This is a genomic window from Asaia astilbis JCM 15831 (assembly GCF_000613845.1).
GTDB lineage: Bacteria > Pseudomonadota > Alphaproteobacteria > Acetobacterales > Acetobacteraceae > Asaia > Asaia astilbis.
In genome coordinates this window covers 57672-173014 of sequence record NZ_BAJT01000005.1, presented here as the reverse complement: position 1 = coordinate 173014, position 115343 = coordinate 57672, and the positions used below count along the sequence as shown (strand labels likewise).

Sequence of the window (115343 nt, the reverse complement as noted above, 5' to 3'; positions counted from 1 at the left end):
CGCGTCAGTCGGCGCCTCTTTGCTGCTTCCCGTCTCCTGCGTCACGGATAATCGACACATTGTTCCAGTGTGCGGCTTTCTCGATCAGCTCATGGAGAAAACGCCTTTCTCAGGCGCCTCCCCCAGGCCGTGACGGCAAGTGATTTTTCTAGTTTCAGAGCGATTGCCCGCCGGAAACCTCAATCCGTTGCGCGTTGATCCATCGTCCCTCTTCACCCAGAAGCGAAGCGATCATTGGGCCTATATCGTCGGGCACTCCAGGCCGACCCAGAGCTGTCGCCTCCGTAATATGACGGGTAATCTCGGGGTTATCGCGTACCATACCGCCGGAAAAATCCGTCTGTATGGCACCGGGAGCGACCGTATTGACCGCGATCCGCCTCGAACCGAGCTCTTTGGCCATGTACCGCGTCATGACCTCGACCGCGCCTTTCATGGAGCCGTAAGCGATCCGACCGGGATAGAGGATGCGGGTCAGCCCTGTGGAAATATTGACGATACGCCCCCCGTCACGCAGCAACGGCAGGAGAGCCTGCGTCAGAAAGAACGGGCCTTTGAGATGTTCGGCATAGACCCGATCAAACTCAGCTTCGTTCGTATCGGCGAGCGTCCCGGTATGAGAAGATCCCGCCATATTGACGAGATAATCGAAATGGCTCAGCCCCCACTCGGAAAGCTGCGTGCGAACTTCCGACGCGAGCCCCGCAAAGCTGGACGTCTCTGTGACATCGAGTTGGATCGCTCGCGCCGGAACACCAGCCTCCTTCAAGAGACTGACGACATCCTCTGCCCCTTGCTTATTATTTTGATGGGTCAGGATGGCGCCGACGCCACGTTTGGCCAAAGCCTCGACGGTCGCTCGTCCCAGTCCACGGCTTCCCCCGGTGACGAAGGCAATCTTCGTTGTGCCTGTCATGATGTTCTCCTGTCTCACTGACCTGAGGAAATGACCATGCCGACCGACTTGCGATAAGCCGCTCGTTTCTGTCATCATTGTTCTGAAATCCGGAACAATATCCATGGACAGACTAGCGACCCTCACCTTGTTCACGCGCATCGTCGAGCGGGCGAGCTTCACCGCAGCCGCAACGGATTGCGGGATTTCCCGCTCTGTAGCGACCGCCGCCATACAGGCTCTGGAGCGACGGCTGGGCGCACGGCTCCTCCAGCGCTCGACCCGACATGTGCACCCGACCGAGGAAGGCCGCCTTTATTATCAGAGCTGCCAGAACATTCTCGCGGCGATCGACGATGCAGACAGCATGATCGGCGCAGCTCTCACCGGAACAATCCGGGTCGACACGGTCGGTCATCTGGCACGCGTCGTACTCCTGCCCGCCCTGCCCGACTTCCTCTCCCGCCATCCCGGTCTTTCGGTCCATCTCGGTGAGGGCGAGCGTCTGGTCGATCTGTTGCGCGAAGGGGTAGATTGCGTGATACGCGGCGGCCCCTTACCCGATAGCGATATGATTGTGCGCTCCCTCGGCGAACTTCCGGAAGTTACTGTCGCGAGCCCCGCCTATCTCGAACGTCACGGCATTCCGCTCACTCCGGACGATCTCGACGGCCATCAGATGATCGCCTTCGTCTCGTCACGCACCCAGCAGCCGCTGCCTCTGGAATTTACAGCAAACGGGGTAGTGATCGAGCGTGAGATCCCGGCCCGTCTCCTGGTATCGGGTGCTGAGACCTGCGCCGAAGCCGCGCGCCTTGGCTTCGGCCTTGCGCAGGCACCGCGCTATCGTTTCCAGAACGATCTGGCATCCGGAGCTTGATCGAGGTGCTCGCGGAGTTTCCTCCCCTACCGACCCCGCTGTCCCTACTCTACCCGAGCAATCGCCAGCTTTCTCCGCGTCTGCGTGTTTTCATGGACTGGGCGGGAGACCTATATTCGGCCTTTTCAGACAGCGCTTCGTGATGTCAGAGGAAAACGTCGAAGGGAAGGTAGCCGTGACACCGAGCGATTTCTCGAACCGTTAAACGTCCTTGTAAGAACCGCTTCGACCACCGACCTGAAAACAAGCACTCTCGTTTGCATGAAGCCGGTTTAAGTGATGCTTGAAGTTGGAGACACGCAACACGCGATACTCCTGATACTACGGCTATGGCTATGGCTATGGCTATGGCTATGGCTATGGCTATGGCTATGGCAGATCAATTCGGCGGCGCGCGCCGCTAGTGTCGATCAGATAATCCTGCTGCGTCTAGTGCGACTGGCGTCGACGTCAGCCTCTTCAGCTGTGTGGGGGGGGGATCACCGACTGATCTAGATCGAGCAATCTTGTCGATCATGAATACCACGAGCCAGCACGCTTCCTCGGACTGAAGCGGGATCAAGATACCACGCCTTGCAGGGTTTTGTGACGCGATCAACAGAAGTGTTGCTTCCGTCAACAAAACGTGACAAATTTTTTTCGCAACATTTTGCAGCATGGTGACGTGCTTGTTTCCGCGCCTGCGAGCTGACGGGAAAAGATAAGCTTGGGCGAGTGAAATGGAAAAACGAGAACCGGCGACTAAGCGTGGTGCGCACCTTCGCACACGTCTTGTTTACATCATGGCAATGATGAGCTTCTTCTTTATCTACAAGGTACTCGACCCGCTTGGCCTTGAGAGCGCGACCAAACAGACCTCAGCCGGCTTGTTCAACGCTCTTACGGCACCGTTCTACGGCGCAGATAACGCGAACACACACCGGCACGTTGCTGTTGTCGAAGTCAACGATGCAAGCCTGGAACGTTTTGGTACGGCGTTTCCGCTTTCGTACACGCGTCATATCGCCATACTGAACCAGATACTCGACGCACATCCCGCAGCAGTTTTCGTCGATTTTCGAATGATGAGGGAACAGCCGGGGGAGACGCTCGACAGTTTTGCGCCCCTCCTCGCACGAGCGCACTCCATGAATGTACCCCTTCTTTTCGCGAGAGGAGAAGCAGGAGACAAACAGCCTTCCCTTCCGCCCATTCTTAAACCTGATCAGGTTTACAGCAACGGGCTGGAGTCTACCGGAAGCTATCCCCTCGTCGAAGAGAAAGACGAGGCAACTGAAACGTCCAAAGCAGTCAACCCGGCCTGGTCGCTCTACGAAACATTATGTCGTAATGCCTGGACGGCACGTTGTGGCGATATTCAAGCGGAAAATTTTGACCGACCAATGGTGATCAGATGGGGGCTGGCTCCCGATCCCGCGCAAAGTCTGGTCAGCAATCAGGGAGATTATTGGCAGAGTAACTGCGCTATATGGAGAGAAGGCCCTTGCACGCGTCTGACAGCAGCTTCACGCCTCGCTCTGGCTTATTTGTTCCTCCACTCCCGCGGCAGTGAAAAGCAATTTGCCTTCTATCCCCTGGTAATCGGGGCCGAACAGCTGGGTCATAGCAGCCGCAACACGTTGCCCGGCAGTCCTGCTCTGGCCGCGCTTTTAACCGACCGTGCGGTATTTTACGGCTCAGACATCCGTGATCAACACGATGACTCCGTTGTGCCACTGCTCGGCCGGGTGCCGGGCGTCGTGACGCATGCCATGGCTTTCGACAATCTCGTGACCTATGGTGCGCGATACTTCCACGAACCTCCCGAACTGGCGCAAATCGGATGGCTACGCCTCGACAAGGCCGAATTGCTGGAAGCCTTGATCTGGCTCATGTGCAGCATAGCGCTCATCATGCGCCCGAAATCCAAACCGCTGGGAAAATACACCGGCGATGATGTGGCCTGCACTACGAGACAACATCGCAAGCACCAGGCAAGAAGCAGTATACGCAGACGGACACTCGCTTGCATGCTTGGCGCTTTTCTAATCGTCGCCGTACCAACCCTGCGAAACCATACCCCAATCCTGCTGCTCGACCATGCGGTCATCTGGCTGTTCGTCACACTCCTTTTCCTCGGTGCATGGACCTTGCCCACGGTTCGCGCAGCGCGCGCGAAAAAGGAAGAAGATGGTGAACGCGGCCTCGTTTCTCAGCTCTGCTTTCTAGCCAGCCTCTCCGCCATCGGTTTCGCACTCAACGAGGCAGGACCAAGATGGCCGAACGCGGACTGGATTGGACTGCTCCTGCTATGGCTCGCGGCCAGTGCCGAGGAGGAACACGAGCGCAACCGGTTTGTCCAACCCCTTTGCAGGATACTGAACCGAGCAATCGACCTACCGATCGCAGTCCACAAAGTGGGTCGGAGGCTTCTCCCCCGCCGTGCACGATAAGTCCCCTACTTGTCGACCGCCTGCTTCCGCAACTTCAGCAACATGCCCTAGACCTGTTGAACGGAGATATCCATGCCAAGCAAGTTTCTCGCCCGCATTCTTACTAATGCAGTTCTCTCGCCTCTCGCTATTGGACTTCTGACTGGCTTGCTCAACCATGCCCTCGCAGTCGAGGCGCCGGTTATTGCAGGAACGTACAACACTCCGTCAATCCAGACCTATGATCGGAACGGACAGCCTCGGACACAGATTGATGCGGCGTCTCTGACCGGGCGTCGCATTATCGCGAAGGACGCCGAAACGGACATGCTTGCTGTCGAGACAGATAAAGGGCTCGTCTATGTCACCGAAGATTCTGTCGAAGCCAACATCAGGGCAATCGCGCCGACGCCAACGCAATGTGTGCAAATCGGTGCGGCTTCTGCCGACGAGGTCGGCGGGAGCACCAACAATCTCGGTCGCAATTGTCATGGAAGCTGAATGATGAGACGCTTCGCCATATTGCCGGCTGCCTTCTCCATTGCTGCAGCTCTTTCTGGGTGTGACGGCGGTGGAGGCGGCGTGCCGACCAACGGTCGGTTGATCGACCAAGTCCATCCATCTCAAAACTACGCTCAAGCAACCGAGGTGCAAGGCCTCCTCGCGCCGGCCAACACCCTTGCTTCAGGTGTAATAGAGGCGCCCGAGGTGTCAGATTATCCTCAGGCCATTGTCGACCGTCTTCTGGCGAGCTGGACCGGCTCTCGGCCTGATGCTCGCATATGGCTAACGCCTGACACCGCGTTCACTTCTGACGTCTCGGTCGGCGGAGCAATTTTCCTCAACACCGGCTTGATACGCTATTTCCACGACGCGCCCGAAATCCAGAAGGAAGACGCCCTCGCATTCGTTCTCGCCCACGAGCTCTCTCATATCCTTCTCGGGCATACGGCCGCCCAGCGCGAAAACAAGGCACTGAAGAACGGTGTTTTCAGCGCTATGAAATGGGGCTCCATGGTCGGGAGGTTTTCTGCCGGGAGCGGCGCAACCGATGCCGTGTCGAAAGCCATCCTGTCATCAATGGGCGCGAAGGCTTTTCTCGATACAGCTCTGTTTCCTTCATGGTCCCGTGGGCAGGAGGAAGAAGCAGACGCTCTCGCCGTCGATCTCATGGCACGAACGGGATATTCGGTTAGTGCCGCAACCGATGTCATGGATGTATTAATCAGTTCTGAAGACCAGGATATAGCGCGTCTGGCACAAGCAGAGGCGCAAAAGGAAACGAGCTTCACTGCGGATTCTTTCACATTTCGAGCAAAAGCTGGAGATGAAATCGACAGAGCCATTGTGGATGCCCTGAGAGCGGCGGCACAACAGCATCCTCATGCACGAGAGCGACGTCTCGCTCTAGCCGCCTATCTGCGGCAAGCATACCCTGTTCGTGCTCATGTCACCCTTACCCGGAAGCCTCTTCAGGAATGGGTGAAAAGTGCACCCGTGACTAACCTTCTCAAAGGGGTGGACTTGCTGGGAGAAGCCGCGTCGCTAATCGGGCAATCTCAATGGGGCCAGGCCCGCCAGGTTCTTGCCCACGTCAGACAGCCCGCCGCAGGGAGCGCCTATTATGCACTGATGACCTATCAGGTCGCCATGCAGACCGGCCAGAGTGCCTCGGCGCAAAGGCTACTTGCCACTGCAGCGCAACGCGACGACGTAACTTTTCCGATTGCTGTCGCCTGGGGCACCGCTCTGTCAGCGGCCGGGAAAACCGGAGAGGCCGAAGCGTATATGGAAAAGGAACAGAAGGCGATGAGCAATACTGGATTTCTACCATACAGAATCAAAAATGCTCGGCAGGCAAAGGATGGTATTTCTTCGCTCAAACTTAGTGTGATTTGCGAAGGATTGGGAGACGATAACCTGGCCCGGCAATGCTCCGCGATGGAAAAGAACTGATTACGCGGGGCGTAGGCTCCTTCTAGGCTCGGGACCCATAAATTCGGGCGGAGATACCGGATTCAGGCTCTGTGAGGAGACTGAGTATGAGCGACCTGTATTGGCTGACGGTCGAGCAAATGGCCCACCTGGAGCTGCTTTTTCCGAAAAGCCATGATGGGCCTCCTGTCGATGACCGTCAGGTGTTGAGCGGAATTGTGTTCGTGAACCGCAAAGGACTGCGATGACGAAATGCGCCACGGGCGTATGGCTCGCACAAGACGCTCTACAATCGTTGTAAGCGATGGAACGCTGTCGGGATTTCTACCCATATCATGGACGGCATCGAGCTTGCAGTTTGAAAGGGGATGCGGACCGCCTGATTGGACGAACCAAAGGCGGCATGAACACGACGCAGCACGCGGTGACAGACACAAATGGCCAACCGCTCAGCTTCTTCCTGACGGTTGGTCCGATCAGCGATTACACCGGCACTGCGGCCCTGCCGGACGGTCCTTCCACGGCGAAGTGGCTTCTGGCCGAGCACGACTGGAACGCCGACTGATTCAGAGATGAGCTTGAAGGGAAAGGGGTCACACCCTGTATCCCGAGCCAGAAATTCCGCGTGCGCCCTGAATTACGATAGGCGAAAATATCGACGGCGCAATCGTATCGAGATCATATTTGGCAGGCTCAAGGACTGGCGCCCTGTCGCCGCCCGCTACGAGAGATGCTTAACTATGTTCTTCTCCGCCATCTGCCTCGCCGCCACCGGCGTGTTCTAAATATGAGACCTGAGCCTAGATAAAATCAAAAAAAACCGCCCTGTCTTTCGACAGGACGGCTCTTTTATCACCTTGGGGGTGAGGCGTTGGATCAGAAATCCATATCGCCCATGCCACCCATGCCACCCGGACCACCGGCCGGAGCGGCCTTCTTCTCGGGCTTCTCGGCAACCATGGCTTCCGTCGTGATCAGCAGGCCGGCAACCGAAGCTGCATCCTGAAGAGCCGTACGAACGACCTTGGTCGGATCGATGATGCCAGCGGCAACCAGATCCTTGTACTCAGCATTCTGCGCATCGAAGCCGTGCGTGTACTCGGCAATTTCGAGCACCTTGCCAGCAATGACGGCACCGTCTTCACCCGCGTTGAACGCGATCTGACGCAGCGGAGCCTGCAGAGCCTTGCGGATGATGTCTGCACCGACGCGCTGATCGTCATTCGGGAAGGACAGGTCCTTCAGAGCGACGGAAGCGCGAGCCAGAGCCGTGCCACCACCGGGGACAATGCCTTCTTCAACAGCGGCGCGGGTTGCATGAAGCGCGTCATCAACGCGATCCTTGCGCTCCTTCACCTCAACCTCGGTGCTGCCACCGACGCGGATAACGGCAACGCCACCAGCCAGCTTTGCAAGACGCTCCTGGAGCTTCTCACGGTCGTAATCGGAAGTCGTTTCCTCGATCTGCGCACGGATCTGATTGCAACGACCCTTGATGTCGTCCGAGTTACCAGCGCCTTCGACGATCGTGGTGTTTTCCTTCTCGATATGCACCTTCTTGGCGCGACCGAGCATGTCAAGCGTCACGGTCTCGAGCTTGATGCCAATGTCTTCGCTGATGACCTGGCCGCCCGTCAGGATGGCGATGTCTTCCAGCATGGCCTTACGGCGGTCACCGAAGCCAGGAGCCTTGACAGCAGCGATCTTCAGACCACCACGCAGTTTATTGACGACCAGCGTGGCCAGAGCCTCGCCATCGACGTCTTCTGCGATGATCATCAGCGGACGGCCGGACTGAACAACGCTCTCGAGGAGCGGCAGCATCGGCTGAAGCGAAGAGAGCTTCTTCTCGTGGATCAGGATATAGGGGTTATCCAGATCGGCGAGCATCTTCTCGGCATTGGTCACGAAATACGGCGAGATGTAGCCGCGGTCGAACTGCATGCCCTCGACAACGTCGAGTTCGGTGTGCAGGCCCTTGGCTTCTTCAACCGTGATCACGCCCTCGGAACCGACCTTCTGCATGGCCTGCGAGATCATCTCGCCGATTTCATGCTCGCCGTTTGCCGAGATCGTGCCGACCTGTGCCGTTTCGGCAGGCGTCGTGATCTTGCGCGTGTTGGCCTTCAGCTCGGCAACAACGGCCAGAACAGCCTTGTCGATACCGCGCTTGAGATCCATCGGGTTCATGCCAGCAGCAACAGCCTTGGCACCCTCACGGATGATGGCCTGTGCCAGAACGGTTGCGGTGGTCGTGCCATCGCCGGCCGTATCGTTGGTCTTGGACGCAACTTCACGCACCATCTGGGCGCCCATGTTCTCGAACTTGTCAGCCAGTTCGATTTCCTTGGCGACGGAAACGCCGTCCTTGGTGATGCGCGGTGCGCCGAAGCTCTTGTCCAGAACAACGTTGCGGCCCTTCGGACCCAGCGTGACCTTGACAGCATCAGCCAGGATATCAACGCCACGCAGCATGCGCTGACGTGCATCAGCGCCGAATCTTACTTCTTTGGCAGCCATAATCTTATCTCCAGTAGAGGTTCAGTGTGCGAAAAAACGGGGAGGCTGAAATCAGCCGATCACACCCATGATGTCGCTTTCCTTCATGATCAGCAGCTCTTCGCCGTTGATCTTCACCTCGGTGCCGGACCATTTACCGAACAGCACGCGGTCGCCAGCCTTGACGTCCAGTGCTACGATCTGACCCTGCTCATTCCGGGCGCCCGGGCCGACGGAGACGATCTCGCCTTCCATGGGCTTTTCCTTGGCGGTGTCGGGAATGATGATGCCACCGGCCGTCTTCTGTTCGCCATCGAGGCGACGGACGACGACACGGTCATGCAAAGGGCGAAAATTTGTCATAATGGATTGCTCCACTCATCTGTAAGGCGGCGTCCTTGCTCAAAAGCAACGCCACCGGTTTGCGCGCCCGCTAAGCCGCAGCGCGTTAGCACTCCCATTGCGAGAGTGCCAAAGAGTTAAGAGAGCCTCTGCCCGTCGTCAAGGGTCGTCGCCGATACCCGGCTCACTTTTCATGGTTGCGTCATCAAGGGGTCCGTCATCGCGGCTCTCCTTGTTGAGGTCTGGCTTCATACGGGCATTATCAAGATCCCGTGTCTGTCTCGTGGCCTCGAAGTCCATGCGCAGACGTTCCCCTTTGGTACGGCCATGCAGCACCCGGTTTTCCGCAGCGCTCTGGGCATCCTTCTCACGCGCCAGACGTTTGCGCACACGACGTAGATTGACGATTTCTGCCATGCCGATCGTTGGTCCCCGGATACTGTGCCTAGACTCTAAGGAGGATCATTCCATGGGACATCTTATATCCCTGACTGCCTCGGATACCCATCACTTCTCAGCCTATGAAGCTGGCGACGCAAGCGCCGAACGCGCCATCGTCGTCATTCAGGAAGTGTTCGGCCTGACAGATCACATCCGTGCCGTCTGTGACGAACTGGCGACCCATCATGGTTACCATGTCATCGCCCCTGCCCTGTTCGACCGCGCCAAACGCGATGCCATTTTGCCTTATAACGCAGAAGGCATCGCCGAAGGGCTCGATTTGCGCGCCAAAATTGGCATCGACGCCGTTCTGACCGATGTCAGTGCGGCTGCACAGGCTTTGGTCAAGCATGGTCACACAAACGTCGGGATCATCGGTTTCTGCTGGGGCGGGCTTGTTGCCTGGGAAGCTGCGACGAGAACCCGCGAGTTTGCTGCTGCCGCGGCATGGTACGGCGGCGGGATCGCTGCCGTGAGCCATGAGAAACCCCATTGCCCCGTGCAGCTGCATTTCGGTGGCGAGGATGATCATATTCCTCACACAGAGATCAACACCATCCGCGACAACAGACCTGAGGTCGAAATCTTCGTCTATGACGAGGCAGGACATGGCTTTGGCTGCACAGATCGCCCCAGCTTCAACAGAACGGCCCGCGACCTTGCTCATTCACGCAGTGTCGCCTTCTTCAACGCTCATCTCTGAAAATCGGAACCTGATACCCATGCCAGCAGACCAGACACCTACCAACCCGCTGATCGAGACACCAGAACGTACTGCCCGGATCAAAGCCAAAGCCCAGGAACTCTGGCAGGCAGAAGGCAAGCCCGACGGCGGCCCGGAAGCCTATCGCGAGAGAGCCGCCGATCTGGTCGGTATGGAAGAACACCCCGATGCAGGCGAAATTCCGGTGACGTCGCTGCCCGATGCTCAGTTTGCGAATGCGCCGGTCGAAAATGCCGAAATTCAGAAGAATTTAGGGGAGTTCCCCGACAAGCATACCGATCAGGGCGAGCGCGATCACTTCCCCGATGCAGATAACACCAAGTCCTGAACGGACAGATGTAAGACGCAAGCGGGTTCTTTAAATCCGTGACCCCTTGAGCAGGCAGAACAGAAGCCTGCCTGCTCAAGGGTCTTTTCAGTTAACGCAGAACGCGACCAGCCACGGCATCGAGTTTGGCCAGCAGCTTCGGATCCCGGGAGGCGGGGGCGGTGATGATTGCATGGTCCAGAGCCCGCTCAGCACCCGAGGGGCACAGGCCGCGGCTCTTGCCCAACTCAGGAATGATCGCCTTGACCAGCGCGCGTGCCTTGGCGGCATTTTCTGTCATGACCGCGATAACGGCATCGACCGTGACGGAATCATGGCTGTCATGCCAGCAATCATAATCGGTCACCATAGCGATGCTGGCATAGCACATCTCGGCCTCGCGAGCGAGTTTGGCTTCAGGCATGTTCGTCATACCAATCACCGAGCATCCCCACTGACGATAAAGCTCGCTCTCCGCACGCGTGGAGAACTGGGGCCCTTCCATCACGAGATAAGTCCCGCCGCGGACCATGCCGACGCCTATCTTTTCGGCCTGCTCGGCGATGACATCGCCCATGCGTGCCGAGACCGGGTCGGCCATGCCGACATGAGCCACACAGCCACGCTCGAAGAAGGTCTTTTCACGCGCGAAGGACCGATCAATAAACTGATCGACCAGCAGGAACTGTCCCGGGGGCAGGTCTTCACGCAGAGACCCTACAGCGGAGAGCGACACGATATCGGTCACGCCGGAGCGCTTGAGTGCATCGATATTCGCGCGAAAGTTCAGTTCTGAAGGCGGAATGGGATGACCCCGTCCATGGCGAGGCAGGAACACACAGCGCACACCGTTCAGACGGCCGAACAGCAACTCGTCTGACGGTTCACCCAGGGGGTTTCTACCCGACGCCATTCTTTTTCTTCTAAGCCGTCGATATCGTACAGGCCTGAACCGCCAATGAGGCCGATCACCGGCTCGATCGTCACATTTTCAGTCATGTCGTACTGCCTTTTCGTCAATTCTCTCAAGACTGCTCAGGAACACCAGTTTGGCGCGGATCGCAACCTGTGCCTAATTTTCATGTGGCGTGTCATGGTCTCAAGGCGGGCAGTTTGCTATAGGCTTTGAGCTTCAGGCCGGCGGAAGACCGGTGGAAACAGAACGCGGAGCTTGCAATGAGCGAGACGTTGGATCCGAGAGCCTTTGGCACCCTCATTCGTGACCATATTCCCCATGATTCCCTCAAGGGAGAAGCGCGACGCTGGTTCGAAACCCTTCGTGACAGAATTTGCGCCTCCTATGAAGCGATCGAAGACGAAGCTGTTGCCCAGAACTCACCAGTGCTCGGTGAGCGGCACTCGGCAGGCCGCTTTACGCGTACCGCATGGGACAAGAAGGACGACCCCAATACGAGCCTGCATGGCAGCGGTGTGATGTCCGTCATGCGCGGGCGCGTGTTCGAGAAGGTCGGCGTCAATGTCTCGACCGTCTGGGGAGAGTTCTCGCCGGAGTTTCGCAAGAAAATGCCGGGCGCGGATGTGGATCCGCGTTTTTTTGCAACCGGTATCTCGCTCGTCGCCCATCCCTGCAATCCGCATGTCAGCGCCGCGCATTTCAATACGCGCATGATCATCACCAGCAATGGTTGGTTCGGTGGCGGTGGCGACATCACCCCGATGTTCCCCAAGAGCGACGAGGCGAAGGCTGACGCTGCAGCCTTCCACGAGACGTTTCGTGACGCCTGCGACCGTCACGACCCGAGCTATTACGAACGCTTCAAGGCATGGTGTGACGAGTATTTCTACTTGCCCCACCGCCAGGAGCCTCGCGGCCTTGGCGGCATTTTCTACGACCATCACAGCAGTGGTGATGTCGAAAAGGATTTCGCCTTTACCAAAGATGTCGGTGTTGCCTTCTCCGACTCTTACCCCAGAGCAGTGCGTGCCCGCATGATGCAGCCCTGGACGGACGCCGAGCGCGAAGCGCAACTGATCCGTCGTGGGCGTTATGTCGAGTTCAACCTGCTCCACGACCGCGGAACCGTCTTCGGCCTCAAGACCGGTGGCAACACCGAAGCCATCCTTATGAGCATGCCTCCGGAGGTAAAGTGGCCTTAATAAAGAGGTCACTATTTAGCCGTATTCATCTGGCTAATCCGCGCATGTCAGGCGATCTGACGGTAGAGGGAAAGACGTGAACACCAGGAAATCAACCCTCGCGACCGGGCGCCCGCTGTCTCGTCGCCTCCTTCTCTCCACCCTCGCCGCATCGAATCTGGCCGCAATCTGCCCTGCCTTCGCCCTTGAGGCCGATGACCGGGCGGAAGATACATCCTCTCCGATGGGCTCTCCCCGCTTGATCGTGGGAGGCGGGCCGGACTCCCTGCCTGGGCAGGCTGCGCCTCTTCTCTCCGCTGCCCTTGCGAAAGGGCTCGCCCTTCCGGTTCCGGTGAAGACCCATTACGATCTGGGGCGCGATGGTGTCACTGCGGCCAATCTGTTCGATACAGTGAGCCCCGAAGCCGACGGGGGAACCGCCATTCTGGCCCCGGGGGCTGCGCTGATTGCGTCGCTCTCCGGCGATGGTCGGGTTCATTTCGACTTTTCACGCTGGGCTGCCCTCATGCTCGCCCGTCGTCCGGTCGTCACTCTGGCGCGCGCCGAACTGCATCGTACGATCCGCTCACGGCTAAGTGGCCTTTTCCATGACCGCCCGGTAAGACTTGCTGTTTCGCACCCGACGGGTGTCGAACTGACAAGCCTGCTCGGTCTGTCGCTGCTTGGCCTCCATCCATTGCCAGTGCCCGGCTATGCATCGAAATCGGCCGCGCTCGATGCGCTGAAATCCGGCCAGGTCGATGCGGTGCAGCTTACACCCGGCCCGGGCGATGACCTCTCGGCCGACATCGCCTCTGCGCCTCAGGGGATCAAACCGATCTTCTATTCCGGCCCTGTGATCCCCGGTGTTCCCGATTTTGAAGCCACCTATATGATGGCTCGTGGTCACGCTCCGGGTGGCGCCCTGTTTCAGGCCTGGCAGACAGTCGCCAATGCCTCGGCCACTGCTCTGGTGCTTGCCCTTCCTATGCTGACCCCTCCTCTGGCCATTGCCAGATGGCGCCATGCTGCGCAGCAGGCGGCGGCAACTCCTGAGCTCGTGAGCTGGAACGAAACACAGCGCCTCATTGTCACGACAGGCGCTGATGCAGCCCCCCTTCTGAACCAGCTGGAGCCTGAGCTGACTGCCTTGCTTGCCCTGCGCCGATGGATCAACAACAATCAGCCGAGATGGCGTCTGGGTCAGGAAACACGTCCGACCTGATCGGACGGCCCTGCGAGGACATACCGACCGGGTCAGACCCGGTTGCGGGCGCGCAGCAGGATGCGAACTGCGCCCTTGTTCTTCTTATGCGTATGCACGACGGCGAGAATGAGCGGCCTGAGATCGCCACGATCAAGCCAGTGGGGGAGCTCCTGACGGATCACCCCTCCTTCCTGACCGCTACCCAGCCGGTGATGACCTCGACACATCGGATCCCCTGACTGCTCGCCATGTGCAGAAAATGGTGCAGCTTGTAGAATGCGTCCTGCGCGAAGTGACCATGCAGGTCGAGCCGCTTCTGCGGCTTCATCTTGCCGCTCGCAAGGGCGTTCCATGAGGTGGTGTCCAGCCCGGGCTGGCGTCCATCAATCTCGAGTCGGTTCTGAATCCTGACCGATTTGGTCGCCTCCACCTTGACCTTGAAGACCTCTCTGACTCGCACTGACGCCATGACAGGCTGGCCTCCCGCCTTTTGAGGCTTCGAGACACTCTGAGCCGCCTGGTCGGCGGAAAGCGTGACCTCTAGCGACGCCCCTGCGCTCGTCTTGCGAGCGCGTGGTGCAGAGGCTGACCGGCTTCGCAGAGGAAGGATGTTCCGGGCGAAAGCCTGCCAAAGGCTCTCCTCATCCGCATTCAGCTTGCGTCGGACCACTGCTTTCCCTTTTCAGGACATCGAGCCGGAAACGAGGCTCGATGTCACTGTGCTTCCGGAGCCTTCAACGGCGGCTCTGCCACCACCTGCTGGAGCGGGACGCCCTGATATTTCCCGGTCAGCGTCTTCAGGAAAGCGACAATGTCATCGACATCACGCTGCGACAGAGAGGGATAAGGCGTCTGATAAAGCGCCATCTTGCGCACCGCCTCATCAAGCGTAGCGGCACTGCCATCATGGAAATAGGGAGCCGTCAGCGCGATATTGCGGAGATTCGGCACCTTGAATTTCTGATGATCTTCAATAGCATGCGTGAATCCTTCACGTCCGGAATCGACAGCTGTCAAGAGCGCCTTGCGATCGGTGAAATAAGGGCCTTCGAGGCCCATTACCTCGTAGGCGTCCCCGCCAACTGCAACGCCGCTATGGCATCCTGCGCAGCCAATTTCTTTGAAGCGTGCGTAGCCCCGCTTCTCCTGCGCTGTGATCGCGCTGTTATCGCCCTTGAGATAAAGATCGAACGGACTGTCAGGGGTGATCAGGGTCTTTTCATATTCGGCAATCGCATTGGTCACCGTCTTCTGGTTGACCGATTGCGCGCCGTAGAGGCTCGAGAATGCCGCATCGTATTCCGGCACTGCAGCGATCGTCGCAGCGACGCCCTCCCAGTCATGCGCGCCCATCTCGACCGGATTGGTCACCGGCCCGGCTGCCTGAGCAGCGAGATCGGCTGCACGGCCATTCCAGAACTGTGCGATGCTGAAGACTGCATTATAGACGGTCGGGACGTTGATCGGACCTGTTTGCCCATTGATCCCCTTTGCCGTGACCAGATTATCGACGCCGCCCTTGTCGAGACCATGGCAGCTTGCGCAATTCAGCTTGCCGTCACCCGAAAGGCGATGATCGAAAAAGAGCTTCCGCCCCAGCGCCGCCTTGGCCCAATCTACCGGAATGCTTTCCGGGATTGGCTGAATGACCTCCCCGGCAAATTGCGGGGCAACGCCCGGCGTCGCGTAGTAGCGACGGCGCTGGTCCGCAATCCACGCAAGAACGTCGCTTCGCGTTTTTTCAGTCATGTACGCGTGCGGATGCATCAACAGATAGGCCGCAGGCGGCATTCTGTTCTGGAGGATGACTTCCTCGATACGTGAAAGCTGCTCAACAGAGGGGGGCGTGCCGGCCTTGAACGCTGCCAGGATCGGATCGATACGGAAATGACGCTGGCCAGCGACCAGATCCCGCTTCATGATCTGATTGGCGAAGGGCAGCTTGAAGTAGAAGGCAGATCGGCTGTCTTCGTGTGGCAATAGTCACAACGAGTTTCGCGGAAAGCGTTGAACGCCGCGAGCGCCTTGGGATCATGCCAGGTGGCACTGCTTGTTGGCAGTCTGGGCGCACCCTGATGATCAAAATGGGTCAGATACGCAATCGTGCTGCCATAGGCGACGACACCGATGGCGGCCAATCCGGCGAGTGATTTCTTGACAAGATTCTTTCTCGTGGCGGTGACCGACAACGACTTATCTCCGTTTTATGGACCTGAGCGCCCGGAACATGACGATCCTCTAACGATAAGTCAAAGTGATCGTTCCGATCCTGCGTTTATACGCCTGCGTCGAAGGGCATTCCCCCGTCTCCCGCTCACTGTCCGTAAGAGCGGATGGCTTCCTCGGTGCCCATGATTTCGCCGTCCAGCGCGAGCCGAAGCCGACGCCGTGCGACCGCGACATAGCGCGTATCGATATCGATACCCACGCCCCCGCACGCCCAGCTCCTGTGCAGCGACGAGACTGGTTCCGGTGCCCATGAACGGATCGAGCAACACCGTATCGTCATTATAGCCGTGCAGCGTCAGACAAGCTGAGGGCAATGCAACCGGAAACGTCCCCGGGTGCAGGAATTTTTCCCTGCGATGGCGAACCGTCTCATACGGGATGAACCACGTATTTCCCCGACACCGCCGGTCAATGGAATGGCTGCGGCGCGCGATATTGGTCTTGTCCGTAAACGGTACACCAGCCGCAAGACGCTCGAGCCTGACATCTCCTCTATGGGTCAGATGAAAGACGTGTTCGTGATTATGATTGATGAAACGAGGGGAATTGACCGGTTTGAAATGCCCATACGTCTTCTCGTCGATCGCGACAGATTTGATCCACACGATATGGTTCTGCAAAACGAAAAGATCGCGCAGACGCGTGATCAGCTCAAAAGGAAGCCAGGGTTGTGACGACGACCCGGCGATGTTGAGAAAGAAGGACCCGTCTGGCTTCAGAAGGCGCGCAATCTGGGCGCAGACGGTCTGCATCCATCCGATATAATCCTGCTCGGCAAGACTGTCCTTATAGGTGCGGTAGCGATGCCGATATTATACGGGGGTGACGTCACGACGAGGTCAACCGACCCCGCCTCCATACGACGCATCACATTCATGGCGTCGCCCCTGATCAGGCATGACGGCCAATCGCTTCTCGTCGCGCCCTGACTTTCTCCTGACTCATCAGGCCGGCGGATGGGGCAGCAGAACGATCATGCGCCCCTGGCTACGAAGCTTTCCTGCCACGCTTTCAGCCTCCTCGCCCCAACCGGTAAACAGATCTGCACGCCCGGCCCCCTTGATATCACTCCCGACGTCCTGTCCGAAGGTAAGATGGGTCCAATGCCCCTCCCCACCCTGCGCGAGCGGAATGCGGGTATCGATCCACACCGGAACGCCCAAAGGCAACAATGCACGATCGATCGCGACCGAACGACCCGGCGTAAGCGGTACTCCCATCGCACCGGGGGCGCCTCTGTTCAGCGGAATCGTATCGACGCTTTTGAAGAAGACGTAGTCCGGGTTTTGCTCCATCACCTCCTGAGCCTTATCAGGATGCGCCGCGAGCCAGTCACGCAGGCTGCGCAACGAGATATCCGACGCTGCCATCTCATGGCGCTCGACCAGAACCCGACCGATCGGAACATAGGGACTGCCGTTCTTTGCAGCGAACCCGACGCGACGCACTGACCCGTCGGTCATGACAAGGCGGCCGGAGCCTTGAATCTGCAGAAAAAAGAGATCCTCCGGTGAACGCAGCCAGGCAAGTTCAAGCCCACGTCCAGCGAGCGCCCCATGGTTGATTTCGGCCCGCGTGTAGTAGGGAACAAACTTGCCGCCCTCCCAACGACCGGTCACCGTCTCGCCCGCCGTATCCTTCGTCCGCACGAGGTCGGCAGGCTGGGCGTAGAGAGGCGTCTGAAAGGCGCCCTGCTTCACCGACGATGCGTAAAGCTGCGGTTCGTAGTACCCCGTAAAGCGCGCCTGATCCGAGACCAGATAAGGAGCAAACCATTGCTCGAAATAGGTTCTCGCTGCCTCGGATGTCCCGCCAACGCTCTGCAAGGCGGTGCAGGCACCCTGCCAGTCTCCCGCAGACGATCCGTTGGGGATCGAGCCTGCCTCTCCTCCGAGATGGGTCTCAGGTGGCAGGCGCATCAGACGGTGACATTCACTACGGAGCTGAGGCAACAGGGTTTCTGGTGCTTCGGCCGACCAACCATCGAGCATCGCATAGGAAACCGGGGTCAGCGCAAGCTGGCTCTCCGGCTGTGGCTCAGCGCAGGAGGCGAGCAGGAGGAGACTGAAACCAAGAGTAAAACGAGAAGCTATATGCATAACGAACCGGGTCTGGTGCACGCCCTTCACCTGAAGGCTTCGCGGCGTGCCGGAAACGCAAATCACGCTCCGACAGGGAAAGATCAGGCTGCGCGCGCCGCAGCAAGATGCCAGGTCGAGGGCGGAAGATCGCGACCGGTTTCGCTCTCGAACTGCCAGAGATCCGAGAACTCGGTGACGGATTCCGTCCCAATCAGAGGTTGCCCCCCGACGTCATTGAGAATGCTGATCTGGCGCGAAACGATCTGGACATCAATCCGGGCTTTTTCATGACCATTGATGCTGCTGAAAAACGCATCGACGATCGCCAGACTGTTGAGGCCGACGATCTCCGTGCGCTGTTTCTGTCGAGCTTCCTCACGGGCCACGATGGCTGCCTCGAAACTGGAGAAAGCCTCAGCGGTCAGATAGGTACGAAGCGCGACACGGTCGCCTTCGGCAAACGCCGTGACAACAGCCCGGAAGGCTTTTTGGGTGTTCTGAAGGAAGATTTCAGGTTTGAAGCCGGGCTGTGAGGCCCCGATCTCCGCAAGAACCTGACCGACGCGCGTCCCGGGTTGCGGGATGTCAAAACGGGCATCAGGCTCTTCGGCTACGGGCAAAGGAGTCTCAGCTCGTTCCTGCCTGACGGGAGACGGAACCGGTCCCACGGCTTGCGGGCCGACATCAATACGTCTTCCCAGAACTGCACGCAGCCGCCAGACCAGAACAAGGCTCAGCAGCGCAAAGACGACGATGTCGTACGGTATGTTTTCGAGAACGGACATCACGATTTCAGCTTCTTGCTATTCTTGATCTCAAAGGGCATGGCCCCTTGGTAAAGCGGCTTTCCCGGGCGCACAACTCCCCCGCCTCAGGCTGACTTCAAATCCCGGTCACAATTACGCCGGGAATCAGGGAGTGTTGGCGTGTGCAGATGATCATGCTACCGCCTGTCAGGCACACGATGCAGCCGCTCTCGGCTCTGTGTAACACGACTTTGATTGCGAGGCTCCATGTCCGATACCGCCCAGACCCCGGCACCCGAACAGGCAACCCGCCCGCCCTGCCCTTGTCGGTCAACCTGCAATACACGAAGGACCTGTCCTTCGAGGTTCCGGCAGGCGCCGCCATTTTTGCATCGCTTCGCGCCGCGCCGCAGATTTCCGTCAACATCGACGTGCAGGCCAATCGGCTTGAAGAAGCACAGCCGGTTTTCGAAGTCGCTCTGGCCATCCGCGCCGAAGCAACCGAATCGCCAGAAAACGAGGGCGGACAGCCCGGCCGCACGGTGTTCATCGCCGAGCTGACCTATGCTGCCATCGTGACCCTGACCGATGCTCCTGCAGAGCTGGTTGAGCCGATCCTGCTGGTTGAGGTTCCGCGTCTGATCTTCCCGTATGTGCGTAGCATCATCAGCGACGTGACCCGCGATGGTGGATTCCCGCCGATCGTTCTGCAGCCGATCGACTTCGTCGCTCTGTGGCAGACCAAGCGCGCCCAACAATTCCCCGAGACCGCAGGCAACGCCTGAAGTTTCCGTCTGCGGGAGAGGCCTCTCTCCCGCAGCACGACCCAAGACCGGTTACAACGACAAACCACCTAAAACCAGATCCTCGCCAAGCCCTTCACAGTCTCCAAAACGACGATCTCCCGGCTCCACGCCGAGGCCTGAAACCTCCGACGCTGTGTGTCTCTTCCGGGCAAACCGTCTCTATCCTTCCCTATCGCTGCTGTCGCTCTAACGGAGCAAACCTTGGCTGATACGCACCGGGATTAAATTCCGGCGCCCAAGAGAATTGCGTCTGAACGCATATCCCCTCCAGCTCTATCCCCCGCTTCCATGACGCCTAGCCATGGTCAGACAAATTCCCGAGCGTCTCTGCTCAGGTTCGAAACCGTCTTCACGCCACTCAACGAAGAGGCGAGCCGCCACACGACTTTCCCCGTCACCAATTGGCCTGCCCTATCTTCTATAAGTGGAAGGTAAAACCGTGCCATTTTCATGCAATCATCACCCGAGTGTTAATCGCGGAACAGATTCTGCACTTTCCCAACGGTGTCGACATGGAACTGAATAACTGGAACGGAACTCCCAAGCCGGAGCCTTGTATCCTCGAGGGAGCTTTTACGCGGCTCGAACCGCTCAGCGTCGAGCGTCATGCGCGATCCCTCTTCGAAGCGGCGTCTGCACCGGGTGCGCCGGACCGTTTCAGGTTCCTGTTCGATCATGCTCCTGCAGAGTTCGAGGAGCTGCGCTTCTGGGCCGAAAAAGCCGAGGCAAGTAGCGACCCCCTGTTCTTCTCGGTCATCGACAGGACAACTGGAAGAGCCGAGGGGCGACAGGCGTTGATGCGTATCGATCGCGTCCATGGTGTCATCGAGATCGGCAATGTCATGTGGGGACCGGCGATGACGCGGACGCGGGTCGCGACAGAGGCTTTTTTTCTTATGGCGAGCTACGCCTTTGAGCTCGGTTACCGCCGCTTCGAGTGGAAATGTGACAACGCCAACCTTCCCTCCCGTCGTGCGGCCGAGCGTTTCGGATTTCAATTCGAAGGTGTTTTCCGTCAGCACATGGTCATCAAAGGGCTCAACAGAGACACGGCCTGGTTCGCGATGACCGATAGTGACTGGCCGCGTTTGCGAGCCGGGTTCGAACGCTGGCTGCACCCCGCAAATTTTGACAGTTCAGGCCAGCAGCTGAGCAAACTGAGCTTCGATCCTTGAGCTTCGCCGCCGGGCCTGACAGGCAGCCCCCTGATGCGTTGCCAGCCAGACTTGCCTTGCTTTTGATCGCGCTCCTCTGGGGCCTCAATTACATCGCAACCAATTTTGGGCTGCGCGCCTTCTCGCCCTGGACACTACGCGCCCTGTCTTATCTGGCAGGAGCCGCTGTTCTGGCATTACTGGCGCAAAGACTGGGTACAAAACTCCGCGTCAGCAGATCTCTCGATTATATGCACCTGATTATATCCGGTTTATTTGCCTGTGGTGGCTTTGGCGCTCTTTCGGCCCTGGCCATCGAGTACACGTCAACGGGACGCACGGCTATCTGCGTCTACACCATGCCCATATGGGTCGCCGTCGGAGCGCGTCTTGTCCTCAAAGAGCCTCTGACAATCGCACGTTCGATTTCCCTCATTCTGTGCGGAGCGGGGCTTCTCGTGTTGCTCTGGCCCTTGATACAAAATGGCGGCTCACTTGGCGCGCTTGCAGCCGTTGGATCTGCCGTCAGCTGGGCGATTGGCATCGTTTATCTCAAATGGGCGCAGGTCGTCGTACACCCCCTTACCACCGCGATCTATCAGCTTGCTGCGGGGGGTATAGTCTCCCTCATCGGCATGATGGTGACTGGGCTCGGCGTTGATGTCTCGACAGGCTTTCTGCCCTGGCTCGGGCTTCTTTATGGTATCCTTGCAGGAACCGCTCTCGCCTACCCCCTCTGGTTTAACGTCATCGACCGGCTTCCTGCGAGCACTGCAGGACTGGGAACGCTCCTTGTTCCGGTATTCGGCGTGGGGGCTTCCGCTTTTCTTCTCGGCGAAAAGCCCACCTGGTGTGATCTTTCAGGTCTCACCGCCATTTTGCTCGCCGCCACAATAGCCTTGAGAGCGCCGACACGCTCGATCCAGACCTAGAAGGGGGAAGCTCATGTCAGCTCAGAAGCAGAAATACGAGATTTTCAAAACTTTCCATCAGCACAGAACCACCTTTGTCATGCCAAACCCCTGGGATGCTGGCTCGGCACGCCTCCTGACGAGCCTTGGTTTCGAGGCTCTGGCGACGACAAGTGCCGGCTTTGCCTTTTCAACGGGACGACGGGATTCTCTGACAGCCCTTGCGTGTCAGGACGTTTTGACCAACGCCGCCGCCATCGTCAGCGCCACTCATCTCCCGGTCTCCGCAGACCTCGGAAATGGTTTTGGCGCGGATCCAGAGACATGTGCTGAAACCATCCGTCTGGCGAGCGCCATCGGCCTCGTCGGAGGCTCGATCGAAGACGCAACCGGCGACCCGGAGAGGCCCATTTACGATTTTGGTCATGCCGTCGACCGCGTCAAAGCCGCGGTCGAGGCAGCCCGCGATCTGCCTTTCATCCTGACGGCCAGAGCCGAAAGCCAGCTTTATGGCGATGCCTCTCTCGATGCCACGATCCGGCGATTGCAGGCATTCTCAGAAGCGGGTGCTGACGTTCTCTACGCACCAGGTCTCAGGGACATCGACGCAATCAGAGAAGTTTGTCGCTCCGTCGATAAGCCGGTCAACGTGGTTATGGGTCTCAAAGGTCCGGTCTATTCGGTGGCCGAACTGCAAGAGGCCGGCGTCCGCCGCATCAGCGTCGGCGGTTCGCTCGCGCGGGCGGCTCTGGGTGGTCTGATGCGGGCAGCCCGGGAAATACGAGACGCAGGCACCTTCTCTTACACGGCCGAAGCCCTTCCCGGCGCGGATCTCTCGTCACTCATGAGTCCAGACCCAGTTTTTGAACGCCGCGATGAAGAAACGACCGATGAAATTTAGTCGACCATTCTGACCAACCGCGAATTACGGCTCGGTCTTCAAGAGACAGTCTCGTCGCAACGATCACGGCCAAGAATAAAAAGACACCAAAGGCACACTCCATGACTGAACTCCCGCAAAACCAGAGCCAGACAACCTTATCGACGGGGGAGAATGGCCGTTATCAATCCTTTGAATGGGTTCCCTGTAAGAGATGCGCCGGATCTGCCGGGACGTCCTGTCCTGATTGTGCAGGAAATTTCGTCGCCCAAGCGACACTGCAGTCACACGCGGCCTTCAAGCCCCCTTTCTCACGCAACAGGGCAAGGCTTCCTGAAAAGGCGCAAAAAAGTTCAGAAAGCATTGCTTCTACCCTCGAGGGTCCGCGAAAAAAAGGCTCCCGGGTCAGCGAAAAGATCATGATCCGCGACATGCTGCCGGTCGACGAGACCGATTGGCGCGCTCTGTGGGACGGATACAACAATTTCTACGACGCATGCGTCGCTCCCAAAGTCACGTCACGCACTTGGCAACGTATTCTCGATCCGGCCTCCCCTCTCATGGGACGCCTTGCTTTATTCGGTGACACGCCAGTCGGATTCAGCCTCTGCGTTCTTCATGAAGGCACATGGGTTGATACACCACTCTGTTACTTCGAAGACCTCTTCGTCGATCCCAGCTGCCGCGGACTTGGCATCGGAAGACAATTGATCAGAGATCTCGTTGATCTTGGACAGGCACAGGGATGGTCAGGTTTGTATTGGCACACGCGAGAGTCCAATCCCGCCCGTCATCTCTATGATGAGTTCGTCAAGGCGGATGACTTCGTGCGCTACAGGATGAAACTCAGCAGAGACTAAGTGACAGTCGCGCGTACAGAAGACGATCAAACAGCCCGACCGAAAAACGTGAAACGAGCAGCGCGCGCAAATAGGGTATCAAGGGAGGATGTCGTTGCATCGGCCAAGTGAGAACTGAAAAACCTTTTCCATTCTCACAGCCCATGAATTTACTTGCAATGACATGATGAGAGAGACCATCGGTCCCGGTGAAACGAGAGATGGTCTCTTTCAGATTCCTAGACGGCCAGCCCCTGACAACAGGGTTCATAATAAGGAAGTGGAAACCGTGCGACCAACTCACGCACGCGCAGTTCTATGGCCGTTCTCTGGGCGTCGATCGTCCCTGTCTGAACCAGACGCAGGGTTTGCAGGATGAGGAGCCCGATCAGGCGATACTCCTCCGGACCGAACCCACGCGATGTTCCCGCCGCTGTGCCCACACGGATGCCAGATGTAATCATCGGTTTTTCCGGATCGTTCGGGATGGCGTTCTTGTTGACGGTAATCCCGACCGCTTCGAGTTCCTTTTCGGCTACATCGCCCGTCACGCCAATCGAACGAAGATCGATGACAGCAAGATGGCAGTCCGTCCCGCCCGAAGTGATCGCCAAGCCTCCTCTGGAGAGAGTGGCCGTCAATGTGCGGCAATTTTCTACGACGCGATGCGCGTAGGACCTGAAATCGGGCCGCAATGCCTCTTCGAAGGCCACAGCCTTGGCGGCGATGATATGCATCAGCGGACCTCCCTGGAGGCCAGGGAACATCGCTGAATTGATCTTCTTGGCGATAGCAGCATCGTTGGTCAGAACAAAGCCGCCGCGTGGGCCACGCAGCGTCTTGTGCGTTGTCGACGTCACGACATCTGCAAACGGAAATGGTGAGGGATAGGCTTTTCCCGCGACCAACCCGGCGAAATGCGCCATGTCGACCATCAGGATAGCGCCCACCTCATCGGCAATCTGGCGAAACCGAGCAAAATCGAGAATACGCGGATAGGCGGAGCCGCCGGCAATCAGAAGTTTGGGCCGATGCGTCCGGGCCAGTTCTGCGACCTCGTCCATATCGATGACATGGCTGTCCGCTTTAACGCCGTAACTGACTGCATCGAACCAGCGCCCCGAGATATTGACCGACGCACCGTGGGTAAGGTGTCCGCCCGCCTTCAGGTCGAGACCGAGGATCGTATCTCCCGGTGAGAGCAAGGCGAGAAAGACTGCCTGATTCGCCTGACTGCCTGAATGCGGCTGGACATTGGCATAATCGCACCCGAAGAGTTGCTTGACGCGAGAAATTGCGAGGTCCTCGACCACGTCCACATGAGTGCATCCGCCGTAATAACGGCGATGAGGATACCCTTCGGCATATTTATTGGTGAGAAGAGAGCCCTGTGCTTCCATTACGGCGGGGCTGACAAAATTCTCCGAGGCGATCAATTCAATCGAATTGAGCTGACGATCTCTCTCTCGAGATCGCTGAGAAGATCGCAGTGTCGACGCTGCGAAGGTCCTCCCCTCGAATAATGCCTTCGGTCTTGTCCTTCTCTACATAGTGCACGGCCATCGCTACCATCCCTGATCTTTCCCTGCTGCGAGGGCACAAGAGTCGCTGCCGTATCGAAGTGAGACGGCATGCTCCGGGCGGGGGCTTAGCAACTCAATGGTATGTTGCGCCCATCCAATCTACCTTGGATAGACAGGCCAATTATCTGAGTGCCTTAGCTATGGGTGATGCTTGGCGCCGCCTTTTGCCGGCTCATTCCATGCAGTAAATCGGCTAGTTTCTTTACTGCGGCTTCCAGCTCAGGAGGCGTATAGGCAGCAAACCCTAGGAGAAACCCTGTCTGGGCGTGTTGAGAGGCATTGAGGGACGACAAACCGAAAAGCTCAATTCCCTCCCGGCGGCCTGCATCGATTATGGCGCGCTCTGACAGATCACAAATCAGCACGCACGGCATCTGCAAACCGCCGAAAGGCACATAGGGTTCGACGAAGTCGGAGAGATACTGCCTGACGAAATGTGTGAGGGCTTCGAGGCGCTCCGCATAAAGGCCGCGCATGGAACGGATATGCGCCCCAAAATGTCCACCACTCATGAAGCGGGCCAGAGTAAGCTGAGGAATCACCGACGTATGGCCGTCGAGCAAACTGCGCGCGATCGTCATGGGTCCGACCAGTTGAGGCGGCAGCACGACATAACCAATCCGTAGGCTCGGAAAGAGGGATTTGGTGAAGGTGCCGATGTAGATCGTCCGGTCATGAGGATCGAGCCCCTGCACGCACTCCGTCGGCTTGCCATTATAATGAAACTCGCTGTCGTAATCGTCCTCCAGAAGCCAGGCCCCGTGACGCTCTGCCCAGTCGATCAGCATGAGACGGCGGTCTAGCGACAGCTTCGCTCCGGTCGGGAATTGATGAGACGGGGTGAGAGACACAGCTTTCGCGCCGAGCGGATCATTCATGATGTGCTCGACGACCATGCCCTGACGATCAACCGGCACAAAAACACAATCGAGACCCGCCGCATTGAACGCCTTGCGCGCGCCCTGATAGGCAGGATCTTCGATAAAGATCCGATCCCCCGGATTAAGCAGCATGTTCGCACAAAGGGTCATGGCTTGCTGCGAGCAGGTGAGCACCAGCACACGATCTGCAGTGGCGCGCGCGCCGCGTTCAAGATTGACGTAATCGGCAATGGCACGCCTGAGCGGTTCAGCACCCTGTGGATCGCCATGGAGAAGCGCCTTAGTACCGTATTCCCTCAGAACCTGACGCTGTAACCGCTCCCAAAGCTGGATTGGGAAATTGCGTGTCTCGGGCATGCCATGCGTGAACGCGATCGGAGACAGCATCGTGCGCATGCCGCCTCCCTCGACGATGGCCGCCCCGCGCCCACTCAGATCAGCCTCCTGCCTGCGTGCCCGAACATCTCGATTTGAGCGACGATCCTTGAGACCGAACTCTGTCACTTCGGCAACGAAGCTTCCGCTCCCGACCCGCCGTTCTATGAAGCCTTCAGCATGAAGCTGGGTGTAAGCTGCCTCGACCGTATCCCGCGACACGCCGAGAGACGTCGCCAGCGCTCGCGAGGCAGGAAGAGGTTTCCCCGGCCCGAGAACGCTGTCCAGAATCAGCTGCCTGATTGCTCGCTGAATCCGCGCATGACGCGGCATCGCTGCATGCGCAGGATTTACGAGCCAGGCCTTGACGGTCTCCAGTTGAGAGTTCTTGAACAATTGGTCTGGCCCCATCCCTAGAAATACAGGTGTTGTCTCACCGTCCTAGCCGCAGACTCTACACTCGCAAAGGAACGTACAGATACTGGAAAGAATGGAGCGCGGTACCTTGCACGCAGCAAAGGATGAAGACCGATATTACTGCACCCTCCCCCTCAAAAAAGAGCAGGGCTCGTGTCGAGACAACCATGATTGGAGCCCCAATCTACTGCTAACCTATCACTTGAGAAAACCAAGCCTTGGCATCTTGCTTGAAGTTTCGCCGACTTGCATGCCTGTGTTGGTTGTTTTCGCACTCAGAAAGTAACGCAGATCTTATCGAATTCCCTTTCCTGCCTTGGAAAGAGATCCGCATTGTTCCAATTATAAAAATCAGTGATTCAGATTTTTAGCATGAATAGTTTATTATATATTTACCTTATGAAACATACCAAACTATGCTTATAAGTGCAAATATTATTGTTTGTTTAATGCATCATTATTGAAATTATTACCTGATGGACATGACCGTCGCACAGTGTTCTCACCTTTTGCGCGGAAGAATTCGGCAAAACAACCCACTCGGGGTTCTTACCTTCCTTGAATACAATGTATTTATTATGAAGATTTTGTTATAAACCCAAAGGTTCGAGTTGAGTTGAAATATGTATATTATTTTATTATGTGTATACTTTAGCTGCATTAACTTCGTTAAATAAATATCGCAGAAGATCATGTTTTGCCCTTGTCACACAAAGGTAATATTATATTTCTTGATAATTCCACTGTTACATCATTATCTCCCTTAAGGTTTTTTTAATAATTACCCTCACTTCGCGCCTTAAGGTATTGGACGATGACATCCTCCCCCATTATTAATGAATTCATGTTCAATCCCAGCGTTTCGGGGGATCCGAATGAGTTCATCGAAATAAAGGGTGTCCCAAATACCGACTATAGCGCGTGGTCTCTTATTGTTGTCGACGGGGACGGCTCTGTCTCCGGGAGGGTCGACAATATTTTTCAGCTAGGCACAACTAATAGCGCTGGTTATTGGATGACCTCTTACCAGACGAATGCGTTACAAAACGGTACGCAGACGATACTTCTCGTCAAAGACTTCACCGGCGCTGTCGGTACAGATCTCGACGCAGGGAATACCGGCACGTTCACGTCAACACCCTGGTCCGAGATCGGTGACACGCTCGCTGTTTCCGACGGGACTAAAGGCGATCTGACCTATGCCAACGCGCCCGTCCTGACCGGCGCAGTGGCCGCAGGCGCCTCTCGCATGACCGATGCTGACGGCAAGGTGAGCTGGCTTATCGATGATCCGTCTCTTGCTGGCACGCCCGGGTATGGGACCACGGCAGCAGCCGGCACAGTACTGGCCACGCCTGGCGCTGCTAATGACACAGGAAGCGCTGGCACACCTGAAACAACACCGGCCACGCCCACAACACCGGAAACGTCCCCTCCTGCCTCTGGCGGAAGTGAGAGCGGCACTGGCACTGGCACTGGCACTGGCACTGGCACTGGCACTGGCACTGGCACTGGCACTGGCACTGGCACTGGCACTGGGTCAGATACTTCCAGCGGCGGCTCAACAACAACGCCGCAACCGCAGGTCATGACGATCCAGCAGGTGAACGGCACCGGCTATTACAGCCCGGTTGCTGGCAGCTCCGTAACGACAACGGGCGTCGTCACGGCGGTCGACACAAACGGTAGTATCGGCTTCTGGATTCAGCAGGAAGCCCGGGATACGGGCAATGTCGGCAGTTCTGGCCTGTTCATTTACACGGGCAATGCCGCCACTCTGCCCAAGGTCGGCTCAACGGTCTCCGTAACGGGCAATGCCATCAATTACTCTGGCAAATCCTGGAGCAAATCTCTCACACTTCCGGAGATCAACGCCGTCTCCTACACCGATACGGGAGCGATCTACACGTCAGTGTCTCCCACCGTCATCGGTCAAGGGGGCCTCACGGTTCCAGCGGCTTCCTATCTTGGCGATCTCCAGCAGGCGATCGATCTCAACAAGAGCACGGCCTCGCTCGACCCGAACTCCAACGCTCTGGATTTCTACCGCAGCCATATCGGTGAGCTCATCACTCTCCACAATGTCGTCGCGACGGGGGCAACAGCGTCGAACTCGACCTGGATCGTTCCCGATGGCGGTAATGGCCAGCTCACCCCTACTGGAGCCCTTCAGGGCACCGAGACGACCGTCAACACCCAGCGTGTCGCCCTCTATTACGACAGCGGCGTCACTCCGGGCTCGGCAATCAGCGCCGAGCTTGGGGACAAGCTCGGGGACGTGACGGGGATCCTGTCCTATTATAACGGCGTCTACCAACTTGTGCCGACCACGCAGGTCACTGTGATCCACACCGTGCAGGAAGCCCCGAAAACGTCGTTCCATAAAGACGAGCAGAATCTCCTCGTCAGCGACTATAATATCGAGAATTTCAACGCGCTCGATCCTGCCAATGCGGCACGCATGGCAGCGACTGTGAAAATCATCGTCGAGAAGCTCGATAGCCCCGATGTATTGGCCATTCAGGAAATTCAGGACGATAGCGGCGTTGCAAATGACGGGACTGTCAGCGCTCAGAAGAATATCGAAGCCTTCGTCAGGGCGATCGCCGATGCAGGTGGCCCAACCTATTCCTGGTCTCAGGTCGATCCCGGCAATGGGACACAGGGCGGCGTTTCGGGAGGCAATATCCGAAGTGTCTTCCTTTACAACGCAGACCGCGTCACGCTGAAGGCACCGGCCACGACCATCGGCAATGAAGAACTGAGCGGCACGTTCAAGAATACCCGCCTCCCCCTTGTCGGAACCTTTGAGTTCAACGGCAAGGACGTCACGCTCATCAACGTGCATCTCTCCTCACAAGCAGGCAGCTCGCAGCTTTACGGGTCGGTACAGCCGCCTGTCAGTCATGGCGGCACGACAGCCACGCCGAATAACCGGATTTCTCAGGCTGAATATATCACCAAATACGTCAACGGAATTCTGGCGAACCAGCCGGACGCCAAGATCGGGATCCTCGGCGATTTCAACGACGTGGCATGGAGCGACGCGCACAAGGTCTATGCAAAAGCCGGTCTGGTCGACATGGAAACGAAGGAAGATGTAGAAAACCGCTACACCTATATCTTTCAGGGCAATGCCCAGTCTCTCGACCACACGATCGGCACCGCCGGCTTTGCCGATGCCGGGCAGTTTCAGACCCTTCATATCAATACTGGCCGCCTCGATAGCGTCTCGGATCACGATCCTTCCGTCACCTTGCTGGAAATGACGGATTACAGCGCCCGCAATGGCGCAGCCCTTTCCGATGTCGCCCTGACCAAGGATCAGACGGCGTCCGTCCATAGCGGCAGTGAAGCATCCAATATCACTGTCGGAGAAGGGAGCCGTCTGGCTCTTTATACCGGAAGCACCACGAGAGGGATCCGCCTGGATAACGGCGCTCAGATCGACCTGCCGGAAATGGCCTGGTCGTCGAATGCCACAGCGACCCTGATAGACCCGTCCACACTGGTCGTTTCCAATGGCAGTGACAGCTACACGATCGCACTCGATAAGGCCTATGATTCCGATTTCTTCACCCTGCGGCGCGACAGCACGGGGGGCACGCTTCTTCTTGCAGAGGGCACTCCCTGTTACTGCAGAGGCACGCTGATCCGCACCGACCATGGCGAAATTCCGGTCGAGAATCTTAAGATCGGCGATCTGATCCAGACGCGTTCGAACGGATTGCGTGCAATTCACTGGATCGGTCGACGCCGCTACACGGGCGCCTTCGCCAACGGCAACCGCGACATTCTTCCGGTCATTTTCCGCAAGGGCGCTCTGGGTTATGATCTGCCCCAGAGCGATCTCTCCGTCTCGCCGCTTCACGCGATGTATCTGGACGGCAAGCTGATCCCTGCCCTGCTTCTGGTCAACGGCACCAGCATTCTGCAGGCCGAGCAGATGGATGAAGTCGCGTATTTTCACATCGAACTGGAAAGCCACGACATCCTCTTCGCCAATGGTGCGGAATCCGAGACTTTCGTCGATGATCAGTCACGCGACATGTTCCATAATGCCGCTGACTACGCCGCTCTTTATCCCAACAAGGAGCCCGCCCCCGCACGCTATTGCGCACCGCGCCTCGAGGAAGGCGCAGCACTCGAAACGATCCGCGCCCGTTTGAATGCACTGGCTCACAAAGCATGCACAGCGAACAGCGCGCTTGAGGGCTATGTCGATACCGTCACGCACAGCCATCTCTCCGGCTGGGCGCGCCTTTCCGATCAGAGCGAACCGGCACGTCTGAGAATCAGCGATAATGGTGTCGTTCTCGGTGAGGTCGTTGCGAATGAAGCGCGGCCCGATCTCGGTGGGGAATTCGGGTTTCATTTCGAAATTCCCGGGGGCCTATCACCGCTGGAGCGCCACGTTCTGGAAGTCCATCACGTCACCGATGACGCCCCCTTGGGCAACACGCCGTGGATGATGGATCAAAAAGAGCAGAGCACCCCGATCGCCATCGTTATCGAGGCCCCTGAAGAGCCGCTGGACGGCTCCATTGACATCGCGTCGCGCACACGAATCGCTGGCTGGGCCGCCAATCTGGACACGCCCGAAGATGCCGTGACCCTGCAGATCATCGATAATGGCGTTGTGCTCAAGACCATTGTCGCCAATGGCCGCAGACCGGATGTCGCCAGATCGGGCTATCCCGTTCTGTGCGGGTTCGATGTGATCTTTCCGGGGAGCCTCTCTCCCCTGACGCGTCATGTGTTGGAAATCCGTCGTGAAAGCGATGGCGCACTCCTCGGCACACCCTGCGTGCTCGAGCCGGTCAACGCCTTCGACACAGATATGGAACAGACCGTCTGCCGTGCTGTCGAAGCCGTTGCTGACAATCAGACGGGCGACCAGGTCCTGTCGTTCCTGCTCGCTCAGGTCGAAAAACTTCGTCAGTCGCGCGCCCACGCCGTCAGTGGCCTCAGCAGCCAGACGCTGAACGCCTCTCGCCGCCGCTTGGCATGACAACGCTGAGCACACCCCAATGCAAGCGTGCCCTTGTGATTGACAGTGCACGCCCAAGCGCCGTGCGCGATGCGGGCTCGCAGGCGATCCTGTCGCATATGGCGGCCCTCGAAAATCTCGGATACAGCGTATCTTTCGTCGCTGCGGATCAGATGTCGATTTCATTCGCGCTCGAAGATCGTCCTTCTGTGACGGTCCAGAGTCTGCCTATGTTTTCGTCGGTCGAGGACGTACTGCAGCGTCAGATCGACAGCTTCGACCTTGTCTATCTTCATCGGGAAGACATCGCGACACGCTATATGGCCTTGGTGCGCCGTTATCAGCGCAAGGCTCAACTCGTTTACAGTGTCGCAGACCTGCATTTCCTGCGTCTGGCCCGTCAGGCCGCCGTTCAGGGTCGCCCCGAGCTGACGGCTAAAGCCAACCAGATCCGCGTCGCAGAATATCGCGCCGCGCTTCAGGCCGATATCGTTCTGACCCACTCCCCTGCTGAAGCAGCTCAGCTCCGTAAGGATATCCCGCAGGCAAATGTGCATGTCGTCCCATGGGCGATCGACACGACACCTGCTGACACCACCGAACGTAAGGGCGTGCTCTTTGTCGGGAATTACTCCCACGCTCCGAATGGAGATGCCGCCCGCTGGCTTGTGCAGGCAATCATGCCCGCAGTCTGGGAAATGGATCCCACCATTACTTGCACTCTCGTCGGTGCCGACATGCCGGACAGCATCCATGCCTTGGCAGGTGAGCGCGTGCGCGTGCTCGGGCATGTGCGTGATCTGACCCGGGTTTTCCAGCAGAACCGTCTCAGCGTGGCCCCGCTCCGCTTCGGTGCAGGCATCAAGGGTAAGGTTCTGGAGAGTCTCGCCGCAGGAACACCCTGCATCATGACCCCGGTTGCCGCCGAGGGCATGAACCTTCCTAAGACTTTGGGTCAGCTTGTGCAGGAAACGGCGCAGGACATGGCCCGAAAGATCGTCGAGCTGCATAATTCGGACAACCTGCCCGCGCTCGCGAATACCAGCCAAGACTACGTGAAGGCTGTCTTCTCGGAAACGACGGTCGAGCATGCTCTCGGCGAGGCTTTGGCGGTGCAATCTCGTAGCGACGCGATCTCAGCAATCGCCAGCTGATCGAAAGCCATCGCTTGAAACCGCCGTAAATCTTGAGTGCGGCGATTGCAAAAGGAAAGTCCGGCACTTTCGCGTTAGACCGAGAGACCGGACAATTTTCCAACGTAATGTAGTTGAAGCGTCTCAGCCGTGTTGTTTACGAGCTTGGGCCACGTTTGGCGGTTGGAAGTCAGTTGTCCCCCAGACGGCACTGCAACTCTCGCAACCGGTCAAACTTCTGCCTAGCGCTGATTTTTATCGGAGGCGTCTCCCTCGTGCACGACCCGTCCGCCAAAAATCATCTGACGTGTGAGGTCCGATAACGCGGCGTCGGTGCGGCGACATGAGCGGGGTACCCGCGCCTGGCTTGCTTTTACTAACAGATTAAATTGCGCAGTGAAGAATATGGCGGAGAGGGTGGGATTCGAACCCACGGTACGCTCACACGCACGGCGGTTTTCAAGACCGCTGCCTTCAACCACTCGGCCACCTCTCCCGCATCACGCTCTGTAAAGAGCGAGGCAAGTGGCGCCTCTTTGCCTGCTTTCGCCTCGCGATGCAAGAGGGGTTGAATCAGGAATTCGTGCTGGCTTTACGCCTAACCAAGAAGGCGGAATTTGAAGATCACCGCCCAGAAGACTGCGAGCAGAAAAATCCCGAAAAGGAGACAGGGCAGGAAAAGAGAGAGAACAAATCGCCCCACTGACGGCTCACCTCCCTCTATCCCTGCCCGGCGTTCGAGATCCTTCAAATCCTCATCAGAGTTGAACCAGAAATCGTCTTTCTTCGCCAAGGGCGTCTCTCCTCCTCTCGGGCCTCGCGGTGCCGGTCTACGAGTAACAGGCCAAAGGCTTAAACCGAGACCTCACTCAACACCGCAGCGCCACTCTCCGTCGCGCCCGGAGGAGAAACCTCTGTCAGAGGCCATCGCGGACGGGGCGCTGTCGGAATTCCATCGTCGAGGGGACGCCCTGCCGCAGCATAGGCCTCAATCGTCTCGATCGCGGCCCAGCCGACCATCGTCGCGTTATCGGTGCACAGACGCAAAGGTGGCGCGACGAAAGCAATGCCTGCCTCACTCGCCACCTTCTCAAGTGCTGTGCGGATCGTCCCGTTGGCCGCCACGCCCCCGGCAACCACGATGCTCAGCGCGTCTGGCAGCATAGCCAGCGCATGGCGCGCACGATCCGTCATGACATCGCACACGCAGCGCTGAAAACTGGCTGCGATATCGGCAGCAAAAGCACGCGGAAGAGCCTCCATCCCGTAAGACGCAATCTGGCGTGCCACCGCCGTCTTGAGGCCCGAGAAAGAGAAGTCGCATCCCGCACGCCCCAGAAGAGGCCTTGGCAGCGCAACAGCATCGGCACGGCCTTCTTGCGCCAGCTTCTCGAGAGCGGGGCCACCGGGCCAACCGAGCCCGAGCATCTTTGCGACCTTGTCGAAAGCTTCACCGGCGGCATCGTCGATTGTACCGCCGAGTTTTTCGTAGTTGCCGACCCCTCGCACAGCAACGCACTGGCAGTGTCCGCCCGAGACCAGCAACAAAAGATACGGAAATTTAATCTGCTCAGCGGACACGCCCGGCAGCCGCGCCGTCAGGGCGTGAGCCTCGATATGATTGACTGCGATAAAAGGGCGATCCATCGCAATGGCCAGCCCTTTTGCGTAATTACTGCCCACGATCAGCCCGCCAATCAGACCCGGCCCCGTGCAGGCAGCGAACGCGCCGATCTCACGCAGAGACAGCCCTGACTTCGTCAGTGTTTCCGAGACGATTTCGGGCAGAAGAGCCAGATGGGCACGGGCCGCAATTTCGGGCACGACACCACCGAGAGCCGCATGGCCGGATTGGGTATGCACGGTCTCGGCAAGCACCTCGCCCTGAGGGCTCAGGATCGCGCAAGCTGTCTCATCGCAGCTGGTTTCAATCGCCAGAACGGGGGCTGTTAGTGAAAAAATAGCCATTTCCCTTGATAGCCCGATGGAACGCAGGAGGCGAGCGGTCTCTTTTCACGGTTCACGCGGTAGAGTAGCAAGATCAACCATGAAACAGATGACGATGCCCCAAGCGCTCATGTCTCAGAGCCTGCAACTACAACAGGTCGCTGCCGAAGCCATGCGCCGCCAGGCCTCGCCTCATCCCCCCACCTCTCGGCACTCCCTGCCCTTGCGGGTTGGCACGCGCGGCTCGCCGCTGGCCCTCGTTCAGACCCGTGCGTTTCTGACGCGGCTGACGCGGTTTTGCCCCCTGCTGCGCGACATGGGCGCGTTTCAGGAGCACCCGATCAACACGACCGGCGATCAGGTTCTGTCCCGCCGTCTGGCTGAAATCGGCGGTAAAGGGCTGTTCGCAAAAGAGATTCACGAAGCTCTTCTGGCGCGCCAGATCGATTTCGCGGTGCACAGCCTCAAGGATCTCGAGACGACGCTACCAGCGGGTCTGACGCTGGCCTGCACGCTCAAGCGTGAAGATGCGCGCGATGTGCTGATCCTGAGCCCTGCCCTGCGCGACAAGGCCAAGGCCCTCGTTGCGGAAGGGCATTCTCCGCTCGATGCTCTGCCTTTTGGCGCAACCATAGGTTGTTCTTCTGTGCGGCGTCAGGCACAGCTGGTGCATCGGCGTCCCGATCTGAAGTTCTGCCTGCTACGTGGCAATGTTCAGACCCGAATTGACAAGCTGGGCGGCGGCGCCTGTGACGCGACTCTCCTTGCGCTGGCTGGCCTGCGTCGTCTGGGCATGGAAGACCGCGCCGATCTGATCCTCGACCCCGAGCTCATGACGCCTGCTGCCGGTCAGGGCATTGTGGGTGTGACGGTGCGCGAGGAAGATCGGGAATTGCTCGATCTGCTTTCGGCCATTGAAGACCCTGAAGCACGCGCTGTCGCCACTGCCGAGCGCGCCCTGCTCGAAGTGCTCGACGGGTCGTGCCGCACCCCGATTGGCGGTTATGCGCGTCTGCGCGCCAAGGCCCAACCGACAGGAAGAGGGCATTTTGGCGATCGGGAACTCGTTCTGACCGGACTTGTCGCGCGAGAAGACGGCTCCTTCTATCTCAAGCGTGAAATCTGCGGTGAGCCGACCGAGGCTCTTCGACTGGGACGCGAGCTCGGGCTCTCACTTCGCGCAGATTCCCCGGCTGATATCTTCGAGGACAATGGCTGACACGCCTGCCCGAACGGTTTTTGTCACAAGGCCGGAGCCAGGTCTGAGCGAGACCTGCTCAGCCTCGAGCGGCTCGGATGGGCGCCGCATCCGGCACCCATGCTCAGGATCGTCCCCCTCGCTCTCGGGGCGGTTTCGGCAATCGATCGGATCATCGTCACCAGCGGTCAAAGCCTGAGCGCACTCAACACCCTTGTCGCACGCGACGTTCCCCTGCTGGCAGTCGGCGCACGCACCGCAGAACGTGCCCGATCTCTGGGTTTCACCTCAGTCGATCACGCAGGAGGCACGGCGCGCTCTCTTGTCGCCCATCTCGGTGTCGCCAGTACCCGCGAGCGGCTTCTTCTCGCAACCGGACAGAATCTCGGTCTGGAACTGGCCGCCCAGTTACGCGCCCAGGGGCACCGCGTGACGCGACGCGTCGTCTACCGCACAGAAACAACCGGCCCTCTCGACCAAGTTTCGCGCGCATGATCGTGAGGGAAGAGGTCAAGGCCATCCTCTTTTATTCTGCTGCAACAGCACGGGCTTTTCTCGACGCCTTCGGCCCGGATCGCGCTCCGCTTGCCCGGATACCGGCCCTTGCGCTTTCGGCGCCGATCGGCGAAGCGCTGCGCTGTGCACCCTTTGGTGAAATTGCCATTGCTCCCCACCCGGAGCAGGATGCGCTGCTCGATCTTCTGGGGCCGCGCCCTTCCTTGTCCACCGACCAGCTTTAGAGGCACGACACGCTGTGAACTACCGGCACGCTTATCACGCGGGCAATTTCGCCGACATGATGAAACACGGGCTCATGCTTGTGATCCTGCGGCATTTGCTCCGCAAACCTGCCGGTTTTTGCGTGCTCGATACGCATTCGGGATGCGGCGCCTATGATCTCGACTCTATCGAGGCGCAGAAAACCGGAGAATGGCGCGAGGGTATCGGGCGTTTCGACGCAATTCCCGAAGGCCCGGACGAACTCGTCGATTACCTGAAAACAATTACCGCCCTGGGCGCCCCGACACGCTATCCCGGTTCGCCAAGCCTGATCGCCTCGCTCCTGCGCGAACAGGACCGGTTGATTTGCTGCGAACTCCATCCTGAAGACGCCGCGACATTAAAGCAGCTTTTCCGCCTGCAAGGTCAGGTCGCGGTGCATGAACGCGATGGCTATACCGCTCTGAAAGCGTTCTTGCCCCCCCGCGACCTGAAACGCGGGCTCGTTCTCATCGACCCTCCTTTCGAGAAGGGGGACGAATTCGCCCGGCTGGCTGAGGCCATCCAGACAAGCCGGAAGCTTTTTCCGATGGGCATCGTCGCGGCCTGGTATCCCATCAAACACCGGGCACCCGTTCGCCAGTTTCACGACGCCCTTCGCGATTCCGGCGTGCGGGATCTCCTCGATTGCAGCCTGCTTCTGCGCTCACCGACCGACCCGACGCGCCTGAACGGATGCGGGCTTCTGGTCGCCTCGCCCCCCTATCGTTTCGAGACGCAGGCGCAGTCCCTGCTCGAAGCGCTTCTGCCCGTCCTCGCCCCAGACGGGGAAGGCAGCATCGACATCAGACGGATCGTGGAAGAATGAGCACCAGCACCACCCATATCGCCGTCATCGGCGCTGGCGCCTGGGGCATCGCCCTTTCCTGCGCTGCCGCAAGAGCCGGAGCACAGGTGACACTCTGGTCGCGCTCAGAGATCGATCCGACCTGCCGAAACCTGCCCCGCCTGCCTGCAGTGACCCTGCCTGACGCTGTTACCGTGACCTCGACCCTGCCGGAAGACGCCGATCTGACGCTGATCGTCGTGCCGATGCAGACCCTGCGTCAGATAGCGCCAAAACTGAGAGGGAATTCTCCCCTCGTTGTGTGCTGCAAGGGGCTCGAATTCGGCTCCGGCGCGCTCCCTCTGGAGATCCTCGCACAGACCCAGCCCGACCGTGCTCACGCCGTGCTGTCGGGACCTAACTTCGCCATCGAGGTCGCCAGAGGCGCGCCTGCTGCGGCAACGATTGCAGCCTCCTCACTCGACGCTGCCCGGCATTATGTCTCCCTGCTTTCATCGCCGGATTTCAGACTTTACGCGAGCGATGACCCGATCGGCGTGCAGATTGCTGGGGCTGCCAAGAACGTTGTCGCCATCGGCGCCGGTATCGCCATCGGCGCGGGAATGGGCGAAAATGCACGCGCGGCCCTCATCACACGCGCCATTGTCGAAATCGGTCGGCTGGCAGCCGCTCTGGGCGGAAGAGCGACCACAATTGCAGGGCTGAGCGGTCTGGGCGACCTCATCCTGACCTGCACGGGCGCAGGATCGCGCAATTACAGCCTCGGTCTCGAACTCGGTCAGGGCGTCCGCCTTGCCGATATCCTGAAGACGCGCAGCACGGTTGCCGAGGGCGTCGCCACGGCGCCTGCCCTCGCTGCAACAGCACGAAAACTCGGCATCGCGATGCCGATTGTCGAGACCGTTTCCGCCTTTCTGGACAATGAGATCGATCTGGCGCAAGCACGACGTCAGCTCCTGGAACGACCGATAACGGTCGAATAAGAAGAACCGTAAAAGGACAGTCTCATGTGGATGCGTAATGAAGCCATGCGCCGTCTCGTCAGCCGCAACCGTTTTGTGCGTTTTCTGACATTCGGCCTGCATAACGCCCTGCAGATGAAGCTTCTCGGCGGACACAAGCACCCCGTTACCCTGCGTCGCCTGAACAAGGCACGCTCGGGCACCGACTCCCTTCTCAGCAGCGACGAGGCTTTCGTGCTGCACGAGCTGGCCCATGCTCAGGCGGTCTATGAGGGTGATCTTGCCGAATTCGGCGTCTATCGCGGTGCCTCAGCCGAGCTTCTCTGCATGGTCAAGGCTCATCGGACGCTCCACCTTTTTGACACGTTCGAGGGACTTCCCGCCCCCAAAGGTAAGGAAGGCAAGGTTTTCGCGAAGGGCGAGTTTCATGGCTCTCTCGAGAGCGTCAGGCAGAAGCTTGCAGGGTACGAAAATGTCGCATTCCACCCGGGTTTCTTTCCCGATTCTGCCTCAAGCCTTGGAGACGAGCGCTACAGCTTTGTTCATCTCGATGTCGATCTTTACGAGGCGACCCTTGCCGGTCTGGCCTATTTCTACCCACGCATGATCCCGGGCGGCATTATTCTGACCCATGATTATTCGATCATCGACGGGGTGTCTCAAGCCTTTGCCGAATACCTCGCCGACAAGCCGGAGCACGTCATCGAGCTCCCGACCACGCAAGCCATGATTATCCGACAGGGCCAAACACTCTAAGGGTTACAACCATCACGCTGATCGCTGAACCCGCCTCCCTCACGCGGCGATAAAAAGCCCGGTGATGGCGGCACTCATCAGGTTTGAGAGCGTCCCTGCGATCACACAGCGCGAGGCGATCCTGGCAATCTCGGCCCGGCGCTCCGGAGCGACACTGCCGAAACCACCAATCAGAATGCCCACGCTGGAGGAATTGGAAAACCCGCAAAGAGCGACCGAAACGATCGCCAGATCATGCGCCGAGAGCGCATGGGCATGGATAAGCGGAGAGAGGCCGACATAGGCCACAAACTCATTGAACGCGATTTTCTGCCCGAGAAAACCACCGATCTGGAAGCACTCGGACCAGGGGATACCGATCAACCAGGCAAGCGGCGCCATAAGTGTGCCCAGAACCGTGGACAGGCTTAGCCCGGGCAGATGCATCCAGCCGCCGACGCCATGGAGCACACCGTCGACAAGCGCCGTGATCCCGACAAAGGCAACCAGCACCGCCCCGACGGCAACAGCCACCCGCGCGCCACTCATGGCCCCTTCGGCCAGCGCATCGAAAAGCCCGTTTGTCTCCAGGACGGCTCGGGGCATGGGCTCATGTCCTGCATGCGTGTCTTCAGGCGTTGGCCAGAGCAGCTTTGAAAAAAGCAGTCCGCCCGGAATGGCCATGAAGGACGCGGCCAGAAGATAGGTCATGGGAACGCCAAGCCCGGCATAGCCAGCCAGAACCGAGCCCGACACCGACGCCGTGCCGGAACTCATGATCGTGAAAAGCTCCGATTGTTTAAGCTTGCCAAGATAAGGGCGCAGCACGACGGGCATTTCGCTCTGCCCCAGAAACACCGTCATGACGGCAGAAAACGATTCAATGGCCGTCGTGCCAAGGAGGCGACGCAGCCCCTGCCCGACCAGACGGGCAAATGCCTGCATGACCCCCCAATGATAGAAAAGGGAGATCAGCGCAGAGACGTAGACAATGGCAGGCAGCACCTGAAACGCAAAGATGAAGCTGTCCTGACCGAAGAGAGCCTCCATTTTCGGGCCGGACAATCCGCCGAACAGAAAATGCGTGCCCACCTGACCATAGGCCAGGGCTGCACCGACCCCATCGGCCAAAGCCCCGAAAAGGCGTCGCCCCAAGGGAAAGAAGAGGGCCAACGCCCCGATCAGGCATTGCAGGGCAAGGGCGATCGCGACCTGACGGACATTGATAGCTTTTCGATTGGTCGAAAAGAGAACACCGAGCGCAATGAGCACTGCAATACCGATCAAACCGCGCAGTGACATCGACGCGTCTTCTCCCCTCGCTGAATTCGCGCAAGCGTCTGCGGCGCTGCAACGAAATGGCTCCCCAGCAAACACGCTGTAACGCTTTCTCGCATCGGGAAAGACACGAACCGTTTACAAAACGCAAGGAGGCAATGTGTCGAGATGCTTGAAGAGTGTCCAGCGCAAAGCCACATAATGAAGAACGCTCTTTGCATCACGCGACGGATCACCATGACGAACAGTTTCTACGACCTCACCATCCCGGCCCTGTGCGGCCAACCCATCTCCATGGCTGACTTCAAAGGCAAGGCCGTTCTGATCGTCAACACAGCCTCCAAATGCGGCTTCACGCCCCAGTACGAAGGGCTTCAGCATCTCTGGAGCAAGTACGGTCAGTCGGGTCTGGTTGTCATCGGTATTCCGAGCAACGATTTTGGCCAGCAGGAACCGGGCTCTGCTTCCGAAATCCAAACGACCTGTTCACGCAATTACGGCGTCAGTTTTCCGATGGCCGCCAAATCACGGGTCAAAGGCAAGGAGCAACGCCCATCTTTCGCTGGCTTGCCAAGGAGGGCGGCATGCTGGCCCTGCCGCGCTGGAATTTCTATAAATATCTCGTTTCGCGCGAAGGGGAGCTCGTCAAATGGTTCACACCGCTGACGTCACCCGATTCCAGCCGCATGAAAGCCTCGGTCATGCGCGCCGTGATGGATCACTGAACGCCATCAGCGGTATGGATTGCCTTATCCCTGCCGCTCGAATGCCAGCTTGAGCCCGAAAGCAACAAAGATCATTCCTGTCGCACGATCGAGAATTTTCACGATCCGCGGACGCGACAGGAACGCGCCGAGCGGTACGGTCATCATGATGAGCAATGAGAACCAGCTCAGAGTCAGCAGGACCTGAATCCCGGCGAGCAGCAATGAGAACGTGACCACGTTGACATCATGCGGGATGAATTGCGGCAGGAAGGTAATGAAGAAAATACCGACTTTCGGATTGAGCAGATTGGTCAGCAATCCCTGACGAAAACAGCTCAGGGCCGACTGCCTGTTGGGGTTCGAGCTGCCCTCTTCATCGCGCAGGGCCGTGCGCGGTTGCAAAAGCAGCCTGATGCCGATCGTGAAGAGATAGAGCGCGCCCACCCATTTGACGATCAGAAAGCCCATTTTCGACGCAGCCAGAAGCGCCGTCAGCCCAAACGCGGCGCAAATCCCCCAGACGAACAGGCCCAGAGTTATCCCAAGAGCCGCCCCGAACCCGGATCGCGGGCCTGACAGGGTCGAGGTCCGCAACACGAACGCCGTGTCGAGCCCCGGCACGAGCGTGAACACGCCAGCTGCCAGAACGAAACTCGTCAGGGAGAGAAGGATCGGGCTCATGGGGTCTGCCTTTCTAAGAGTTTGAGAGGTCTGACCTCCCTGGCAACGCCTTGCGTCTTCTGCCAGAGGCATCGCCCTTCCGCAATCGCGGACGCGTGAGCCTGAGGGACCGGAAACCTTTTGAAAACCACTGGCATTACACTATCGGAAAACGCAATTAAGCCATAATCCATCTTACTTATTAAGTCTTTGACGAAGCGGGGTTTTCGCTCTCGTCTTCTGTCCGCAATCCAGAGAGTATATCCTGCCTTGGCTGTTCCCTGCCCTTGCGTTTAAGAAGCCCCCTTTGTGAAGTTCGTTTTCTGACTGGAAGCCCGGAATGCTCCGTAACCTGATCACCGTTGGTGGTTGGACCATGCTGTCTCGTATCCTCGGTCTGGTGCGCGACCAGCTTCTTGCAGCGTTTCTGGGTGCAGGACCTGTTCAGGATGCCTATCAAATCGCCTTTCGTCTGCCGAACATGTTTCGGCGCCTGTTCGGCGAGGGGGCCTTCAATGCGGCTTTCGTCCCGCTTTTTACCGAAAAGCTCACGGCGCGAGGCGAGGAAGATGCGACACGTTTTGCTTCGCAGGCCCTGAGCTGTCTCAGCGCGTGGCTGCTGGGCCTCACGATCCTGGGCGAAGTTTTCATGCCCTGGATCATCGAACTGATTGCGCCCGGCTTCGATCATGCCGGGGGGCGGTTCGATCTCGCAGTCAAACTGACCCGGATCACCTTCCCCTATCTCATCTTGATCTGTACCGCGGCCCTCGTGGCCGGCGTTCTCAATGGGCTGCATCGGTTTTCGATGGCTGCCGGAGCTTATGTCTCCTTCAATATCGTGGGCATCGCGGCCATTCTTCTTGGCGCGCTTGTCTTTCATGACACGGTGATCTGCACGGCGGTCGGCATCACGATATCCGGCTTTGTACAGCTCGGATTGTTGCTCTGGTCAGTCCGACGCGCCGGCATCCGGCTGTCTCTGCCAAAACCACGCCTGACTTCGGAAATGCGTGACATGTTGCGTCGGCTCTGGCCCGGCCTGCTGGGCTCCGGCGCCACCCAGCTCAATCTGACAGTCGACACGCTGATTTCGACCCTTCTGCCAGCCGGATCGATTTCGTGGCTGTATTTTGCAGACCGGGTCAATCAATTACCTCTGGGTGTTCTGGGCGCAGCAGCTGGCACCACGCTCCTGCCCGTCCTGACGCGCCATGTCGCGGCGCGTGACGCGACGGGCGGGCAACAGACACTCAATCGGGCGATCGATTACGCCGCGATCCTTACCTTTCCGGCCTGTTTCGGTTTACTCGCTCTGGCGCCGGAAATCATGGCCACGCTGTTCGGCTACGGCAAATTCACGACACAGGACGCGCTTTCTTCGGCTCAGTCCCTGCGCGCCTACGCCCTTGGCCTGCCGGCCTTCATCCTCATCAAGGTGCTGTCTCCCGGATTTTTCGCTCATGGCGACACCAAAACCCCGGTGAGGATCGGTTTTCTCACGCTGGTGCTGAATCTGGGCCTCAACCTTCTGCTCTACAAGCCGCTCGTTCATGTCGGCCCGCCTCTGGCCAGCACAATCGCAGCCCTCGTCAATCTGGCCTTTCTGGCTGTCATTCTTTTTCGGCGGGACGTCTTTTGTCCCGACCGGGCGCTCATCCGTCGTCTGCTCCGTGTCGTGGCTGCCTCTGTCGTCATGGCGCTTGCCACTCTGATCCTGACACGCCTCATCGCTCCCGGACTGGTGGGCTGGAGCGGCCTGACACGCGCAGGCATGCTCAGTGTCCTTATGGGGATCGCCGGGATCATCTATCTTGGCGCGCTGTGGGCGCTCGGCGTAGCAAGACCTGACCGTATCGTGAATCGACTCCTGCGTCGCAAGCGTGCCTCACAATAGTGAGAATTTTGTGCAGTCTTCTGGGAGAGAACGGGCAATCTTTCCGCTTAGCGAACAAGGCGTTGCGAAATTATCATGACCGCACTCCCATCGTCTCACAGTGCTTGACTTGCTGTTCACAGTGAGAGTTTGGGAAGCTAGAACAGGCGGTATGCGGCGAGTTTTCCAATCATGACCACTCCGGAGATCACCGGCCTTATTCCCTCGGCTGAGGGGGCAACCCCTGCTATGGCGCAATGGTTTACCCTCAAAGCTCAGGAACCTGACGCCCTGCTTTTTTTCCGCATGGGCGATTTCTACGAGCTGTTTTTTGCCGATGCCGAGACGGCCGCCATGGCGCTCGACATCAGTCTCACCACGCGCGGCAAGCATGGCGACCTTCCCATTCCGATGTGCGGCGTGCCTGTTGCAGCCGCCCCGGCCTATCTGGCCCGGTTGATCCGACGCGGATTTCGCGTCGCGGTCGCAGAGCAGACCGAACAGGCACGAAAACCTGGCGAGCCTCCTCAAAAAGGGCCCCTCGCCCGTGCCATTGTCCGTCTCGTCACGCCGGGCACACTGACTGAAGAAGAACTTCTCGAAGCCGGGCGTCAAAATCTTCTTTTCGCCTTCGCCGCCCCGACAAAAAAAAACCGACAGACCACGGCATGCGGCGCAGCTGGATCGACATTTCCACCGGTTCTTTCGAGACCGCATCCCTGCCCCTGGCTCAGCTTGAGGAGTTGCTCGCAAGGCTCGACCCTTCCGAAATCCTCGCAGATCCTGCTCTCATCCCGGATCCTTTCACCGCCCGCGTCGCGCCCAATATCATCCTCCCTGGCCTCGATCCCGCCCGATCACGCATGGCTCAGGCTTTCGACGTGGCTCAGCTCGCCATTCTGGGAGATTTTACCGAAGAGGAAATCCGGCTGGTGCCCTCGTTCTCGATTACGTCAAGCGGAGCCAGGCAGGCGCCATGCCGCGCATCGCCCGCCCTCTCCGTCGTGGGGACGCCGAAACACTAGGCCTCGACCCTGCCACGCGCGCCAGCCTCGATCTGATACAGGCGCGCGACGGCACCACCACCCACACGCTCTTCTCCGCCGTCGACCGTTGCGTGAGTGCCGCTGGACAGCGTCAGCTTGCCCAGTGGATCGCTGCACCCTCGACCGATCTTGCGCTTATCGAGGGACGTCAGGCCGGTTGGCGCTGGATTGCCGGACAAGCGGGCCTGATCGCCTCGCTCACGCCGATTCTCAAACGCGCACCCGACCTTGCGCGGGCACTCGGACGGCTCTCCACAGGGCGCGGCCTGCCGCGGGATCTCGCTGCAACGCGCGATCTGCTTCAGGCCGCCGATGCCCTGGTGGCCTTGCTGGAGCCCTTGTGCAACGAAGCCACCCCCGCCCTGATCCGGACGCTCTTTGCCGGTCTTTATGGCAGGGCGGATTCCCTGCTCTCGACACTTGAGAAAGCGCTTTCTGAGAGCCTTCCGGCGCGTATCGAAGACGGGGGCGCCATCGCCACCGGGTTCGACCCCGATCTCGACCGCTATCGCGGCCTGCGTGACGACAGCAAACGCACGTTGGCGGCATTACAGCAGCGCTATGCCGAGCAGTTCAACGTCGCAACGCTCAAGATCAAGCATCACGCCCAGCTTGGCTACATCATCGAAACCTCTGCCCTCCACGCAGCGAAGCTTCGGGACCGGCCCGAATTATCGTTTCGGCAGGGCACGGCCAATCTAGTCCGGTTTACAACCGATGAGCTGCTCGAGCTCGATCGCGCCATTCTCGAAGCAGCAGACCGCGCTGCCGTCATCGAGCGCCGACTCTTTGCCGCTCTGGTTGCCGAGACTGTCTCCCATCCCGCTCTACCCGAACTGGCCGAGCTTTTTGCTACGGCCGATGTCCTGACCGGCTGCGCCAGACTGGCTCAGGGCGGCGCCTGGTGCAGCCCGGAAATGACGCAGGATCAGACTTTCGAGCTCAAGGGATGTCGTCACCCGGTGGTCGAGGCTGCTCTGGAGCGTTCGACGAAATTCATCCCCAATGACTGCCTTCTTCCGCCCGACCAGCGCGTCATGCTGCTGACGGGACCGAACATGGCCGGAAAATCCACCTTCCTGCGCCAAACGGCCCTCGCCGTCATTCTGGCACAGGCAGGCTTGCCTGTTCCGGCCACAAAGGCACGAATCGGTATCGTCGACCGTCTGTTCTCACGTGTCGGTGCGGCCGATGACCTCGCACGCGGTCGCTCGACCTTCATGGTGGAAATGACCGAAACAGCCGCGATCCTGCGTCAGGCCGGTCCGCGTTCGCTTGTTGTCGTGGATGAGATCGGTCGGGGCACGTCGACGCTCGATGGCCTTGCCATCGCCTGGGCAACGCTCGAAGCCCTGCATTCGCAACTCGGATCGCGCACAATTTTCGCGACGCATTTTCACGAGCTTTGCAGCCTCTCTGACTCCATGCCGCGCCTCACTCCCTACACAATGGCGGTCCGTGAGTGGCAGGGCGATGTCGTTTTCCAGCACGAAGTCCGCAAGGGTGCTGCGAAAAAAGCTGGGGGGTGCATGTCGCCCAGCTTGCCGGAGTGCCAATGCCGGTGGTTCAGCGCGCCACGCGCCTACTGACCGCACTCGAACGCGATCAGGGGCGCAGCGTGCCTCAACTCCCTCTCTTTGAGGCCGTCGAAGCCCCCCGTCACGAACCTGATAGGCTGCGTGACGCGCTCGAGGCGATCGACCCGGACGCACTCTCTCCCAAAGCCGCACTCGAAGCCCTTTATGAGCTGCGTAAACTTGCGCTTGAATCCAAGAACGATTTGACCTGAGAATGGCTTTCTCAGGTTGCCTGCAATGCCCCCAGACCTACGGATCTTAATGCGCGAACCGATCTCCCTCAAAGAAACCGACATGCGAGCTGCTCTTGCCTCTGCACTTGATCGTGCACGGCGGGAGGATGGCTCTGTTTCGCGTGAGGATGCTGTCAGCCTTTTTCGCCGCCATATCGGGCGGCATCACGGCGAGATCCGCAGGTTGTTCGAAGGGCGTCAGCTCAAGGGCATCGCCGCGGCTACGACGCTTGCCCGGTTGATGGACGGGGCAATCTCGAGCCTTTTCTCCCTCGCTCAGGCGGCTACGGGCGCAGCCGATTCCGAGTTGTGTCTTTGTGCCACAGGGGGATATGGCGGTGGCCTGCTGGCCCCGTACAGCGACATCGATCTTCTGTTCCTGACCGTTGCGTCGCCTGCGCCGGAGACGACGGCCCAGGTGGAATACATACTCTATTTCCTGTGGGATCTGGGCGTACGCGTGGGGCATGCCACACGCTCCATCGATGGATGTCTTGAAGCTGCGCGTGAAGATCTGACCATTCGCACCACCCTTCTGGACGCGCGGCGCATTGTCGGGACGGAGACGCTGTTTACCGAGTTCGGCCACCGGTTCAGTGACGGAGAGGAAAGCGCGCTCTCCTTCATCCATGACAAGATTGACGAACGCGAGAAGCGTCACAAGCGCTTTGGCGATAATCCCTACATGGTGGAGCCGAACATCAAGGAAGGGCGTGGCGGCCTGCGCGACCTTCAGACGCTGAACTGGATGACGCGCGTTTTTCAGGATACGAGCGGCCTCAATCCGGCTGTGCGATCACGCCTCCACGACCCGGCCTTCACATCTTTGGGGCTTCTGACCGATCAGGAAGCCAATCGCGCCCGACGTGCCTGGAATTTTCTCTGGACCATCAGGCTCCACCTTCACTACATCGCCGGTCGGGCTGATGAGCGCCTCTCTTTCGATGTTCAGCCCGTCATCGGCGGGCGTATGGCTATGCTGGACACGGTCGACAACAGGGCGTCGAGCGCTTCATGCGCCACTACTTCCTCACGACACGTGAGGTGATGCGCCTCGGCCGTATCATCGAACCCAGCATCATGCAGCATCTGCAGGGACCGATCCGCGAGGCGGCCTATCAAGGCACGACCCTCGACGCAGAGGATGCCCGTCATTTTAGACTGATCAACGAGCAGATCGCTCCTGCCGACAGTGCCTGTTTCGATGACGAACCGCGCCTGATGGTCAGGATGCTCGACGCCGCGTTTCGCGAAAACCTGGTTCTGCATCCGACCGCCATCCAGCAACTGATCCGCAATGAACGGCGCATCGCCACGCTGCGCGACGACAAGATGACCATGGGCGTCTTTCTCAACCTGCTGATGCAGCCGACGGAGATGAACCGCGAGCAAGCCCGTCCCAGCGGGGCTGACTGGCTGACAATCCTGAACGATACCGGTTTTCTGGGCGCACTCTTGCCCGACTGGTCGCGCATCGTCGGTCAGATGCAGTTCGACACCTATCACATCTACACAGTGGACGAGCACAACATCGAAGCCGTGCGCATGCTGGGCTGGATTGAAGCCGGCACGATGGCGGACGAAATTCCGCTCGTTTACGATCTGGCTCAGGACATGCAGTCGCGCCGCGCGCTCTATGTTGCGACATTGCTGCACGACATCGCCAAAGGACGCGGGGGCGATCATTCGGTGCTTGGGGCGGAAGTGGCCCAGAAGGTCTGTCCGCAACTCGGATTGGAGTCCGAGGAAACCGAAACCGTTTCCTGGCTCATCCTACATCATCTGCTTCTGAGTCAGACCGCATTCCGGCGCGACATCGATGACCCGCGGACCATTCTCGATCTCGCAGACATCATCCAGTCACCCGAACGACTGCGTCTGCTGCTCCTGCTCACCATTGCCGATATGCGCGCCGTAAGCCCCAATGTGTGGAATGCGTGGAAAGCGACGCTGCTGCGTGAGCTCTACACACGCGTCGCAGAAGTGCTGGAGGGTGGACTGGCCGCCACCGAGCGCGACGAGCGTGTGAGCCACGCCAAGGAACTGGTGCGAGACGGGCTCATCCAGCAGGGTAATTCTGCAGAGCAGGCCGATCATTTCCTCAGCCTGGGTTATGCTGGCTACTGGCTTGGCTTCGATGCCGACACCCATCTGCGTCACGCGCGCCTCGTTCTGGATTCGGAGACGCATGCGTCGCCGCTCACCATCGAGCGACGCCCATCCCCCAGCGCGACGTCACCGAGATCACCGTTTTCAGCGCCGATCATTCCGGGCTCTTCTCGCAGATCGCAGGCGGTCTCGCTGTTGCAGGCGCTTCCATTGTGGATGCGCGCATCCACACGCTGAGCGACGGCATGGCGCTGGATACATTCTGGATTCAGGACAGCAACGGGCGGGCCTTCGAGACCGCACTTCAGCTTGCCCGTCTGAACGGTCTGATCGAACAATCGCTCTCAAGCCGTCTTGCCATCGGTTCGGAACTCGAGCGTGTAGCCGATCAACGGGCCGCCAGACGGATGCGCGCCATTCATGTGCCTTCTCGCGTGGTAATCGATAATCGCGCGTCGGACCGCCATACCGTGATCGAGATCAACGGCCGCGATCGCCCCGGCCTGCTTTACGAAATCACCCGGACGATCAGTGACCAGTCGCTTCAGATCTCATCGGCTCACATCACCACCTATGGCATGCGCGCCGTCGACGTGTTTTACGTGCGCGATCTCGTGGGGACGAAAGTGACGTCCGAAACCCGCATGGCGGAAATCCGTGCAGCCCTTCTGACGACACTCAGGCCGATGGGGCAAGCTCTCCGTCAACGCCGGTCGCCGCCTGAAAACGCGCGGAGTTCCTGCGCCACGCGTGAGATCACGGGTGGCCAGGCCTCAGCAGGTGTCCTGAGCCCCTCCGGTCTGAACATACGGGTTGTCGCGTACCATTGCGGCCCCTGCCAGCGCCAGTCGCCACCCTCGCGGTCCAAAAGCCAGAAGGCCGTGCCACTGGCGCCAGCGAGATGCGCCAGCATTGTGTCGACCCCAATCACCAGCTCGCACCCTGCCATCGCCTTTGCTGTCTCGAGCAGAGTTTCGCCCACGCCCTGCAGCATATCGGGCGATGCTTCGCCCTGCTGCAAATTCACGAAAATCAGACCGGGAACAGCCTCAAGAGGCGCGATCTGCATGCGTGAAAGAGAACGTCTCGTATCGAAACGGTAGGTCGCCCTGCCTGCGTGGTAGATCCCGATATGACCGGGTTGGGTCGCGATCCCGAAGTCGAGATAGGGAGCAGGATCGACTTGTGATGCCGAGCCTGTGCGGCAGGCTGAGCAAAGAGCAGGACAACGCAGCCTCGCCCTCGACCCTTACTTGACCAGATGCCAGATGAGGCTTCAAGGCAGGCATGAATGCGAGAAGCGCGATCACGTCGTCGGGCAAAGCCAGAACGAGCGGTGCACGCGCCGCTGCCTGAGGAAGGAAACGCAGGAACTGGATCATATCGCCCAATCCCTGCTCCGCCTCGATACGCACCGGGGTCTCGGTCGCACTGCCATCCCACAGAGGTAATGCAGATGACAGTCCCAAAACGACGCCACGGGCCTCGAAATTGGCCCAGCCTTGCACGTAATCCCCTCGTGCAAGCTCCAGCATGGAGAGATTGAAACGCGCCTTGTCTGAAACAGCGCCACTCTCCTGCATGACAGCCCGGAAGACCGTTTCGGCTTCACGCTGTCTGCCAATCTCGGTGAGGAGCGTTGCCCGATTGACACGCAGGACAGGATCATCCGGCTGAAGTGCAAGAGCCTGATCGAATGCGGAGAGAGCCAGAGCAAACTCACCCAATGCCTGACAGACGAGCCCATAATTACTGAGTGTGGCAGCACTGGGCGCGCCCAGGGAGAGCGCTTTGTGCAGGCTTGTCTGAGCCTCCTTCATCTCTCCGTGCTCGAAACAGGCAGCACCGAGATTGGCCAAAGCCTGCGCATTGTCGGGACAGTGGCGAACGAGATCGGTGAAAACCCGAATAGCATCGGCAAAACGACGCTGTTCCATCAAGAATGTCCCCTGACGCAGCAGCAGCGGGATCGGGTCAGAGGCAAGCGCAACAGCTTCACGGAAAAGCTGGGACGCCTCTTCAGGTCTCCCGGCTCGATAAAGCAGCTCCGATTTGAACGTTTTTGCCCTGAAATCGCGTGGTTCGAGCAGAATCGTGATCTGGCACGCTGCGAGCGCCTCTTTCAGATGCCCCGCCTCATCGAGAGCCGCCGCAAGAGTGAGATGAAACTGCGCCTTCTCGTCGTCACGCGATGTCAGACCGAGCGCATGAGCAACCGAGGCGATCGCGAGACGGGGTTGCCCGGTGTGACGGGCCACACAGGCCAGACCGTGCCACGCAGCCGCATAATCCGGCGCCTCAGCCAGCACGGCCCGAAAGAGGCTCTCGGAACGAACGGAGTCCCCTCCTGCGAGATAGGCAAGGGCCGTGTCGATACGCGACGTATAAGAACTCATGACCCAATCATGACGGGTCGAGACCGGGCTTACAACCTCGTAGCAGGATCAGAGCACGAGACCGAAACGCGGTCCGATCCAGGTGACGCCGAGATAGAGCACAATCGTCAGGACGCAGCCCGCCGCGAGCGCAGGCCAGAAACCGACACCGTGTCGCAGCAACGCCGGAATGAGCAGAAACATCGGCAGGGAAGGCAGAACATACCAGAACGTCGCCCCTGCATGATCGGCCATATTGGCGGGATCCGGCTTGTCGATCCAAAGCCAGATCATCCCCAGAACCGAAACAAGCGGCAGGGAGGCAATCAGGGCACCAAAACCCGGATAGCGGCGCGCCAAGGTCGAGGCGAGCGCGATCATGATGCCGGACAGGGCGGATTTGAGAATAAGCGCAAGCATGAGGAGCCTTGTTCAAGAAACGCGCTGCAGCGGGGAAATCCCGCTGATGAAAACCGTCATCCTGTTCAAAAACAGCGTCTGGGTCCTTCGTCAATCTTGCACGGGGTCTCAATGGGCTTACAAGGAAGCATGGTCGCTTTTCCTCTTACCCTGCACCGCAGCGCGGGACGCTCCTTGATTGTCGCCGTAGCCTTGGCCGTTCTCGGTCACGCTGCCCCGGCGCAAGCCGCCCATGAGCGCCCGTGGCTTGCCGACAAGCCCGCAGCGCATATCGCCCAGACCATTGCCCTTCCCGGCAAGGCTGTCTGGCGGCAGGCGGTGCCGCTGGCAGATCGAAGCGTCATTCTTCTGCGAGAGCAGAGTGCTGGAGACGACACGCCCTTTCTGGCCAGATTGGTACCGGGCGCGAGTGAAACCGTCCCTCTCCTTCCTGATTGGTCCGGCATTGATACAGGCGAACGTGGTGCAACCAGCTTCGCCCCGACCGCCCTGTCCACCGACGACCGGGGCGGATTATGGCTCATTGATCAGGCAAGCGGCGCGTTCCCGCCCCGTCTGATTCACCTCGAGCCGCTCTCCGGCAAGGTTCTGGCTGAGTATCCGCTTCCTTCCGAAGGCGTGACGAAGACGAGCCGGTTTACGAGCCTCGTTGTCCACGGACAGACGGCGTATCTCGCTGACGAAGGCGGCGTTTCGCTTACAGTATTCGATCTCGCAAGCATCAGGCCATGCGCTTTTTCGCAGGGTATCCGACCTCGCGCGGCCATGCGCCTCTTGTGATCGACCATAAAGTGATCTCAGGCCCCGGTGGGCATCCCCTGACGCGCGATATTGCTTTCCTCGCCCTCGAGGCGAATGGCAAATGGCTGTATGAGCTGACACCGACCGGCCCGATCTTTCGCCTTTCGACCGACCTGCTGACAGATCCTGAAGTGACACCATCCGAGATGATGGAAGGCGTTACCCAATGGCGCGGCACCCCCACCGTGGGCGGGGTGACAATCGACGACAAGGCGACGCTTTATCTGACGGATATCGAAAATGGCCGGGTGTTGAGCTTCGACGCGCAGCGCCTGCCACACATCCTGATCTCGTCACCTCAACTCATCCAGGCAGGTCTTCCCGGCTGGGTGAAACCGCAGGGCGCAGATGACGCATCGGGGCAACTCTACATCCCCGCAGGACATACCCTGCTGCGTATCGACCTGCCCTGAAACCATGGCCCTCTTGCCGCCCGTTTTCTTCTCTCACGACCCTGAATCATGAAGCGATCATGCAGTACAGCTCCACACGCGGCGACGCGCAGCCGCGCTCTTTCTCAGACATTCTGCTCGCCGGTCTGGCTGAAGATGGCGGGCTGTACATGCCGCAGAGCTGGCCGCAGTTCACGCCCGATGAGTGGCGCGAGATGCGCAGCCTCTCCTACCCCGAGCTCTCGGCGAAGATCCTTTCGGTCTTCACGCAAGGCAGCATCGACCTGCCGACCCTTCAGCGTCTTTGCGCCAAGGCCTATGCCGGGTTCTCTCACGCGGCCATCGCTCCGGTCGTCGAAGTCGAAAACGGCCTGTTCTCAATGGAGCTCTTCCACGGCCCGACCCTTGCCTTCAAGGACATGGCGATGCAGCTCCTGGGTCAGCTCTTCGAGCACGTGCTGACCGAGCGCAACCAGAGGGTCACGATCGTGGGCGCAACCTCGGGCGATACGGGGTCTGCCGCCATCGAAGCCTTCCGGGGCAGCCCGCACCTCACCGTGGCGATCCTTCATCCCATGGGGCGCACATCCGACGTGCAGCGTCGCCAGATGACGACGGTCAAGGAAGGCAACATCCTCAACATCGCCGTCGAAGGCACGTTCGATGACTGCCAGGATCTGGTCAAGGCGATGTTTGCCGACACGCCGTTCCGCGACGAGGTCACCCTCTCGGCCGTCAATTCGATCAACTGGGCACGTATTGCGGCTCAGATTCCCTATTACGTGCGCGCTGCCCTGCTGATGGGTGCGCCGGACCGCGAAATCTCGTTCGCTGTCCCGACCGGCAATTTCGGCAATGTGCTTGCTGCCTGGGCGACCAGCCAGATGGGGCTCCCCGTGCATCGCCTCTGCATCGGGTCGAACCGCAATGACATTCTGACACGATTCCTGACCAGCAACGACATGAGCATGCGCGCTGTCGAACCGAGCCTTTCGCCTTCGATGGATATTCAGGTGTCCTCGAATTTCGAGCGCCTGCTTTTCGAACTGCTCGGTCGTGACCCGCAAGCCTGCCGTGACACGATGCTCACCTTCCGTCAGACGGGACGCATGACGGTCGATCAGGCTGTGTGGACACGGGCCAATGAACGCTTCGGCGCACTCATGCTCGATGACGAGGCAACGCTCGCCGAGATGAAAGCCCTGCATGACCGGTCTGGCTATCTCGCCGACCCGCATACGGCGATTGGCCTCGCCGCAGGGCGAAAGGGACAGGAACCGGGCGTTCCAATGATTGTTGCGGCCACCGCCCATCCGGCAAAATTCCCCGATGCCGTGCGCAAGGCGACGGGTATAGATCCGGCTCTGCCCCCGCATCTTGCCGATCTGTTCTCGCGCGAAGAGCGTTATGACACGCTTCCCAATGAGCTGAACATCATTGAAGACGCGGTGCGACGTCACGTCAGCAACCATAAGCACACACGCTGACCCCATCTGGAATGCGCGAGGGGGCTAGGATTCCTCCCCTCGACGCGCCATGTCTGCGTCAGCCCTTATTCTTAAGTTCTCAGGACCATCACCACTCGATGACAGATCCGATCACCGTCACCACACTGCCCAACGGCCTTACCGTCGTCACCGAGAGAATGGAGCGCGTCGAAACCGTTTCGTTCGGTGCCTATGTCGCCACGGGAACCCGCAATGAAAGCGCTGAAGAGAACGGCGTCTCGCATTTTCTCGAGCATATGGCCTTCAAGGGCACGCAGCGCCGCAGTGCCGCGCGCATTGCCGAAGAAATCGAGAATGTCGGCGGCCATATCAACGCCTACACGGCACGCGAGCAGACGGCCTATTACGTCAAGCTGCTCAAGGAAGATCTGCCGCTCGGCGTCGATATCATCGGCGATATCCTGACGCACAGCACTTTTCTTGAGCAGGAAGTTGAGCGTGAGCGCGGGGTCATCCTGCAGGAGATCGGTCAGGCCAACGACACGCCTGACGACATCATTTTCGACAATTTTCAGGAAACGGCGTTTCGCGACCAGCCCATGGGCCGCCCCACGCTTGGCACAGAGTCTCTCATCGCCTCGATGAAGCGCGACACCATGATGCGCTACATGCAGACGCATTATACGACACGCAATATGGTGATTGCCGCTGCGGGCAATCTGCATCACGATCAGGTGCTCGATCTGGTGCAGGAGCATTTCCGCGATCTGCCGGACCATCAGCCTCCTGCGCGTTCGGGCTGCACCTATCTCGGGGGAGAGCATCGCGAATCCCGTGAGCTCGATCAGGCTCATCTCGTGCTCGGCTTTCCTTCGGTGAGCTATAACGACCCGGCCTATCACGCAGTCATGCTGCTCTCGACCGTGCTCGGCGGCGGCATGTCCTCGCGCCTGTTTCAGGAAATCCGGGAAAAGCGCGGGCTGGTCTACTCGGTCTATTCCTTCGCCCTGCCCTTCCTCGATAGCGGGCTGTTTGGCATCTATGCAGGAACGGGCGAGCAGGAAGCAGCCGAACTCGTGCCGGTCCTCCTCGACGAACTTCGTCGCATTTCCGACGGGATCAGCGCTGAGGAGATCGCCCGTGCGCGCGCTCAGGTGAAATCGTCTCTGCTGATGTCCCTTGAGAGCACCGGAAGTCGCTGCGAGCAGATCGCCCGGCAGATGCAGCTTTTCGGGCGCATCATCGATACGAGCGAAACCGTCGCCAAGATCGAGGCTGTCGATGAGGCTGCCATGATCCGCGCCGCAGAGACCCTGTTCCGTGCCCGCCCGACGCTGGCCACGATCGGGCCTGTCGGCTCCATTCCGTCTTTCGACGCCATCAGCCAGAGGCTTGTTGCATGAGCAAGGATCAGGAACGCCTCACTCAACTGATCGAAGCGGCGAAGCGCGCTGGAGCGGATCGGGCCGACGCCCTTTTTGTCGCCTCGCGGTCGGTTTCGGCCATGTGTCGTCGCGGCGTGCCTGAAGGGCTCGAACATTCGGAAACCATCCAGCTCGGTCTGCGCGTCTTTATCGGTAACCGTGCCGCCAGTGTCTCGGCCACAGCGCTCGAACCCAGCCGCTTTGCTGCGCTCGCGGAACAGGCTGTTGCCATGGCGCATGTCGTGCCAGAAGACGCCTTTACCAGTCAGGTCGATCCCGCCAGACAGGGGATCTACGATATCGCGGCGCTCGATCTGGTCGATCCTGACACGGCGCCAAGCCTCGAGACCCTGTTGCAGCGCGCCCGCGAGGCAGAAGAGATCGCCCTCGCCTTTCCAGGCATCACCAACAGCAACGGCGCCTCTGCCAGCTATGGCAAGGTCGATATCGCTCTCGCCGAGAGCAGTGGTTTTTCCGGCCATTATACCCAGACCAGCCACAGCCACGGGATCAGCGTGCTGGCGGGCGATGGCCCGACGATGCAGCGCGATTATGCGGGCCATTCTGCACGCCACCTCTCCGATCTCGAGAGTGCCGAAAGCCTCGGTCGAGAAGCTGCGGAGCGCGTCCTTGCCCGCATGAACCCCGTCAAACCCCGTACCGGCACCTTCCCGGTTGTGTTCGATCGCCGCGTGTCAGGGAGTCTGCTGGGCCATCTGGCGGGAGCGATCAACGGGGCCTCCATCGCACGGGGCACGTCGTTCCTCTCCGCGCACAAAGGCAAGCGCATCCTTCCCGCAGCCCTCAGCGTGATCGACGACCCCACCCGTCGTCGCGGCCTGCGCTCGAAGCCTTTCGACGCTGAAGGCTTTCTGCCGTCCCCGTTTGCGTTCGTTCAGGAAGGTGTGTTGCAGGACTGGATTCTGGATAGCCGCTCTGCAAAGCAGCTTAATCTGAGCAATAACGGCCGCGCCTCACGCGGCGTCGGCGGACCGCCCTCCCCTTCGGTCAGCAATTTCTTCCTCACGGGTGGCATCGGCTCGCGCGAGGCGCTCCTCTCCGATATCTCCGAGGGGATCTATGTCACCGAGATGATGGGATCGTCGATCAACGGCCTTACAGGTGACTACAGCCGAGGCGCATCCGGCTTCATGATCCGCAACGGCGAGCTGGCCGAGCCCGTAGCCGAACTGACCATTGCCGGTAATCTGATCGATATGTTCGCTTCTTTGCGTGCGGCAGATGATCTCGAATACCGTCACGGCGTTGATGCACCGACACTCAGAATTGACACAATGAGCGTTGCAGGAAGCTGAGCCACCCTTCGCTCAGATGCCACCGTCTGAACTGGTGACGCCCTTACAAGGAGTTTTCATGTCCCGCCCCCTTATTCGTGCCTCTCTGCTGCTTCTGGCTTTGGCCCCGCTTCTGGCTTCGCCTGCCGATGCCCGGCCAGGCGGCGGGCGTTCCATGGGAAGCCGTGGGAGCCGTACCTATTCACCGCCTCCCATGACGCAGACGGCCCCGTATCAGGCGCGTCCGATGGAACGCAGCTATGCGCCTAGCTCTCCGTCGCCTGGGATGAACGCGCCCTTCTCCCGCCCGATGAATCAGCCTTCCAGCTTCGCCCAGCGCCGTCCCTTCCTGACCGGCTTCGCTGGTGGCCTGCTCGGTGCCGGTCTCTTCGGCATGCTGTCGGGACACGGCTTCTTTGGCGGCATGGGCGGCGGATTCACCTCGTTTATCGGGTTTCTGTTCCAGATCGCAATTTTCGGTTTTATCATCGTGATGGTTCTGCGCTGGCTCGGCAATCGCCGTAATGGCGGATCGGCCTCCAATCAGCCCCCCGCTTTTTCGGGTGGTGCCGGGACAGCCAATGTCACGCTGAACAATAACGACTATCAGAATTTCCAGCAGCTTTTGCAGGATATTCAGGCCGCCTGGAGCGCGCAGAACATGCGGGCCCTGTCGAGCATGGCCACGCCTGAGATGGTCTCGTATTTCAACGAGCAGCTGGCCGATTATGCGAGCCGTGGCGCACGCAATATCGTCTCCGACGTGCAGTTCATGCGCGGCGATCTCTCGGAAGCCTGGCGCGAAGGTTCCATGACCTATGCGACTGTCGCCATGCAGTACTCGCTCTATGACGTCACCACGGACTCCTTTGGTAATGTCATCGATGGAAGCAAGACGGAACGTCAGGTCGTGACGGAACTCTGGACCTATGTCCGGGCCGATGGCCGTGGCAACTGGATCCTCTCTGCGATCCAGCAGGTCGGCTGAGAACGCATTTGAAGGAGAGGCCATCTGGGCTCTCCTTCAAAACAGCAAAACGGCAAGGTAGGCACTCTCAGACGAGCTGTTCATGTCCGGTTTTAGGAAGGCGCTTCGCCGCATGACGCGATAGCCCCTCTCCAGACCACTCGTCGCAAGCTTATGGCCGTGTCAAACCCGACCAGCCGCCACATCGATAGCGCCTCTCGTCCTCATTCGAACGTCGCACGGTCATTTTAGCGAGAAATGCCGCAACGGGGCACGTTCTGATCAGCTCCCAGACGCATATCGGCGAACGTCCCTCACACCCCATCACCTTGAAGATGCGAGGGGCCCTCGTCTGAGCCGCGTTCTAGAGGCGCAGATACGTCAGGGCAAACAGCGAGACCATGACGAGGGAGAGTCCTCCCAGCAGGCCAAGGATGCGCTCCTGACGTCGAGTCAAGGCAAGTCCCTTCTTCATGCGAAGAGCACCCGGTCGATCAGCAGGGCGGAAAACAGAAAGAACAGGTAGGCCAGCGAATAGCGAAACGCATGACGCGCAGGCTTATCGGCGGTAAGGCTCACGCCCGTTTCATCCTGACGGTCGAACAGGACACGCAAGGCAAAACCCACAAAACCGAGCCCGAGCACCGTGGCGCTAATCGTGTAGGTCTTGCTGCACAAATTCAGGAAAGACGGAACGAGCGAGACCGCCAGCAAGATCAGCGTGTAAACGAAGATATTCCAGCGCGTGTGGCGCGCCCCTTTGACCACAGGCAGCATCGGAATGCCCGCCTTGGTGTAGTCCTTACACGCGTAGAGCGAGAGCGACCAGAAATGAGGCGGCGTCCACAGGAAGACGATCGCAAACATGACAACCGGCAAAACGCTCATTGAGCCTGTCGCAGCAGCCCAGCCGATCATGGGGGGAAACGCACCAGCAGCCCCCCCGATAACGATATTCTGGGGCGTGCTGCGCTTAAGCCACATCGTATAGATGACAGCGTAAAAGAAGATCGAAAACGCCAGAATGCCAGCCGCCAGCGCATTGCTCGCCAGCCAGAGCAGCGCAACCGACGCCACAGATAGGACAATGCCGTAGATCAGAGCACCGTCGGCATCCATGCGCGAGTCAGGAATAGGACGAACCGACGTGCGCTTCATGATCGCGTCGATATCGCGATCGTACCACATATTGATGGCGCCCGCTGCGCCGGCCCCAACACAGATACACAGCATATCGATGAGACCCAGAGGCACGGACGGCCATTGCGGTGCGACAGCCATCCCAGCCACACCGGTAAAGACGACCAGCGAAATGACGCGGGGCTTGAGAAGCGCCAGCCAGTCCTTGAGTGTCGCCCCCTCTTCCTTGTCGAAACGACTTTCAGCCACCGGCAAAGACTGGGAGGCACTCATGAGAAATCGGCTTTCGCGACAGCCTCAGAGGCAGCAACCTGCCTCGGGGCGAGCATCCTTGCTCCCAGCACCGCGACGCAGAAAAGCGAGACAATCATCCCGAACTCACCGCCATAACGCAGCAGCGGCAGAAAGGGCATCATGGCAAGGACGGAAACCCCCATCGCGACAAGATGGACCCGTCCCAGCCAATGAGGCACGGCGAGCGCAGGAAACTGCTCCTGCCAGCGGTAATAGCAGCCAAACAGGGCGAAGACGGCGCCAAACAGCATTGCCGAATGAAAGGCCGCCGGATGGACGGGAAACAGGCTCAGCACCCAGCCTGCCGAGAGCAGAAGCAACGCCGGGAAGCTCCAGGAGAGCGCTGCAGTCAATTCGTAGTGACGACGCCAGAGCGCCGCACAGATCATCGCCATGACACCGGAACTCGGGAGTGCCACGCCCAGAGCGAGCACCCATGCGTCATCGAGACCCGGCACGGTGATGCCATGGGCCCAGACCACCGGGACCCCGAGGCTGGGAACTGCGAGGAACAGCGGCAAGGAAATCTTGAGACGTGTCGAATGGAACGACACCAGATTGGCAATCGCGCCCAGAGCGAGCTGGATCACAAGGGCCAGAACGGGAATCTGGATCCTGCCGAGCCAATACTGCACCGTGGAAAAGCTTGCATGACCCGCAGCAAGATCATGAACCAGACCAGCCAGAAGGACGGGTGTCACAACGATCAGGCCGAGTGAAGCGAGGAGCTGCGACCAGGTAAACGGGGAGAGATCCCGAAACCGAACGACGCGGCACTCGAGACATTTGACGATGGTTGAGAGCGCAAGAAGGGTCGTGCCAGCGCACCAGAGCGCGAGAGATCCGATGAACACGCGCGGCTCCCAGGCCCCTGAAACCGCGAAGAAGGCGCCAAGGAGCAGGGAGAGGAAGGCAAAACGATCGAACCGCGCCATCAGACTCGGTGTCGTCGTCAGCTCACCGGGAAGGACCAGACGCCCCATCCCACCCAGAAATGCCGGGATAAGAACGTACAGGTCCAGAAGGAGCCCGTGGCTCAAAGCATGAAAAGGGCTGAGAGCCGGAGAAATCGCTCCCAGAAAACCACCTGCAAGGCCGCAAACAAGGGACAGACCCAGAAAGGCGGCGCCATCTGCCTGAAGCTTCTGGCCGTGGGAGCGTCCCGTGATCGATCGATTCAACAAGCCCGGTTCCTCATACAGTCCTGAAGGTCCCACCAACGCAGCGCTTCGCGGGACCCCGTAATCAAGGCCAGTCTGGTTTCAAGTGTCGGGCACGTATGTGTCAGGCAACCAGGGCCATCTCGTCTTTATTTAGTCCCGTCGAGCGGCAATGTCACGAGCGTAAACAGCCCTGCCGGCGGCACAGGAACGATAGACGCAACACGCAGATCTTCGGGAGGCAGCAAAGATTCAATTGCAAAATCAGGATGCCAGCCGAGCGAGCGCGAAGCGCGTGCCATGCCACGTTCGACAACAAGGCGAACACCGCCCGTGGCCAGAAAATGGTTCACGAACAGGATATGCCCGCCCGGTTTGACGACGCGCTTGAGTTCACCCAGCAGACGACGGGGGCTGGGCACCACAGACGCGACGAACATGGCGACGGCAATGTCGAAACTTCCGGTCTCGAAGCTTGTCGCTTCAGCATCCATTTCAAGCAGATCATCGACATTGCCAAGCTGCTGGCTGATGACGCGCTGACGCGCACGCTCCAGCATCGCCTCGGAGAGATCGATCCCGGTGATGTGCTTGTCGCGGTTGTAATGCGGCAGAGCCAGTCCGGTGCCAACGCCTACTTCAAGGACGCGCTGCCCTGGCAGGGCGTTCACCGCAGCGACGGCGCGACGCCTGCCGAAGGCGGAAATACCGCCGAAGACGGAGTCATAGACCTTCGCCCAGCGACGATACGCCGCACGCACCGCATCGGCATCCAGAGCCGAGCGCGGGCGGGGATGGGTATCGTCGAGAGAGGCGGTCGGTTCGGTCAAGGGGTCCGGGAGTGTCATCAGGCTTCGTTCGTTCGGTCGCGCACAGTAATCAATTCCATCCTGATATCTGCTTCATACCCCCGCTTTTGGCGAGGGCCGTTCAAAATCAACCTGATGGTCAGGCTCTTGGACAGGCGTCGTAATGTCAGGTCGCTCTTAAACCATCTCGTCAGCACTGGCGAGAGGCGGTTTGCATTTCCGATCCGGTCCCGCCTAAATGACGCAAGAACAGCCGGAGTGTCGGTCGGGTCGCAGCGAAGGGGGACAAGAAATGTCGATCATGAATATCAGTCTTGTCTTCCTTGCTCTCGGCTTATGGGCGTCGATATTCCTCGTAAAATTCAAGGACGACCTTCGCGACTGGCTCGTCAATCGATTTGCCCCCTCTCCGCCGCCCAAGATCCCGGAAGAAGGAATCCCGGAAGTCCCTCTCCCGTTCCGCTACACCCCTCAGACAGCAGCGGAAACCGAGAAAAAGGACTGACCGACTGCGTCGCCTTATCCCAGCTTCGCTTCGATCGCATCCCAGATCAGGCCGGCACTATTCATGTCGTTGAAGCGATCAAGTTCCTGAAGACCTGTGGGCGACGTCACGTTGATTTCGGTCAGCCAGTCGCCGATCACATCGATTCCGACGAAGATCAGACCGTTGTCACGCAGATGTGACCCAATACGCTCGCAGATCTCTTCATCGCGCTTCGTCAAAGCAACCGCTTCGGCTCTGCCGCCGACATGCATGTTCGACCGGGCTTCTCCGGTTGCCGGTACACGATTGATCGCACCGATCGGCTTGCCGTCGACCAGAATGATGCGCTTGTCGCCCTTACGCACCAGGGGCTCGTAGCGTTGGATCATCAGCGGCTCCCGCGAACGGCTGAAATGCAGCTCCAGCAAGGAGGCAAAATTCTCGTCCCCCTCACGAATGCGGAAGATCCCCGCGCCGCCGTTGCCATAAAGCGGCTTGAGGATCACATCGCCAAAACGAGCGCGGAAATCAGCCAAAGCCTCACGGTCCCAGGTGACCAGCGTCGGCGGCATCAGATCGGGGTAATGCGTCACCAGAAGCTTTTCGGGCGCATCACGCACCGATTTCGGATCGTTGACCACGAGTGTCTTGCCCGGTCCAACACCGTGAACATGCTCGAGCATGTGGGTCGCGGTGATGTAGCCCATGTCGAAGGGGGGGTCCTGCCGCATGAGCACGACATCTGTCGTGCCGAGATCGAGGCGCGCTTCCTCACCGAAGGTCGCATGCCCTCCCTTGACGCGCTGCACCGTGACAGGACGCGCCTTTGCCGAAAGACGTCCCAGCTCGAGCGCCTCTTCAGCGCCCCCTTCCCCGAGGCAGAGTGTGTCAACGGGATAGACAAAAAGATCGTGTCCGCGGCGCTGTGCCTCGAGCATCAGGGCAAATGTCGAGTCCCCGTCAATATTGACGTGTTCCAGTGGGTCCATCTGCACGGCAATTCTGAGCGCCATCGACTCTGTCCTTTCGGTCGTGAGAACCTCGTTGTGAGGATCGTCCCCTCACCGGTTCATCCGGGCGGGCAGTGTTTTCAGCTCTAGCAGAGCCCTTGTGCGATTCAAGTGCTGGCGCTGCAGCCCCGGCTTCAACCGGGATCGCGCTCCGCTTCAGGGATAAGCGATTGCCGTAATTTCGAGCATGACGGCGCCGCCCGGTGTCTGGAGACTGACTTCATCTCCCACCCGGGCGCGCATGAGCGCGCGCGCGACGGGTGACACAAGGCTGATTTCACGGCGCGCCAGATCGGCTTCATCGCATCCGACAATCACAACGTCATGAGTGACATCGTCCTCATCGATGTAGGAAACGCTTGCGCCGAAAAAGACCCGATCACGCGTCGTCTGAGACGCCGGATCGATGATCAGCGCGTGTTCCAGACGTTTGCTCAGAAAACGCGCCCGGCGGTCGATCTCGCGCAGGCGACGCTTGCCGTAGAGGTAATCTCCGTTTTCAGACCGGTCTCCATTACCCGCGGCCCAGGAGACGATCTCCACGATCTTGGGACGCTCCACCTGCATCAACGTATTGAGCTCGTCGCGCATCCGTGCCGCCCCCTGAGGCGTCAGGTAATGCGAAAGAGGGGTCTTGGGAGCCTCAGCCACGCGACTCAACCAGCCTGTAGCGAATACGACCAGACACGCTGGCACCCGGGTTCAAAATATGCAGACCGTTTTCGGGCAGGTCGGGATGATTGACCGCGTTGTTCATGTTCGTGACCGGCTCAAGCGCCACGAAGGGCTTTTCCGGCGAAGTAAAAACAACGAGATGCTGGAAGACCGGATCAGCCTCGATTTCCACCGCATACCCTGCGGAGGGATAGTCGAGACGCGCCTCGCCGGTCCAACCGGCAAAACAATTATCGAGACGGGTCTCCTGAACCGCGCGGGGAGACGCAAAATTCAGGGCGCCGTCGCAAGGGCGCTCAACCGACGGGAGATTATCAGGACCGCTTTCCCACATGGCGCGCGTCGCAAATGCCAGCGTCATGTCGTCACTGCGCGCGAAGAAGGGATGAAACCCCATGCCGACGGGTTGCGAACGGCTGTCGCGGTTCGCAATCAGCATCTCGACGGTCAGACCGTCCGGATGCAGGACGAAGGACATGACGGCACGATAGGCAAAAGGCCATTGGGCCGGGTCGTCTCCCTTTTGCGGATCATGATCGAGGAAAATGATCGCACGCTCTTCAGCAGATTGTGCGACCGTCCATTCCCGCTCCCATGCATTGCCGTGGACCGCGTGGTTCTCCCCCCCGAAATTCGGGGTCAAAGCGTAATCGACGCCTTCGAACGTAAATCGGCCGTCCCCGATCCGGTTCGAATAAGGCACGAGCGGATAACCGGCGACCGGTGTATTGCGTTGTGCTGCGAGATTGGGATCGGCGACAGGCACTAAGAGGTCACGTCCCTTTGCGCGCCAGAAGGCAACGCTTCCTCCCAAAGCAGGAAGCAATCCGAGATGGGCGTCCCCAAGCTTGAGTTCGATCATCCTGCTTTTCTCCTGCCGCCCCGCCTCTTCGACGGATCGTATCCACCGCCCCCCGGACCCAGTGGGCGGGGAGTTTTATCCTTGCTTTTGAAAGAGCTACGCCCCGCAGTCGAACTCGGCAAGGGGGGCGGCTCCAACCCGAGATCGATCGCCTCGAGACGCTTGATCTCGTCACGCAGCCTCGCAGCCTGCTCGAAGTCGAGATCGGCTGCCGCCGCACGCATCCGCTTTTCGAGATCCTGAATCGATGCGCCCAGTGACTTGCCGACAAATTCCTGGGTGTCCCCTGCGGCATCCGGACCAACCGTGACATAGTCCTGCTCAAAGACAGACGACATGGCGTCACCGATACGCGAGCGCACGCTCTGCGGCGTGATGCCATTGGCCTCGTTGAACGCAATCTGGCGCGCACGGCGACGGGCCGTCTCGTCGATCGCAAACTCGAGCGATCCCGTCATCCTGTCAGCATAAAGCAGCACACGCCCATCGACGTTACGTGCTGCGCGTCCAATCGTCTGGATCAGCGATGTCCGGCTGCGCAGGAAGCCTTCCTTATCGGCATCCAGAATCGCAACAAGAGCACATTCGGGGATATCGAGACCCTCTCGCAGCAGGTTGATGCCGACCAGAACATCGAAAGCACCGAGACGCAGATCACGAATGATCTCGATCCGCTCAAGCGTATCCACGTCCGAATGCAGATACCGCACCTTGATGCCGGCCTCGCCCAGATATTCGGTCAGATCTTCTGCCATGCGCTTGGTCAGCGTCGTCACCAGAATGCGCCCACCCGCACTGATCGTCTCACGCGCCTCGGCGAGCAGATCATCCACCTGCCTTCTACCGGTCGCACGATGGTCACGGGGTCGATCAATCCGGTCGGTCGAATGATCTGCTCGGCGAACACACCGCTCGTCCGCTCCATCTCCCACGGGCCCGGCGTGGCCGAGACGAAGATGCTCTGAGGACGCAGCGCTTCCCATTCTTCGAATTTCAACGGTCGGTTATCGAGGCAGGAAGGCAGCCGGAACCCGTATTCGGAAAGCACGGATTTACGCGCAAAGTCACCGCGCGCCATGCCACCGATCTGAGGCACGGTAACGTGACTTTCATCGACAATCAGCAGGGCATCTTCTGGCAGATATTCGAACAGAGTCGGTGGCGGGTCGCCCGGTCCACGCCCGGAAAGATATCGCGAATAGTTTTCGATGCCTTTGCACGCGCCCGTTGTCTCGATCATCTCCAGATCGAAAATCGTCCGTTGCTGTAAACGCTCTGCTTCCAGCAGCTTCCCTGCCGCATTCAGCTCGTCGAGCCGTTGACGCAGCTCCGCCTTGATCCCGATCATCGCCTGATTGAGCGTCGGGCGCGGCGTGACATAATGCGAGTTGGCATAGACGCTGATTTCTGTGAGGTCGGCCGTCTTGTTACCCGTCAATGGGTCGAATTCGGTGATGGCTTCAATCTCGTCACCGAAGAGCGACACACGCCAAGCGCGGTCTTCGTTCTGGACAGGGAAGATGTCGACCTGCTCGCCCCGCACGCGAAACGTCCCGCGCTCAAACGCCGCATCGTTGCGTCGATACTGCAATTCGACCAGAGCCTTGATCAGCCGCTCCCGATCGATACTGCCCCCAGCTTCAAGTTTGACGACCATGCGCGAATAGGTTTCGACCGAGCCGATACCGTAAATGCACGAGACCGAGGCCACGATAATGACATCGTTGCGCTCGAGCAGAGCCTGCGTCGCGGCATGGCGCATCCGGTCGATCTGCTCGTTGATCTGGCTGTCTTTTTCGATATAGGTGTCCGAGCGCGGCACGTAGGCTTCGGGCTGGTAGTAATCGTAATAAGAGACGAAATACTCTACCGCGTTATCCGGAAAGAACTGCTTCATCTCGCCGTAGAGCTGGGCCGCGAGTGTCTTGTTCGGCGCGAGAATAAGCGCCGGTTTCTGGGTCGCCTCGATCACCTTGGCCATGGTGAAAGTCTTGCCCGAGCCTGTCACGCCCAGCAGAACCTGATCGACCTCGCCATTGCTTACGCCCTGTACCAGCTCGGCAATCGCCGTCGGCTGATCTCCTGCAGGATCGTATTCCGATTTGACGACAAGCTGACGCAGCTTCTCCTTCACGGGCTGGCGTTCGGGCCTGAACCCCACAAGACGGTGCTCGGGGATTGCGTCCATTGTCGATCGGGTCGGTGTCGCCATGGCTTGGAAATGGGCCTTCAGTAACGTCATCACAAGAGCGGGATTGTAGGCGACAACGCCCCATGACAGACAGAGGTTCATGATGCACGACATTCTCAGCACACCACGCCACAGACAGATCGTTGCCCTCGTTCAGGCACATGGCTTCATGTCGAATGAAGACCTTGCCCAGCATCTGGGCGTGACCGTGCAGACAATCCGCCGAGACCTCAATACCCTGGCCGAGACCGGACATGTCTCGCGGTATCATGGCGGAGCAGCCCGACATCCTCGACCGAGAATATCGCTTATGGTGAACGCCAGACACTTCATTCCCGCGCCAAGGATGCGATTGGCGCCTGCGCGGCGGCTCTCATCCCGGATGGCAGTTCGCTATTCATCAATATCGGCACCACCACAGAAGCATTCGCTCGTGCCCTGACCGGACATCGCGATCTGCATGTCATCACTAATAATCTGCATGTTGCTGCCGCCCTCTCCCCCCGGCGCGATTTTCGCACCGTGCTGGCCGGAGGGCTGGTGCGCCCCCATGATGGCGGCATTGTCGGGGCAGGCGCGACCGAGTCACTCTCGGGTTTCCGTGCGGATTTCGGGGTGATCGGCATTAGCGGGATTGAAGAAGACGGCACGCTTCTGGATTTCGATCTGGATGAAATCCAGTGTGCCCGCGCCATTATCCGTCACGCGCGACGGGTCATTCTTCTCGCCGATCATACGAAATTCACGCGCAAGCCTGTAGGGCGCGTGGGTGATCTCTCGATGATCGACGACTTCGTCACAGATCGCGCCCCTTCCGAAGAATTTCAGACACATCTTGAGACGAACAATGTGACACTTCACGTTATTTGAGTTCTATACCGACGAAATATAACACAAATCCGTTATCTTCTGATGTTTTGTGTTCGTTTTTTTTCGTTTTGGTTCTAGTGAAATCTTCGTAGTGCTCTCCACGAAGGTTTCTGCCATGCCGAACGCCTCTTTCACCGACATCCCTGAGACCAGCGCCGATGCGACATACGACCTCCTGATCATAGGCGGGGGCGTCAACGGCGCCGGGATCGCGCGTGATGCGTCAGGTAGAGGTCTCCGGGTTTTGCTGGTTGAGCAGGACGATCTGGCGGGTCACACGTCATCGGCCAGCAGCAAGCTCATTCATGGCGGTTTGCGCTATCTCGAATATTACGAGTTTCGTCTGGTGCGCGAAGCACTGAACGAACGTGAGCGGCTGATGAAAATAGCGCCGCACATCATCTGGCCTCTGCGCTTCATCCTGCCCCATTCCAAAATGCTGCGTCCCGCGTGGCTGCTTCGTGCCGGGTTATTCATCTACGATAATCTGTGCCGTACGATGACCCTACCCAAAACACGCAGCCTCAGATTGCAGCGTGAAGCCGCAGGACGTGTGCTCCGACCCGATTATGTGCGTGGTTTCGAATATTCAGATGGCTGGGTGCAGGACAGCCGCCTCGTCGTTCTCAATGCGATGGACGCCGCCCAGCGCGGGGCCGAGATCTGCACCCGAACAAAACTGGTTTCCGCAGAACGCCATGCCGATCACTGGGTCGCGACACTCGAAGATCGTCAGACGGGTAAAACCCGCCAGATCATCACAAAGGCGCTCGTCAACGCTGCCGGTCCCTGGGTGGCAGATCTGCTCAGAGATGGCCTTTCGGTTGAGAGCCGTAACCATGTGCGCCTGATCAAGGGCAGCCACATCGTCGTCAAGAAGCTCTTCGACACGCCTCAGGCCTATATTCTGCAAAATCCAGACCGCCGCATCGTCTTCGCCCTGCCTTATGAAGACGATTACACTCTGATCGGCACTACTGACATTCCATGGGAGCAGGATCCCGGCTCTGTTTCGATCAGTGCGGAGGAGGTGACTTATCTCTGCGATAGCGTGAACCGCTATTTCAAACGAACTCTGACAAAAGACGATGTTGTCTGGAGCTATGCTGGCGTGCGCCCCCTCTTTGACGATCACTCAGGCAATGCCTCAGCGGTAACCCGTGATTACGTGCTCGACCTCGATCACAGCGCGGCCCCGGTCCTGTCGATTTTTGGCGGCAAGATCACCACCTATCGCAAGCTTGCTGAGCACGCGCTGGACAAGCTGGCTCCCCATGTCCCGGGTCTGACCACCACATCCTGGACGGCCAAAGCCCCCCTTCCCGGCGGTGATTTCCGCCGCAACGACTTCGATGCCCGAGTCAAATCTCTTCAGAAACGCGTCGCTGGCCTGTCGCGCCAGACGGCCACGCGGCTGGTCCGCAATTACGGAACACTGGTCGAAACGCTCATCCTGACCAAAGACGCTGTCCCGTCGGGCCCTCTCGGTGCAAGGCTCGGCGCAGATCTGTACGAGCGCGAAGTCGATTATCTCATCACGCATGAATGGGCACGCAGCGCAGAAGATATCCTGTGGCGTCGATCGAAACTCGGTCTTCGTTTCGATACCGAGGATCTGACCCGATTGCGGGATTATGTCGCCCAACGCCTCCGACGTAACGCAACAGACCCGGCCCCCGAGCGCGAACCGGTAGCCTGACCCACCCTCTCCTTTCCCCTCACGCTGGCTGACGGATACACTCTCATGTCAGATAAAAAACGCTATCTCGGCGAACTCATTGCCGAATTCATCGCGGTCATGATCATCATCATTTTCGGCGATAGCGTCGCCGGGATGATCGTGCTCTACGATCCCAGCCCCTATCAGAATGCCTATTGGGGCGTCGCCATCGTCTGGGGGCTTGGCGTCACCTTCGCCATCTATGCGACGGGCGCTGTCAGCGGCACGCATGCCAATCCTGCGGTTACGCTTGCTCTGGCGCTGTATCGCGGTTTCCCCTGGAAAAAGGTTCTGCCCTATTGCGTCGTGCAGGTGCTGGGCGGCATCTCCGGGGCGGCAATCGTCTATCTCAACTTCCATCCCGTGATCGACCACTATAATGCGGTGCATCATCTGACCCGCGCTGGTGACGGAGGGGCAGCCGGTGTCTTCTTTACCCATCCCGGTCTTGCCGTCACCGCAATGCATTCATTCGTGGTCGAGATTGTTCTGACCGCCGTTCTCGTCTTCGGAATTTTCGCAATTACCTGCCAGTATAATACGCAGGCTCCTCAGGCGAATTCCGGCGCGTTGATCATCGGCTTGCTGGTTGCCGCCATCGGTGCTTCCTCTGGCTATCTCGACGCCTGGGCTATTAATCCAGCCCGCGATTTCGGGCCTCGTAGTTTCGCCTATTTCGCAGGCTGGGGTGCTTCCGCCTTTCCTGCACCGGAGCATTACTGGTGGGTGCCGATCGCAGGGCCGCTTCTTGGTGGTGTGATCGCGCCGGGATCTACCAGTTTACGCTGCGCCCCTTCATGCCGAATTACGCCCCGAACACGGCTTCGACTGCGATCGTGCCCTCTGTGGAACGCCTCAAGGTTGAGACGCCAGCCGCCAGCGACCCTCTTTACGGCGCCACGATCTCGGCAGGCCACGCAGCGCCCACGCCCTAGCAGAACCCGCCGCCCTCACCCCCTCCTTTCATCTGTTTTCCCTGCCTGCTCATCCGCTGGATGTCAGAAGGAGCCCTTCTTATGACCAAAAAGACCCATATCCTCGCCATCGATCAGGGCACGACCTCGACACGGAGCATCGTTTTCGACGCGAGAGCCAAATCCCTCGCCCTGTCACGACGGGAGTTTACCCAGCATTACCCCAACCCAGGCTGGGTCGAGCATGATGTCGAGGATATCTGGGGTGACGCGCAGACAACGGCACGCGAAGCCATCGAACAATCGGGGGGCGTCGACAAGATTGCAGGGCTGGGTATCACCAGCCAGCGCGAAACCATCGTTCTCTGGGAGCGCGCCACCGGTAAGCCTGTGCATCGGGCCATCGTCTGGCAGGACCGACGCACCGCACAATTCTGCGCCGAACTCAAACGCGAAGGTGCAGAGGAGCTCGTCCGCGCCAGAACCGGACTTCTGCTCGACCCCTATTTCTCCGCAAGCAAGATTACATGGCTGCTCGACAATATCGCCGGGTTGCGTGACCGTGCCGAGGCTGGCGAGCTCGCAATGGGCACGATCGATTGCTTCCTGCTCTGGCGTCTGACGGGCGGGGAAGTTCATGCAACCGACGTGACCAATGCCAGTCGCACGGCTCTTTTCAACATCCATACCCAGGACTGGGATCCCGATCTCCTGGCGCTGTTCCGCGTTCCGGCGGCGCTACTACCCAGGCTTTGCGATAATAGCGGCGATCTTGGCATGACTGCGCCTGAGCATTTCGGCCGCTCCATTCCGATTGGTGGCATGGCGGGCGACCAGCATGCCGCGCTTGTGGGGCAGGCCTGCTTCGAGCCCGGCATGGCCAAGGCAACCTATGGCACAGGCTGCTTCATGTTACTGAACACGGGAGAAACGCCGGTCACCTCGCATCATCGGCTGCTCACGACCATCGGTTATCGCATCAATGGCAAAACAACCTATGCGCTTGAAGGCTCAATCTTCGTGGCGGGGGCTGCCATTAAATGGCTGCGCGACGGCTTGCATCTCATCACCCATGCCTCGCAGACCGACGATATGGCGACACGTGTCCCCGATAGCCATGGCGTTTATATGGTGCCGGGCTTTGTCGGCCTCGGAGCCCCGCATTGGGACCCGGAAGCACGGGGCTGATCTGTGGTCTCACACTTGGCTCGACCGAAGCCCATATCGCCCGGGCAGCGCTGGAATCTGTGGCGTATCAGACCTTCGATCTCGCGCATGCCATGCGAGAAGATGGCGCCATGCAGGCCCAGACCTTGCGCATCGATGGCGGGATGGCCGCCAATGACTGGTTCTCGCAGTTTCTGGCCAATATTCTGGACACGAAAGTGCAGCGCCCCTCGGATCTCGAGACGACAGCCCTTGGCGCTGCCTTCCTCGCAGGACTCGCCACAGGAGTCTGGAGCTCACTGGAAGAGATCGCCACGATCTGGAAGCAGGAGCGCCTTTTCGAGCCGAAAATCGAGGCGGGTCTGCGTCTCGACCTCCTCCGCGGCTGGCAGGACGCCGTGCGTCGCACACTGACCCCGCATTAAGGAACCTTTCGGCCCCCTGCCACGCTTGGTCTAGCTGAACATCCACTCCTTAAAATGCGGTCCTCGCCTTGAAAGGAGTGGCTCCTCTCTCTATTTCGATCAAAATCGAACTTTAGAAAAGGACGTCTCAGATGACACGTGCTCTCCTTGTTGCCCCACCCGGCGGCTTCGATCAGGTCTCCGTCACCCAGGTGGAAACACGCGCGCCCGGACCGGGCGAAATCCGTGTCCGGCTGCATGCTTCTTCCCTCAACTACCACGATTACGCGGTTGTCAGCGGCATGTGGGCCCCTTCAGAGCCGCGCATCCCGATGGCCGACGGCGCCGGTGAGGTTGCCGAGATCGGAGAAGGTGTCACCGAGTTCAAGGCCGGAGATCGCGTCGTCAGCACGTTCTTCCCAAGCTGGCTTTCCGGGCGTGCGGAAGTCATCGGTTTCGAGACCGTGCCTGGTGACGGTGTCGACGGCTATGCCCGTGAGGAAGTCACCGCAGCGGCAACCTCTTTCACCCATGCGCCCAAGGGCTGGAGCCATGCTGAGGCCGCCACGCTGACGACGGCTGGTCTGACGGCCTGGCGCTCCCTGTTTGTCGACGATCACATCACGCCCTCAAGCACCGTTCTGGTTCAGGGAACGGGCGGCGTGTCGATCTTCGCGCTCCAGTTTGCGAAAATGGCAGGGGCTACGGTCATCGCCACGTCGTCCAGCGACGAGAAACTGAAGCGTCTGCGCGAACTCGGGGCCGATCATCTCATCAATTATCGTAGCAACCCGGAATGGGGCCGCACTGCGTGGGACCTCACCGGTGGACGCGGTGTGGACCATATCATCGAGGTCGGTGGCGCGGCATCGCTCGCCCAATCGATGGAGGCGGTTCGCGTTGGCGGACATATCGCCACTATCGGTATCCTGAGTGGCGTCTCAGCCAAGCTGGAACTCGTGCCGATGCTGCTCAAGCAGTTCCGACTGCAAGGGGTGCTGGTCGGTAGTCGGGAACACCAGACCGAGATGGTCCGTGCGTTGGAAGCCCACAAGATCCGCCCGGTTCTCGACCGCTCCTTCCCGCTTGAAGAGCTTGTCAAAGCTTTCCAGCATCAGGAGAGCAACAAGCATTTTGGCAAGATCTGCCTCGAATTCTAAGCGTCTGACGGCTGACTTGAAACGCGGTCCCAGACATTTGCGTCGGGGCACGCGTCTCATGGACCGTTTTCTAAAAGACCAGCGCCTGTCTTTCATGAGAAATTCAGGCGCTGCTCTGATCTTCGACGACAACAAATAACGATCCGCCCAACGCAATGCGCTCGGTACTTCCTTTCACCTGCTGCGCCACAGTTTTCTTGGCACGGATCGCCTTCGGTCACCCTCGCAGGGAAGAGGCAAACGAGCCGGGGCTGGCGGGGAACACAATCGTTTTCCTCCCGCTTAAAAACACGCGTCGATGAGCGTGAGCATGGATGGCGCGTGCCAGAACCTGACTTTCAACATCGCGCCCCAACGCGACGTAGTCATCCGGCGACTGGTTATGGGAAACGCGGATGATGTCCTGCTCGATGATCGGCCCTTCATCCAGTTCAGCGGTCACGTAATGGGCGGTGGCGCCGATGAGTTTGACGCCCCTCGCATGCGCCTGATGATAGGGATGAGCCCCCTTGAAGCTTGGAAGGAAGGAGTGATGAATATTGATCACTCGTCCTGAAAGCTGCTGGCATAAAGTGTCGGAAAGCACCTGCATGTAGCGCGCAAGAACAACCAGCTCCGCACCGGTCTCTTTGATAATGGCCAGATGCCGCGCTTCTGCCTCTGCCTTTGTCTCTTTAGTCACCGGTACGTGATGATATGGAATGTCGTGGCTGACCACGAGCTTCTCGAAATCCTGGTGGTTCGAGATTACCGCAACGATATTGATCGGCAGCGCGCCAATACGGACGCGGTACAGCAGATCGTTCAGGCAATGCCCGAAACGGGACACCATAATGACGACGTTGAGCTTCTTTGCCTCGTCGTAAAACGTCGCATCCATGCCGTATTGAGCCGCCAAAGGCGCGAAATCATGGCGCAGTTCGTCCAGAGAGGCACCAGTTTCCGCGACGAAGCTGGTCCGCATGAAGAACCGGTTGGTCTCGCCATCGTCGAACTGCGCGCTATCGCTGATATTGCAGCCCTTCTCAGCGAGAAAGCCGGAAATAACGGCGACGATCCCGCGCCGCGCCTCACAAGTGACCGTGACGCAGTAACGGTTCATTCCTGTTTCTCTCAAACTCATCGCAAATCATACCGGTTGAAATTACGCTTCTACAGGTCTCGGAAGATCAAGCTTGCCGCATCACGAGAAAGCCCCCTGTAGCGCGCCTCTTTCTAAAGCACGAAACAGCAATCTGACAGTCTGCACGCACCGACCAACGGGACACGCTTTTTCCGCGCCAAAAGTCTGCTCTCAAAGCGCGAGGGCCATTCGCTGATGCTCAATCGGTCCTTTGAAAAATACGGCGCCCATCGGCTCATGCCGAATTTTTCATAAAAACCGAGCGCAGAACTGCGTGCGTCGAGTTCCAGACGTTCAGCCCCAAGCAATCGACACGTTTCGATCGCCTCGCGCATGAGCTGGGCACCGATGCCCCGCCCCTGACACTCCGCCGCCACCGCGAATTTGCGCAGCTGGATCAAGTCGGGCCCGATCGGACAAAGTGAGAGACAGCCAACCAGCTTTTCTCCCCTGAAGGCGCCGAGATGGGTCGCTTCGGGGTCCTGAGGGACCCGACATTCATCCTCGGTCAGGCCCGGCCAGAGAATCTCACGACGCAGCGGGAGGCAGTCTTCGGTTGTGATCCGGGCGATTTGGATCTGAGCTGTCATGACTTCCTTCCCCTCAACTGGCGCTCGACGACAGGGCGGCTGCCCCCATCTCGGCATGGCCCATGCCTTCACTGCCACAGCTCATGCAAAAGCGATTGAAAGCGAGGTTGCGCGTCTGACAGACCCCGCAATGCTGATAGAGCGTGAGCCCGCAATGAACGCAGAAATTCGTCTCCAGCCCCTCTGCCGTCACAAGCGGACGGTCGCAATCCGGGCAGCTCTTGCGGTCGATCTTCGCATAAGCCTGCTCACGGTCGATCCTCTGGCGTCGCGCCGTCTCTGACTCTGCCTCGGCGAGCTTACGACGCGCCAGATAAGCCTGCATGTTCCTGATCAGCACGACGCAGACCAGAACGGTCAGAAGTGCCCCCACGCCATATCTAATATACCCGCCATAGCTGCAGATAGGGCACGAGCTCGACAAAAAAAGCATAGAGCGAGGCGAGCACGAAGCCGCGATAAAGCGGCCAGTATGCGCTCTGCCTCTGACGCAGGACCAGCCATGTCGAGACAAGGAGAAGCGGCAGGGTAAAGGCAAGACGCAGCAGAAACACATGGAGCTGAGCCTTGAAAACAAGGCGCTCATAGACTGGCTTGTAAGCCTCATCTGCAGCCTGACGAGCCTCTTCTAGGGCGTCGCGGGCATGATCGTTATCGAGCTGACGCCGGTCCAGATCCTCTATCTGGCGTTCGGCATCATGGGCGACGCCCTGTAACTGTTCGAGTGTCTGGGTGCGCGCCAGCAGCTCGGTATCATGACGCGGATCGGTGGTCGCCCGACGTGCTTCGACCCAGGCCTGAAAACTGTCTTTGGCATTGGAGGACGCACTCCGGGCTGCTTCAAGCCGGATCTTGGCAAGTTCGCGGTCTGCATCGAGAGCACCCCGCTCTTCTCGCACCTTCTCGGCACGCTTTTGCAAGTCAGCGGGGTAGACCGGAGCGAAGACAACACGATCGGCACTGCGCGGCAGATCGTCGATCACAAGCCCCCCGAGCCCGACGAGGAAGACCGCAAACAGCGCCGACACCCCCCACATGGCGAGCGCATAAAGGCGCTCTGGCAGGCGATTCCCTTTTTTCATTCTTTTTTCCCGGCAAACACGGTGACGCGGTCGCGTCCAGCGGGGTTATGGAAGCGCGATCCAACCGTAACGTCAAATGACAGCGGTGAGGATCACAATTGCCTAACCGGGAACGAGCCCGTATCTACGCCTCCATCCCCGATGTACCAGAGGTTCCATGATCCGTCTTGATTCGATCAGCAAGCAGAACGGCCAACGCGTTATCTTTATCGAGACGAGCGCCGCCCTCCAGAAAGGCGAAAAGATCGGTCTGGTTGGCCCTAATGGCGCAGGAAAGACGACGTTGTTCCGCCTGATCACGAAGCAGGAAACCCCTGATGAGGGGCAGGTCTTTCAGGATCGTGGCATCACCATCGGGTTTTTCAGTCAGGATGTCGGCGAGATGTCGGGCCGCTCGGTCGTCGCGGAAGTCATGGATGGCGCTGGCGAAATCTCGGTGATTGCCACCGAGCTTGCTCAGCTTGAGGCCGATCTCTGCGACCCCGACAAGATGGACCAGATGGAGGCCATTCTCGAGCGCTTCGGCGATGTTCAGGCCCGGTTCGAGGAGCTTGGAGGCTACGGGCTCGATAGCAAGGCGCGCGAAGTGCTGCATGGTCTGGGCTTCTCGCAGGAGATGATGTCGGGCGATGTCGCGCTGCTGTCGGGCGGCTGGAAAATGCGCGTGGCGCTTGCGCGCATTCTGCTCATGCAACCCGACGTCATGCTGCTCGATGAGCCGAGCAACCATCTTGATCTCGAGAGCCTGATCTGGCTCGAGCAGTTCCTCAAAAATTATGACGGCGCGCTGCTCATGACCTCGCATGATCGCGCCTTCATGAATCGCGTCGTCAACAAGATTCTGGAGATCGATGGCGGCACGCTGACCAGCTTCTCAGGCGATTATGAATCTACGAACAGCAACGCGCGCTGAACGAAAAACAGCAGCAGGCGCAGTTCGACCGCCAGCAGGCCATGCTGGCCAAGGAGATTGCGTTCATCGAGCGCTTCAAGGCGCGTGCCTCTCATGCGGCTCAGGTTCAGAGCCGGGTGAAGAAGCTCGACAAGATCGACCGCGTCGAACCGCCGCGCCGCCGCCAGACCCTCTCTTTCGAATTCGCGCCTGCGCCACGCTCAGGTGACTCCGTGGCGCTCCTCAAGCAAGTGAGCAAAAGCTATGGCTCACGCACGATTTATAAAGAGCTCGATCTCCAGATCCGCCGTCAGGAACGCTGCTGTATTCTCGGTGTGAACGGTGCTGGTAAATCGACCTCCTCAAGCTGATCGCGGGGATGAGCGAGCCGGATACGGGTACGGTCACCATCGGCGCGAGCGTGAAAATGGGCTATTTTGCCCAGCACGCCATGGATCTGCTCGACGGCAGTCGGACGATTTTCGAAACGCTCGAGCACGAATTCCCGCTCGCACCGCAAGGCTCCCTGCGCGCTCTTGCAGGCGGGTTCGGCTTTTCTGGCGATGACGTCGATAAATATGTGAGCGTGCTTTCAGGTGGTGAAAAGGCTCGGCTCGTCATGGCCGTGATGCTCTATAATCCGCCGAATTTTCTCGTACTCGACGAACCGACCAACCATCTGGATATCGACACCAAGGAAATGCTGATCCGCGCTCTCGGTAATTATGAAGGCACGATGCTTTTCGTCTCCCATGACCGGCATTTTCTCGGCGCGCTATCGAACCGCGTTCTGGAAGTCACCCCCGAAGGGCTGCATCGCTACGAGGGCGGATATCACGAATATGTCGCCGCAACCGGGCAGGAAGCCCCCGGCCTGCACGTCTGACACGCAGCAGGGCGATTTCAGGGCTTTCCGCTTTCTTGCGGAGCTCGCCTCGCCCCTCATCACCCCATCGCCAGCGCCACCCCCCTTCGGTGCGCGATCTACAGATCCAGCCGAATGCGATGATCGCAAGCAGATCCACAACACACAGGGCTGAAATGACGAGCCCGGGTTGGCTCACAGGCAGGAAGACAAGTGCGTAAAAAGGTAGGCTCACGACAGCCATAAGCGAGAACAACGCAATCCAGCCCTGCCACGCAATCGGCATACCCGCACCATAGCCGTAGCGTTTGGCTGCAAACCAGGCTTGGCGGCTCTGGCTCTTCGGGACCGATCTCGCGCTCATCCTCTCTCCTCCATATCGAGCATCATGTTCTCCGGCCTATCAGACCTCATTATCAGGCTCGTCTCATCTGACGACGTGATAGGAGAATGCGTCAGGCCGTATTTTCATGACCAAACGCGTGAGCCAGGTCCGATAGGGCGCAACCAGAGAGAGAATTTGCTGAAAGCCCCATGCGAGATGGCTTTCATCAGGATCGCTCTCCCCTGTCTGATGGATAATATAGCCCAGCCAATGCGTAGACACGATGAAGATATTGGCGACCAGCGCCGGGATCTCTTCATCGCTGATCGACAGTGCTTTCATACGCTTCATGCGTTGCAAGAGCAGGGTCACGCGCTCGACGAGCTCGGCGTTGAGGGTGACCGCCTGCGACTGCAAGGCCGGGGCAAGGCGGAACAAGGCATTTCCATCGCGTAAAAGCGCGCGATAACGCCAGCTCAGACCGCACCAATCGCGCAGCAACGCGACGCCTTGGGCCACACTCCCCACCAGCTCGACCCGTCTTGTGGGGGCCTCCTCCGGTGGCAGCGCTGAGAAGAGCGCACGTGCCTCCTCGACAAACCGGGTAAACAACGCCTCGATCAACTGCGCTTTCGTCTTGAAGTAGTAATAGAGATTACCTTCATTGATCCCGCAGCGTTCCGCCAGTTCACGCGTGGTCAGACGGTCGAACCCGACCTCATTGGCGAAGCCGCGCGCCTCCTCAAGAATTCGTGATCTCGTTGAGTCGGTTCGGGCCATGTTTGCGCTCGCCTTTTAAGGTGTTCACCTTATATGGTCTAAGGTGTAAGCCTTAGATATCGGAGATTACCCGAGATGTCAGCCCTGCTCAGCCGGATTGCCACCCTCCCCGCCCAGTTTCAGGCCGTGCACGCCACGTTGCGCAACCCGGTCGATGCCCTTCCCGAAGCCGTGTTCCACGACCGCCTGGTTGAGCGGCATCTGGCGCGGCAGCACATCGTCTATGTCTGTGCCCCCGATCTCATCCGTGAGGCGCTGGTCACGCAAAGCAGTAAACTCGACAAGGGCGAAGGCTCCGGCGCGCCATCGGCCCCGGTCTGGGTGAGGGTCTGCTGACGGCTGAGGGCGCGCATTGGCGCTGGCAGCGACAGGCCCTGGCTCCGGTCTTCCGTGCCAGCGGTATCGGCGCCTTTCTTCCTGCCATGACACGCGCGACGGCTCACTGCGTCGCATCTCTCGCCGCTGAAGGAGGCATTGTCGCTATCGACGACGTCATGATGCGACTGACGGGGCGCATCATCATCGAGACCATGCTCTCGGCACCCGATGCCGTCGATGCTGACGCCATGGCACGCGGCTGGGTGTCTTTTTGCATCAGACCCGATGGAGCCTTCTGGGCGATCTGCTTGGAACGCCCGAATGGTTGCCCCATCCCGGAAAAGCGCGCGGTCGTGCCGCAGCGCAAGCCCTGCGTGCCGAAGCCCTGACCCAGATCGGAATGCGCCGGAAACTGCTCGACTCACATCCGGCTGACGCACCGGACGATCTCCTTGCTCGGCTTTTATCGGCGCGGGATCCCGAGACCGGACGGCAGATGCATGATTCGGAGATCGTCGATAATCTTCTGACCTTTCTGACGGCCGGACACGAGACGACGGCTCTTGCACTCGCCTGGACCTTCGATCGGCTGGGTCGTCACCCGGAAATCCTGCGTGCTGTCCAGCAGGAGATCGACAGCACTCTGACCGATGATGCCCCTGGTATGGAACAGCTCGACAAACTCGAGCTGACCCGAAATGTGCTCAGAGAATCCATGCGTCTGACGCCTCCAGCACCGATCATTATTCGCGAAGTCAAGGAGGCCTTCACACTCGATTCGGTGACGCTGGAAAAAGGAACGCGCCTCGTCGTGCCGATCTACGCTCTGCACCGGCACCGTGCGCTATGGGACGCCCCGGAGGTCTTCGACCCGGCACGTTTCCTTCCTCAGGAAGGCAAAGACCGTCCGCAGGACGATCGCTACGCCTATATGCCTTTCGGGGCGGGACCGCGGGTGTGCATCGGTGCCCGCTTTGCCGAAACCGAGGCGCTCCTTGTGCTGGCCATGACGCTCAAAGAACTCACCCTGACGCCTGAGCTGCGCGTGACACCGCCGGGCAAGATGGAAATCACGCTCCGACCGGCAAAGCCGTTGCTCATGTCGGTGAAGACCAGACAATAATCGAGTCACTACGACCGTGTCGTGACCCCAAAAATCCGCGCCCTCCGAGACTGGGGCGCGGAGCCTCCACCTAATCGAAATCAGGCGAGCGGAGGCGGAACACGTGCGGCGGCCAGAGCTGTTTCCTGACGCTCGGCGAGAGCAACCTCATCGAAATCGGCAATCAGTTCCTGAAACAGGCGGTGCCAGTTGAGCTTGGCCTTGAGACGAAGGAACACACTGCCGAGACCGATCGCCGAGCGATCCACCAGAACGAATTCGCGTGACGGACGCACACCGCCCGTACGCTTGAGACCTTCATAGACCTTCTCGGCAATGTCGCGCCCGAAATTCGGATCATCATTATCCTGAATGAAGCGTTCGCGATCATCCATGAGCGGTCCGTAGATGAATTTAGCCCACTCATTAAGGACGGCAGCCGTTTCGCGCGAAATGCCGTGGAAGCCCCACGCCTCGTAGGCCGCATGTGCCATCTCTTCATCGTCGTTCTTCAGCGCATTGAAGAGGTCGATAATGCTTGATAAAATGCGGCGGGAAAATACGGATCGCCCCGAAATCGAGCAGGTTGATGCCCCAATCCGGTCGAACCGTAACATTGCCCATATGCGGATCACCATGGATGATACCGTAACGATAGACAGGCGTGTACCAGGATTTGAAGAGCGCGGTTGCAATGGCGTTGCGCTCTTCCTGGCTCGGATTGGTATCCAGAATTTTCTGAATGCCCCGCCCGGCGACCCATTCCATGGTCAGCAGGCGGCGGGTCGAGAGCGCTTCAACCGGCATGGGTACGGTGACTTCGGGAATATGCTGGAGCATGTCCCGATAAAGCCGCGTATGTGACGCTTCGCGCTCGTAATCCAGCTCTTCGCGCAGCCGTTCCTCAAGCTCGCGCACCACCTCGTCCTGCTTGATGGCGGGCAGGAATTGCTGGACCAGCCCGACAACAACGCGAAACTGGCGCAGATCGGACTCAACAGCAGCATTCATATCGGGATATTGCAGCTTGCAGGCGACATCCTGCCCGTCTGCCGTCACCGCACGATGCACCTGCCCCAGACTGGCCGCCGCAACGGCTTGGTGAGAGAAAGAGCGGAACTGACGCTCCCAATTCGCCCCCAGCTCGGTCGTCATGCGGCGTCGCACGAAACTCCATGCCATGGGTGGCGCATTGGCCTGCAGCTCGGCAAGCTGAGTGGCATATTCCTCGGGCAAGGCGCCGGGGATGGTCGACAGGATCTGCGCGCCCTTCATGAGTGGGCCTTTCAAGCCCCCCAGAGCCGCACGCAGATCATTGGCATGGATCGCCTGATTGGATTTGATGCCGAGCTTGTTGCCAATCACACGGGTTGCAATGCCGCCGACGGTGCTGGAAGCCCGCGCCATGCGTCTGATTTCGCCAAAAAGGCCGGTCTGGTCCAGATCTTTAGGGGTGCTCATCGCTTAAACGCTTTTATCCTGTTTTTCCTGAGCTTCGAGCTCGTCGATGAAACCTGAAATCACGTCCAGCCCCTTGCGCCAGAAGCCCGGGTCGGTGGCATCAAGTCCGAAAGGTGCCAGAAGCTCGGCATGGCGTTTGGTCCCACCTGCTTCCAGCATCGCTAGATAACGATCCTGAAACGCGGCTGTTCCGCCCTGCCCGTTCGCTTCGCTCTGATAGACGCCATAAAGCGCATTCACCAGACAGTCACCGAACGCATAGGCGTAAACGTAAAACGGTGCGTGCACAAAATGCGGCACGTAGGACCAGTAGATATCGTAATCCGGGCTGAACTCGAATGCCGGGCCAAGGCTGCGGAGCTGAACCTCACGCCAAATTTCGCCCAGACGTTCAGGAGACAGTTCGCCATTCCGACGCTCATCATGAACCTTGGTCTCGAACTGATAGAACGCGATCTGACGCACGACCGTGTTCAGCATGTCCTCGACCTTGCCGGCCAGCATACGCCGGCGCCGTGCTGGATTTTCTTCCGCATCGAGTAATGCCTGAAAGGTCAGCATCTCACCGAAGACCGACGCGGTTTCAGCCAGGGTCAGCGGCGTCGATGATTGCAGATAGCCCTGACGCGCGGCCAGAAGCTGATGCGCGCCATGACCCAGCTCATGGGCCAGCGTCATGACGTCGCGGCTACGCCCATGATAATTGAGCAGCACGTAAGGATGCGTATCGGGCGTGACCGGATGCGCGAAGGCGCCGGACGACTTGCCGGGAACAGGCGGCACATCGATCCAGTCATTATCCATGAAACGACCGACCAGCTCACCCAGACGCGGATCGAAACGCGTATAGGCATCGCGCACGATCGTCTTTGCATCGTCCCACGGGATCAGGCGATCTTCGTCACCGGGGAGCGGCGCATTGCGGTCCCAATGCTGAAGCTTGTCCAGCCCCAGCCAACCGGCTTTGAGACTGTAATAGCGATGCGCCAGACGCGCGTAATCCGCATCGACTGCAGAAACCAGCGCCTCGACGACTTCGTCTTCGACCATATTCGCGCGGTTGCGGCTGGAGGTCGGACGCGGGAAGTCGCGCAGCCCATCTTCGATCGCCTTGTCCTTGGCCAGCGTGTTTGTGATGAGCACGAGCAGGCGCTGATTGGCCCCTAGCACGCGGCTCACCTCCCCGGCGGCAATGCGGCGCTTCTCGCGGTCGGGGCTGGAAAGCTGGTTGAGAGCATCGCCGAGAGGACGGGTCTCACCCTCTAGTTCGACCGTGAGCGAGGCCATCGTCTCGTCGAAGAGGCGGTTCCAGGAGGCCCGTCCGGTGACGGATTTCTCGACCAGAACCTGCTCGACCTCATCCGTCAGCTGGTACGGGCGCCAGACGCGCAGATCGCGCAGGAAGGGCGTCCAGCGCGCCAGCTCAGGCGTGCTCAGACGCTGGGCAAGATCGTCTTCCTCCAGACGGTTGAACTCGAGCGTGAAAAACAACAGATGGGACGAAATCGCAGTCAGGCGTTCGGTCATGCCCTGCGAAAAGCGCCCCGTCTCAGGATCACTTGTCTGCGCAGCAAAGCTGAGCTGTGCGAAGGCGCCAAGACGACCCATGCGCTGATCGATACGCTCGTACTCGGCAATGGCTTCTGCCAGATCCGGTCCGCTGGCGGCTCCGAGTGCGCCTTTCCACCTCTTGCCGAAATTCCGTGCCTCTTCCTCGCACGCTGCAAGATCACGCGAAATCGCCGGGTCGGTGAGCCCTGCATAGAGATCCGAGAGATCCCAGCGCGGCAGCGTGGCGTTATCGGCATGGGCCATAAACTTCAGTCCTTATCGTTCTTCAAAAGCAATCCCGCATCTTAAATGGGGATTCTCGTCCTGACGGCCAGAGGACTCACGCCCTTCTGGTCCGTGTAAACATCATTCAGCGGAAGGGGGGCTCATCGAAACCGCGCAATTTGCGCGAATGCAGACTATCGACCCCGCGTTCGCGCAGCAGTCGCATGGTCTCGATCCCGACCATCAGATGCTGGCTGACGCGTTCGCGATAAAAGGCGTTCGCCATGCCACGCAGCTTGAGCTCACCATGAAGTGGCTTATCGGAGACACAGAGCAACGTGCCGTAGGGCACGCGGAAGCGAAACCCGTTTGCGGCAATTGTCGCCGATTCCATGTCCACAGCAATCGATCGGCTCATATTTATCTGGGTAAAAAGGGCGCGCAACCGCAACTCCCAGTTGCGGTTATCGGTGGTCATGACCGTACCAGTCCGCAGGCGCGTCTTGATGTCGCGGTCTTCCAGACCCGTGACGCGCTGCATGGCCTGCTGCAACGCAACCTGCACCTCGGCAATCGGTGGCACAGGCACCCATGTCGCAGATCATCGTCCAGAACGTGGTCATCACGCACATAGCCATGGGCGAGGACATAATCGCCCAGCAATTGCGTCCGACGCAGCCCGGCGCAATGGCCGACCATCAACCAGCAATGGGGACGCAGTACGGCCAGATGATCCGTGATCGTCTTCGCATTGGACGGGCCGACGCCAATATTGATCAGCGTGATTCCGTCACCGTCTTTCCGGCACAGATGATAGGCAGGCATCTGCGGCAAGGAGGTCGCGGGTTGCCCCTCCTGCCCGGCCCTTGAATAGACCGCGTCGCCGGGCTCGACAAAACTGTCATACTCGCCCCCCGCATCGATCTGCGCGCGGGCATAATCACGGAACCCATCGACATAACGCTGGTAATTGGTCAGCAGAATGAACCGCTGGAAATGGCGCGGTGACGTGCCCGCATAATGATGCAAGCGGGCCAGAGAATAATCCGTGCGTTCTGCCGTGAATAACGCGAGAGCCCGAGGTGCTTCCGGGTCGGGGATGATGTCGCAATTGGCAATCGTGTCGTCCGTCGCGTGCAGGTCCGGCAGCGCATAATTATCCTGCAACCGCCTGAGATCGGCCTCGGTCAGCCCCGTGACGGACTCCTCCATGACATAGGGAAGCGGCATGGGGCGTTTCGAGAGACCCACATAGACAGGCTGACGATAGCACTCGATCAGATTCTCGATCTGGGCGCGCCAATAGCTGCGAAACAAAATCGGGCGCGTCAGCGTGGTGCCATAAAATCCGGGTTCAAGCAGAACACCGAAACGCGGCTTGACGTCATGGGGAATACCGCCGCGCTGCAGCGGAAAGGCGAGGTAAGGATAGAATGACTCGGCAGGCCTGCGCTCGGAAAACGCCTCCCTCAGACGCGTCACGCCTTCATCGTAGAGAGCTTCGATGCGAGCGAGTGCGGCCTCGACATCGTGGAACGGCAAGAACGCCGACCCGACCTGATCGAAAACCTTGTCCTGCTCTGCTGCGCTCATGCTGCACCTTTCGCGGTCTGCTATTTGGCACAGGCTAACCTGTTGTGGTCATGAGAGATAGACAGCAGAAAAGTGATGTTATAACATAACAATATGACTACTTCCCGACTCTCCCTGAGCCCCGTCGCTGTCGATAATGATGGCACCTGTCGCAAGGATCTCTGGCGTCGTCATGAGGGCGATCCCTGGGCCGCATTCGACGCGCTCCCCAAAGCGATCCGTCACCGTCTGGCCGAGCACGTTTATGACGCCTGGTCGGTCAATGCGCTGATGCTCTGGCGTCACTACAAGAGAGTGCACGGTGCCACCCCGCGCGCCGAACGCGCCATGATCCGCTATCTGGATTATTGCGAGAGGCTGGAGCAGGAAGCCTTCATCGAGCGCCATCATCCCCTGCCACATCGGGAAGCCGGAGCCACGCCCCTGCGCTATGGCGCGATGGCCGCCCCGGAATAGCCTCACTCCAACTAAAAAGGGCCCGGTATCGTGAGATACCGAGCCCTTTTTCGCACTTACCGTCTTCACCCGACCACTCAGGCAGAGAGCGCCTGCTGGCTGCCGGGCAGCTCATACCCGATGATACGGGCATAATCGCGTGGAACGACTTGCCAGAAATGCGGCAGGACGCGGTCCCAGCGGTGCAGCAGCTCTGACGCGTAAGCGCTGCCGGTTTCATCCGCGTGGCGCTGGACAAGACCACGAAGGGTCTCTTCCCACACACTGCCTGCCTCGACCCGAGCCCAGAGCAGCGTCTCGGGGTTCACCCGCGCCTCGAAGCCCTGGTTCTTGTCGAGCACGAAGGCCATGCCTCCCGTAAACCCGGCCCCGAAATTATCGCCGATCTGACCGAGGATCACGACCGTTCCACCGGTCATGTATTCGCACCCGTTCGAGCCACAACCTTCGACCACAGCCGTCGCGCCTGAGTTGCGAACAGCGAAGCGCTCACCCGCCTGACCGGCAGCGAAGAGCGTTCCCGCCGTCGCGCCATAAAGCACGGTATTGCCGATAATCGCGTTCTCCTCAGACCGCCACGGCGCTGTCGGAGACGGACGAACGACAATGGTGCCGCCTGAAAGCCCTTTGCCGACATAGTCATTGGCATCACCCACCACGTCGAGCTTAAGCCCCTGCACGGCGAAGGCGCCCAGTGACTGGCCAGCGGACCCGCGCAGACGCAGGGTCAGATGCCCTTCCGGCAGGGTCTTCATCCCGAATTTGCGTGTAATCAGCGACGACACGCGTGTCCCGATGGCGCGATGGGTGTTCTGCACGGTGTAGTGCAGATGCAGCTTCTCACGATGATCGAAAAGTGGCGTGGCATCCGCAATGACCTGCGCGTCGAGCGTCTCCGGCACCTCGTTGCGTCCCTTGCGGGTGCAATAACGCGCATCGGGACCCGGATCGGCCTGAACCAGCAGCGAGTTGAGATCCAGATCGTCCAGATAATCGGCGCCGCGCGATACCTGACGCAAAAGATCCGTGCGTCCGATGATCTCTTCCATGCTGCGGAAGCCGAGTTCAGCCAGAATGTTACGCACGTCTTCTGCGATAAAGGAGAAGAGGTTGATGACCTTTTCCGGCGTTCCCTCGAATTTCGCACGCAGGGCGTCGTCCTGAACGCAGACACCGACCGGGCATGTGTTGGAGTGACACTGGCGCACCATGATGCAGCCCATGGCCACGAGAGCCGCCGTCCCGATGCCGAATTCCTCGGCACCTAGCATGGCGGCCATCACGACGTCACGGCCGGTCTTGAGACCGCCATCCGTACGCAGGGTCACCCGATGGCGCAGACGGTTGAGCGTCAGCACCTGATTGGCCTCGGTCAGCCCCATCTCCCAGGGCAGACCTGCGTATTTGATCGAGGATTGCGGGCTGGCACCCGTACCGCCGCAATGACCGGAGATCATGATCGCGTCGGCCTTGGCCTTGGCCACACCCGCAGCGATAGTGCCAATGCCCGTGCGGGCCACCAGCTTTACCGTCACGGTTGCCTCAGCGTTGATCTGCTTCAGATCGTAGATGAGCTGAGCCAGATCCTCGATCGAATAGATGTCATGATGCGGCGGAGGCGAGATCAGCGTGACGCCCGGCGTCGCATGGCGCAGCTTGCCGATCAGCTCTGTGACCTTGAAGCCCGGAAGCTGCCCGCCCTCGCCCGGCTTGGCGCCCTGCGCGACCTTGATCTCGATCTCGCTGCAATTATTGAGATATTCTGCCGTCACGCCAAAACGACCCGACGCCACCTGCTTGATCTTCGAGCTGGCATTGTCGCCATTCGCACGCGGGGTAAAGCGCGAGGCGTCTTCACCACCCTCACCGGAATCAGACTTCGCGCCGATACGGTTCATGGCGATGGCGAGTGTCTCATGCGCCTCAGGGCTGAGCGCACCCAGTGAAATACCCGGCGCCACGAGGCGGCGGCGAATGGTCGTGATGCTCTCGACATCCTCGACCGAAATCGGTTCACGCACGCGGCGGAAATCGAGCAGATCACGCAGCGCCGTCGGGGGCTGACGGCGCACGGCATCGGCGTAACGCTTGAACAGCGAGAAGCTGTCGGTCGAAACAGCGGTCTGGAGCATGTGGATCAGCTGACCGCTGAACGCATGCACCTCGCCCTTGCGGCGCAGCTTGTAGAGACCACCGATCTGCAGCGCGTCCACGCCACCGGCATAGGCCGCTTCATGAGCCTTCAGCGCATTGCGGGCCAGACCGGGCAGACCGATGCCCGAGATACGGGACGGCATACCGGGGAAGAACTCGGCAACCAGTGCACGCGACAGGCCGATCGCCTCGAAATTATAGCCACCACGATAGGCAGAAACGATCGAGATGCCCGATTTCGACATGATCTTGAGCAGACCCTTGTCGAGGGCCTTGCGATACCGCTCCACGGCCTCACGGAGGGAAATGTCACCGAACAGACCGCGTTGCAGACGATCGGCAATGCATTCCTGCGCCAGATACGGGTTAACGGTCGTCGCGCCGACGCCAACGGTCACCGCCATGCCATGTACGTCCATGACATCGGACGAACGCACATTGAGCGAGGTGAAAGTACGCAGAGACTGGCGCACGAGATGGATATGCACCGCCGCTGTCGCGAGAATCATCGGGATCGCGACGCGCTCCTCGTCCTGCCCCTCATCGGACAGGAAGAGATGGGTGCATCCGCCCCGCACATAATCTTCTGCCTCACGGCGGATGCGCGCGATCGCATCGCGCAGTCCGGCCTCGCCATCGGCTGCCCGGAACGTGCAATCGACTGTCGCCCCGTCCTTGCCGCAGAAATTGCGAAGCGCCTCGAACTCACCTGTCGTGAGAACCGGGCTCGGCAGTTGCAGCAGATCGCATTGCTCGGGGGACTGGTCGAGAATATTGCCCAGATTACCCAGACGCGTGACCAAACTCATCACGCTCATCTCGCGCAGGGAGTCGATCGGCGGGTTCGTGACCTGACTGAAACCCTGACGGAAATAATGGGCCAGACCGCGATAGGTGCTCGACAGAACCTGAAGCGGCGCATCGTCTCCCATCGAGCCGATTGCCTCGGCCGAGGTCTCGACCATGGGATGAAGAATGGTCTCCATTTCCTCATGGGTCAGGCTCATGGCCAGCTGACGATGACGAAGCTGATCGGCTGTAAACAGCACAGGTTCCGCAACGTCACCGCGCACGACCGAGCTGATATTGCGGATATTCTTCGTCCAGGAGGTGAAATCCTGACGTTCGGCCAGTAGGTCGAGCAATTCCTGCGGCGCGTAGAGCTTGGCTTCCTGCAGATCGAGGCCAAGTGTCTCCCCTGGCCCGAGGCGCCCCTTCATGCGTGTATTGGCGTCCTGCACGCGCACCATACCGGCTTCCGAGCCAACAATCAGCAGATCGTCCTGGGTGATGGTGTAGCGCAGCGGGCGCAGACCCGCACGATCGAGACCGGCTACAACCCAGCGACCATCGGTGGCGCAGATGGCGGCAGGGCCATCCCAGGGCTCCATGACCGCATTGCAATAAGAGAAAAGCGCACGATGCTTGTCGGTCATGGCCGCGCTGCCACCGGGGCTTGCAGGCACCATCAACGTCTTGGCCATCGGGGCGTCACGCCCTGCATGGGTCAGCAGCTCGAAGACGTTATCGAACATGGCCGTGTCCGAGCCGGCCGCCTGAACGACCGGCTTCAGATCATGCATGTAGGGGTCGAGTTCGGCATCCGCGAGACGGGTCTCGTGGCTGCGCATCCAGTTGACGTTGCCTGAGAGCGTATTGATTTCGCCGTTATGCGCCAGACGACGGAAGGGCTGCGCCAGCTTCCAGGTCGGGAAGGTATTGGTCGAATAGCGCTGATGATAGATGGCGAACCGGGAGACAAAACGCTCATCGAGAAGATCGGGATAGAAATCCGTCAGATTCTCGGCGAGGAACATGCCCTTATAGATGAGTGACCGGCAGGACAGCGAGCAGACGTAAAGATCGACCTGCGCGGCAGCAGCGGCCTTTTCGATACGACGACGGATCACATAGAGATCGCGCTCGAAATCGGCCTCGGAACGATTGAGGCGGTTGCGCACCATGATCTGTTCGATTTCGGGGCGGGTGGCATTGGCCTTCTCGCCTATACAGGCCGTATCGATCGGGACCTGACGCCAGCCATAGATGCCATAACCGAAATCGAGAATTTCGCTCTCGATGATTGCGCGCCCTGCTTCCTGCGCAGCCAGATCGGTCTTGGGCAGAAAGATCATCCGACCGCGATGCGACCCTCGATGTGATCGTCACCCGCGCTGTGGATGGCCTCGGCAAAGAAATCCTGAGGGATCTCAATATGGATACCGGCGCCATCGCCGGTCTTGCCGTCAGCATCGACCGCGCCGCGATGCCACAAGGCACGAAGGGCGGCGATTCCGGCGAGGACCACGTCACGACGGCGCTTGCCATCGAGGGCGGCGACAAGGCCGACACCGCAGGCGTCGCGCTCCATGGTCGGATCGTAAAGGCCTTCGAGGGCACGAACATTGTCCTGATAGGACTGGATAAAGCTCTTCTCGGTCATGGCCCTTACTCCGCCGCCACCAGTCGTGCGGCCTGTTCTGCTGTCTCGTTTTCTTTTGCGGAGAGGAATTGATGCATTTCCGCAGCGGCTTCACGCCCGTCCCGGATGGCCCAGACCACCAGTGAGGCTCCACGCACGATATCACCACCTGCAAACACGCCCGGCACACTCGTCTCGAAGCGACCCGGTGTGACTTTCAGGGTGCCCCATTTGGTGACGGCCAGCTCTGGCGCCTTCCAGTCTCCGGGCAGGTCTTCCGGGTCGAAGCCCAGCGCCTTGATCACGAGATCGGCCTGGATGACGAAGCTGCTATCGGGCATCGCTTCGACCGATTGACGGCCAGACGCATCAGGCAGCTCAGGCGCATCTTGTGAGCGCGCACGCCCGAGATAGTGCCATCGCCCAGAAAGGCCTCGGAGGCGGCAAGCCAGGCGAACTCGACGCCTTCTTCCTCGGCGTTTTTCACTTCCTGAACCGAGCCGGGCATGTTGGCGCGATCGCGGCGATACAGGCAGGTCACCTTCTCGGCCCCCTGACGGATCGAGGTCCGCACGCAATCCATGGCGGTATCGCCGCCACCGATCACGACGACATGCTTGCCTCTGGCATGAAGCACGGCATCGTCGCCCGGTGTTTCATCGTAACCACGGCGGTTGGAAGCGGTAAGAAAGTCGAGCGCCTGAACCACACCACCCAGACCGCTGCCCGGCACGGAAACCTCACGCGAGCGATAGACGCCCGTGCCCAGAAACACCGCGTCGTGCTTCTCACGCAGCTTTCGAACGAGGTTTCGCCCGCGCCCCCGCCGATGGGCGTGGAGAGGTGAAAAACGATCCCCTGTGACTTGAGAAGGTCGTGGCGACGCGCAATGACATGCTTCTCGAGCTTGAAGCTCGGAATGCCATAGACCATCAACCCACCGATGCGGTCATGACGGTCATAGACATGGACCTGATAGCCAAGAGCGCGCAGCCACTCGGCAGCTGCCAGACCCGCAGGACCGGCCCCGACGATACCGACGCTCTGCGACCGTTCCTTCAAAGGCTGACGCGGCTTGACCCATCCTTCTTCGAAGGCGGTTTCGGTAATGAATTTCTCGACCGCCCCGATCGTGACGCTCTCGAAATCCTTCTGGATGACGCAATTGCCTTCGCACAGGCGATCCTGCGGGCAGATCCGGCCGCAGATTTCGGGAAAGGTATTGGTCGCCGCGGACAGTCGGTACGCCTCTTCCAGCCGGTTTTCAGCAGTGAGCTTCAACCAGTCCGGGATGTTGTTGCCCAGCGGGCAATGGACGGAGCAGAACGGCACACCGCATTGCGAACAGCGACTCGCCTGCTGCTCGGCGTGATCGACCGCAAAAGCGCGGTAGATCTCTCCGAAATCCTCGCGTCGTTCCGCGGCCGCGCGCTTTTCAGGCATCTCCTGCGGCACTGAGACAAACTGCAGCATACGTTCGGCCACGTCACATTCTCCCGATGGGCGAGCAGGCACGATACGTGCCCCTCAAAGACATGGCGCAGAGGTAAGACATCAAGAAACACCGGATAAGTCATCTTTACTGACCCATTCGTGACCTTCTTGATGTTTTTATATTAAAAAAAGAGATTAGACGTGAATAATAGGTCCGAATCGGACCATTTAGTTGAGAAGAGTTCTCAACACCCTGATTTGGCTGAGATATTCGGGCGCCCGATCATAGACACTCTGAGGCACGACTCCCAGCGTTTCGAGCGTCGACGCCCCGGCTTTCACGATATTGTCTTGCGACAGCATGGCGAGCTGGTCTCGTGTCAGCAATTTGCCAGGCAGGTTCTCCAGGACATGCGCCTGAATTTGAGCGAGACCATTGGGGACAGATAAAAGACGTGGCGTCCGCCCAACGGCCTTCGCCACGAAAGCCATGATCTCCGCCATCGTCAGACGATCCGGCCCACCGAGCTCATAAATACCCGAACGCCCCCGGGCTGAGCTTTCCCCCTCTCCAACCAGACAGAGTCGCGCGGCTCTCGCAACATCCTCGACATAGACCGGCTGAAGGAAGGTGCCGGGATAATAGACAGGCAAGAGCGGCAGAGCCCTCGCCATGAGCCCGAAAAGCGTCAGGAAACTGTCGCCTGGCCCAAAAACGACACTTGGCCGCAGGATGGTTGCGTCTGGAAAGGCGTCATGAACGCGCCGTTCGCCCTCAGCCTTGCTTCTTCCATAAACTGAAGGGGCATCCTGCGCGGCCCCAATGGCCGAAACCTGAACGAACTGCCCGACATTTTCCTCCCGGGCGAGACGGGCCACCATTCCGGGCGCCTCGGCATTCAACTGCTGAAACGTGGCGTCTCCCTTCTCGGTCAGGATCGACACGAGATTGATCGCAGCCGACGCGCCGCTCAACGCAGCGCGAACCGAAACGCCATCCGTCACGCTGGCATAAACAGGCATGATCGTTTCCGGTGGGGCAGAGGCGACAAGCGGCGCGGCTTTTCGAGGTGAACGCGAGGCCACTCGGACACGATGACCGTCCGATACCAACTGACGCACCAGAGCCCGTCCAATGAATCCGTTTCCGCCAAAAACGGTCACGACAGAGCGATCCATACAAAATATCCTCTTTTTCTTCAGAGGGGTGTTGACGCCTCCGATCCACACCGCTAAACGCCTCTTCACCGAACGGGATGCCAAAAAAAGTATCCCGGACAGCCTCTGAGCCCAGATGGCGGAATTGGTAGACGCGCAGGTTTCAGGTACCTGTGTCCGCAAGGACGTGGAAGTTCGAGTCTTCTTCTGGGCACCATACGAAAAACGGAAAAGCCGACGAGAAATCGTCGGCTTCCGTTTTTTCTAGCCCCTGGGTTTACGCATCATGGCAGCACCGAGCGCATCCATCCATCTCCACGATGGAGACCTCCCCGATGATTTCGATCTGGTCCTGTCGTTGCTGTCGATACCGAAGCCATGGGCCTCAATCCCCACCGCGACCGTCTTTGCCTCGTACAGCTCTCTGCGGGCGACGGCGAAGCGCATCTTGTCCAGATCCGTCCAAAATCGCTCGGTGGTCGCTATGAGGACTGCCCGAACCTCAAAGCCCTCCTCGCCGATAAGGACGTCGTCAAGCTGATGCATTTTGCACGGTTCGACGTGGCCCTTCTCCAGCATGCGCTGGGTATTACCGTGTCGAATGTGATCTGCACCAAGATCGCAGCACGCCTTGTCCGGACCTTCACCGACCGCCATGGACTGGCCCATCTGTGCCGTGAGCTTCTTGGTGTCGATCTTGCCAAACAGCAACAGAGCTCGGACTGGGGCGCTGAAAAGCTGAGCCCCGAACAGCTCAGCTATGCGGCATCTGACGTGCTCCATCTGCACGCCCTTTGGGAGAAGCTCGAGGCTCTTCTGATCCGTGAAGGGCGTCGTGAGCTGGCACAATCCTGCTATGACTTCCTGTCAGCACGGTGCCGCCTCGACATCCTCGGTTATGAAGAGCCCGATATCTTCTCGCACCGCGCCTGAGGGCACTCAGCGCCGCGTGATTGGACCCGCTTGTCACCCCCTTACTTTGGTGTCGCGCCACAATAAGGCCGCAACACGTGGAGAAAGGATGATTGACCTCAGACCAGCAAAGCGGGAAGAGAACGCATGACCGAGCTTTTCCCTACCGGCTCTCAGACCCAAAATGCCCCTTCAGACGGCCCTTCTCAGGCCCTTGAGAGCGCACACGCCACGCTTGCTGCTGAAATTGCAGGACTGGTCGCCGTCCAGAGCGCTTTGCAGGCGCCCGAAGCGCTGGGGAACGCCTTTATTCAAGCCGTCTCCCTGATCGCGCAGGTCAAGGGACGCGTTGTGGTCTCAGGGATCGGCAAATCCGGTCACATCGGCAGAAAGATCCAGGCGACCCTCGCCTCGACAGGAACACCGGCATTTTTCGTTCATCCTGCCGAAGCCGCGCATGGCGATCTGGGCATGATCGACTCTCAGGATATCGTTCTACTGCTCTCTCAATCGGGCGAAACGAGCGAACTGGCGGCCTTGCTCGAACATGCAGCACGTCACGCCCTTCCCGTCATCGGGGTGACCTCGTCGCCGGACTCCACGCTGGCGCGCGCCAGCCGCGTCGTGCTGTGTCTGCCGCGCGCGCGCGAAGCCTGCCCGATGGGACTTGCCCCCACCACAAGCACCATCATGCAGCTCGCTCTGGGAGACGCTCTGGCCCTCGCCCTTCTGGAGCGCCGGGGCTTCACCGCCGATGATTTCGGTGCCTTTCATCCGGTGGCAAGCTGGGGTCTCTGCTCAAGCCCGTCTGGAAGCTTATGCATGAGGGCGAGGCGTTGCCGCTTGGCAAAGCCGACATGACGCTCTCCAATGTCATTATCGAAATGACACGCAAGGCTTTCGGCTGCATCGGGATCGTCGATGAAAGCGGGGCTCTGATCGGCCTCGTCAGTGACGGCGATCTCCGTCCGGCCCTGACGCGTCACCTCGATACCGCGACCGCTGGCGAAATCATGAACCATGACCCGATCACGACGAAAAGAGATGTTCTCGCTCAGGAGGTAATCCATCTGATGACGGCCCGACGCAAGGCGATCAACAGTCTCTTCATTCTCGATGACGACCGACGCCCCGTCGGCATCGTGCGCCTTCATGATCTGCTTCGCACGGGGATCGCATGACGCAGAACACTCCCCCGGAAGAACGCAAGATCCCTCGGCGCGAAGATTTCTCTCGCGACGCAGCCAAGCTTGCCGCCCTGCGCGAGGCCATGCGCGAGCAAGGCCAGAATCGTCAGCGCGCGATCCCGACCTCGGTCGATCTCGCCTCACGCCGTCGTCTGCTCGATACCGCCAAATGGGCGCTCCCTTTGACAGCCGCCCTACTGCTCGGATCGATTGCCGTCTGGCCCGAAATTGCGCGCTGGCTCAGCGCCAACCGGGCCGTGATGCAGGAAATGGCCCAGATGCGCGTCGAAAGCGGAAATCTGGAAGGCGCGATTTATCGCGGCCTTGATGCCCATGACCGGCCCTACATGATCACGGCCCGTATCGCGCATCAGAACGGGCCGGATCGCATAGATCTGGTCGATCCGGTTGCCGACACGCATATGGCCGGCGGTGGCTGGGCCGAAATCAAGGCAGACAAGGGCGTGTACATGCAGCATGAACAGACGCTCAACCTGACCGATCATGTGGTGCTCTATCGCGATGACGGCACACTCCTCAACGGATTGACCGCCGATCTCGATCTGCATCGCAGTGTCATTGCGTCGAATGACTGGGTGCATGCTGAGGGACCATTTGGCATCCTCGACGCTCAAGGCTACTTTATCGACCAACACGCCAATTTGCTGCAATTTGTCGGACCGCAACGCGTCATCCGCAATGATGACCGTCAGGATGCCATGCCTGCCCTTACTTCACCCGCACACAAGGCCCCATGATGCGCCGCCTCCTTCCTGCCCTGACCTTAAGCTCTCTGCTCATGGGGCTTCCCCTCCCCGGAGCCTCGTTTCTGGGGCTTTCTGGCGCACAGGCTCTGGCTCAGTCGCTGGACATGTCGCATGGCGAGCAGGTCAATATCAGCTCGGCTGGCCCTCAGACCTACGATCATGATGCGCAGACAGTCACCTTCGTCGATCGGGCACGCGCCGTTCGGGGCGATGTGACCATCGATGCCGATCAGCTCATTGGTTTTCTGCGCAAGAAGGCCCCAGATCCCAATGCTCCCCCTCCGCCGCCGAGCGATCAGAAGGCAGATGGTCAGAAGAGCGACAGTGACGAAGGCGCCATGGGGGGCTCGATGGAGCTCTATCGCATGGAGGCCATCGGCCACGTCCATATCTATACCAGCACCGATCAGGCCTGGGGTGACAAGGCGCTCTACGATATCGATCAGGCTGTTCTGGTCATGACAGGCAAGGCTCTCAAGCTGACGACGCCGCAGGATGTCCTGACTGCAAGAGACGTGATGGAATACCATGCCAACACACGCATGTCGGTCGGACGCGGCGACGCCACTGTGACGACCAATGATGGCAAGCGCATCAAGGGCGATGTGCTGGTGGCGTTCAGCAAGCCTGACAATGCAACACCGGCCCCGAGCAAACCCGCAGCAGGCGCTGCTGGCAGCGATGGTACGGCCCAGCGGTCGTCCAAGCTCGACCGGGCCTATGCCTGGGGTCATGTCATGCTTCGGACCCCCAACGAGACCGCAACCGGCGATCGCGGCGTCTATGTGTTCGATACCCAGATGGCGCGTCTGATCGGGCATGTGCATGTCACAAGCGGACAGAACCAGAATAATGGCGCCTCGGCCATCGTGAATATGAAAACGGGCGTTGCGATCATGAACCCGGCACCGGGACAACGTGTCGAGGGTATGGTCATCCCCAATGAAGCCTCAAGCAGCAAGCCCGGAGACAAGCATCCATGAGCGATAACGAGACCGTCATCCTGCGCGACGCCATCGAAGACGCACAGGCAGAGACGGGGCTGATCGCCCACGGTATCGGCAAGAGCTACAAGAAACGCCAGGTGGTGAAGAACGTCTCGCTTCAGGTCCAGCGTGGCGAAGCTGTCGGCCTGCTGGGGCCGAACGGCGCAGGCAAGACAACGAGCTTTTACATGATCGTTGGGCTGGTTCAGCCGATACGGGGACGATCACGCTCGACGGTGCCGATATCACCCAGCTGCCGATGTATCGCCGGGCGCGTCTGGGCATCGGGTATCTCCCTCAGGAAGCCAGTATTTTTCGCGGACTAAACGTCGAGCAGAACATTCTGGCAGCCCTCGAGGTGGTCGAGCCCGATTACGACCGCCGTCAGACCATGCTCGATGGCCTGCTGGCGGAGTTCGGAATCTCCCATCTGCGCCACTCGCCCTCACTCGCGCTTTCAGGCGGCGAACGCCGTCGACTTGAAATCGCCCGCGCACTGGCGAGCCAGCCGAACTATGTGCTTCTCGATGAACCCCTGGCAGGTATCGACCCGATTGCCGTGGGGGAAATCCGTGATCTGGTGTCTCACCTGAAGGACCGCGGCATCGGCGTGCTGATTACCGATCATAACGTGCGCGAAACCCTTGAGGTCATCGACCGCGCCTATATCATGCATTCCGGTCAGGTGCTGATGGAAGGCGTCCCCGAGGAGATCGTTGCCAATGAAGACGTCCGCCGCGTCTATCTGGGAGAAAATTTCTCCCTCTGAGTCCTGATGGCGCGCCTCGCGCTTCAGACGCGCCAGAGTGCCGGACTCGTCATGACGGGCGCACTGCAGCAGGCTATCGGCCTGTTGCAGCTCTCCAATCAGGAGCTTCTCTCTGAGCTAACGTTACTGGCCGACTCCAATCCTCTTCTGGTCGTCGGGCCACCCGAGGGACAAGAGGACAGACTCAACGATAGCGCCTCCCACGCCTCGGATCTCAGAGACAATGATCTGACTCGGGATATCGATCCTGAGGATTTCGGCACAAGCGCCGAAGACTGGGAGGACGACCCACCTCCCCGCACCAACGCTCATGCCAGCGACGACGATAGCCAGCACGACCCTGCTGCTCCCTTGCCCAGCCGGCTCGATGTCTTTCTCGAGCAGATCCGCCTCCATTTCACGAGCCAAGCTGATCGCGCCATTGCTCTGGCCCTGCTCGACGCTCTTGATGAGTCCGGACGCCTCGACAGCTCGATCGGTCAGATCGCTGACACCCTGAGCGTCAGCCACGCTCACATCGAGACAATCCGCGGCGCAATGCTTCTTTTTGAGCCGATCGGCTGCTTTGCCCTGTCTCTTTCGGAATGTCTGGCCGCCCAGTTCCGCGCCCGCAATCGGTTCGACCCGGCTGTCGCGTGCCTCCTGAACCATCTGGACTGGCTGGCACGCGGCGATCATGAAAAGCTTCGCAAGGCCTGCGGTCTGGATGAGAGCGATTACGCCGATCTGCTCAGGGAGCTCAGGCAGTGCAACCCCAGACCCGGTGCGGACCTCGACGTGCAGCCCCTGCCTCAGGAACCGGATCTTTTCATCAGGATTGGTGCCGATGGGCCGGTGGTTTCATTGAACCCGGCAACCTGGCCCAGCCTCGACATCGACGAGACCCTTTACCGTCGTCTCCTGTCAGACCGACCCGATGCGCGACGCTATGCTCAGGAAAAGCATCAGGAAGCCGTTGCCCTGCTCCGTGCGGTCGAGCAGCGGGCGCGCTCCCTGATCCTGATCTGTCAGAAAGTAGCGGAACATCAGGCCCGGTTCCTGAGTGAAGGCGTTACCGCCCTGCGTCCCCTGACACTTGCCCAGATTGCTGCAGCAACAGGCCTGCACGAAAGCACGGTCAGTCGGGTCACCGCCTCTCGAATGATCGGTACCGATCGGGGAAACCTCCCTTTACGACGGTTTTTCTCGACAGGTCTGGGGAATGGCGAAGGCGAGCTGAACAGCGCGGACGCCATCAAGGCCAGGATCAAGGCTTTGCTCAATCAGGAAAGTCCTGACGCGATCCTGTCCGACGATACGATCACGCAGCATCTTCAAAAAAGCGGTGTCGCGATCCAGCGCAGAACTGTCGCCAAATATCGGGAAGCACTCGGTATCGCAGGATCGGCACAGCGGCGGCGGGATCAGAAGCTCAGAACACAGCTCGCCAGCTGATAACACGAAGCACTCAGGAGAGCGCTTCGTGAAATATCGATCGATCAGATGGCGGCGATTGCCGTGATCTCGACCGACCATTCCGGATCGACAAGGCGCGCCTCTACAGTGGCTCGTGCCGGCTTGTGGCCCTGATCGAGCCACGCATCCCATGCCCTGTTCATGGCGTCGATTTCGGTGATATCGGTCAGAAAGACCTGAACCGAAAGCAGCTTCGTCTTGTCCGTACCTGCCTCGACGAGAAGAGCGTCGATCTGGCGCAGGATATCTGCCGTCTGCCCCTCTGTATCGAGAGACGTGTCGTCGGCAATCTGACCGGCAAGGTAAAGCGTATTTCCATGACGCACAGCACCGCTCAGGCGAGTTTCCTCGGCATAGCGCTGAATATCTGTCTGAGACTGCGTCATCTCAATGCACCCAGGCCGGGACCATCTCATGATCGACAATCGCCTCGAAGGCGCTCGAGCGGTCTTCAGCCAGCGCCATCGGCGTGCCATCGGCGGCATGAATGGCAAATGCTGATTCGCCCTCATAGACCACGGCTTTGACATAGGCGACACGGCTCATGCCGAATTCCTTGAGATCCTGATGCGTCATGTGCCGGAGGTCCGACACTGCCACCTGAAGGCTACCTGTTTCTTCGTTGCGAAGGGTCTTGGTCATACTCGTTTCTTCCTGTCAGGTCAGTGCAGTGCGGGCGCCGACCGGCCTGAGCGGTCCTTGTCTCTTTTCTCTATCGGGTCTCGTGAGCGCCCGATAGATTTGTTTCTCGTCGCTTCGGCTTTGTTGCCTATTCGTCATCCAGATCGCGGATTGCACGGCTACGCCGGGGCTTGGGCATCTCGATATGCGTCGCTCGCGACACGGGGTGTTCCCGACGACCCGCACTGATCTCGATGCGCTTGACCCGGACTTCAGGCTGCGGACGCAAAAGATCGATATGCAAAAGGCCGTTATCGAGCCAAGCCTCCCCTATCTCGATATTCTCGGCCAGGACGAAGGCTTTCTGGAATTGTCTCGCTGCAATACCGCGATGCAGGAATACCCGTCCCTGACTGTCGTCAGTCTGGCGGCCGCGAATCACGAGCTGATTGTCTTCCTGCGTGATGTGAAGATCATCCATCACGAAACCGGCGACGGCCAGCGTGATACGCAGCGTCGTCTGATTGAGCTGCTCAATATTATAGGGAGGATACCCATCCGACGCCGTCTTGGAAGCGCGTTCGAGCATCTGCTCAAGGTGATCGAAGCCGAGAAACATCGGCGATGTAAATAGACGGCCTGACATGCAGCCTCCTCCATGAGCGAGACGTTGATGCGATCGAGCCCTGAAAGCGGCACTGGATCGTCTTTCGCATATGGTGATGTTCGCGCCCGGGCGCAAGCCAGAGACTCATCCTCAGGCCATGATCTTTGATCACATCGCCCGGTTTAGAACTGGTTTTCCAGACAACGAGTCGTTACATCCCCAGCATCATGACGACGCTTCCTTTTCTTTCGGACATCGAGTCCATCGCTCCCACTCCTATTCTGGTTGCTCCTCAGCCGGTCTTGCGCGCTGTCGCCCGTGAGGTGACACCCGACGACATGGCGCTGGTCAAATCGCATCTGCCCGGCATGTTCTCGGCGATGTACAAAGCGCCCGGCATCGGTCTCGCTGCGCCCCAGATCGGTCTCGGCCTGAGATTTGCCCTCGTAGATGTTGCCGATGAGGGCGAGCGTCATCCGATGGTGCTGATCAACCCGGAGATCATCGAAGAGTCCGAGCAGCTTGCCGCACGCGAAGAAGGCTGCCTCTCTTTGCCCAACCAGTATGCCGAAGTCATCCGCCCGCTCAGCGTGCGCATGCGCTACCGCACGCTGGAAGGCGCGATCGAGGAAATCGAAGCGGACGATCTGCTGGCTACCTGCCTGCAACACGAGATCGACCATCTCGACGGCATCTTGTTTGTCGACCATCTCTCCAAGCTCAAGCGCAATATGATCATGCGTCGTCTCGCCAAGGAACAGAAAGGGCGCTGAATCCATGCGTCTGATCTTCATGGGAACGCCGGATTTCGCCGTTCCGGTTTTCGAAGCCCTTCTCGCTGAGGGGCATGAGATCGTACAGGTCTATACCCAGCCGCCTCGCCCCGCCGGGCGTGGCAAGGCCTTGCGTCCCTCTCCCGTTCAGAATGCCGCCGAGCGCCGGGGGATCCCCGTTCGAACGCCGCTGCGTATCCGGAACAACGAGGAAGAGCAGGCGTTTTTCGAGTCGTTAGATGCCGATCTCGGAATCGTCGTCGCCTATGGGCTGATCCTGCCTCAGCGCATGCTCGATGCCCCTTCACGCGGCTGTCTGAACATCCATGCCAGCCTTTTGCCGCGCTGGCGCGGTGCCTCGCCGATCCAGTCGGCCATCCTTGCAGGCGATGCGCGCAGCGGGGTTGCGATCATGCAGATGGATGCCGGGCTCGACACCGGGGACGTTCTGGCCGAAGCCTCCGTCGATCTGACTGAGACCGAAACTGCGTCGAGCCTGCACGACCGGCTCTGCGCGCTCGGAGCCGACCTTCTGATCAAAACGCTTCGTCACCCTTTCAAGCCCGTGCAGCAATCGGAACAGGGCGTCACCTATGCCGAGCGTCTAACGCGGGAAACCGGCCGGATCGACTGGAGCAAGTCAGCAGAAATCATCGACCGACAGATCAGGGGGCTGACACCCTGGCCCGGTGCCTTCACGACACAGGACGGGATTGTCCTCAAGATCGGCAAGGCCCGGGTTGTGGCCCAGGCTCACACCGCAACGCCGGGCACCACGCTCGACGACGCCCTCACAATTGCCTGCGGCAATAACGCATTGCAGATCCTGACGCTTCAGCGACCGGGCAAAGCATGATGGCGGCCTCAGACTTTCTCAGGGGCACACCAGTATCAAAAGGGGTGAGCCTTGGGTCATGATGGACCGGCGGCCGGCTATCGTCGCTGGGCGCTCAAGATCGAATATGATGGCACAGGGCTCGTCGGCTGGCAGAGACAGAATAACGGACTCTCGGTGCAGGAGCTTCTTGAGGAGGCGGCGTCACGCCTCGTCGGCGACGCCCCTGTCATGAGCGCAACCGCCGGTCGCACCGATGCGGGAGTGCACGCCTCAGCGATGGTTGTTCAGCTCGATCTACCCGAGCAGGAACGCCTTGATGCCCGGCAGGTACGAGACGGGATCAGCTACCACCTCAAACCCCACCGCGTCGCGGTTCTTGAGGCTGCCGAGGCCAAAGAAGGCTGGCATGCCCGTTTCTCGGCAATTTCACGCCGCTACCGCTATACGATCCTGAATCGACCGACCCGGGCTGTTCTGGACTGCAATCTTGTCTGGCATGTCCGGCGACCGCTCGATACGACGGCCATGCATGAATCTGCTCAGACCTTGCTTGGACGGCACGACTTCTCATCGTTCCGTGCGTCGGCCTGTCAGGCAAACAGCCCGATCCGCACGCTCGATTGCCTCGATGTCACGCGTGATGGGCAGCATATCCATATTGAGGTCGAGGCCCGGTCCTTCCTGCATCATCAGGTGCGTAATCTTGCTGGATCGCTTCAGCTCGTTGGAAGCGGGCAATGGCCCGTCTCCAAACTACGCGCTGTTCTCGATTCGTGCGACCGCCGTCTGGCGGGGCCAACAGCCCCGCCAGACGGTCTGTGCCTGATCGGCGTCGGTTACGAGATAGACCCGTTCAGGTGACATCTCCTGACGACGTCAGGATTTCGGCGTGGCCGCCATGATTTCGCTCAGAGCGTTGTAATGCGGGGGCAAAAGCGCTGCGAGAAGATAGAGCAGCGCCATGGAGACGTTGATCAGAACAACCAACAGGGCCGCCTTGCCTCCACCGATCTGCAGACCGGCACGCGCCACAAACCAGCTCAACCACAGCTCGTAGAGCTCAACGCCAAGCATGACACCGGCAAACGCGCCACGAGACGAACCGAGCCCCGGCGTCACCATCTGCAGGAGCGCCAGCACAAACAGCGAGAGCACCATCGGCAGCCAGCTGCTCCAGAGCTGAGCCGTCGCGTAGCGAGGCCAAAGCGCCGCCCGTCCCCAGAACGTTGCCGCAAACTGCGAGACGACGAGACGGGTGAGCAAGGCGGTCATCAGGATCAGGATCTTGATGATGTCCGTCGGATGATAACCCTTGAGGGCCTGCGGCACCGCCATAACCAGAAAAAGAGCAGCACTGGGTGCGATCGCCGCCAGAAGCGCCTCAGACGTGTTGCGAAAGGCATTCATGCCCTGCTCATCACCTCGGGCGAGCTGCCAGACGCCTTGCATGATCCGCGAGGCAGCAGCCGTGGGGGTCTCTGCTGGGGGGGGAGAACCGGTTTTCACAATCCGAATGCCTCTAGAAAATCGCGATAGATCGACACGAGTGTCTCCAAATCATCGAGGGCGGCGCATTCATCCGCCTTATGCATCGTCGCACCCACGAGGCCGAATTCGGCAACGGGGCAGTAATTGGCAATGAAGCGCGCGTCAGATGTCCCGCCTCCCGTATCGAGTTCCGGGGTGAGACCTGTGCGCTTTGCAATCACGCGTGACAGCGCGTCGACCGCCGAACCGGGAGCCGTGAGAAACGCCTCACCACTGATGCTAGCCTCAACCTGCGCGCCGGGGGCGTGACGCTCCACGCAATCGCGGATCCATTGAACCAGCGAGTCGCCCCGATGCTCGGTATTGAAACGGATATTGAGAACCGCGCTGGCTTCAGCGGGGATGACGTTCGTCGCCGGATTGCCCACATCGACAGTCACGACCTGAAGCGACGACGGGACAAAATGGCTATTGCCCTCATCGAGCACGCGGGTCGTCAGCTCGCTGAGCGCTGCAAGCAGACGATGGATGGGGTTGTCTGCAAGATGCGGGTAGGCCACGTGGCCCTGCACGCCCCTGACCGTCAGGCGGGCATTCAGACTGCCCCGACGGCCGATCTTGATGACCTCGCCAAGCTGATCGGGATTGGTTGGCTCGCCAAGCAGGCAGAAATCCGGACAATGCCCCTGCTCGACCATCCAGGGGAGCACTTCCTTGGTCCCATGAAGAGCGGGGCCTTCCTCATCGCCTGTAATGAGGAGGCTGACGCTTCCCTTGAGCGGGCGCTCTGCCTGAAGGGAGGAGACGGCTGCCACAAAGGCAGCGATCCCGCCTTTCATGTCAGCGATGCCACGCCCGTAAAGCCGTCCGTTTTCACAGAGCCCCTGAAACGGATCGTGTTTCCATCCATTTCCCGGAGGAACGACATCGGTATGACCCGCGAAACACAGATGAGGGCCATCTACACCCAACCGGGCAAACAGATTAGGCGTCTCGCTACCCGCAGGGCCACGATCAACTCTCTCGGTGGAAAAGCCCAGTTCTGAAAGAGTCGTCGCAAGGAGCTCCATCGCACCGTCATTGGCCGGCGTGACGGAGCGACATCCGATTAATTGCTGAGAAAGACTAACGACATTAATGGGCACGATCAGTCGCGCAGCAATTCGTTGATCGAGGTCTTCGAGCGCGTGCGTTCATCGACGCGCTTGACGATCACCGCGCAAGCGAGATGCGGCGCATCGGGCGTACGGCCGGGCAGAGTGCCGGGAACGACAACAGAGTAAGCCGGAACACGCCCCATGAAGATCTCACCTGTCGCGCGATCGACAATTTTCGTGGAGGCACCGATGAAGACACCCATGGAGAGCACGGAACCGCGCTCAACCACCACACCTTCTGCGACTTCAGAGCGCGCACCGATGAAGCAATCATCTTCAATAATGACCGGCGCGGCCTGCAGCGGCTCCAGAACGCCGCCAATGCCGGCGCCACCGCTGATATGGACGTTCTTGCCGATCTGGGCGCAGGAACCGACCGTGGCCCATGTGTCGACCATGGTACCGCTATCGACACGGGCGCCGACATTGACAAAGCTTGGCATCAGGACGACACCCGGTGCGATGTAAGCTGAACGACGCACAATCGCCCCAGGGACAGCGCGAAAACCGGCCTCGGCAAAGCGGAACTGATCCCAGCCATCGAACTTCAAAGGAACCTTGTCAAACCCCGGAACGCCCCCGCATGCGCGCTCGACAACACGGCTATCCGTAATCCGGAAAGAGAGCAGAACAGCCTTTTTCAGCCACTCATGGACAACCCATCCGTTTTCGCCGGGCTCGGCAACACGGAGCTTGCCCTCATCCAGAGCGGTCAGACTTTGCTCGATTGCCTCGCGCGCCTCACCTTCCGTATGCGCGTTCAATGTGTCACGTTGCTCCCACAGAGAGTCGATCACAGCGCGCAAATTGGAGATAGGCATCTTTCGGGCGTCCTTTGACAGGGTTACTTAAGTGTGCGGACCATGCTCAGGACGCATCAGGAAGTCAACGAGTCTTCCGGGGCAAGGGCGTTAAGGATGAATTAAAGACCGGCCTCTATACTATGTTACGAACGAAGAAACGGGACCTACCCGAAACCTCTGCTTATAAGAGCGTTGCCAATCTCGCCTCTCTGCCCTCAGGAACGAGCCAGATGAACGCATTCTTGTTGGACACCATGCGTTCAACGATTCCCAGCCTCGTCTCCAGGAGTTTCGGTATGGATCAGAGACTGGCCAGAAATGGCTTGAAAAAACGTGAGATCGAGTTTCAGGCTTGTCTCATAGAGATCTTGCGAGCGTCGATTTCCGTCTCGGAAGGCCTCCGTCAGGCCTTCGAGCATTTCTGTGCAACAACCCGACCGGAGCGCGGCATTCTTATGAGTGCCGGTGCTCTGGTGGTGCCACCGGTCTCTGAACCCCAGCTCCATATACTGCACTCCTGGCCCATGGATTCGGCAGAACCCGAGTCAGGGCTGGGCGCCAGTCGCAGCAGTGCGAATCTCTGCCTGCGGGCGATCACCCAGGTTCGCCATCAGGGGGAGATCGGCATCTTCGTCTATTTCCCTCGTAACTTCTCCAGACGGGCTTCGGAGTCCTGCACACGTGTCCTCGAAGCACTCATTCAGACAGCGGCAGCGATGATCGAAGTCGATCACCGCTATCGAGTGCTCCTGCGCGCCCTGCCCTATGATCCACTGACCCATCTGCCGATCTGGTCCCTGTTCAAGGAAAAGGTTGAGAGACGTTTTTCGCGACTGGATCGGGAAAACCTGCCCGCGACGCTTATGCTGGTCTGTTTCTCAGGTCTGCTGAACGCGCCGGACGGGAGCGTGAAGGCCGAAGGCGCCGTAGAGCAGATTAGCCATGTCCGCGATGCCATCGGCTTCCTGCAGCGCGCGATACGCCCGACCGATCTGGTGGGTCAGCTCGACCGTGAAAGCTACGTGCTCTGGCTGGATGGGGGAGACCGCTTTGCATCGGTCGAACGGGCGGAATTAATCTGCAAACGCAAATATCTCTGCGAGGCGGGAAGCAATCCGGAAATATCGGTCAAGATCGGACTCGTCACACGAGAACCTCATTCGACCGATACTCTCGATACATTTTTCGAGCGAGCACGTCTGGCGCACTCAATCGCTCGCGAAGACAATGTGGACTGGTACTTCGCCCATGAAACCGCCTGAAAAGGGTCAGGTGGCGCGGATAAGCGTGCCTGACCCTTTATGTGTAAAGAGTTCGAGCAGGCAGGCATGAGGCACGCGACCATCAAGGATGACCGCAGCACTTGCTCCAGCCTTGACTGCCGCGAGACATGTCTCGACCTTGGGGATCATACCGCCCGAGATTGACCCATCGGCGATACGACGCTGAGCTTCTTCCGCAGTCAGCTCGGAAATGAGCTTGCCGTTCTCGTCCAGAACCCCCGCGACATCAGTCAGCATCAAAAGACGCGACGCGTTGACACTGCCGGCAATGGCTCCAGCTGCCGTGTCAGCGTTGATGTTATAGGTTTCGCCCTGCTCGCCCACACCGACAGGCGCGATCACGGGGATCAGGCCAGAGCCGAGCAGCGAGTAAAGCACCCGCGGATCGACCTTGACCGGCTCACCCACGAAACCCAGATCCTGCACTTCCTCATGACCTGAGCGCGCATCACGGGTGCGATGCAGTAATTTACGGGCCTGTAGAAGGCTGCCATCCTTGCCCGAAATACCAACAGCCAGCGCGCCAGCCCGGTTGATCAGATCGGCGACCTGCTTGTTCACGCTCCCCGAGAGAACCATCTCGATGACGTCGATTGCCGCCTGATCCGTCACACGAAGCCCATCGATGAAGCGTGACTCGATTTCCAGACGCTTGAGCATGGCGCTGATCTGCGGACCACCCCCATGGACAACGATCGGGTTGATCCCGACCAGCTTGAGGAGCGCAATATCGCGTCCGAATGCGCTTGAGAGGTGATCCTTGCTCATGGCGTTTCCGCCATATTTGACCACAATAGTGTCACCGGCATATCGACGCAGGAAAGGCAGCGCACTGGCGAGCAGAGCGGCCTGCTGCTGACCCTCGTCATTCATGTCAGGGAGCGTCAACTCCGGAATGTCGTTCTTCATCCTTGCTCCCCTTCCCTGGCTTTGCCCGCTGCGAGCCGCGCAATTTCAGCGCGCAGCGTCTCGATGCCGAGCCCGGTCTCACTGCTCGTGGTCGCGATATGAGGATAAGCTGCAGCGTGCTTGGCAAGCACCGTCTGAACCTCGGCAATTTTTGCCTTGAGCTTGTTCGGCCCCATGGAATCGGCTTTGGTCAGGACCACCTGAAACAGGACAGCAGCCCGGTCCAGCATTTCCATGACATCACGATCGGCCTGTTTCAGCTCGATGCGTGAGTCCAGCAACAGGAAAACGCGCGTCAGCGTCGGACGCCCGCGAAGATAGGCAAACATCATTGTCTGCCACTCTTCCTTGACCGATTTGGCCGCTTTCGCAAAGCCGTAACCAGGCATATCGACCAATGCCAAACGACCGCCCAGATCGAAGAAATTGAGCTGCTTGGTGCGTCCCGGCTCGGACGACGCACGGGCCAGCCTGTTGCGCCCGGTAAGGGCGTTGATCAGGCTCGATTTACCGACATTGGAGCGCCCGGCGAAAGCCACTTCCGGCCCGGCGAGAGGCGGAAGCTGATCGAGCTTCTGCGCTCCGAAGAAGAACTCACATTCCGAAGCAAAGAGCAGACGACCGTCTTCGATCTGCTCTTCCGAGAAGGTGGTTGGATCTTCCTGCTGGGTCACGACTTGCTGACGGCCTTGCCGCCCTTCTTTACGCCGCGATCGATCTGCATCTGGATCAGCTTCTGCTGACCGTAGCTGAGCACGTTGTTCCAGGTGTAGTAGATGATGATGCCTGCCGAGATCCGACCCAGAAAGATGGTGTAGATGACCGGCATGAACTGCATGATCTTCTGCTGGGCAGGATCCATGCTGACCATGCTCTGACGCTGCATCAGCCAGATGGTGATGCCGAACAGAATAGGCCAGATGCCGATATGCAGCATCTCGGGCATGAAGCTCGGATTGAAGGGCAGCAGGCCGAACAGATTGAAGATTGTGGTCGGATCAGGTGCCGAAAGATCGCGGATCCAGCCGTAGAAAGGCGCGTGACGCATCTCGATCGTGATGTTCAGGACCTTGTAAAGGCAGAACGCAACAGGCGCCTGGATCAGCAGCGGCAGACAGCCACCGGCAGGATTAACGCCCTCTTCCTTGTAAAGCGCCATGATCTGCTGGTTCTGGGCCAGCTGATCGCCTTTGTTGCGCTCACGAATTGCCTGAATACGCGGTGACAATGTCCGCATACGGGCCATGGACGCAAAAGACTTGGTCGCCAGCGGATAGAGGATCAGCTTGATGATCAGGGTCAGGATCAGCAACGCGATACCGAAATTGCCAACCTTGTCGAACAGCCAATGCAGCACGTGGAACATGGGGCGCGTCAGGAAGGCGAACCAGCCGAAATCAACCGCCTTATAGAAATAAGGGATGTGCAGATCATTGGTGTACTGATCGAGGAGATTGACCTCCTTCGCACCAGTGAAAACCATACTCGTTGTCTGGACAGTCGAACCCGGTGCAATCTGGATCGGCTGACTGGCTTGAGTGTCGACAATGTAAGACCCTTCTCCTGCATTCGGCACAAAGCGATAGCGCACGGAGACGGCAGTCTTCTGGTCTGGAATAACAGCGGTAAGCCAGTATTTGTCAGTAATACCGGCCCAACCACCAATGCCATCAGCAGACCAAGCCGTGTTTCCGGGCTGGGTCGCGCCTTTGCGCATGGTCTTGTAGGATTCTTCGTCCAGACGGTCATTGACGACCGACAACGGGCCTTCCTGAACGATCATGCCACCTGTCTCGACAGGCTTGTAATCACGTTCGACACGCTGGAAAGGCGTCAGGGAAACCGGAGCCCCGGCCTGATTTTCGACGCTTTGGGTGATAGCGAACAGGTAGCGCCGATCGAGCTTGATCTCGATCTTGAAGATCAGCCCCTGCCCGTTATCCCAGTGCAGCGACACCGGATGATCTGGGGACAGCGTCTTGTCCTCACTCGACCATTCCGTATTGGCATCGGGCAGATGAAGTGTGGATCCGGCGGGAGCCTGCCAGCCCAGTTCGACGAAGCTGGGTTCGGGGGCCTCACCATTCGCAAGCAGTCGCACGAGGGGCGAATCTTTATCCAGCGTCTCGCGATAATGCGTCAGAACGAGGTTATCGAAACGCGCGCCACGCAGGCTGAAAGAGCCGGTTGCATCCGGGCCTTCGATCGCGATCCGTCCTGCTGGTCCGACCGCGGCAGCCGGGCTGTTGGCGGGTGCCCCACCGGGCGCTGCCACAGGAAGAGCGGAGACCTTGCCGCCATTTGTGGGCGCCTGGCCCTTGGCTTGCTGGGTCGTCTGGGTCTCAACGTCTTTCTTTGCGTGCTGAGGCACGAAATAATCGAAGCCGACCACAATCGCGGCCGAGAGACTGGTTGCCACGATGATGCGCTTGATATCCATCAGTCGATTACCGGTCTTTCCAATGAGGGTGAAACGAATAGCGGAACGCCCCTGACCCTGAACCAGACACGTTGCGGTTCAAGTGACCGAATTTCGGCCACAAAACAATAGGGGAGAGCGTAATTCGGTCATTTTGGCCCTCAGGGCACCGGATCGACCCCACCGCTGCAATAGGGGTGGCAGCGCGCCAGGCGCTTGAGCGTCAGCCACAAGCCATGGACAATGCCATGACGTCTCAGCGCTTCCTGAGCATAAACACTGCAGGAGGGGTGAAAACGACAATTGGTACCAAGTTGAGGGCTTATGAAGCTGCGATAGAAACGCAGCAGAGACAGCAGACAGGCAAGAAGTATTTTCCTGCCGAAGCTGATCAAAGGGCCTGACCCTTTTTGAGGGCGTGCTCGAGATCGGCAATCAGCTTGCCGAAGGGACGTCTTCGGGTCGAATCGCGACCGATCAACACAAGATCCACCGACGCAAGCTCTGTGTCACGCGCTACACGCTGCAACGCCGCCCTGAGGCGGCGCCGGGTTCGGTTACGCACAACGGCGTTCCCGACTTTTTTAGTCACCGTAAATCCAACGCGAGCCGGCGCTTCCTCGTCTGTCTTCAGAACCTGAAGAACCAGACCGGATGTCGCAACCTTACGCCCGCGGCTGGCGACCCGAAGAAATTCGGGCCTTTTCCGGAGCTTCTGAGGCTGGCTCGCCAAGTCGGATTTAGGCCGAAAGCTTCTTACGGCCCTTGGCGCGACGGTTGTTGATGACGCGACGGCCACCGACGGTTTCCATACGAGCGCGGAAGCCATGGCGACGCTTGCGGACGAGCTTGGACGGTTGATAAGTACGCTTCATGGCGTCATTCCTCAAGGCAATGATTGACGGCAAGGCCAGCGAAGGCCCACCCTGACAAGAAGACGACACAAAGCTGACGCCATCTTCCTCTGTGCGCGGGCTTTTACGAGCCCGGAACTGCCGTGTCAATCAAATCGAGGAGTCTGATCATGACGCAGACACAGGAAATACCCGTCGATGATGCAGAAAAGCGCCTTTCGACGCTTCGTCACGACCTACGAAACGACCTTGCGACCGCCCTGCTCGCCGCTGATCTTCTGGCCAGCCACAAGGACGAAACGGTCAAACGGCATGCAACGAGCATCGTAACAGCACTTGAAAAGGCGACAGATCGCCTGAAGCGCTCAAAAAAGCCGGCGTGACCGGCAGCCTTTCAGCTGCCGCCGCGCCGGGTGGAGCCAGTGTTTAGAATGTGTCCTTCTGGATGATCTCGATCTTGTAGCCATCGGGATCTTCGACGAAGGCGATAATCGTGGTGCCGAACTTCACCGGGCCCGGCTCACGGGTCACTTTTCCGCCGCCTGCGCGGATACGCTCAACTGTCGCAGCGGCATCCGGCACACCGATTGCAAAATGTCCGAAACCATTTCCGAGATCGTAAGGCCCTTCCTGATCCCAGTTATGAGTCAGTTCGACTTCCGCCTCACCATGAGCATTGTCGTTGAAGCCGAGATAAACCAGCGTGTAGCGGCCTTCGGGAACCTCACGACGGCGGATTTCGCGCATACCGAGCAGTTTGTAATAGGCTACGCTCTTGTCGAGATCGTAGACGCGGATCATCGTGTGCAAATAGGTCGCCATTATTTTTCTCCCGAAAAGTAAGACTCAGCCTGCACCCTGTATTTCGGTGCGGCTCAAGCCATAGAGGAACAGTCCCAACCGGTCGGCGGTTGCCTCACACGCGGCAGGATCGGTCAATAACGTGAAGCCGGTCTCGAACGCGACGCCACGCAGACCGGCTGCATCCGCATGGATCAGCGTATTCGGGCCGATCGTCGGCATATCCGCTCTCGCTTCCTGACCGGGTTTGAGCATCTTGATCAGAACGCCGCCAGGTCCGGGCTGACGCAATTGGGCTGCGCGCTCGATCATCCGATCCGTCCCTTCGATCGCCTCAACCGCCAGAACCAGCCCGTCCTGAACAATGCAGCCCTGACCGATATCGAGCACTCCAAGAGCTCGCACAACGTCAATTCCACGGTGGATATCGCTCATTGCCAGCACATCCGGCTGCACCGTGCCCAAGGCACCAATCCGGCCGAGAGAGTGCGTCAGATACTCGTGAGCACCACGAACCTGAAATCCCTCTTCTCCAAAAATCCGGACCAGAGCGCCAAGCAATCCGTCATCACCTGAGAAAAGCGCGCGGCCGACACGGGCGAGAAGTCTGGCTCCCTCAGCATCAGGGCGCAGGTCGCGCAGGGCGGGACGGCGCACAGGCCCGATCAGGACGATGTCGCGGCATCCAGCGTCGCGTAGGGCAGAGAGGATTTCACCGGCAGCCGCCAGCCGGATGATACGATGGGGCCAGTGGCGGATTTCATCCTGATCGACAAAATCCTGAAAGCCGACAATGAAGACATTGCCCCCTTGGCGACGAACCGACTTTGCGACCTGAAACGGAAGCGGCCCCCCGCCTGCCAGAATGCCGACCGGGGTGAGCGTCACGCGCCCTCGGTTTCCGATGACAGCTGGGCCGGACTTGCGGCACGCACCAGACCACGGCGGCTCTGAACTTCCATGAAAGCAATAATTTCCCGGATACGGCGCTCGCCGCGAAGTCGCGCTTGACCTCCGCAAGACGCGCTTCCAGCACGATCTCATTATTGCCAGAGCGGGGGTAGAGAATACGAAATGCCCTGCGCATCTGCTGGATTTCTTCCGCGCTCACACCCTGACGCCGCAGCCAGATCCAGTGTAGGCCGACAAGCCGGGCGCGATTGCCGAGCACGCTGCCATAGGGAATGACATCAGCCTCAACCCCGCAGACGCCCCCAACAAGAGCACCACGACCGATACGAACGAATTGGTGCAGCGCCGCCGCCCCCATGATACGCGCACCGTCTCCGATCTCGACATGACCGCCCATGACGACGTTGTTGACGATGATGACGCCATCCCCAATGTCGCAATCATGAGCCACATGGGCATTTGCCATAATGAGACAATGGGCACCGATACGCGTGAGCGCTGTTCCCTGCGCCGTTCCCCGGTGAATGGTCACGTTCTCACGGAGCACCGTATGAGCCCCGATGACGCAGCGTGTCGGCTCGCCGCGATATTTGAGGTCCTGCGGGGCAAGACCAACGGTCACAAACGGGAATACTTCGACGTGAGCACCGATTTCCGTCAGCCCATCGATGATGACACTGGCATGGAGACGCACCCCCTCACCCAGCGTCACATCTGGGCCGATGGAACACCAGGGACCGATCGTGACATTCTCGCCCAAGATCGCCTCTGGGGCGACCAGGGCACTCGGATGAATGTTGACAGTCTTGGGCCAGTTTGATGCTGATGAATGCACGGACGTTCTACTCAACCCATAATCATGGCGCTGAACGTCGCTTCAGCAACCGATACACCATCCACACGCGCAACACCCTTGAAACGCCAGACATTGGCGCGGGCCCGTTCCTTGTCGACAGTGATGTGAAGCTGATCTCCAGGTCCCACCGGACGGCGGAACTTCGCCCCTTCAATGGTCATGAAATAGACCAGCTTCCCCTCGAACGCCTCACCGAGGGTCAGAACAACGAGCGTTGCCGCTGTCTGCGCCATGGCCTCAACAATGAGCACCCCGGGCATCACCGGCTGGGAGGGAAAATGTCCGGTAAAAAACGGCTCGTTGATCGTGACGTTTTTGATGCCGGTCGCCGTTTCGCCCAGTTTGATATCGATCATCTTGTCGATCATCAGAAAGGGATAACGGTGAGGGATCGCGTCCATGATCCGCATGATGTCGATCGCGGCGATGTCGACTGGTGCAGCCGGGGTCGTCACTTCCTTGTTTTTCTCTTCCGCAGAGGCGCTCAATTTTCTGCTCACTTCTAGTTCCTGAACGAGCTTAATCTGCCCCGTTCATCCGTCAGTCACGTGACGGCTGGTTTCATCTATCTGCCCGCTTCTAGCAAAACTCGGGAGGCGTGACCACAGCCAGACGTTGCAGGCTCAGGACTCGCCCTTGACGTCTTTTTTGGCCAGACGCCGCAGGAACGCGACGTACGGAAATATTCCCGGAAAGGTACTGCCGGACTACCGATAACATCGGCACCGGCCTCGACATCGGACATGACGCCGCATTGAGCGCCCACACGTGCCTTCTCGCCAATTTTGATATGCCCGATAAGACCGGCCTGCGCCGCGATGGTCACGAAGTCTCCAAGCTCTGTCGAGCCTGAGATACCCGCCTGCGAAACGACAATGCAGCAACGACCGAGCTGGGCATTATGACCGATCTGCACAAGATTATCGATGCGCGTCCCGGCGCCGATAATCGTATCACGCATCGACCCACGATCGATCGTCGAATTCGCGCCGATCTCGACGTCGTGCTCAAGGATCACACGACCGAGCTGAGGCACCGTCTCAAAACCTGCCGGTCCTACGGCGAAACCAAAACCGTCCTGTCCGATACGGACACCCGGATAAAGCGTCACGCGATCACCAAGGATCGCATGCGAAATCGAGACATGAGTCCCGATGCGGTTATGTGCGCCAATGATGACGCCCTCACCGATCGCAGCATGTGCTGCAATCACAGTACCGTCGCCGATCGTGGCGCGCGCCGAGATCGTCGCGAAGGGGCCGATCTCAACCCCCTCCCCCAAATGGCGCTTTCATCCACCCACGCCGTCGGATGTACGCCAGCACGTGCAGAAACAACCGGATGGAACCGGGCGGCAATGCGGGCCCACGCAAGGTAAGGAGCCTTGCTGACAAGACCGACAACGCCTTCTGGCAGCTTGTCCTTGAAGGCAGACGCAAGAATGACGGCCCCTGCCTTTGTCTCGGCAAGCAGAGGAAGGTAACGCCTGTTATCGAGGAAGCTGATCTCCTGCGATGTCGCAGCCTGCAAAGGCGCGACACCACGAAGACTTACCCCAGCAGCCGTCTCAGGCCCGACGATTTCGGCTTCCGCACTCTCCGCAAGCTCAGCGACTGAGAACGGTCCCTGACGGTCGAAGAAACGAGGATCACCGGGTAGGGCATCGGGACGGGACTGGGTCATGACAGATCAGTGCTTGCGAAGGATCGACGCAGGAGCCTGGGGAGCCGCATTCTGGTCACCCGGGGCAGCGGGTCCAACCTGAGACCCTGTATCTTCGTCGGCAGTCGTTGGCATCTTGCCTGACTTGGCCAGAACCTCAGGATCGACGTCCTCGGCAGGAATGAAGACATGAGGCAGGATCTTGTTCAGAACCTTCGCCGTCTCTTCCGTGATATCCTGACCGTCGACATGAAGGGCAACCTGCTCGCTATGAAGCACCAGATTCATGTTGTGTGAGGCAGCAACCTGACGCACGATCCGGACCAGTTCGCGCTCGATCTGGTTGAGCGAAACATTGGCGGCTTCCTGGATAATCCGAGCCCGGTTGGCAAAGTCACGCTGTGCTTTTGCACGACGCTCCTGCAGATGGCGCTCGCGAAGCTGGATCTGATCCGAAGTCAGCGTACGGGCGCTCTCCTGCAGCTTCTGCTGCTCGGCACGCCAGCCTGCCTGTTCTTTCTGCGCTGCGGCCGCAAGCTTGTCACGACGCTCACCCAGAACACGCTGCGCCTCGGCAGCTGCACTCGAAATTCGCATGACTGTCGGAATACTGATCACCCCGACGAGGGCTGCCGGCGGCGGCGCGCCCTTGGGAAGGTCAGGCGAATCAGGAATCGGCGGCTGTGGCAGGACCGGGGGTGTTTCAGGCTGCTGCATTGGCTCGTCACCGTCCTGCGCAACAGGCTGGGCAACAGGAGCACGGCGCACAGCACGAGGCGCCGCAGGAGCCGCTGGCTGGGCCGTCTTGGGCACGAACCAGCCGCCATTGTTACCCGAACTCGGTTCCGCGGCCTGCGCCTGAACGAGACCGGTAAGACTGACAGATGCGAGGAGTGCAGAAGCAGCCATGAAACGGGCTGCCGAAAAATGAGACATGGTAACCTCTGTTCAAGACCAGAACCGCAACTGCCTCATGGTTAAGCCAGATGCGGGACAGGAAGGGGCGGCTGTTAGAATTGCTGCCCGAAGCCGAAACGGATCGGGTAGAGACGATCGTTGCGCGACTTGTGAATCGGCACAGCCGCGTCGATATTCACGAGACCGAAAGGG

General features: G+C 59.3%; 89 protein-coding genes, 2 tRNA genes and 23 pseudogenes (1 of these 114 only partly in view). 55 read left to right on the top strand and 59 right to left on the bottom strand.

All coding sequences use genetic code 11. The features are described 5' to 3' along the window. Positions 1-154: 154 nt before the first annotated feature. On the bottom strand, positions 155-916 hold the full coding sequence (locus JCM15831_RS05505) for an SDR family NAD(P)-dependent oxidoreductase (protein ID WP_025823331.1): 762 nt from the start codon (positions 914-916) through the stop codon (positions 155-157). A gap of 103 nt (positions 917-1019) precedes the next feature. On the opposite strand from JCM15831_RS05505, the gene JCM15831_RS16905 reads away from it, so the two are divergent. From JCM15831_RS16905 to JCM15831_RS20895, 5 genes and pseudogenes are all read left to right on the top strand, one after another. Further along, on the top strand, positions 1020-1775 hold the full coding sequence (locus tag JCM15831_RS16905; RefSeq protein WP_456303426.1) for a LysR family transcriptional regulator: 756 nt from the start codon (positions 1020-1022) through the stop codon (positions 1773-1775). Between the two features lie 719 nt (positions 1776-2494). Continuing rightward, a complete protein-coding gene (locus tag JCM15831_RS05490) occupies positions 2495-4207 on the top strand; it encodes a CHASE2 domain-containing protein (protein ID WP_025823327.1) in 1713 nt (570 codons plus the stop codon). A 72-nt stretch (positions 4208-4279) separates the two neighbouring features. Beyond that, positions 4280-4687, top strand: coding sequence for a hypothetical protein (locus JCM15831_RS05485; protein ID WP_025823326.1), 408 nt, complete (start codon positions 4280-4282; stop codon positions 4685-4687). Further along, positions 4688-6142: a M48 family metallopeptidase gene (locus JCM15831_RS05480; protein ID WP_025823324.1), complete on the top strand. Its 1455-nt coding sequence runs from the start codon at positions 4688-4690 to the stop codon at positions 6140-6142. Between the two features lie 86 nt (positions 6143-6228). Next, positions 6229-6906: pseudogene (locus JCM15831_RS20895) on the top strand (transposase). A 91-nt stretch (positions 6907-6997) separates the two neighbouring features. Here JCM15831_RS20895 and groL read toward each other — a convergent pair. The 3 genes from groL to JCM15831_RS16890 all read right to left on the bottom strand — a co-directional run bounded on the left by groL (position 6998) and on the right by JCM15831_RS16890 (position 9379). Continuing rightward, entirely contained in the window at positions 6998-8641 is a 1644-nt protein-coding gene (gene groL, locus JCM15831_RS05465) for a chaperonin GroEL (RefSeq protein WP_025823322.1), read from the bottom strand. A gap of 51 nt (positions 8642-8692) precedes the next feature. Then, positions 8693-8983, bottom strand: coding sequence for a co-chaperone GroES (locus tag JCM15831_RS05460; RefSeq protein WP_025823320.1), 291 nt, complete (start codon positions 8981-8983; stop codon positions 8693-8695). A gap of 138 nt (positions 8984-9121) precedes the next feature. Next, complete coding sequence (locus JCM15831_RS16890) at positions 9122-9379, bottom strand: DUF4169 family protein (protein ID WP_025823318.1); 258 nt, start codon at positions 9377-9379, stop codon at positions 9122-9124. A 52-nt stretch (positions 9380-9431) separates the two neighbouring features. Here JCM15831_RS16890 and JCM15831_RS05450 point away from each other — a divergent pair, with 52 nt between their 5' ends. Then, positions 9432-10106 (top strand): dienelactone hydrolase family protein, encoded by a 675-nt coding sequence (locus JCM15831_RS05450; protein WP_025823316.1) that lies wholly within the window; start codon positions 9432-9434, stop codon positions 10104-10106. Between the two features lie 19 nt (positions 10107-10125). Continuing rightward, positions 10126-10455, top strand: a complete 330-nt coding sequence (locus tag JCM15831_RS05445; RefSeq protein WP_025823314.1) for a DUF2934 domain-containing protein — start codon at positions 10126-10128, stop codon at positions 10453-10455. Between the two features lie 91 nt (positions 10456-10546). On the opposite strand, the pseudogene JCM15831_RS16885 reads toward JCM15831_RS05445, so the two are convergent. Then, a pseudogene (locus JCM15831_RS16885) lies at positions 10547-11433 on the bottom strand (S-methyl-5'-thioadenosine phosphorylase). Between the two features lie 177 nt (positions 11434-11610). Here JCM15831_RS16885 and hemF point away from each other — a divergent pair. Together hemF and JCM15831_RS05430 are read left to right on the top strand one after the other, a co-directional pair. After that, positions 11611-12552 (top strand): oxygen-dependent coproporphyrinogen oxidase, encoded by a 942-nt coding sequence (gene hemF / locus JCM15831_RS05435; RefSeq protein WP_025823312.1) that lies wholly within the window; start codon positions 11611-11613, stop codon positions 12550-12552. A 76-nt stretch (positions 12553-12628) separates the two neighbouring features. Further along, positions 12629-13756, top strand: a complete 1128-nt coding sequence (locus JCM15831_RS05430; RefSeq protein ID WP_025823310.1) for a hypothetical protein — start codon at positions 12629-12631, stop codon at positions 13754-13756. 32 nt (positions 13757-13788) lie between these two features. Here the strand turns inward: JCM15831_RS05430 and JCM15831_RS23290 are convergent, their stop codons facing one another. From JCM15831_RS23290 to JCM15831_RS05400, 6 genes and pseudogenes are all read right to left on the bottom strand, one after another. Beyond that, positions 13789-13920, bottom strand: a complete 132-nt coding sequence (locus tag JCM15831_RS23290) for a hypothetical protein (RefSeq protein WP_269530351.1) — start codon at positions 13918-13920, stop codon at positions 13789-13791. Then, positions 13917-14408, bottom strand: a complete 492-nt coding sequence (locus tag JCM15831_RS16880) for a Smr/MutS family protein (protein ID WP_051528333.1) — start codon at positions 14406-14408, stop codon at positions 13917-13919. The genes JCM15831_RS23290 and JCM15831_RS16880 overlap by 4 nt, the downstream gene beginning before the upstream one ends. A 44-nt stretch (positions 14409-14452) precedes the next feature. After that, a pseudogene (locus tag JCM15831_RS16875) lies at positions 14453-15927 on the bottom strand (cytochrome c peroxidase). Positions 15928-16052: 125 nt separating this feature from the next. Next, positions 16053-16912, bottom strand: a pseudogene (locus JCM15831_RS20890) (DNA-methyltransferase). Next, positions 16912-18066, bottom strand: a complete 1155-nt coding sequence (mltA, locus tag JCM15831_RS05405) for a murein transglycosylase A (RefSeq protein ID WP_035773934.1) — start codon at positions 18064-18066, stop codon at positions 16912-16914. Before mltA ends, JCM15831_RS20890 begins: the two are co-directional and overlap by 1 nt. A gap of 83 nt (positions 18067-18149) precedes the next feature. Further along, a complete protein-coding gene (locus JCM15831_RS05400) occupies positions 18150-18833 on the bottom strand; it encodes a Tim44/TimA family putative adaptor protein (RefSeq protein ID WP_025823303.1) in 684 nt (227 codons plus the stop codon). A 143-nt stretch (positions 18834-18976) separates the two neighbouring features. Between JCM15831_RS05400 and secB the strand changes: the two genes are divergently transcribed. The 5 genes from secB (at position 18977) to JCM15831_RS05375 (ending at position 23405) form a co-directional block, all read left to right on the top strand. Then, entirely contained in the window at positions 18977-19579 is a 603-nt protein-coding gene (secB, locus tag JCM15831_RS16870) for a protein-export chaperone SecB (RefSeq protein WP_232228008.1), read from the top strand. Between the two features lie 533 nt (positions 19580-20112). Then, the gene (locus tag JCM15831_RS05390; protein WP_025823302.1) at positions 20113-20775 is read left to right on the top strand and encodes a GNAT family N-acetyltransferase; all 663 of its coding nucleotides are present in this window, start codon (positions 20113-20115) and stop codon (positions 20773-20775) included. After that, complete coding sequence (locus JCM15831_RS05385; RefSeq protein WP_025823301.1) at positions 20772-21686, top strand: DMT family transporter; 915 nt, start codon at positions 20772-20774, stop codon at positions 21684-21686. Before JCM15831_RS05390 ends, JCM15831_RS05385 begins: the two co-directional genes overlap by 4 nt. 13 nt (positions 21687-21699) lie before the next feature. Then, complete coding sequence (locus tag JCM15831_RS05380) at positions 21700-22566, top strand: isocitrate lyase/PEP mutase family protein (protein ID WP_025823299.1); 867 nt, start codon at positions 21700-21702, stop codon at positions 22564-22566. 398 nt (positions 22567-22964) lie between these two features. Beyond that, a complete protein-coding gene (locus JCM15831_RS05375; RefSeq protein WP_035773954.1) occupies positions 22965-23405 on the top strand; it encodes a GNAT family N-acetyltransferase in 441 nt (146 codons plus the stop codon). 218 nt (positions 23406-23623) lie between these two features. On the opposite strand, the pseudogene glyA reads toward JCM15831_RS05375, so the two are convergent. Further along, positions 23624-24841 (bottom strand): annotated as a pseudogene (gene glyA / locus JCM15831_RS16865) (serine hydroxymethyltransferase); the annotation flags it as partial. Between the two features lie 260 nt (positions 24842-25101). Beyond that, positions 25102-26619 (bottom strand): MocR-like pyridoxine biosynthesis transcription factor PdxR, encoded by a 1518-nt coding sequence (gene pdxR / locus JCM15831_RS05365; RefSeq protein ID WP_025823296.1) that lies wholly within the window; start codon positions 26617-26619, stop codon positions 25102-25104. Between the two features lie 1036 nt (positions 26620-27655). Here pdxR and JCM15831_RS16860 point away from each other — a divergent pair. Next, the gene (locus JCM15831_RS16860; RefSeq protein ID WP_232228006.1) at positions 27656-31651 is read left to right on the top strand and encodes a Hint domain-containing protein; all 3996 of its coding nucleotides are present in this window, start codon (positions 27656-27658) and stop codon (positions 31649-31651) included. Further along, positions 31648-32784 carry a glycosyltransferase gene (locus JCM15831_RS22475; RefSeq protein WP_232228005.1) on the top strand — a complete coding sequence of 379 codons (1137 nt, stop codon included), beginning with the start codon at positions 31648-31650 and terminating at the stop codon, positions 32782-32784. Before JCM15831_RS16860 ends, JCM15831_RS22475 begins: the two co-directional genes overlap by 4 nt. A 385-nt stretch (positions 32785-33169) precedes the next feature. On the opposite strand, the gene JCM15831_RS05355 is transcribed toward JCM15831_RS22475, so the two are convergent. Together JCM15831_RS05355 and tsaD are read right to left on the bottom strand one after the other, a co-directional pair. Beyond that, positions 33170-33259 (bottom strand) — tRNA-Ser (locus tag JCM15831_RS05355). Between the two features lie 356 nt (positions 33260-33615). Beyond that, the gene (gene tsaD, locus JCM15831_RS05345; RefSeq protein WP_025823291.1) at positions 33616-34731 is read right to left on the bottom strand and encodes a tRNA (adenosine(37)-N6)-threonylcarbamoyltransferase complex transferase subunit TsaD; all 1116 of its coding nucleotides are present in this window, start codon (positions 34729-34731) and stop codon (positions 33616-33618) included. 88 nt (positions 34732-34819) lie between these two features. Between tsaD and hemC the strand changes: the two genes are divergently transcribed. Genes hemC through JCM15831_RS20035 form a run of 6 tightly spaced genes read left to right on the top strand, consistent with a single transcriptional unit; the run spans position 34820 to position 39193 of the window. Beyond that, positions 34820-35929, top strand: a complete 1110-nt coding sequence (gene hemC / locus JCM15831_RS05340) for a hydroxymethylbilane synthase (protein WP_156938754.1) — start codon at positions 34820-34822, stop codon at positions 35927-35929. 54 nt (positions 35930-35983) lie between these two features. After that, entirely contained in the window at positions 35984-36403 is a 420-nt protein-coding gene (locus JCM15831_RS23285; protein ID WP_269530353.1) for a uroporphyrinogen-III synthase, read from the top strand. Further along, entirely contained in the window at positions 36400-36648 is a 249-nt protein-coding gene (locus JCM15831_RS23280) for a uroporphyrinogen-III synthase (RefSeq protein ID WP_051528331.1), read from the top strand. Before JCM15831_RS23285 ends, JCM15831_RS23280 begins: the two co-directional genes overlap by 4 nt. A 14-nt stretch (positions 36649-36662) precedes the next feature. Beyond that, complete coding sequence (locus JCM15831_RS05330; RefSeq protein WP_025823287.1) at positions 36663-37496, top strand: 23S rRNA (adenine(2030)-N(6))-methyltransferase RlmJ; 834 nt, start codon at positions 36663-36665, stop codon at positions 37494-37496. Beyond that, positions 37493-38458 carry an NAD(P)H-dependent glycerol-3-phosphate dehydrogenase gene (locus JCM15831_RS05325; RefSeq protein WP_025823285.1) on the top strand — a complete coding sequence of 322 codons (966 nt, stop codon included), beginning with the start codon at positions 37493-37495 and terminating at the stop codon, positions 38456-38458. The genes JCM15831_RS05330 and JCM15831_RS05325 overlap by 4 nt, the downstream gene beginning before the upstream one ends. 24 nt (positions 38459-38482) lie before the next feature. Next, the gene (locus JCM15831_RS20035; protein ID WP_025823282.1) at positions 38483-39193 is read left to right on the top strand and encodes a TylF/MycF/NovP-related O-methyltransferase; all 711 of its coding nucleotides are present in this window, start codon (positions 38483-38485) and stop codon (positions 39191-39193) included. 39 nt (positions 39194-39232) lie between these two features. On the opposite strand, the gene JCM15831_RS05315 is transcribed toward JCM15831_RS20035, so the two are convergent. After that, complete coding sequence (locus JCM15831_RS05315; RefSeq protein ID WP_025823280.1) at positions 39233-40474, bottom strand: NupC/NupG family nucleoside CNT transporter; 1242 nt, start codon at positions 40472-40474, stop codon at positions 39233-39235. A 213-nt stretch (positions 40475-40687) separates the two neighbouring features. Between JCM15831_RS05315 and JCM15831_RS16845 the strand changes: the two are divergent. Continuing rightward, positions 40688-41175 (top strand): annotated as a pseudogene (locus tag JCM15831_RS16845) (glutathione peroxidase). A gap of 24 nt (positions 41176-41199) precedes the next feature. Here the strand turns inward: JCM15831_RS16845 and JCM15831_RS05300 are convergent. After that, a complete protein-coding gene (locus JCM15831_RS05300) occupies positions 41200-41838 on the bottom strand; it encodes a LysE family translocator (protein ID WP_025823276.1) in 639 nt (212 codons plus the stop codon). A 319-nt stretch (positions 41839-42157) separates the two neighbouring features. On the opposite strand from JCM15831_RS05300, the gene murJ reads away from it, so the two are divergent. The 3 genes and pseudogenes from murJ to JCM15831_RS16835 all read left to right on the top strand — a co-directional run. Further along, a complete protein-coding gene (gene murJ, locus JCM15831_RS05295) occupies positions 42158-43714 on the top strand; it encodes a murein biosynthesis integral membrane protein MurJ (RefSeq protein WP_025823274.1) in 1557 nt (518 codons plus the stop codon). Positions 43715-43885: 171 nt separating this feature from the next. Then, positions 43886-46528: pseudogene (gene mutS / locus JCM15831_RS16840) on the top strand (DNA mismatch repair protein MutS). Between the two features lie 25 nt (positions 46529-46553). Further along, positions 46554-49341, top strand: a pseudogene (locus JCM15831_RS16835) ([protein-PII] uridylyltransferase); the annotation flags it as partial. A gap of 366 nt (positions 49342-49707) precedes the next feature. Here JCM15831_RS16835 and JCM15831_RS16830 read toward each other — a convergent pair. Together JCM15831_RS16830 and JCM15831_RS05275 are read right to left on the bottom strand one after the other, a co-directional pair. Further along, positions 49708-51054: a tetratricopeptide repeat protein gene (locus JCM15831_RS16830; RefSeq protein ID WP_051528330.1), complete on the bottom strand. Its 1347-nt coding sequence runs from the start codon at positions 51052-51054 to the stop codon at positions 49708-49710. Between the two features lie 48 nt (positions 51055-51102). Next, a complete protein-coding gene (locus JCM15831_RS05275; protein WP_025823272.1) occupies positions 51103-51453 on the bottom strand; it encodes a DUF3147 family protein in 351 nt (116 codons plus the stop codon). Positions 51454-51582: 129 nt separating this feature from the next. On the opposite strand from JCM15831_RS05275, the gene JCM15831_RS05270 reads away from it, so the two are divergent. The 6 genes from JCM15831_RS05270 to JCM15831_RS05245 all read left to right on the top strand — a co-directional run bounded on the left by JCM15831_RS05270 (position 51583) and on the right by JCM15831_RS05245 (position 57801). Next, positions 51583-52233: an NHL repeat-containing protein gene (locus tag JCM15831_RS05270; RefSeq protein ID WP_025823270.1), complete on the top strand. Its 651-nt coding sequence runs from the start codon at positions 51583-51585 to the stop codon at positions 52231-52233. Next, positions 52182-52667, top strand: a complete 486-nt coding sequence (locus JCM15831_RS05265; RefSeq protein WP_025823269.1) for an NHL repeat-containing protein — start codon at positions 52182-52184, stop codon at positions 52665-52667. The genes JCM15831_RS05270 and JCM15831_RS05265 overlap by 52 nt, the downstream gene beginning before the upstream one ends. Positions 52668-52726: 59 nt before the next feature. Next, entirely contained in the window at positions 52727-54133 is a 1407-nt protein-coding gene (gene thrC / locus JCM15831_RS05260; protein WP_025823267.1) for a threonine synthase, read from the top strand. A gap of 98 nt (positions 54134-54231) precedes the next feature. Further along, on the top strand, positions 54232-55497 hold the full coding sequence (locus tag JCM15831_RS05255; RefSeq protein WP_025823265.1) for a M16 family metallopeptidase: 1266 nt from the start codon (positions 54232-54234) through the stop codon (positions 55495-55497). Continuing rightward, positions 55494-56834, top strand: coding sequence for a TldD/PmbA family protein (locus JCM15831_RS05250; RefSeq protein ID WP_025823263.1), 1341 nt, complete (start codon positions 55494-55496; stop codon positions 56832-56834). Before JCM15831_RS05255 ends, JCM15831_RS05250 begins: the two co-directional genes overlap by 4 nt. Positions 56835-56892: 58 nt before the next feature. Next, complete coding sequence (locus JCM15831_RS05245; protein WP_025823261.1) at positions 56893-57801, top strand: Tim44 domain-containing protein; 909 nt, start codon at positions 56893-56895, stop codon at positions 57799-57801. A gap of 450 nt (positions 57802-58251) precedes the next feature. On the opposite strand, the gene JCM15831_RS05235 is transcribed toward JCM15831_RS05245, so the two are convergent. From JCM15831_RS05235 to JCM15831_RS05225, 3 genes are all read right to left on the bottom strand, one after another. Further along, on the bottom strand, positions 58252-59193 hold the full coding sequence (locus JCM15831_RS05235; RefSeq protein ID WP_025823259.1) for a heme o synthase: 942 nt from the start codon (positions 59191-59193) through the stop codon (positions 58252-58254). After that, a complete protein-coding gene (locus tag JCM15831_RS05230; protein ID WP_025823257.1) occupies positions 59190-60398 on the bottom strand; it encodes a heme-copper oxidase family protein in 1209 nt (402 codons plus the stop codon). Before JCM15831_RS05230 ends, JCM15831_RS05235 begins: the two co-directional genes overlap by 4 nt. Before the next feature lie 125 nt (positions 60399-60523). Continuing rightward, positions 60524-61222: a class I SAM-dependent methyltransferase gene (locus JCM15831_RS05225; RefSeq protein WP_025823255.1), complete on the bottom strand. Its 699-nt coding sequence runs from the start codon at positions 61220-61222 to the stop codon at positions 60524-60526. Positions 61223-61484: 262 nt separating this feature from the next. Here JCM15831_RS05225 and JCM15831_RS05220 point away from each other — a divergent pair, with 262 nt between their 5' ends. Further along, the gene (locus tag JCM15831_RS05220) at positions 61485-61688 is read left to right on the top strand and encodes a hypothetical protein (RefSeq protein WP_156938751.1); all 204 of its coding nucleotides are present in this window, start codon (positions 61485-61487) and stop codon (positions 61686-61688) included. A gap of 14 nt (positions 61689-61702) precedes the next feature. Here the strand turns inward: JCM15831_RS05220 and gshB are convergent, their stop codons facing one another. From gshB to uvrB, 4 genes and pseudogenes are all read right to left on the bottom strand, one after another. After that, positions 61703-62683, bottom strand: a complete 981-nt coding sequence (gshB, locus tag JCM15831_RS05215; RefSeq protein WP_025823253.1) for a glutathione synthase — start codon at positions 62681-62683, stop codon at positions 61703-61705. 153 nt (positions 62684-62836) lie between these two features. Beyond that, complete coding sequence (greB, locus tag JCM15831_RS16825) at positions 62837-63331, bottom strand: transcription elongation factor GreB (protein ID WP_269530346.1); 495 nt, start codon at positions 63329-63331, stop codon at positions 62837-62839. Continuing rightward, positions 63324-64217, bottom strand: a complete 894-nt coding sequence (locus JCM15831_RS05205) for an aldose 1-epimerase (protein WP_025823252.1) — start codon at positions 64215-64217, stop codon at positions 63324-63326. The genes greB and JCM15831_RS05205 overlap by 8 nt, the downstream gene beginning before the upstream one ends. After that, a pseudogene (gene uvrB / locus JCM15831_RS16820) lies at positions 64214-66429 on the bottom strand (excinuclease ABC subunit UvrB). Before uvrB ends, JCM15831_RS05205 begins: the two are co-directional and overlap by 4 nt. Before the next feature lie 82 nt (positions 66430-66511). Between uvrB and JCM15831_RS16815 the strand changes: the two are divergent. From JCM15831_RS16815 to JCM15831_RS05175, 5 genes and pseudogenes are all read left to right on the top strand, one after another. Beyond that, a pseudogene (locus JCM15831_RS16815) lies at positions 66512-67278 on the top strand (DeoR/GlpR family DNA-binding transcription regulator). A 115-nt stretch (positions 67279-67393) separates the two neighbouring features. Beyond that, positions 67394-68977, top strand: a complete 1584-nt coding sequence (gene glpD, locus JCM15831_RS05190; protein ID WP_051528329.1) for a glycerol-3-phosphate dehydrogenase — start codon at positions 67394-67396, stop codon at positions 68975-68977. A gap of 45 nt (positions 68978-69022) precedes the next feature. Next, positions 69023-69933: pseudogene (locus tag JCM15831_RS05185) on the top strand (MIP/aquaporin family protein). 81 nt (positions 69934-70014) lie between these two features. After that, positions 70015-71504: pseudogene (glpK, locus tag JCM15831_RS16810) on the top strand (glycerol kinase GlpK). A gap of 131 nt (positions 71505-71635) precedes the next feature. After that, positions 71636-72643: a zinc-dependent alcohol dehydrogenase family protein gene (locus tag JCM15831_RS05175; RefSeq protein ID WP_025823246.1), complete on the top strand. Its 1008-nt coding sequence runs from the start codon at positions 71636-71638 to the stop codon at positions 72641-72643. A 217-nt stretch (positions 72644-72860) separates the two neighbouring features. On the opposite strand, the gene purU is transcribed toward JCM15831_RS05175, so the two are convergent. From purU to JCM15831_RS16800, 4 genes are all read right to left on the bottom strand, one after another. Beyond that, positions 72861-73745, bottom strand: a complete 885-nt coding sequence (gene purU, locus JCM15831_RS05165; protein ID WP_025823244.1) for a formyltetrahydrofolate deformylase — start codon at positions 73743-73745, stop codon at positions 72861-72863. Between the two features lie 113 nt (positions 73746-73858). Then, complete coding sequence (locus tag JCM15831_RS16805) at positions 73859-74356, bottom strand: GNAT family N-acetyltransferase (RefSeq protein ID WP_051528328.1); 498 nt, start codon at positions 74354-74356, stop codon at positions 73859-73861. A 13-nt stretch (positions 74357-74369) separates the two neighbouring features. Further along, positions 74370-74729 (bottom strand): hypothetical protein, encoded by a 360-nt coding sequence (locus JCM15831_RS20030; RefSeq protein ID WP_156938750.1) that lies wholly within the window; start codon positions 74727-74729, stop codon positions 74370-74372. Between the two features lie 7 nt (positions 74730-74736). Further along, the gene (locus tag JCM15831_RS16800; RefSeq protein ID WP_051528326.1) at positions 74737-75438 is read right to left on the bottom strand and encodes a hypothetical protein; all 702 of its coding nucleotides are present in this window, start codon (positions 75436-75438) and stop codon (positions 74737-74739) included. A 157-nt stretch (positions 75439-75595) separates the two neighbouring features. On the opposite strand from JCM15831_RS16800, the pseudogene JCM15831_RS16795 reads away from it, so the two are divergent. Further along, positions 75596-77216, top strand: a pseudogene (locus tag JCM15831_RS16795) (ABC-F family ATP-binding cassette domain-containing protein). On the opposite strand, the gene JCM15831_RS21845 reads toward JCM15831_RS16795, so the two are convergent. Next, positions 77128-77559 carry a hypothetical protein gene (locus JCM15831_RS21845; protein WP_025823239.1) on the bottom strand — a complete coding sequence of 144 codons (432 nt, stop codon included), beginning with the start codon at positions 77557-77559 and terminating at the stop codon, positions 77128-77130. The pseudogene JCM15831_RS16795 and the gene JCM15831_RS21845 sit on opposite strands and share 89 nt — an antisense overlap. Before the next feature lie 63 nt (positions 77560-77622). Further along, positions 77623-78300 (bottom strand): TetR/AcrR family transcriptional regulator, encoded by a 678-nt coding sequence (locus JCM15831_RS05140; protein ID WP_025823238.1) that lies wholly within the window; start codon positions 78298-78300, stop codon positions 77623-77625. A 75-nt stretch (positions 78301-78375) separates the two neighbouring features. Between JCM15831_RS05140 and JCM15831_RS20025 the strand changes: the two genes are divergently transcribed. From JCM15831_RS20025 to JCM15831_RS20015, 3 genes are all read left to right on the top strand, one after another. Then, positions 78376-78636, top strand: coding sequence for a hypothetical protein (locus tag JCM15831_RS20025; RefSeq protein WP_051528325.1), 261 nt, complete (start codon positions 78376-78378; stop codon positions 78634-78636). An 86-nt stretch (positions 78637-78722) separates the two neighbouring features. After that, a complete protein-coding gene (locus JCM15831_RS21840) occupies positions 78723-79007 on the top strand; it encodes a hypothetical protein (protein ID WP_051528324.1) in 285 nt (94 codons plus the stop codon). Next, positions 78944-79741 (top strand): cytochrome P450, encoded by a 798-nt coding sequence (locus JCM15831_RS20015; RefSeq protein WP_198024248.1) that lies wholly within the window; start codon positions 78944-78946, stop codon positions 79739-79741. Before JCM15831_RS21840 ends, JCM15831_RS20015 begins: the two co-directional genes overlap by 64 nt. Before the next feature lie 80 nt (positions 79742-79821). On the opposite strand, the pseudogene JCM15831_RS16785 reads toward JCM15831_RS20015, so the two are convergent. From JCM15831_RS16785 to JCM15831_RS16780, 3 genes and pseudogenes are all read right to left on the bottom strand, one after another. Then, positions 79822-81181: pseudogene (locus tag JCM15831_RS16785) on the bottom strand (ABC1 kinase family protein). A gap of 3 nt (positions 81182-81184) precedes the next feature. Next, the gene (locus JCM15831_RS05125) at positions 81185-82996 is read right to left on the bottom strand and encodes a M3 family oligoendopeptidase (RefSeq protein ID WP_025823236.1); all 1812 of its coding nucleotides are present in this window, start codon (positions 82994-82996) and stop codon (positions 81185-81187) included. 106 nt (positions 82997-83102) lie between these two features. Then, positions 83103-84550 (bottom strand): annotated as a pseudogene (locus tag JCM15831_RS16780) (AMP nucleosidase). Between the two features lie 93 nt (positions 84551-84643). Here JCM15831_RS16780 and JCM15831_RS05115 point away from each other — a divergent pair. After that, positions 84644-85006 carry a DUF6525 family protein gene (locus JCM15831_RS05115; RefSeq protein ID WP_025823234.1) on the top strand — a complete coding sequence of 121 codons (363 nt, stop codon included), beginning with the start codon at positions 84644-84646 and terminating at the stop codon, positions 85004-85006. Positions 85007-85083: 77 nt separating this feature from the next. Here JCM15831_RS05115 and gltB read toward each other — a convergent pair. From gltB to JCM15831_RS05100, 5 genes and pseudogenes are all read right to left on the bottom strand, one after another. Then, positions 85084-89603, bottom strand: a pseudogene (gene gltB / locus JCM15831_RS16775) (glutamate synthase large subunit). Between the two features lie 5 nt (positions 89604-89608). Beyond that, positions 89609-89923 (bottom strand): FAD-dependent oxidoreductase, encoded by a 315-nt coding sequence (locus JCM15831_RS23275; protein ID WP_269530345.1) that lies wholly within the window; start codon positions 89921-89923, stop codon positions 89609-89611. Then, positions 89884-90315, bottom strand: a complete 432-nt coding sequence (locus JCM15831_RS23270; RefSeq protein ID WP_269530344.1) for an FAD-dependent oxidoreductase — start codon at positions 90313-90315, stop codon at positions 89884-89886. Before JCM15831_RS23270 ends, JCM15831_RS23275 begins: the two co-directional genes overlap by 40 nt. A gap of 14 nt (positions 90316-90329) precedes the next feature. Then, positions 90330-91025: pseudogene (locus tag JCM15831_RS22460) on the bottom strand (NAD(P)-binding protein); the annotation flags it as partial. Positions 91026-91244: 219 nt separating this feature from the next. Next, positions 91245-92195 carry a complex I NDUFA9 subunit family protein gene (locus tag JCM15831_RS05100; protein ID WP_025823232.1) on the bottom strand — a complete coding sequence of 317 codons (951 nt, stop codon included), beginning with the start codon at positions 92193-92195 and terminating at the stop codon, positions 91245-91247. Positions 92196-92304: 109 nt separating this feature from the next. On the opposite strand from JCM15831_RS05100, the gene JCM15831_RS05095 reads away from it, so the two are divergent. The 7 genes and pseudogenes from JCM15831_RS05095 to rpoN all read left to right on the top strand — a co-directional run bounded on the left by JCM15831_RS05095 (position 92305) and on the right by rpoN (position 98229). After that, positions 92305-92391 (top strand) — tRNA-Leu (locus JCM15831_RS05095). Positions 92392-92460: 69 nt separating this feature from the next. Beyond that, a pseudogene (locus tag JCM15831_RS16765) lies at positions 92461-93107 on the top strand (ribonuclease D). Between the two features lie 126 nt (positions 93108-93233). Next, a pseudogene (locus JCM15831_RS16760) lies at positions 93234-94267 on the top strand (KpsF/GutQ family sugar-phosphate isomerase). Further along, positions 94264-95031, top strand: coding sequence for an LPS export ABC transporter periplasmic protein LptC (gene lptC / locus JCM15831_RS05080; protein ID WP_025823230.1), 768 nt, complete (start codon positions 94264-94266; stop codon positions 95029-95031). The pseudogene JCM15831_RS16760 and the gene lptC overlap by 4 nt, the downstream one beginning before the upstream one ends. Further along, positions 95031-96023 (top strand): LptA/OstA family protein, encoded by a 993-nt coding sequence (locus tag JCM15831_RS05075; protein WP_025823229.1) that lies wholly within the window; start codon positions 95031-95033, stop codon positions 96021-96023. The genes lptC and JCM15831_RS05075 overlap by 1 nt, the downstream gene beginning before the upstream one ends. Continuing rightward, positions 96020-96795 (top strand): annotated as a pseudogene (gene lptB / locus JCM15831_RS16755) (LPS export ABC transporter ATP-binding protein). Before JCM15831_RS05075 ends, lptB begins: the two are co-directional and overlap by 4 nt. Positions 96796-96801: 6 nt before the next feature. After that, positions 96802-98229 carry an RNA polymerase factor sigma-54 gene (gene rpoN, locus JCM15831_RS05065; protein ID WP_025823227.1) on the top strand — a complete coding sequence of 476 codons (1428 nt, stop codon included), beginning with the start codon at positions 96802-96804 and terminating at the stop codon, positions 98227-98229. Positions 98230-98273: 44 nt separating this feature from the next. Here rpoN and JCM15831_RS05060 read toward each other — a convergent pair whose 3' ends face one another. The 3 genes from JCM15831_RS05060 to JCM15831_RS05050 all read right to left on the bottom strand — a co-directional run bounded on the left by JCM15831_RS05060 (position 98274) and on the right by JCM15831_RS05050 (position 99517). Next, the gene (locus JCM15831_RS05060; RefSeq protein ID WP_051528321.1) at positions 98274-98636 is read right to left on the bottom strand and encodes a RidA family protein; all 363 of its coding nucleotides are present in this window, start codon (positions 98634-98636) and stop codon (positions 98274-98276) included. Between the two features lies 1 nt (position 98637). Beyond that, the gene (locus JCM15831_RS05055) at positions 98638-98892 is read right to left on the bottom strand and encodes a DUF1150 family protein (RefSeq protein ID WP_025823223.1); all 255 of its coding nucleotides are present in this window, start codon (positions 98890-98892) and stop codon (positions 98638-98640) included. A 127-nt stretch (positions 98893-99019) separates the two neighbouring features. Next, positions 99020-99517, bottom strand: a complete 498-nt coding sequence (locus JCM15831_RS05050) for an Hsp20 family protein (protein ID WP_025823221.1) — start codon at positions 99515-99517, stop codon at positions 99020-99022. Between the two features lie 188 nt (positions 99518-99705). On the opposite strand from JCM15831_RS05050, the gene def reads away from it, so the two are divergent. The 3 genes and pseudogenes from def to truA all read left to right on the top strand — a co-directional run bounded on the left by def (position 99706) and on the right by truA (position 101950). Continuing rightward, positions 99706-100251 (top strand): peptide deformylase, encoded by a 546-nt coding sequence (gene def / locus JCM15831_RS05045; RefSeq protein ID WP_025823219.1) that lies wholly within the window; start codon positions 99706-99708, stop codon positions 100249-100251. A 4-nt stretch (positions 100252-100255) separates the two neighbouring features. Beyond that, positions 100256-101169: pseudogene (gene fmt / locus JCM15831_RS16750) on the top strand (methionyl-tRNA formyltransferase). Then, positions 101159-101950 carry a tRNA pseudouridine(38-40) synthase TruA gene (gene truA, locus JCM15831_RS05035; protein WP_025823217.1) on the top strand — a complete coding sequence of 264 codons (792 nt, stop codon included), beginning with the start codon at positions 101159-101161 and terminating at the stop codon, positions 101948-101950. Before fmt ends, truA begins: the two are co-directional and overlap by 11 nt. A 15-nt stretch (positions 101951-101965) precedes the next feature. On the opposite strand, the gene JCM15831_RS05030 is transcribed toward truA, so the two are convergent. The 3 genes from JCM15831_RS05030 to dapD are packed head-to-tail and all read right to left on the bottom strand — an operon-like array spanning position 101966 to position 104555. After that, positions 101966-102595, bottom strand: coding sequence for a hypothetical protein (locus tag JCM15831_RS05030; RefSeq protein ID WP_025823215.1), 630 nt, complete (start codon positions 102593-102595; stop codon positions 101966-101968). Then, a complete protein-coding gene (dapE, locus tag JCM15831_RS05025) occupies positions 102592-103722 on the bottom strand; it encodes a succinyl-diaminopimelate desuccinylase (RefSeq protein ID WP_373277610.1) in 1131 nt (376 codons plus the stop codon). Before dapE ends, JCM15831_RS05030 begins: the two co-directional genes overlap by 4 nt. Before the next feature lie 2 nt (positions 103723-103724). Beyond that, positions 103725-104555: a 2,3,4,5-tetrahydropyridine-2,6-dicarboxylate N-succinyltransferase gene (gene dapD / locus JCM15831_RS05020; protein WP_025823210.1), complete on the bottom strand. Its 831-nt coding sequence runs from the start codon at positions 104553-104555 to the stop codon at positions 103725-103727. A 278-nt stretch (positions 104556-104833) separates the two neighbouring features. Here dapD and JCM15831_RS05015 point away from each other — a divergent pair, with 278 nt between their 5' ends. Next, positions 104834-105799, top strand: coding sequence for a GGDEF domain-containing protein (locus JCM15831_RS05015; protein WP_198024247.1), 966 nt, complete (start codon positions 104834-104836; stop codon positions 105797-105799). 6 nt (positions 105800-105805) lie between these two features. On the opposite strand, the gene argB is transcribed toward JCM15831_RS05015, so the two are convergent. The 6 genes from argB to rpmH all read right to left on the bottom strand — a co-directional run bounded on the left by argB (position 105806) and on the right by rpmH (position 110023). Beyond that, complete coding sequence (argB, locus tag JCM15831_RS05010) at positions 105806-106729, bottom strand: acetylglutamate kinase (protein WP_035773931.1); 924 nt, start codon at positions 106727-106729, stop codon at positions 105806-105808. Then, the gene (gene yihA / locus JCM15831_RS05005; protein ID WP_025823203.1) at positions 106726-107403 is read right to left on the bottom strand and encodes a ribosome biogenesis GTP-binding protein YihA/YsxC; all 678 of its coding nucleotides are present in this window, start codon (positions 107401-107403) and stop codon (positions 106726-106728) included. Before yihA ends, argB begins: the two co-directional genes overlap by 4 nt. Continuing rightward, the gene (yidC, locus tag JCM15831_RS05000; protein ID WP_025823202.1) at positions 107400-109169 is read right to left on the bottom strand and encodes a membrane protein insertase YidC; all 1770 of its coding nucleotides are present in this window, start codon (positions 109167-109169) and stop codon (positions 107400-107402) included. The genes yihA and yidC overlap by 4 nt, the downstream gene beginning before the upstream one ends. Positions 109170-109309: 140 nt before the next feature. Next, entirely contained in the window at positions 109310-109543 is a 234-nt protein-coding gene (gene yidD, locus JCM15831_RS04995) for a membrane protein insertion efficiency factor YidD (RefSeq protein WP_025823200.1), read from the bottom strand. Beyond that, the gene (gene rnpA, locus JCM15831_RS04990) at positions 109540-109881 is read right to left on the bottom strand and encodes a ribonuclease P protein component (protein WP_025823198.1); all 342 of its coding nucleotides are present in this window, start codon (positions 109879-109881) and stop codon (positions 109540-109542) included. The genes yidD and rnpA overlap by 4 nt, the downstream gene beginning before the upstream one ends. 7 nt (positions 109882-109888) lie before the next feature. Beyond that, positions 109889-110023: a 50S ribosomal protein L34 gene (gene rpmH, locus JCM15831_RS04985; RefSeq protein WP_023978518.1), complete on the bottom strand. Its 135-nt coding sequence runs from the start codon at positions 110021-110023 to the stop codon at positions 109889-109891. A gap of 149 nt (positions 110024-110172) precedes the next feature. Here rpmH and JCM15831_RS04980 point away from each other — a divergent pair, with 149 nt between their 5' ends. Then, positions 110173-110385, top strand: coding sequence for a hypothetical protein (locus JCM15831_RS04980; protein WP_025823192.1), 213 nt, complete (start codon positions 110173-110175; stop codon positions 110383-110385). A gap of 43 nt (positions 110386-110428) precedes the next feature. Here the strand turns inward: JCM15831_RS04980 and gloA are convergent, their stop codons facing one another. From gloA to bamA, 7 genes and pseudogenes are all read right to left on the bottom strand, one after another. Beyond that, complete coding sequence (gene gloA / locus JCM15831_RS04975; RefSeq protein WP_025823190.1) at positions 110429-110824, bottom strand: lactoylglutathione lyase; 396 nt, start codon at positions 110822-110824, stop codon at positions 110429-110431. Positions 110825-110848: 24 nt separating this feature from the next. Continuing rightward, complete coding sequence (locus JCM15831_RS04970; protein ID WP_035773928.1) at positions 110849-111691, bottom strand: LpxI family protein; 843 nt, start codon at positions 111689-111691, stop codon at positions 110849-110851. Continuing rightward, a pseudogene (lpxA, locus tag JCM15831_RS20880) lies at positions 111688-112550 on the bottom strand (acyl-ACP--UDP-N-acetylglucosamine O-acyltransferase). Before lpxA ends, JCM15831_RS04970 begins: the two are co-directional and overlap by 4 nt. Positions 112551-112561: 11 nt before the next feature. Then, complete coding sequence (fabZ, locus tag JCM15831_RS04960; protein ID WP_025823183.1) at positions 112562-112981, bottom strand: 3-hydroxyacyl-ACP dehydratase FabZ; 420 nt, start codon at positions 112979-112981, stop codon at positions 112562-112564. Positions 112982-113194: 213 nt separating this feature from the next. Then, positions 113195-114254 (bottom strand): annotated as a pseudogene (gene lpxD / locus JCM15831_RS16745) (UDP-3-O-(3-hydroxymyristoyl)glucosamine N-acyltransferase). 6 nt (positions 114255-114260) lie between these two features. Next, positions 114261-115169 carry an OmpH family outer membrane protein gene (locus JCM15831_RS04950; RefSeq protein WP_025823181.1) on the bottom strand — a complete coding sequence of 303 codons (909 nt, stop codon included), beginning with the start codon at positions 115167-115169 and terminating at the stop codon, positions 114261-114263. Positions 115170-115243: 74 nt separating this feature from the next. Next, a protein-coding gene (bamA, locus tag JCM15831_RS04945) for an outer membrane protein assembly factor BamA (protein ID WP_025823179.1) crosses the window boundary here: on the bottom strand, positions 115244-115343 show its end. Its footprint extends 2339 nt past the window's final position; 100 of the gene's 2439 nt are visible here — the last part of the coding sequence; its start codon lies beyond the right edge, outside the window; its stop codon occupies positions 115244-115246.

Bases quoted from the DNA above. Each gene is read 5' to 3' on its own strand.
- groL (WP_025823322.1), bottom strand. From the start codon at position 8,641: ATGGCTGCCAAAGAAGTAAGATTCGGCGCTGATGCACGTCAGCGCATG.
- gshB (WP_025823253.1), bottom strand. From the start codon at position 62,683: ATGGCGCTCAGAATTGCCGTGCAGATGGACCCACTGGAACACGTCAAT.
- JCM15831_RS05100 (WP_025823232.1), bottom strand. From the start codon at position 92,195: ATGGATCGCTCTGTCGTGACCGTTTTTGGCGGAAACGGATTCATTGGA.
- JCM15831_RS05490 (WP_025823327.1), top strand. From the start codon at position 2,495: ATGGAAAAACGAGAACCGGCGACTAAGCGTGGTGCGCACCTTCGCACA.
- JCM15831_RS05125 (WP_025823236.1), bottom strand. From the start codon at position 82,996: ATGGCCCATGCCGATAACGCCACGCTGCCGCGCTGGGATCTCTCGGAT.
- purU (WP_025823244.1), bottom strand. From the start codon at position 73,745: ATGAACCGTTACTGCGTCACGGTCACTTGTGAGGCGCGGCGCGGGATC.
- rpmH (WP_023978518.1), bottom strand. From the start codon at position 110,023: ATGAAGCGTACTTATCAACCGTCCAAGCTCGTCCGCAAGCGTCGCCAT.
- argB (WP_035773931.1), bottom strand. From the start codon at position 106,729: ATGAAGAACGACATTCCGGAGTTGACGCTCCCTGACATGAATGACGAG.
- JCM15831_RS05460 (WP_025823320.1), bottom strand. From the start codon at position 8,983: ATGACAAATTTTCGCCCTTTGCATGACCGTGTCGTCGTCCGTCGCCTC.
- JCM15831_RS04950 (WP_025823181.1), bottom strand. From the start codon at position 115,169: ATGTCTCATTTTTCGGCAGCCCGTTTCATGGCTGCTTCTGCACTCCTC.
- JCM15831_RS05445 (WP_025823314.1), top strand. From the start codon at position 10,126: ATGCCAGCAGACCAGACACCTACCAACCCGCTGATCGAGACACCAGAA.
- JCM15831_RS21840 (WP_051528324.1), top strand. From the start codon at position 78,723: ATGACACGCGCGACGGCTCACTGCGTCGCATCTCTCGCCGCTGAAGGA.
- JCM15831_RS05140 (WP_025823238.1), bottom strand. From the start codon at position 78,300: ATGGCCCGAACCGACTCAACGAGATCACGAATTCTTGAGGAGGCGCGC.
- JCM15831_RS05380 (WP_025823299.1), top strand. From the start codon at position 21,700: ATGTCAGCTCAGAAGCAGAAATACGAGATTTTCAAAACTTTCCATCAG.
- JCM15831_RS05265 (WP_025823269.1), top strand. From the start codon at position 52,182: ATGCGCTTTTTCGCAGGGTATCCGACCTCGCGCGGCCATGCGCCTCTT.
- JCM15831_RS05300 (WP_025823276.1), bottom strand. From the start codon at position 41,838: ATGAGCCCGATCCTTCTCTCCCTGACGAGTTTCGTTCTGGCAGCTGGC.
- JCM15831_RS05225 (WP_025823255.1), bottom strand. From the start codon at position 61,222: ATGACACTCCCGGACCCCTTGACCGAACCGACCGCCTCTCTCGACGAT.
- murJ (WP_025823274.1), top strand. From the start codon at position 42,158: ATGCTCCGTAACCTGATCACCGTTGGTGGTTGGACCATGCTGTCTCGT.
- JCM15831_RS05400 (WP_025823303.1), bottom strand. From the start codon at position 18,833: ATGTCCGTTCTCGAAAACATACCGTACGACATCGTCGTCTTTGCGCTG.
- JCM15831_RS05270 (WP_025823270.1), top strand. From the start codon at position 51,583: ATGGTCGCTTTTCCTCTTACCCTGCACCGCAGCGCGGGACGCTCCTTG.
- JCM15831_RS05485 (WP_025823326.1), top strand. From the start codon at position 4,280: ATGCCAAGCAAGTTTCTCGCCCGCATTCTTACTAATGCAGTTCTCTCG.
- JCM15831_RS05315 (WP_025823280.1), bottom strand. From the start codon at position 40,474: ATGTCACTGCGCGGTTTGATCGGTATTGCAGTGCTCATTGCGCTCGGT.
- thrC (WP_025823267.1), top strand. From the start codon at position 52,727: ATGCAGTACAGCTCCACACGCGGCGACGCGCAGCCGCGCTCTTTCTCA.
- dapD (WP_025823210.1), bottom strand. From the start codon at position 104,555: ATGCCTATCTCCAATTTGCGCGCTGTGATCGACTCTCTGTGGGAGCAA.
- JCM15831_RS16800 (WP_051528326.1), bottom strand. From the start codon at position 75,438: ATGAAAAAAGGGAATCGCCTGCCAGAGCGCCTTTATGCGCTCGCCATG.
- JCM15831_RS05245 (WP_025823261.1), top strand. From the start codon at position 56,893: ATGTCCCGCCCCCTTATTCGTGCCTCTCTGCTGCTTCTGGCTTTGGCC.
- JCM15831_RS05390 (WP_025823302.1), top strand. From the start codon at position 20,113: ATGGAACTGAATAACTGGAACGGAACTCCCAAGCCGGAGCCTTGTATC.
- JCM15831_RS23280 (WP_051528331.1), top strand. From the start codon at position 36,400: ATGATCGTGAGGGAAGAGGTCAAGGCCATCCTCTTTTATTCTGCTGCA.
- JCM15831_RS05075 (WP_025823229.1), top strand. From the start codon at position 95,031: ATGCGCCGCCTCCTTCCTGCCCTGACCTTAAGCTCTCTGCTCATGGGG.
- yidC (WP_025823202.1), bottom strand. From the start codon at position 109,169: ATGGATATCAAGCGCATCATCGTGGCAACCAGTCTCTCGGCCGCGATT.
- JCM15831_RS05055 (WP_025823223.1), bottom strand. From the start codon at position 98,892: ATGACCAAGACCCTTCGCAACGAAGAAACAGGTAGCCTTCAGGTGGCA.
- JCM15831_RS05175 (WP_025823246.1), top strand. From the start codon at position 71,636: ATGACACGTGCTCTCCTTGTTGCCCCACCCGGCGGCTTCGATCAGGTC.
- JCM15831_RS05375 (WP_035773954.1), top strand. From the start codon at position 22,965: ATGATCCGCGACATGCTGCCGGTCGACGAGACCGATTGGCGCGCTCTG.
- JCM15831_RS05050 (WP_025823221.1), bottom strand. From the start codon at position 99,517: ATGTCAGGCCGTCTATTTACATCGCCGATGTTTCTCGGCTTCGATCAC.
- JCM15831_RS16805 (WP_051528328.1), bottom strand. From the start codon at position 74,356: ATGACAGCTCAGATCCAAATCGCCCGGATCACAACCGAAGACTGCCTC.
- JCM15831_RS23275 (WP_269530345.1), bottom strand. From the start codon at position 89,923: ATGCCCGATAGCAGCTTCGTCATCCAGGCCGATCTCGTGATCAAGGCG.
- tsaD (WP_025823291.1), bottom strand. From the start codon at position 34,731: ATGGCTATTTTTTCACTAACAGCCCCCGTTCTGGCGATTGAAACCAGC.
- JCM15831_RS05480 (WP_025823324.1), top strand. From the start codon at position 4,688: ATGATGAGACGCTTCGCCATATTGCCGGCTGCCTTCTCCATTGCTGCA.
- JCM15831_RS05450 (WP_025823316.1), top strand. From the start codon at position 9,432: ATGGGACATCTTATATCCCTGACTGCCTCGGATACCCATCACTTCTCA.
- JCM15831_RS04980 (WP_025823192.1), top strand. From the start codon at position 110,173: ATGACGCAGACACAGGAAATACCCGTCGATGATGCAGAAAAGCGCCTT.
- JCM15831_RS05220 (WP_156938751.1), top strand. From the start codon at position 61,485: ATGAATATCAGTCTTGTCTTCCTTGCTCTCGGCTTATGGGCGTCGATA.
- mltA (WP_035773934.1), bottom strand. From the start codon at position 18,066: ATGCATATAGCTTCTCGTTTTACTCTTGGTTTCAGTCTCCTCCTGCTC.
- JCM15831_RS05235 (WP_025823259.1), bottom strand. From the start codon at position 59,193: ATGAGTGCCTCCCAGTCTTTGCCGGTGGCTGAAAGTCGTTTCGACAAG.
- glpD (WP_051528329.1), top strand. From the start codon at position 67,394: ATGCCGAACGCCTCTTTCACCGACATCCCTGAGACCAGCGCCGATGCG.
- JCM15831_RS05015 (WP_198024247.1), top strand. From the start codon at position 104,834: ATGGATCAGAGACTGGCCAGAAATGGCTTGAAAAAACGTGAGATCGAG.
- gloA (WP_025823190.1), bottom strand. From the start codon at position 110,824: ATGGCGACCTATTTGCACACGATGATCCGCGTCTACGATCTCGACAAG.
- JCM15831_RS05255 (WP_025823265.1), top strand. From the start codon at position 54,232: ATGACAGATCCGATCACCGTCACCACACTGCCCAACGGCCTTACCGTC.
- JCM15831_RS16905 (WP_456303426.1), top strand. From the start codon at position 1,020: ATGGACAGACTAGCGACCCTCACCTTGTTCACGCGCATCGTCGAGCGG.
- JCM15831_RS05325 (WP_025823285.1), top strand. From the start codon at position 37,493: ATGAGCACCAGCACCACCCATATCGCCGTCATCGGCGCTGGCGCCTGG.
- JCM15831_RS05115 (WP_025823234.1), top strand. From the start codon at position 84,644: ATGACTACTTCCCGACTCTCCCTGAGCCCCGTCGCTGTCGATAATGAT.
- JCM15831_RS16830 (WP_051528330.1), bottom strand. From the start codon at position 51,054: ATGAGTTCTTATACGTCGCGTATCGACACGGCCCTTGCCTATCTCGCA.
- def (WP_025823219.1), top strand. From the start codon at position 99,706: ATGACGACGCTTCCTTTTCTTTCGGACATCGAGTCCATCGCTCCCACT.
- rpoN (WP_025823227.1), top strand. From the start codon at position 96,802: ATGGCGCGCCTCGCGCTTCAGACGCGCCAGAGTGCCGGACTCGTCATG.
- JCM15831_RS05505 (WP_025823331.1), bottom strand. From the start codon at position 916: ATGACAGGCACAACGAAGATTGCCTTCGTCACCGGGGGAAGCCGTGGA.
- JCM15831_RS05060 (WP_051528321.1), bottom strand. From the start codon at position 98,636: ATGACGCAGTCTCAGACAGATATTCAGCGCTATGCCGAGGAAACTCGC.
- hemF (WP_025823312.1), top strand. From the start codon at position 11,611: ATGAGCGAGACGTTGGATCCGAGAGCCTTTGGCACCCTCATTCGTGAC.
- JCM15831_RS05250 (WP_025823263.1), top strand. From the start codon at position 55,494: ATGAGCAAGGATCAGGAACGCCTCACTCAACTGATCGAAGCGGCGAAG.
- lptC (WP_025823230.1), top strand. From the start codon at position 94,264: ATGACGCAGAACACTCCCCCGGAAGAACGCAAGATCCCTCGGCGCGAA.
- JCM15831_RS16860 (WP_232228006.1), top strand. From the start codon at position 27,656: ATGACCTCTTACCAGACGAATGCGTTACAAAACGGTACGCAGACGATA.
- JCM15831_RS21845 (WP_025823239.1), bottom strand. From the start codon at position 77,559: ATGAGCGCGAGATCGGTCCCGAAGAGCCAGAGCCGCCAAGCCTGGTTT.
- JCM15831_RS20035 (WP_025823282.1), top strand. From the start codon at position 38,483: ATGTGGATGCGTAATGAAGCCATGCGCCGTCTCGTCAGCCGCAACCGT.
- JCM15831_RS05275 (WP_025823272.1), bottom strand. From the start codon at position 51,453: ATGCTTGCGCTTATTCTCAAATCCGCCCTGTCCGGCATCATGATCGCG.
- JCM15831_RS16890 (WP_025823318.1), bottom strand. From the start codon at position 9,379: ATGGCAGAAATCGTCAATCTACGTCGTGTGCGCAAACGTCTGGCGCGT.
- JCM15831_RS22475 (WP_232228005.1), top strand. From the start codon at position 31,648: ATGACAACGCTGAGCACACCCCAATGCAAGCGTGCCCTTGTGATTGAC.
- JCM15831_RS05205 (WP_025823252.1), bottom strand. From the start codon at position 64,217: ATGATCGAACTCAAGCTTGGGGACGCCCATCTCGGATTGCTTCCTGCT.
- fabZ (WP_025823183.1), bottom strand. From the start codon at position 112,981: ATGCGGATCATGGACGCGATCCCTCACCGTTATCCCTTTCTGATGATC.
- hemC (WP_156938754.1), top strand. From the start codon at position 34,820: ATGACGATGCCCCAAGCGCTCATGTCTCAGAGCCTGCAACTACAACAG.
- JCM15831_RS20025 (WP_051528325.1), top strand. From the start codon at position 78,376: ATGTCAGCCCTGCTCAGCCGGATTGCCACCCTCCCCGCCCAGTTTCAG.